The organism is Aeromonas sp. Y289-2 (assembly GCF_027705925.1).
Classification (GTDB): Bacteria; Pseudomonadota; Gammaproteobacteria; order Enterobacterales; family Aeromonadaceae; genus Aeromonas; species Aeromonas veronii.
This window is the reverse complement of sequence record NZ_JAPDCH010000011.1, coordinates 57,672-161,104: the sequence shown is the minus strand read 5'-3', so window position 1 is coordinate 161,104 and position 103,433 is coordinate 57,672. Positions and strand designations below refer to the sequence as shown.

General features: G+C 59.9%; 108 protein-coding genes and 1 tRNA gene (1 of these 109 only partly in view). 35 read left to right on the top strand and 74 right to left on the bottom strand.

Going from position 1 to position 103,433, the window contains the following annotated elements:
• Positions 1-142 precede the first annotated feature (142 nt).
• From rplQ to rpsJ, 28 genes are all read right to left on the bottom strand, one after another.
• Complete coding sequence (rplQ, locus tag OKC43_RS16320) at positions 143-526, bottom strand: 50S ribosomal protein L17 (protein ID WP_005307999.1); 384 nt, start codon at positions 524-526, stop codon at positions 143-145.
• A 43-nt stretch (positions 527-569) separates the two neighbouring features.
• Positions 570-1,559 carry a DNA-directed RNA polymerase subunit alpha gene (locus OKC43_RS16315; protein WP_005307997.1) on the bottom strand — a complete coding sequence of 330 codons (990 nt, stop codon included), beginning with the start codon at positions 1,557-1,559 and terminating at the stop codon, positions 570-572.
• A gap of 25 nt (positions 1,560-1,584) precedes the next feature.
• Positions 1,585-2,205, bottom strand: a complete 621-nt coding sequence (gene rpsD, locus OKC43_RS16310) for a 30S ribosomal protein S4 (RefSeq protein WP_005340600.1) — start codon at positions 2,203-2,205, stop codon at positions 1,585-1,587.
• Positions 2,206-2,244: 39 nt separating this feature from the next.
• The gene (rpsK, locus tag OKC43_RS16305; RefSeq protein WP_005307993.1) at positions 2,245-2,634 is read right to left on the bottom strand and encodes a 30S ribosomal protein S11; all 390 of its coding nucleotides are present in this window, start codon (positions 2,632-2,634) and stop codon (positions 2,245-2,247) included.
• Between the two features lie 14 nt (positions 2,635-2,648).
• Positions 2,649-3,005, bottom strand: coding sequence for a 30S ribosomal protein S13 (gene rpsM, locus OKC43_RS16300; RefSeq protein ID WP_005307991.1), 357 nt, complete (start codon positions 3,003-3,005; stop codon positions 2,649-2,651).
• Positions 3,006-3,144: 139 nt separating this feature from the next.
• Complete coding sequence (gene rpmJ / locus OKC43_RS16295; RefSeq protein ID WP_005319705.1) at positions 3,145-3,258, bottom strand: 50S ribosomal protein L36; 114 nt, start codon at positions 3,256-3,258, stop codon at positions 3,145-3,147.
• A gap of 27 nt (positions 3,259-3,285) precedes the next feature.
• The gene (secY, locus tag OKC43_RS16290) at positions 3,286-4,614 is read right to left on the bottom strand and encodes a preprotein translocase subunit SecY (RefSeq protein WP_236272220.1); all 1,329 of its coding nucleotides are present in this window, start codon (positions 4,612-4,614) and stop codon (positions 3,286-3,288) included.
• 8 nt (positions 4,615-4,622) lie between these two features.
• Positions 4,623-5,060: a 50S ribosomal protein L15 gene (gene rplO / locus OKC43_RS16285; protein ID WP_005340604.1), complete on the bottom strand. Its 438-nt coding sequence runs from the start codon at positions 5,058-5,060 to the stop codon at positions 4,623-4,625.
• Positions 5,061-5,062: 2 nt separating this feature from the next.
• Entirely contained in the window at positions 5,063-5,242 is a 180-nt protein-coding gene (rpmD, locus tag OKC43_RS16280) for a 50S ribosomal protein L30 (protein WP_005307985.1), read from the bottom strand.
• Between the two features lie 6 nt (positions 5,243-5,248).
• Positions 5,249-5,749: a 30S ribosomal protein S5 gene (gene rpsE, locus OKC43_RS16275; protein WP_005340605.1), complete on the bottom strand. Its 501-nt coding sequence runs from the start codon at positions 5,747-5,749 to the stop codon at positions 5,249-5,251.
• 14 nt (positions 5,750-5,763) lie between these two features.
• Positions 5,764-6,117: a 50S ribosomal protein L18 gene (rplR, locus tag OKC43_RS16270; RefSeq protein ID WP_005340606.1), complete on the bottom strand. Its 354-nt coding sequence runs from the start codon at positions 6,115-6,117 to the stop codon at positions 5,764-5,766.
• 9 nt (positions 6,118-6,126) lie between these two features.
• Positions 6,127-6,660, bottom strand: coding sequence for a 50S ribosomal protein L6 (gene rplF / locus OKC43_RS16265; RefSeq protein ID WP_005340607.1), 534 nt, complete (start codon positions 6,658-6,660; stop codon positions 6,127-6,129).
• Positions 6,661-6,673: 13 nt separating this feature from the next.
• Positions 6,674-7,066, bottom strand: a complete 393-nt coding sequence (rpsH, locus tag OKC43_RS16260; protein WP_005307980.1) for a 30S ribosomal protein S8 — start codon at positions 7,064-7,066, stop codon at positions 6,674-6,676.
• Between the two features lie 21 nt (positions 7,067-7,087).
• A complete protein-coding gene (rpsN, locus tag OKC43_RS16255; protein ID WP_005340609.1) occupies positions 7,088-7,393 on the bottom strand; it encodes a 30S ribosomal protein S14 in 306 nt (101 codons plus the stop codon).
• 10 nt (positions 7,394-7,403) lie between these two features.
• Positions 7,404-7,943, bottom strand: a complete 540-nt coding sequence (rplE, locus tag OKC43_RS16250; protein WP_005331162.1) for a 50S ribosomal protein L5 — start codon at positions 7,941-7,943, stop codon at positions 7,404-7,406.
• 13 nt (positions 7,944-7,956) lie between these two features.
• Positions 7,957-8,274 carry a 50S ribosomal protein L24 gene (rplX, locus tag OKC43_RS16245; protein WP_005307977.1) on the bottom strand — a complete coding sequence of 106 codons (318 nt, stop codon included), beginning with the start codon at positions 8,272-8,274 and terminating at the stop codon, positions 7,957-7,959.
• 11 nt (positions 8,275-8,285) lie between these two features.
• Positions 8,286-8,654 carry a 50S ribosomal protein L14 gene (gene rplN / locus OKC43_RS16240; protein ID WP_005307975.1) on the bottom strand — a complete coding sequence of 123 codons (369 nt, stop codon included), beginning with the start codon at positions 8,652-8,654 and terminating at the stop codon, positions 8,286-8,288.
• 147 nt (positions 8,655-8,801) lie between these two features.
• Positions 8,802-9,050: a 30S ribosomal protein S17 gene (gene rpsQ, locus OKC43_RS16235; RefSeq protein ID WP_005307966.1), complete on the bottom strand. Its 249-nt coding sequence runs from the start codon at positions 9,048-9,050 to the stop codon at positions 8,802-8,804.
• The gene (gene rpmC / locus OKC43_RS16230; protein WP_005307965.1) at positions 9,050-9,241 is read right to left on the bottom strand and encodes a 50S ribosomal protein L29; all 192 of its coding nucleotides are present in this window, start codon (positions 9,239-9,241) and stop codon (positions 9,050-9,052) included. Before rpmC ends, rpsQ begins: the two co-directional genes overlap by 1 nt.
• The gene (gene rplP / locus OKC43_RS16225; RefSeq protein WP_005340612.1) at positions 9,241-9,654 is read right to left on the bottom strand and encodes a 50S ribosomal protein L16; all 414 of its coding nucleotides are present in this window, start codon (positions 9,652-9,654) and stop codon (positions 9,241-9,243) included. The genes rpmC and rplP overlap by 1 nt, the downstream gene beginning before the upstream one ends.
• Positions 9,655-9,667: 13 nt before the next feature.
• Positions 9,668-10,381, bottom strand: coding sequence for a 30S ribosomal protein S3 (rpsC, locus tag OKC43_RS16220; RefSeq protein WP_005307962.1), 714 nt, complete (start codon positions 10,379-10,381; stop codon positions 9,668-9,670).
• Positions 10,382-10,384: 3 nt separating this feature from the next.
• Entirely contained in the window at positions 10,385-10,729 is a 345-nt protein-coding gene (gene rplV / locus OKC43_RS16215; protein ID WP_005319741.1) for a 50S ribosomal protein L22, read from the bottom strand.
• A 10-nt stretch (positions 10,730-10,739) separates the two neighbouring features.
• Entirely contained in the window at positions 10,740-11,018 is a 279-nt protein-coding gene (gene rpsS / locus OKC43_RS16210) for a 30S ribosomal protein S19 (protein WP_005307960.1), read from the bottom strand.
• Positions 11,019-11,040: 22 nt separating this feature from the next.
• Positions 11,041-11,862 (bottom strand): 50S ribosomal protein L2, encoded by an 822-nt coding sequence (gene rplB, locus OKC43_RS16205; protein ID WP_005340614.1) that lies wholly within the window; start codon positions 11,860-11,862, stop codon positions 11,041-11,043.
• Between the two features lie 15 nt (positions 11,863-11,877).
• Positions 11,878-12,180 (bottom strand): 50S ribosomal protein L23, encoded by a 303-nt coding sequence (gene rplW, locus OKC43_RS16200; protein WP_005307955.1) that lies wholly within the window; start codon positions 12,178-12,180, stop codon positions 11,878-11,880.
• Positions 12,177-12,782 (bottom strand): 50S ribosomal protein L4, encoded by a 606-nt coding sequence (gene rplD, locus OKC43_RS16195; RefSeq protein ID WP_005340616.1) that lies wholly within the window; start codon positions 12,780-12,782, stop codon positions 12,177-12,179. The genes rplW and rplD overlap by 4 nt, the downstream gene beginning before the upstream one ends.
• Positions 12,783-12,799: 17 nt before the next feature.
• On the bottom strand, positions 12,800-13,432 hold the full coding sequence (gene rplC, locus OKC43_RS16190) for a 50S ribosomal protein L3 (RefSeq protein ID WP_005340620.1): 633 nt from the start codon (positions 13,430-13,432) through the stop codon (positions 12,800-12,802).
• A 22-nt stretch (positions 13,433-13,454) separates the two neighbouring features.
• Complete coding sequence (gene rpsJ / locus OKC43_RS16185; RefSeq protein ID WP_005307944.1) at positions 13,455-13,766, bottom strand: 30S ribosomal protein S10; 312 nt, start codon at positions 13,764-13,766, stop codon at positions 13,455-13,457.
• 356 nt (positions 13,767-14,122) lie between these two features.
• Here rpsJ and OKC43_RS16180 point away from each other — a divergent pair, with 356 nt between their 5' ends.
• Positions 14,123-15,037 carry a DMT family transporter gene (locus tag OKC43_RS16180; protein WP_236272219.1) on the top strand — a complete coding sequence of 305 codons (915 nt, stop codon included), beginning with the start codon at positions 14,123-14,125 and terminating at the stop codon, positions 15,035-15,037.
• A 37-nt stretch (positions 15,038-15,074) separates the two neighbouring features.
• Here the strand turns inward: OKC43_RS16180 and envZ are convergent, their stop codons facing one another.
• Both envZ and ompR read right to left on the bottom strand, forming a co-directional pair.
• Positions 15,075-16,385 (bottom strand): two-component system sensor histidine kinase EnvZ, encoded by a 1,311-nt coding sequence (gene envZ / locus OKC43_RS16175; RefSeq protein ID WP_236272218.1) that lies wholly within the window; start codon positions 16,383-16,385, stop codon positions 15,075-15,077.
• Complete coding sequence (gene ompR / locus OKC43_RS16170; RefSeq protein ID WP_005340625.1) at positions 16,382-17,104, bottom strand: osmolarity response regulator transcription factor OmpR; 723 nt, start codon at positions 17,102-17,104, stop codon at positions 16,382-16,384. Before ompR ends, envZ begins: the two co-directional genes overlap by 4 nt.
• Positions 17,105-17,353: 249 nt before the next feature.
• Here ompR and greB point away from each other — a divergent pair, with 249 nt between their 5' ends.
• Both greB and OKC43_RS16160 read left to right on the top strand, forming a co-directional pair.
• Complete coding sequence (greB, locus tag OKC43_RS16165; protein ID WP_005355349.1) at positions 17,354-17,827, top strand: transcription elongation factor GreB; 474 nt, start codon at positions 17,354-17,356, stop codon at positions 17,825-17,827.
• A gap of 202 nt (positions 17,828-18,029) precedes the next feature.
• Entirely contained in the window at positions 18,030-20,339 is a 2,310-nt protein-coding gene (locus OKC43_RS16160; RefSeq protein ID WP_236272217.1) for a Tex family protein, read from the top strand.
• Between the two features lie 70 nt (positions 20,340-20,409).
• On the opposite strand, the gene OKC43_RS16155 is transcribed toward OKC43_RS16160, so the two are convergent.
• From OKC43_RS16155 to bioH, 4 genes are all read right to left on the bottom strand, one after another.
• On the bottom strand, positions 20,410-20,688 hold the full coding sequence (locus OKC43_RS16155) for a hypothetical protein (RefSeq protein ID WP_005355353.1): 279 nt from the start codon (positions 20,686-20,688) through the stop codon (positions 20,410-20,412).
• 85 nt (positions 20,689-20,773) lie between these two features.
• Entirely contained in the window at positions 20,774-21,541 is a 768-nt protein-coding gene (locus tag OKC43_RS16150; protein WP_042081656.1) for a putative metalloprotease CJM1_0395 family protein, read from the bottom strand.
• Between the two features lies 1 nt (position 21,542).
• Complete coding sequence (locus tag OKC43_RS16145; RefSeq protein ID WP_069527608.1) at positions 21,543-21,776, bottom strand: flagellar basal body rod C-terminal domain-containing protein; 234 nt, start codon at positions 21,774-21,776, stop codon at positions 21,543-21,545.
• A gap of 71 nt (positions 21,777-21,847) precedes the next feature.
• A complete protein-coding gene (gene bioH, locus OKC43_RS16140; protein ID WP_236272216.1) occupies positions 21,848-22,612 on the bottom strand; it encodes a pimeloyl-ACP methyl ester esterase BioH in 765 nt (254 codons plus the stop codon).
• 38 nt (positions 22,613-22,650) lie between these two features.
• Here bioH and OKC43_RS16135 point away from each other — a divergent pair, with 38 nt between their 5' ends.
• Together OKC43_RS16135 and nfuA are read left to right on the top strand one after the other, a co-directional pair.
• Positions 22,651-23,379, top strand: coding sequence for a ComF family protein (locus OKC43_RS16135; RefSeq protein WP_236272215.1), 729 nt, complete (start codon positions 22,651-22,653; stop codon positions 23,377-23,379).
• An 80-nt stretch (positions 23,380-23,459) separates the two neighbouring features.
• Entirely contained in the window at positions 23,460-24,038 is a 579-nt protein-coding gene (nfuA, locus tag OKC43_RS16130) for a Fe-S biogenesis protein NfuA (protein WP_005340636.1), read from the top strand.
• 71 nt (positions 24,039-24,109) lie between these two features.
• Here nfuA and gpsA read toward each other — a convergent pair whose 3' ends face one another.
• Genes gpsA through OKC43_RS16115 form a run of 3 tightly spaced genes read right to left on the bottom strand, consistent with a single transcriptional unit; the run spans position 24,110 to position 26,069 of the window.
• A complete protein-coding gene (gene gpsA / locus OKC43_RS16125) occupies positions 24,110-25,114 on the bottom strand; it encodes an NAD(P)H-dependent glycerol-3-phosphate dehydrogenase (protein WP_005356865.1) in 1,005 nt (334 codons plus the stop codon).
• Between the two features lie 2 nt (positions 25,115-25,116).
• Positions 25,117-25,587, bottom strand: a complete 471-nt coding sequence (gene secB, locus OKC43_RS16120; RefSeq protein ID WP_005340639.1) for a protein-export chaperone SecB — start codon at positions 25,585-25,587, stop codon at positions 25,117-25,119.
• A 50-nt stretch (positions 25,588-25,637) separates the two neighbouring features.
• On the bottom strand, positions 25,638-26,069 hold the full coding sequence (locus tag OKC43_RS16115; RefSeq protein ID WP_005340640.1) for a rhodanese-like domain-containing protein: 432 nt from the start codon (positions 26,067-26,069) through the stop codon (positions 25,638-25,640).
• 246 nt (positions 26,070-26,315) lie between these two features.
• On the opposite strand from OKC43_RS16115, the gene gpmM reads away from it, so the two are divergent.
• Positions 26,316-27,845 (top strand): 2,3-bisphosphoglycerate-independent phosphoglycerate mutase, encoded by a 1,530-nt coding sequence (gpmM, locus tag OKC43_RS16110; protein WP_005356867.1) that lies wholly within the window; start codon positions 26,316-26,318, stop codon positions 27,843-27,845.
• A gap of 9 nt (positions 27,846-27,854) precedes the next feature.
• On the top strand, positions 27,855-29,207 hold the full coding sequence (gene envC / locus OKC43_RS16105) for a murein hydrolase activator EnvC (protein ID WP_043821545.1): 1,353 nt from the start codon (positions 27,855-27,857) through the stop codon (positions 29,205-29,207).
• Between the two features lie 132 nt (positions 29,208-29,339).
• On the opposite strand, the gene OKC43_RS16100 is transcribed toward envC, so the two are convergent.
• A complete protein-coding gene (locus tag OKC43_RS16100; RefSeq protein WP_236272214.1) occupies positions 29,340-29,990 on the bottom strand; it encodes a Qnr family pentapeptide repeat protein in 651 nt (216 codons plus the stop codon).
• An 89-nt stretch (positions 29,991-30,079) separates the two neighbouring features.
• On the opposite strand from OKC43_RS16100, the gene OKC43_RS16095 reads away from it, so the two are divergent.
• Complete coding sequence (locus OKC43_RS16095) at positions 30,080-31,087, top strand: substrate-binding domain-containing protein (RefSeq protein ID WP_236272213.1); 1,008 nt, start codon at positions 30,080-30,082, stop codon at positions 31,085-31,087.
• A gap of 84 nt (positions 31,088-31,171) precedes the next feature.
• Here OKC43_RS16095 and OKC43_RS16090 read toward each other — a convergent pair whose 3' ends face one another.
• The 3 genes from OKC43_RS16090 to OKC43_RS16080 are packed head-to-tail and all read right to left on the bottom strand — an operon-like array spanning position 31,172 to position 34,125.
• Positions 31,172-31,813 carry a bifunctional 4-hydroxy-2-oxoglutarate aldolase/2-dehydro-3-deoxy-phosphogluconate aldolase gene (locus OKC43_RS16090; protein WP_005342660.1) on the bottom strand — a complete coding sequence of 214 codons (642 nt, stop codon included), beginning with the start codon at positions 31,811-31,813 and terminating at the stop codon, positions 31,172-31,174.
• Positions 31,814-31,822: 9 nt separating this feature from the next.
• Positions 31,823-33,619: a phosphogluconate dehydratase gene (gene edd, locus OKC43_RS16085; RefSeq protein ID WP_236272212.1), complete on the bottom strand. Its 1,797-nt coding sequence runs from the start codon at positions 33,617-33,619 to the stop codon at positions 31,823-31,825.
• On the bottom strand, positions 33,616-34,125 hold the full coding sequence (locus OKC43_RS16080) for a gluconokinase (protein WP_005340649.1): 510 nt from the start codon (positions 34,123-34,125) through the stop codon (positions 33,616-33,618). Before OKC43_RS16080 ends, edd begins: the two co-directional genes overlap by 4 nt.
• A 245-nt stretch (positions 34,126-34,370) precedes the next feature.
• Between OKC43_RS16080 and gntU the strand changes: the two genes are divergently transcribed.
• The 4 genes from gntU (at position 34,371) to OKC43_RS16060 (ending at position 41,738) form a co-directional block, all read left to right on the top strand.
• Positions 34,371-35,711: a gluconate transporter gene (gntU, locus tag OKC43_RS16075; RefSeq protein WP_005355418.1), complete on the top strand. Its 1,341-nt coding sequence runs from the start codon at positions 34,371-34,373 to the stop codon at positions 35,709-35,711.
• A 150-nt stretch (positions 35,712-35,861) separates the two neighbouring features.
• Entirely contained in the window at positions 35,862-37,211 is a 1,350-nt protein-coding gene (pssA, locus tag OKC43_RS16070) for a CDP-diacylglycerol--serine O-phosphatidyltransferase (RefSeq protein ID WP_236272211.1), read from the top strand.
• Between the two features lie 190 nt (positions 37,212-37,401).
• Positions 37,402-39,471 carry an ATP-dependent DNA helicase RecG gene (gene recG / locus OKC43_RS16065; RefSeq protein ID WP_236272210.1) on the top strand — a complete coding sequence of 690 codons (2,070 nt, stop codon included), beginning with the start codon at positions 37,402-37,404 and terminating at the stop codon, positions 39,469-39,471.
• 143 nt (positions 39,472-39,614) lie between these two features.
• Positions 39,615-41,738: an AsmA family protein gene (locus OKC43_RS16060; RefSeq protein ID WP_236272209.1), complete on the top strand. Its 2,124-nt coding sequence runs from the start codon at positions 39,615-39,617 to the stop codon at positions 41,736-41,738.
• Between the two features lie 54 nt (positions 41,739-41,792).
• Here the strand turns inward: OKC43_RS16060 and OKC43_RS16055 are convergent, their stop codons facing one another.
• Positions 41,793-42,701, bottom strand: coding sequence for a bifunctional GNAT family N-acetyltransferase/hotdog fold thioesterase (locus tag OKC43_RS16055; RefSeq protein ID WP_139733571.1), 909 nt, complete (start codon positions 42,699-42,701; stop codon positions 41,793-41,795).
• Between the two features lie 51 nt (positions 42,702-42,752).
• On the opposite strand from OKC43_RS16055, the gene OKC43_RS16050 reads away from it, so the two are divergent.
• Positions 42,753-43,433, top strand: coding sequence for a spermidine synthase (locus OKC43_RS16050; RefSeq protein WP_236272222.1), 681 nt, complete (start codon positions 42,753-42,755; stop codon positions 43,431-43,433).
• Here OKC43_RS16050 and dtd read toward each other — a convergent pair.
• From dtd to OKC43_RS16025, 5 genes are all read right to left on the bottom strand, one after another.
• Positions 43,422-43,859 carry a D-aminoacyl-tRNA deacylase gene (dtd, locus tag OKC43_RS16045; RefSeq protein ID WP_236272208.1) on the bottom strand — a complete coding sequence of 146 codons (438 nt, stop codon included), beginning with the start codon at positions 43,857-43,859 and terminating at the stop codon, positions 43,422-43,424. The two genes, OKC43_RS16050 and dtd, sit on opposite strands and share 12 nt — an antisense overlap.
• A gap of 92 nt (positions 43,860-43,951) precedes the next feature.
• On the bottom strand, positions 43,952-44,824 hold the full coding sequence (locus tag OKC43_RS16040) for a virulence factor BrkB family protein (protein WP_041209731.1): 873 nt from the start codon (positions 44,822-44,824) through the stop codon (positions 43,952-43,954).
• 176 nt (positions 44,825-45,000) lie between these two features.
• Positions 45,001-46,242, bottom strand: coding sequence for a malic enzyme-like NAD(P)-binding protein (locus OKC43_RS16035; RefSeq protein ID WP_021230769.1), 1,242 nt, complete (start codon positions 46,240-46,242; stop codon positions 45,001-45,003).
• A 254-nt stretch (positions 46,243-46,496) separates the two neighbouring features.
• Positions 46,497-47,723, bottom strand: a complete 1,227-nt coding sequence (locus OKC43_RS16030) for an aromatic amino acid transporter (protein WP_005355439.1) — start codon at positions 47,721-47,723, stop codon at positions 46,497-46,499.
• Between the two features lie 168 nt (positions 47,724-47,891).
• Positions 47,892-49,325 (bottom strand): DUF2867 domain-containing protein, encoded by a 1,434-nt coding sequence (locus OKC43_RS16025; RefSeq protein ID WP_236272207.1) that lies wholly within the window; start codon positions 49,323-49,325, stop codon positions 47,892-47,894.
• A gap of 286 nt (positions 49,326-49,611) precedes the next feature.
• Between OKC43_RS16025 and OKC43_RS16020 the strand changes: the two genes are divergently transcribed.
• Positions 49,612-50,691, top strand: coding sequence for a hypothetical protein (locus tag OKC43_RS16020; protein WP_236272206.1), 1,080 nt, complete (start codon positions 49,612-49,614; stop codon positions 50,689-50,691).
• Positions 50,692-50,757: 66 nt separating this feature from the next.
• Here OKC43_RS16020 and priA read toward each other — a convergent pair whose 3' ends face one another.
• Positions 50,758-52,965: a primosomal protein N' gene (gene priA, locus OKC43_RS16015; protein ID WP_270659619.1), complete on the bottom strand. Its 2,208-nt coding sequence runs from the start codon at positions 52,963-52,965 to the stop codon at positions 50,758-50,760.
• 147 nt (positions 52,966-53,112) lie between these two features.
• Here priA and rpmE point away from each other — a divergent pair, with 147 nt between their 5' ends.
• Positions 53,113-53,328, top strand: a complete 216-nt coding sequence (gene rpmE, locus OKC43_RS16010) for a 50S ribosomal protein L31 (protein ID WP_005340673.1) — start codon at positions 53,113-53,115, stop codon at positions 53,326-53,328.
• A gap of 100 nt (positions 53,329-53,428) precedes the next feature.
• Here the strand turns inward: rpmE and OKC43_RS16005 are convergent, their stop codons facing one another.
• Both OKC43_RS16005 and OKC43_RS16000 read right to left on the bottom strand, forming a co-directional pair.
• Entirely contained in the window at positions 53,429-54,079 is a 651-nt protein-coding gene (locus OKC43_RS16005; RefSeq protein WP_021230765.1) for a chromophore lyase CpcT/CpeT, read from the bottom strand.
• 122 nt (positions 54,080-54,201) lie between these two features.
• Complete coding sequence (locus OKC43_RS16000; protein WP_236272204.1) at positions 54,202-56,055, bottom strand: methyl-accepting chemotaxis protein; 1,854 nt, start codon at positions 56,053-56,055, stop codon at positions 54,202-54,204.
• 146 nt (positions 56,056-56,201) lie between these two features.
• Between OKC43_RS16000 and rraA the strand changes: the two genes are divergently transcribed.
• Positions 56,202-56,687 (top strand): ribonuclease E activity regulator RraA, encoded by a 486-nt coding sequence (gene rraA, locus OKC43_RS15995; RefSeq protein ID WP_005340678.1) that lies wholly within the window; start codon positions 56,202-56,204, stop codon positions 56,685-56,687.
• Between the two features lie 271 nt (positions 56,688-56,958).
• On the opposite strand, the gene OKC43_RS15990 is transcribed toward rraA, so the two are convergent.
• The 3 genes from OKC43_RS15990 to OKC43_RS15980 form a co-directional block, all read right to left on the bottom strand.
• Positions 56,959-57,633: a 7-cyano-7-deazaguanine/7-aminomethyl-7-deazaguanine transporter gene (locus tag OKC43_RS15990; RefSeq protein WP_005340680.1), complete on the bottom strand. Its 675-nt coding sequence runs from the start codon at positions 57,631-57,633 to the stop codon at positions 56,959-56,961.
• Between the two features lie 159 nt (positions 57,634-57,792).
• The gene (locus OKC43_RS15985; RefSeq protein WP_236272203.1) at positions 57,793-58,080 is read right to left on the bottom strand and encodes a DUF3630 family protein; all 288 of its coding nucleotides are present in this window, start codon (positions 58,078-58,080) and stop codon (positions 57,793-57,795) included.
• A gap of 10 nt (positions 58,081-58,090) precedes the next feature.
• Positions 58,091-59,518 (bottom strand): protein adenylyltransferase SelO, encoded by a 1,428-nt coding sequence (locus tag OKC43_RS15980; RefSeq protein WP_236272202.1) that lies wholly within the window; start codon positions 59,516-59,518, stop codon positions 58,091-58,093.
• Between the two features lie 105 nt (positions 59,519-59,623).
• Between OKC43_RS15980 and OKC43_RS15975 the strand changes: the two genes are divergently transcribed.
• Complete coding sequence (locus OKC43_RS15975) at positions 59,624-59,926, top strand: c-type cytochrome (RefSeq protein ID WP_005340687.1); 303 nt, start codon at positions 59,624-59,626, stop codon at positions 59,924-59,926.
• Positions 59,927-59,993: 67 nt separating this feature from the next.
• Here OKC43_RS15975 and recQ read toward each other — a convergent pair whose 3' ends face one another.
• On the bottom strand, positions 59,994-61,829 hold the full coding sequence (gene recQ / locus OKC43_RS15970; RefSeq protein ID WP_042081697.1) for an ATP-dependent DNA helicase RecQ: 1,836 nt from the start codon (positions 61,827-61,829) through the stop codon (positions 59,994-59,996).
• Between the two features lie 133 nt (positions 61,830-61,962).
• Between recQ and OKC43_RS15965 the strand changes: the two genes are divergently transcribed.
• Both OKC43_RS15965 and OKC43_RS15960 read left to right on the top strand, forming a co-directional pair.
• Positions 61,963-62,427 (top strand): thioesterase family protein, encoded by a 465-nt coding sequence (locus OKC43_RS15965; protein WP_005355465.1) that lies wholly within the window; start codon positions 61,963-61,965, stop codon positions 62,425-62,427.
• Between the two features lie 124 nt (positions 62,428-62,551).
• Complete coding sequence (locus OKC43_RS15960; protein WP_151287336.1) at positions 62,552-63,079, top strand: AbiTii domain-containing protein; 528 nt, start codon at positions 62,552-62,554, stop codon at positions 63,077-63,079.
• Between the two features lie 260 nt (positions 63,080-63,339).
• Here the strand turns inward: OKC43_RS15960 and OKC43_RS15955 are convergent.
• The 9 genes from OKC43_RS15955 to OKC43_RS15915 form a co-directional block, all read right to left on the bottom strand.
• Positions 63,340-63,416: transfer RNA gene (locus OKC43_RS15955), tRNA-Pro, on the bottom strand.
• A gap of 155 nt (positions 63,417-63,571) precedes the next feature.
• On the bottom strand, positions 63,572-64,276 hold the full coding sequence (locus OKC43_RS15950; protein WP_236272201.1) for an MOSC domain-containing protein: 705 nt from the start codon (positions 64,274-64,276) through the stop codon (positions 63,572-63,574).
• A 45-nt stretch (positions 64,277-64,321) separates the two neighbouring features.
• Positions 64,322-65,167, bottom strand: a complete 846-nt coding sequence (locus OKC43_RS15945) for an ABC transporter permease subunit (protein WP_005355472.1) — start codon at positions 65,165-65,167, stop codon at positions 64,322-64,324.
• On the bottom strand, positions 65,164-66,069 hold the full coding sequence (locus OKC43_RS15940) for an ABC transporter permease subunit (RefSeq protein WP_005340703.1): 906 nt from the start codon (positions 66,067-66,069) through the stop codon (positions 65,164-65,166). The genes OKC43_RS15945 and OKC43_RS15940 overlap by 4 nt, the downstream gene beginning before the upstream one ends.
• Positions 66,066-67,220 (bottom strand): polyamine ABC transporter ATP-binding protein, encoded by a 1,155-nt coding sequence (gene potA / locus OKC43_RS15935; RefSeq protein WP_005340704.1) that lies wholly within the window; start codon positions 67,218-67,220, stop codon positions 66,066-66,068. The genes OKC43_RS15940 and potA overlap by 4 nt, the downstream gene beginning before the upstream one ends.
• Positions 67,221-67,298: 78 nt before the next feature.
• Entirely contained in the window at positions 67,299-68,384 is a 1,086-nt protein-coding gene (locus OKC43_RS15930) for a polyamine ABC transporter substrate-binding protein (protein WP_270659626.1), read from the bottom strand.
• A 118-nt stretch (positions 68,385-68,502) separates the two neighbouring features.
• Positions 68,503-69,600, bottom strand: coding sequence for an extracellular solute-binding protein (locus OKC43_RS15925; RefSeq protein WP_005340709.1), 1,098 nt, complete (start codon positions 69,598-69,600; stop codon positions 68,503-68,505).
• 53 nt (positions 69,601-69,653) lie between these two features.
• Positions 69,654-71,015, bottom strand: a complete 1,362-nt coding sequence (locus OKC43_RS15920; RefSeq protein WP_236272200.1) for an aspartate aminotransferase family protein — start codon at positions 71,013-71,015, stop codon at positions 69,654-69,656.
• Between the two features lie 276 nt (positions 71,016-71,291).
• Positions 71,292-72,623, bottom strand: coding sequence for a glutamine synthetase family protein (locus OKC43_RS15915; protein ID WP_013723370.1), 1,332 nt, complete (start codon positions 72,621-72,623; stop codon positions 71,292-71,294).
• A 480-nt stretch (positions 72,624-73,103) separates the two neighbouring features.
• Here OKC43_RS15915 and OKC43_RS15910 point away from each other — a divergent pair, with 480 nt between their 5' ends.
• The 9 genes from OKC43_RS15910 to malZ all read left to right on the top strand — a co-directional run bounded on the left by OKC43_RS15910 (position 73,104) and on the right by malZ (position 81,379).
• Positions 73,104-73,490 carry a TraR/DksA family transcriptional regulator gene (locus OKC43_RS15910; RefSeq protein ID WP_005356952.1) on the top strand — a complete coding sequence of 129 codons (387 nt, stop codon included), beginning with the start codon at positions 73,104-73,106 and terminating at the stop codon, positions 73,488-73,490.
• Positions 73,491-73,637: 147 nt separating this feature from the next.
• Positions 73,638-74,495, top strand: coding sequence for a hypothetical protein (locus OKC43_RS15905; protein WP_042081792.1), 858 nt, complete (start codon positions 73,638-73,640; stop codon positions 74,493-74,495).
• A gap of 62 nt (positions 74,496-74,557) precedes the next feature.
• The gene (locus OKC43_RS15900) at positions 74,558-75,004 is read left to right on the top strand and encodes an Mpo1 family 2-hydroxy fatty acid dioxygenase (RefSeq protein ID WP_236272199.1); all 447 of its coding nucleotides are present in this window, start codon (positions 74,558-74,560) and stop codon (positions 75,002-75,004) included.
• A 26-nt stretch (positions 75,005-75,030) separates the two neighbouring features.
• Positions 75,031-75,525, top strand: a complete 495-nt coding sequence (locus OKC43_RS15895) for a CreA family protein (RefSeq protein ID WP_005355485.1) — start codon at positions 75,031-75,033, stop codon at positions 75,523-75,525.
• A gap of 74 nt (positions 75,526-75,599) precedes the next feature.
• Positions 75,600-76,589, top strand: a complete 990-nt coding sequence (locus OKC43_RS15890; RefSeq protein WP_005340720.1) for a 2-hydroxyacid dehydrogenase — start codon at positions 75,600-75,602, stop codon at positions 76,587-76,589.
• A 92-nt stretch (positions 76,590-76,681) separates the two neighbouring features.
• Complete coding sequence (yegD, locus tag OKC43_RS15885; protein WP_236272198.1) at positions 76,682-78,043, top strand: molecular chaperone; 1,362 nt, start codon at positions 76,682-76,684, stop codon at positions 78,041-78,043.
• A gap of 165 nt (positions 78,044-78,208) precedes the next feature.
• Positions 78,209-78,625, top strand: coding sequence for an META domain-containing protein (locus OKC43_RS15880; protein ID WP_100652293.1), 417 nt, complete (start codon positions 78,209-78,211; stop codon positions 78,623-78,625).
• A 70-nt stretch (positions 78,626-78,695) separates the two neighbouring features.
• On the top strand, positions 78,696-79,544 hold the full coding sequence (locus tag OKC43_RS15875) for an HDOD domain-containing protein (RefSeq protein ID WP_064341032.1): 849 nt from the start codon (positions 78,696-78,698) through the stop codon (positions 79,542-79,544).
• Positions 79,545-79,549: 5 nt separating this feature from the next.
• Positions 79,550-81,379 carry a maltodextrin glucosidase gene (malZ, locus tag OKC43_RS15870; RefSeq protein ID WP_005355500.1) on the top strand — a complete coding sequence of 610 codons (1,830 nt, stop codon included), beginning with the start codon at positions 79,550-79,552 and terminating at the stop codon, positions 81,377-81,379.
• Between the two features lie 99 nt (positions 81,380-81,478).
• On the opposite strand, the gene OKC43_RS15865 is transcribed toward malZ, so the two are convergent.
• Together OKC43_RS15865 and OKC43_RS15860 are read right to left on the bottom strand one after the other, a co-directional pair.
• Complete coding sequence (locus OKC43_RS15865) at positions 81,479-82,012, bottom strand: ATP--cob(I)alamin adenosyltransferase (protein WP_236272197.1); 534 nt, start codon at positions 82,010-82,012, stop codon at positions 81,479-81,481.
• Positions 82,013-82,101: 89 nt separating this feature from the next.
• Positions 82,102-83,244 carry a DUF5610 domain-containing protein gene (locus OKC43_RS15860; protein WP_236272196.1) on the bottom strand — a complete coding sequence of 381 codons (1,143 nt, stop codon included), beginning with the start codon at positions 83,242-83,244 and terminating at the stop codon, positions 82,102-82,104.
• Between the two features lie 170 nt (positions 83,245-83,414).
• Here OKC43_RS15860 and trmA point away from each other — a divergent pair, with 170 nt between their 5' ends.
• A complete protein-coding gene (trmA, locus tag OKC43_RS15855; protein WP_236272195.1) occupies positions 83,415-84,548 on the top strand; it encodes a tRNA (uridine(54)-C5)-methyltransferase TrmA in 1,134 nt (377 codons plus the stop codon).
• A gap of 67 nt (positions 84,549-84,615) precedes the next feature.
• On the opposite strand, the gene OKC43_RS15850 is transcribed toward trmA, so the two are convergent.
• From OKC43_RS15850 to OKC43_RS15825, 6 genes are all read right to left on the bottom strand, one after another.
• Positions 84,616-86,349 (bottom strand): methyl-accepting chemotaxis protein, encoded by a 1,734-nt coding sequence (locus tag OKC43_RS15850; RefSeq protein ID WP_236272194.1) that lies wholly within the window; start codon positions 86,347-86,349, stop codon positions 84,616-84,618.
• Positions 86,350-86,400: 51 nt separating this feature from the next.
• The gene (gene mglC, locus OKC43_RS15845; protein ID WP_005342585.1) at positions 86,401-87,411 is read right to left on the bottom strand and encodes a galactose/methyl galactoside ABC transporter permease MglC; all 1,011 of its coding nucleotides are present in this window, start codon (positions 87,409-87,411) and stop codon (positions 86,401-86,403) included.
• 16 nt (positions 87,412-87,427) lie between these two features.
• A complete protein-coding gene (gene mglA / locus OKC43_RS15840) occupies positions 87,428-88,948 on the bottom strand; it encodes a galactose/methyl galactoside ABC transporter ATP-binding protein MglA (RefSeq protein WP_033136359.1) in 1,521 nt (506 codons plus the stop codon).
• Between the two features lie 53 nt (positions 88,949-89,001).
• A complete protein-coding gene (mglB, locus tag OKC43_RS15835) occupies positions 89,002-89,988 on the bottom strand; it encodes a galactose/glucose ABC transporter substrate-binding protein MglB (RefSeq protein ID WP_005340747.1) in 987 nt (328 codons plus the stop codon).
• A 276-nt stretch (positions 89,989-90,264) separates the two neighbouring features.
• Positions 90,265-93,324, bottom strand: a complete 3,060-nt coding sequence (locus tag OKC43_RS15830) for a beta-galactosidase (RefSeq protein WP_236272193.1) — start codon at positions 93,322-93,324, stop codon at positions 90,265-90,267.
• A gap of 189 nt (positions 93,325-93,513) precedes the next feature.
• Entirely contained in the window at positions 93,514-94,521 is a 1,008-nt protein-coding gene (locus OKC43_RS15825; RefSeq protein WP_041915397.1) for a substrate-binding domain-containing protein, read from the bottom strand.
• Positions 94,522-94,722: 201 nt separating this feature from the next.
• Between OKC43_RS15825 and galE the strand changes: the two genes are divergently transcribed.
• The 5 genes from galE to bacA all read left to right on the top strand — a co-directional run bounded on the left by galE (position 94,723) and on the right by bacA (position 99,917).
• A complete protein-coding gene (galE, locus tag OKC43_RS15820; protein ID WP_236272192.1) occupies positions 94,723-95,736 on the top strand; it encodes a UDP-glucose 4-epimerase GalE in 1,014 nt (337 codons plus the stop codon).
• A gap of 60 nt (positions 95,737-95,796) precedes the next feature.
• A complete protein-coding gene (locus tag OKC43_RS15815) occupies positions 95,797-96,855 on the top strand; it encodes a UDP-glucose--hexose-1-phosphate uridylyltransferase (protein WP_236272191.1) in 1,059 nt (352 codons plus the stop codon).
• Positions 96,852-98,000 carry a galactokinase gene (gene galK / locus OKC43_RS15810; RefSeq protein WP_236272190.1) on the top strand — a complete coding sequence of 383 codons (1,149 nt, stop codon included), beginning with the start codon at positions 96,852-96,854 and terminating at the stop codon, positions 97,998-98,000. The genes OKC43_RS15815 and galK overlap by 4 nt, the downstream gene beginning before the upstream one ends.
• Positions 97,997-98,986 carry a galactose-1-epimerase gene (galM, locus tag OKC43_RS15805; protein ID WP_139459622.1) on the top strand — a complete coding sequence of 330 codons (990 nt, stop codon included), beginning with the start codon at positions 97,997-97,999 and terminating at the stop codon, positions 98,984-98,986. The genes galK and galM overlap by 4 nt, the downstream gene beginning before the upstream one ends.
• Before the next feature lie 115 nt (positions 98,987-99,101).
• Positions 99,102-99,917 carry an undecaprenyl-diphosphate phosphatase gene (gene bacA, locus OKC43_RS15800; protein ID WP_159142725.1) on the top strand — a complete coding sequence of 272 codons (816 nt, stop codon included), beginning with the start codon at positions 99,102-99,104 and terminating at the stop codon, positions 99,915-99,917.
• Positions 99,918-99,979: 62 nt separating this feature from the next.
• Here bacA and OKC43_RS15795 read toward each other — a convergent pair whose 3' ends face one another.
• The 3 genes from OKC43_RS15795 to OKC43_RS15785 form a co-directional block, all read right to left on the bottom strand.
• Entirely contained in the window at positions 99,980-100,675 is a 696-nt protein-coding gene (locus tag OKC43_RS15795; protein WP_043821472.1) for a ChrR family anti-sigma-E factor, read from the bottom strand.
• A complete protein-coding gene (locus OKC43_RS15790; protein ID WP_005355542.1) occupies positions 100,668-101,237 on the bottom strand; it encodes a sigma-70 family RNA polymerase sigma factor in 570 nt (189 codons plus the stop codon). The genes OKC43_RS15795 and OKC43_RS15790 overlap by 8 nt, the downstream gene beginning before the upstream one ends.
• A gap of 140 nt (positions 101,238-101,377) precedes the next feature.
• Positions 101,378-101,944, bottom strand: a complete 567-nt coding sequence (locus tag OKC43_RS15785; protein WP_236272189.1) for an LON peptidase substrate-binding domain-containing protein — start codon at positions 101,942-101,944, stop codon at positions 101,378-101,380.
• Between the two features lie 310 nt (positions 101,945-102,254).
• Between OKC43_RS15785 and argS the strand changes: the two genes are divergently transcribed.
• Positions 102,255-103,433: the 5' portion of an arginine--tRNA ligase gene (gene argS, locus OKC43_RS15780; RefSeq protein WP_005355547.1), read on the top strand. It continues 567 nt past the right edge of the window; 1,179 of the gene's 1,746 nt are visible here — the first part of the coding sequence; the start codon lies at positions 102,255-102,257; its stop codon lies off the right edge, out of view.

The following is a 103,433-nucleotide window of genomic DNA, read 5'->3' as shown; positions in this document are numbered from 1 at the left end:
AGTTGAGGCAGTTGAGGCAGTTGAGGCAGTTGAGGCAGTTGAGGCAGTTGAGGCAGTTGAGGCAGTTGAGGCAGTTGAGGCAGTTGAGGCAGTATCAGAATGGATTAAAAGAAAAGCCGGGACAAGCCCGGCTTTTTCTTTATCACTCAGCAGCTGCTTCAGCAGCGGCCGGGCGGTCTACCAGCTCAATATAAGCCATAGGGGCGTTGTCGCCTGCACGGAAACCGCATTTCAGAATGCGAGTATAACCGCCGGCGCGCTCCAGGTAGCGCGGGCCCAGTTCATTGAACAGCTTAGCCACGATCGCGTTATCGCGAGTACGGGCAAATGCCAGGCGACGATTAGCAACGCTATCAGTCTTGGCAAGGGTGATCAGCGGTTCAACTACACGACGCAGCTCTTTTGCCTTAGGCAGAGTCGTCTTGATGATCTCATGACGAACCAGGGAGCTGGCCATGTTGCGGAACATTGCCTGACGATGGCTGCTGTTCCGGTTCAGTTGACGACCACTCAAACGATGGCGCATGACCTTATCCTTCTAACTAAATCTGTGAAACCCGTAATCTGGATTACTCGTCAGCGATGCTGGCGGGCGGCCAGTTCTCAAGGCGCATGCCAAGAGACAGACCACGGGAGGCCAACACGTCCTTGATCTCAGTCAGGGACTTCTTACCGAGGTTAGGAGTCTTAAGCAACTCAACTTCGGTACGCTGTACCAGATCACCAATATAGTGGATAGCTTCTGCCTTCAGACAGTTCGCAGAACGAACTGTCAGCTCCAAATCATCGACAGGACGTAGCAGAATCGGATCAAACTCGGGTTTCTCTTCTTTCTTCTCGGGCACGCTGACATCGCGCAGATCCACGAATGCTTCCAGTTGCTCGGCCAAAATAGTGGCAGAACGACGGATGGCTTCTTCAGGATCCAGGGTACCATTGGTCTCCATGTCGATGACCAGCTTGTCCAAGTCGGTACGCTGTTCCACACGTGCTGCCTCAACATTGTAGGCAATACGAACGATGGGGCTGAACGCGGAGTCCAACAGCAGGCGACCAATAGGACGCTCTTCATCATCGTTGTGAACACGAGCAGAAGCAGGCACATAACCACGACCGCGCTGAACTTTCAGGCGCATGCTGATTTCAGCATTGGCACCAGTCAGGTGGCAGATTACGTGCTCCGGGTTTACGATCTCGACTTCATCACCGTGAGTGATATCACCAGCGGTAACGGGGCCTGTTCCAGACTTGGTCAGGGACAGAGTTACCTCGTCCTTGCCTTCCAGCTTCACAGCGATACCTTTCAGGTTGAGCAGGATTTCAAGAATGTCTTCCTGTACACCTTCTTTGCTGCTGTACTCATGCAGTACCCCGTCAATTTCGACTTCAGTAACTGCACAACCGGGCATAGATGACAGCAAAATACGACGCAGGGCGTTGCCCAGCGTGTGACCAAAGCCACGCTCAAGTGGCTCAAGAGTCACTTTCGCATGAGTCGGGCTAACTTGCTCGATGTCAACTAGCCGCGGTTTAAGAAAATCTGTTACAGAACCCAGCATTGTGTCCTCTCTTTAGAAGCTAGCTTTACTTGGAGTAAAGCTCGACGATCAGCTGTTCGTTAATGTCGGCAGACAGGTCGGAACGCTCTGGCAGACGCTTGAAAGCACCTTCCATTTTAGCGGCGTCAACCTCTACCCAAGTCGGCTTCTCACGCTGACCAGCAACTTCCAGGGAAGCTTTGATACGCGCTTGCTTCTTAGCCTTCTCACGAACGCAGATCACGTCCTCAGGGGAAACCTGGAAAGAAGGAATGTTCACAACGCGACCGTTTACCATGATGGCCTTGTGGCTCACCAGCTGACGAGATTCAGCACGGGTAGCGCCGAAGCCCATACGGTAAACAACGTTGTCCAAACGACCTTCCAGCAGCTGCAACAGGTTTTCACCGGTGTTACCCTTTTGACGGGCAGCGTCGCGGTAGTAGTTGCGGAACTGTTTTTCCAATACGCCGTAGATACGACGAACTTTTTGTTTCTCGCGCAGCTGAACACCGTAGTCGGACAGACGCGCTTTACGCGCACCGTGCTGACCAGGGGCGGTGTCAATCTTGCACTTAGAATCAATCGCACGAACACCTGACTTCAGGAAGAGGTCGGTGCCCTCACGACGGCTAAGCTTAAGCTTAGGACCGATATATCTTGCCATCTTCTTTCTCCAACAATCCTAGACCAAGTAGCTACAGCGTTATACGCGGCGCTTCTTGGGAGGACGACAACCGTTGTGCGGGATCGGAGTCACATCAGTAATGTTAGTGATGCGGAAACCAGCCGCGTTCAGGGCGCGGATGGAAGACTCACGACCGGGACCCGGACCTTTGACCATGACTTCCAGGTTCTTGACGCCATATTCTTTGGCCATCTCACCAGCGCGCTCGGCAGCTACCTGAGCAGCGAACGGGGTGGACTTACGAGAACCACGGAAACCGGAACCACCAGAAGTAGCCCAAGACAGAGCATTGCCCTGACGGTCAGTAATGGTCACGATTGTGTTGTTGAAAGATGCATGAACGTGCGCAATACCGTCGCTCACTTGCTTTTTAACGCGCTTGCGAGCACGAGTCGGAGTTTTAGCCATTTTCTACCTTCCCGTTACTTCTTGATAGCCTTGCGCGGACCCTTACGGGTACGAGCGTTGGTCTTGGTACGTTGACCACGAACAGGCAGGCTACGACGGTGACGCAAACCACGGTAGCAACCCAGATCCATCAATCGCTTGATGTTCATGGAAATCTGACGACGCAGGTCACCTTCAACGGTGAATTTACCTACTTGTTCACGCAGACTCTCGATCTGAGCTTCGTCCAGGTCTTTAATTTTCACATTCTCAGCGATACCGGCTGCGGCACAGATGGCCTTGGAGCGGGTACGACCGACGCCATAAATCGCAGTCAAAGCGATGACTGCATGCTTATGGTCAGGAATGTTAATGCCAGCGATACGGGCCACTATTCACTCCTACATATAGTAGATTACGACCACCACAAAGCCCGTGAGCGGATACGTGGCGGTCAACCAATACACAACAAAAGTTGGCTGGCTATATTAGCCAGCACAACTATTTGTTGCAAGTACTAACCGTAAAAAATTAGCCTTGGCGCTGTTTATGCTTTGGCTCGCTGCAAATCACACGCACCACACCGTGACGCTTGATGATTTTGCAGTTACGGCAGATTGCCTTAACGGAAGCACGAACTTTCATTGCTTAACTCCGTAACTACGCCGACCTTTAGCGGCCGTAGCCCTTCAGGTTGGCCTTCCTCAGGACGTCGCCATATTGATGAGACATCATATGGGTTTGTACCTGAGCCATGAAGTCCATGATAACTACCACGATAATCAGCAGCGAAGTGCCACCGAAGTAGAACTGTACGTTCCAGGCAGTCATCAAGAACTGGGGTACCAGACAGATAAAGGTTATATAGAGCGCACCTGCCAATGTCAGGCGAGTCATAACCTTATCGATGTAACGTGCTGTCTGCTCGCCCGGGCGAATCCCCGGGATAAAGGCTCCACTCTTCTTCAGATTATCTGCTGTCTCGCGGGGGTTGAACACCAGCGCGGTATAGAAGAAGCAGAAGAAGATAATGGCTGCTGCATACAGCATCTCGTAAAGCGGTTGACCCGGCTGCAGGACCATAGAGATCTGTTGCAGGATATCAGCTACTTTACCCTCACCCTGACCAAACCAGGAGGTAATGGTCCCCGGGAAGAGGATGATACTGGATGCGAAAATCGCAGGAATCACACCAGCCATATTCACTTTCAACGGCAGGTGTGTGCTTTGCGCGGCAAATACCTGGCGGCCTTGTTGACGCTTGGCATAGTTAACGACGATACGACGCTGACCACGCTCCACGAACACCACAAAGTAAGTCACTGCGAAAACAATCAAGCCCAGCAACAACAACAGCAGGATGTGCAATTCCCCTTGACGTGCCTGTTCGGCCGTAGCGCCAATGGCATGCGGCAGACCAGCAACGATACCTGTGAAAATAATCAACGAGATACCATTACCAATCCCACGCTCGGTTATCTGCTCACCCAACCACATCAAAAACATGGTACCGGTGACCAGACTCACAACCGCTGTGAAATAGAAGCCCAGACCCGGATTAGTCACGAGTCCATGCATCATATTCGGCAGACCGGTTGCAATACCAATGGCCTGGAAAGTTCCCAAAACCAGCGTGCCCCAACGGGTATATTGGCTAATCTTGCGACGGCCGGATTCACCTTCTTTCTTGAGTTCAGCAAGAGCGGGGTGAACCACTGTCAGCAGCTGGATAATGATCGATGCCGAAATGTACGGCATGATCCCCAACGCAAGAATAGAAGCACGCGAGAGTGCACCACCACTGAACATGTTGAACATCTCAATGATGGTGCCCTTCTGTTGCTGGAACAACTCGGCCAGTACGGCGGCGTCAATACCAGGAATCGGCACATAAGAGCCTGCACGGAAAACGATAATCGCCCCGAGAACGAAGAGCAGACGGCTCTTCAGTTCACTCAGACCACCCTGTGCTTTAACATCCAATCCTGGTTTCTTAGCCATTGTACTGATTATTCCTCGATTTTACCGCCAGCGGCCTCGATGGCTGCGCGTGCACCTTTGGTGACGGACAGACCACGAACGGTCACAGCACGGTCAATGTTGCCTGACAGAACAACTTTAGCGAACACGATGTTCTTAGTAACAACACCGGCTTGCTTCAGAGTGCTCAGGTCGACCACATCACCTTCTACCAGGGCGATTTCGTTCAGACGCACTTCGGCAGAAACCAAAGATTTGCGAGAGAAGAAACCGAACTTCGGCAGACGGATTTTCAAAGGCATCTGGCCGCCTTCGAAACCGTTGCGGACTTTACCGCCACCGGAACGAGAGGTTTGGCCTTTAACACCACGACCACCAGTCTTGCCCAGGCCGGAGCCGATACCACGACCACGACGTTGTTTTTCAGGCTTGGAACCAGCGGCCGGAGACAGAGTGTTCAGACGCATGCTTAGCCCTCCACCTTAACCATGTAATAAACCTGGTTGATCATGCCGCGTACGCAAGGAGTATCTTCCAGCTCAACGGTGTGACCAATGCGACGCAGACCCAGACCACGCAGAGTCGCCTTGTGCTTTGGCAGACGGCCGATAGAGCTGCGAGTTTGAGTTACTTTTACAGTGTTAGCCATGTCGCATTACCCCAGAATTTCTTCAACGCGCAGACCACGCTTGGCAGCGATCTGTTCCGGTGATTGACCGTGAACCAGAGCGTCTACAGTAGCGCGAACAACGTTGATTGGGTTGGTGGAACCGTAGGTCTTGGCCAGCACGTTGTGGATACCGGCAACTTCCAGAACAGCACGCATAGCGCCGCCTGCAATGATACCAGTACCTTGGGAGGCCGGCTTCATGAACACGGTGGAGCCAGAGTGAACACCACGCACCGGGTGGTGCAGAGTGCCGTTGTTCAGCTCAACCTTGTTCAGGTTACGCTTAGCCTGTTCCATTGCTTTTTGAATAGCAGCCGGAACTTCACGGGCTTTACCGTAACCGTAACCTACACGGCCGTTACCATCACCCACCACGGTCAACGCGGTGAAGGACATGATACGACCACCTTTAACAGTTTTCGAAACACGGTTTACTGCAATGAGCTTTTCTTGCAGTTCGCCGGCTTGAGATTCGACTTTAGCCATCTTCGACTCCTAGCTTAGAACTGAAGACCAGCGTCACGTGCGGCAGCTGCCAGGGCAGCGATGCGACCGTGATACTTGAAACCGGAACGATCGAAAGATACGTTCTGAACGCCTTTGGCAATAGCACGCTCAGCGATAGCCTTACCTACAGCGGTAGCAGCATCTGCGTTACCGGTGTATTTCAGAGCTTCACTGATGGCTTTCTCTACTGTGGAAGCAGAGGCCAGAACTTCGGAACCGTTGGCTGCAATAACCTGCGCATAGATATGACGCGGGGTACGGTGAACAACCAGACGGGTAGCTCCCAGTTCCTGCATCTTTTTCCGAGCACGAGTAGCACGACGGAGACGAGCTGCTTTCTTGTCCATAGTGTTACCTTACTTCTTCTTAGCTTCTTTAGTACGCACTTGCTCGTTGGCATAGCGTACACCCTTGCCCTTGTAGGGCTCCGGAGCGCGGTAAGCACGGATATCGGCGGCGACTTGGCCAACCAGCTGCTTGTCGACGCCACGCAGAACGATTTCTGTAGCAGTCGGGCACTCAGCGGTCACACCAGCCGGCAGCGCATGCTCTACCGGGTGAGAGAAGCCCAGAGCCAGCGCAACAGCATTGCCCTTGATGGAGGCTTTATAACCTACACCAACCAGCTGCAGCTTGCGCTCGAAGCCTTGGGTAACACCGATTACCATGTTGTTGACCAATGCACGGGCAGTACCGGCCTGAGCGTCAGCACCAGCGATGCTGCCGCGCGGGGCGAACTTCAGTACATTGTCTTCTTTGGTCACTTCTACACCGGCGTGAATAGAGCGAACCAGAGAACCTTTACCACCTTTGATGGTCAGTTCCTGGCCGTTCAGAGTCACCTCTACGCCAGCAGGAATAGTGACGGGTGCCTTAGCAACACGAGACATTTCCTACCTCCTATTAAGCGACGTAGCAGATGATCTCACCGCCCATGCTTGCTTTGCGAGCAGCACGGTCAGTCATCACACCTTTAGACGTGGACACGATAGCAACACCGAGACCGCCCATAACTTTCGGCAGATCAGTAGTGCGCTTGTAAATACGCAGGCCTGGACGGCTTACGCGTTGGATCAGTTCTACAACTGGCTTGCCCTGGAAATATTTCAGTTCAATTTCCAGTTCCGGCTTCACGTCACCAGCTACGGAGTAGCCAGCGATGTAACCTTCTTCTTTCAGCACTTTGGCGATAGCCACTTTCAGCTTGGAAGAAGGCATGGAAACCGCAACTTTGCTCGCCGCCTGACCGTTACGGATGCGGGTCAGCATATCCGCGATCGGATCTTGCATGCTCATAAGTCTAACTCCCGAGATTCGTTACCAAGAAGCCTTCTTCAGGCCCGGAATTTCGCCCTTCATGGCATGCTCACGCACCTTGATGCGAGACAGGCCAAACTTGCGCAGGAAACCGTGCGGACGACCAGTAATATTGCAACGGTTACGCTGGCGGGACGGACTGGAATCACGGGGCAGCTGTTGCAGTTGCAGTACAGCATCCCAACGCGCTTCTTCAGAAGCGTTCATGTCAACGATGATAGCTTTCAGCTCGGCACGCTTGGTCGCGTACTTGGCTACCAGCTTGGCACGCTTTGCTTCGCGCGCTTTCATGGATGTTTTAGCCATAACCCTAACCTTACTTGCGGAATGGGAAGTTAAAGGCAGCCAGCAGAGCACGGCCTTCTTCATCGGTATTCGCGGAAGTGGTGATGGTGATATCCAGACCACGGACGCGATCGACTTTGTCATAGTCGATTTCCGGGAAGATGATCTGCTCACGCACGCCCATGGAGTAGTTACCACGACCGTCGAACGCTTTAGCGTTCAGGCCACGGAAGTCACGGATACGCGGTACGGAGATGCAGATCAGCCGTTCCAGGAACTCCCACATACGCTCGCCACGCAGGGTTACTTTACAACCTATCGGGTAGCCTTCACGAATCTTGAAGCCCGCAACAGATTTGCGAGCTTTGGTGATCAGCGGCTTCTGACCGGAAATGGCAGCCATATCGGCAGCAGCATTTTCCAGCAATTTCTTGTCAGAGATCGCTTCACCAACACCCATGTTCAGGGTGATTTTCTCGATCCGAGGGACTTGCATGATAGTCTTGTAACCGAACTGCTTGGACAGTTCATTTACTACATCGGATTTGTAGTAATCATGCAGTTTCGCCATCGTTAAACTCCAATTACTTCACAAGTTCGCCGGTGGATTTGAAGAAACGGACTTTTTTGCCGTCTTCAATCCGGAAACCAACGCGGTCAGCTTTGCCAGTGGCAGAGTTGAACAGCGCTACGTTTGATACATCGATGGGGGCTTCTTTGGTGACGATACCGCCAGCCTGACCCAGTGCGGGTACCGGCTTCTGGTGTTTCTTCACCTGGTTGATGCCTTCCACGATTACCTTACCTTTTGCAATCAGGACTTGAGTGACTTTGCCACGCTTGCCCTTGTCTTTGCCGGTAAGAACAATCACTTCGTCTTCGCGACGGATTTTAGCTGCCATCGTTCGACTCCTTACAGTACTTCGGGTGCCAGGGACACAATCTTCATGAACTTCTCATTACGCAGTTCACGGGTCACCGGGCCAAAAATACGAGTACCGATTGGCTGTTGGTTGTTGTTAAGCAACACAGCCGCATTGTTGTCGAAACGGATGACAGAGCCGTCCGGACGACGAACGCCTTTACGGGTGCGTACGACCACCGCGTTATACACATCACCTTTCTTCACTTTACCGCGAGGAATGGCTTCCTTGATGGAAACCTTGATGATGTCGCCGATGCCGGCGTAACGGCGGTGCGAGCCACCCAGAACCTTAATACACATTACACTGCGAGCGCCGGAGTTGTCGGCAACACCCAGCATACTTTGCATCTGGATCATCTTAGTGCTCCGCTTTGTTTACTTCTTATCCCTAATGGGATCTGGCTGCCTTCAAAAGGCGCGAAACTATAACACAGGATTTTCAGAAAAGGTAGCCTAAAAAACAAACGGCCCCTGAAAGGGGCCGCTTGGACTACAAAGTACCGATTAGGCCTTTTCTACAACGGCAACCAGGGTCCAGGACTTGGTCTTGGACAGCGGGCGGCATTCGCGGATTTCCACGAGGTCGCCAGCTTTGCACTCGTTGTTTTCGTCATGCACGTGCAGCTTGGTAGTGCGCTTGATGATCTTACCGTAGATCGGGTGCTTTACCTTGCGCTCGATAGCAACAGTGATGGACTTGTCCATCTTGTCGCTGATTACACGACCTTGCAGAGTACGGATCTTGTCAGTCATTACGCACCTGCCTTCTCAGTCAGTACAGTCTTGATACGTGCGACGTCACGACGCACTTGTTTCAGAGTGTGAGTCTGAGCCAGCTGGCCGGTGGACGCTTGCATGCGCATGTTGAATTGCTCACGCAGCAGGCCCAGCAGCTCCTGGTTCAGTTCTTCGACGCTCTTTTGACGCAGATCTTGGGCTTTCATCACATCACCGTCTTAATTACGAAAGTGGTCTGAACAGACAGCTTAGCTGCGGCCAGGGCAAACGCTTCACGCGCCAGAGCCTCAGGTACACCGTCCATCTCGTACAGAACCTTGCCAGGCTGGATCGGGCAAACCCAGTATTCCACGTTACCCTTACCTTTACCCATACGAACTTCGAGGGGCTTTTCGGTGATGGGCTTGTCCGGGAACACACGGATCCAGATCTTACCTTGACGCTTAACGTGACGGGTCATGGCACGACGGGCTGCTTCGATTTGACGAGCAGTCAGTTGACCACGGGATGTCGCCTTCAGGCCAAAGGTACCGAAGGATACTTCGTTACCAGAGGTGGCCAGACCGCGGTTACGACCCTTGTGGGTCTTGCGGAATTTAGTACGCTTAGGTTGCAACATTTACCGAATCTCCTTACTTAGCAGCGCGGCGCTTGTTGTCACGCTTGGGCTTTGCAGGAGCTTGCTCTTGAGCAGCGGCAGCGTTAACAGCAGCCAGACCGCCCAGAACTTCGCCCTTGAAGATCCAAACTTTAACGCCGATCACACCGTAAGTGGTGTGGGCTTCAGAAGTTGCGTAGTCGATGTCGGCACGCAGGGTGTGCAACGGCACACGACCTTCACGGTACCATTCGGTACGCGCGATTTCAGCGCCGCCCAGACGACCGGAAACTTCCACTTTGATGCCCTTGGCACCCAGGCGCATTGCGTTCTGTACGGCGCGCTTCATAGCACGACGGAACATTACACGACGCTCCAGCTGGGAAGTGATGCTGTCGGCAACGAGTTTGCCATCCAGCTCCGGCTTGCGGACTTCGGAAATGTTGATCTGAGCAGGCACGCCAGCGATAGTGGCTACAGCTTTGCGCAGCTTCTCAACGTCTTCGCCTTTCTTACCGATGACAACACCCGGACGAGCGGTGTGAATGGTCACACGGATGCTCTTGGCCGGACGCTCAATGGTGATCTTGGACAAGGACGCGTTTTTCAGTTCCTTGGTCAGGAACTGGCGTACTTGAAAATCGCTGTACAGGTTGTCAGCGAAGTCTTTGGTGTTCGCGAACCAGGTAGAATTCCAAGGCTTGGTAATACCCAGGCGAATGCCATTAGGATGTACTTTCTGACCCATTGCTTATCTCCCAGCCTTAGCGTCGGATACCACTACAGTGATGTGAGCGGTACGCTTGAGGATACGATCCGCACGACCTTTGGCACGCGGACGGATGCGCTTCATGGAGGGACCTTCGTCGACCATGATAGTAGCAACACGCAGCGCGTCGATATCGGCGCCTTCGTTGTGCTCAGCGTTTGCAATGGCAGATTCCAGCACTTTCTTAACCAGCACTGCAGCCTTTTTCGGGCTGAAGGTCAGGATATTCAGAGCCTTGTCTACGGACAGACCACGTACTTGATCGGCTACCAGACGAGCTTTCTGGGCAGAAGTACGGGCATAACGGTGTTTAGCGATAGCTTCCATCATTTATCCCTTAGCGCTTCTTAGCCTTCTTATCAGCAGCATGGCCGCGATAAGTACGAGTCGGTGCGAATTCACCCAGTTTGTGACCGATCATTTCTTCGGTAACGAAAACCGGAACGTGCTGACGACCATTATGGACAGCGATGGTCAAACCGATCATGTTCGGGATGATCATTGAACGACGGGACCAGGTTTTAACCGGCTTTTTATCCCCGCTTTCCACCGCTTTCTCTACCTTCTTCAGCAAGTGCAGGTCAATAAATGGACCCTTCTTGAGAGAACGTGGCATGGTGATTCCTCTATGTTAACAATTACTTGTTACGACGACGTACGATGTACTTGTCGGTACGCTTGTTCTTACGGGTCTTGAAGCCTTTAGCCTTCTGGCCCCATGGGGACACAGGCTGCATGCCCTTGTTACGACCCTCACCACCACCGTGCGGGTGGTCAACCGGGTTCATCGCCATACCGCGAACGGTCGGACGAATACCACGCCAGCGGTTTGCACCGGCTTTACCCAGTTGACGCAACATGTGCTCGGAGTTACCGACTTCACCGATGGTAGCGCGGCACTCGGCCAGAACTTTACGTACTTCGCCGGAACGCAGACGCAGAGTTACATAGTTACCTTCACGAGCCAGGATCTGGATGAAAGTACCAGCGGAACGAGCCAGCTGGGCACCTTTACCAGGCTTCATCTCTACAGCGTGAACGGTAGAACCAACCGGGATGTTGCGCATCGGCAGGGCGTTACCTACCTTGATGGCTGCATCAGCACCAGAAGCGATCGCGTCACCAGCTTTCAGGCCTTTCGGAGCCAGGATGTAACGACGCTCACCGTCTGCATACAACACCAGAGCGATGTTAGCGGTACGGTTCGGATCGTATTCCAGGCGCTCTACTTTAGCCGGGATACCGTCTTTGTCGCGCTTGAAGTCGACGATACGGTAGTGCTGCTTGTGACCACCACCGATATGACGGGTAGTGATACGGCCGTTGTTGTTACGACCACCGGACTTGCTTTTGCTGTCCAGCAGAGCGGCGAAGGGCTTGCCCTTGTACAGCTCTTGATTGACGATCTTGACGACGTGGCGGCGGCCCGGAGAAGTAGGCTTGCACTTAACGATTGCCATTTTTGAGAACTCCTCTTACTCGGCTGCGCCCATGAAGTCGATGTCCTGACCAGCTTTCAGGGTCACATAAGCCTTTTTCCAATCGGAACGACGGCCTACGCGTGCACCTGCGCGCTTGGTCTTACCCTTCATGTTCAGGGTACGGACGGTCTCAACTTCGACCTCGAACAGTTTCGCAACTGCAGCTTTGACTTCCGCCTTGGTAGCATCAACAGCAACTTTGAACACGATAGTGTTCTGCTTTTCTGCAACCATGGTGCTCTTTTCAGAGATGTGCGGAGCCTTCAGAACTTTCAGCAGACGCTCTTCACGGATCATGCCAGCATCTCCTCGATTTGCTTAACTGCGTCAGCAGTCATCAGAACCTTGTCGAAAGCGATCAGGCTGACCGGGTCGATACCGGCAACGTCACGCACGTCAACTTTGTACAGGTTGCGAGCAGCCAGGAACAGGTTCTCATCGACTTCAGCAGTCACGATCAGAACGTCAGTCAGTTCCATTTCTTTCAGCTTGGCGATCAGTTCTTTGGTCTTCGGAGCTTCGATGCCGAACTTCTCAACAACGATCAGGCGCTCTTGACGTACCAGCTCGGACAGAATGCTACGGATAGCGCCGCGGTACATCTTCTTGTTTACTTTCTGGCTGTGATCTTGCGGCTTAGCAGCAAAAGTCACACCACCGGAACGCCAGATGGGCGAACGGATGGAGCCAGCACGGGCACGACCAGTACCCTTCTGACGCCACGGCTTTTTGCCGCCACCAGACACTTCAGAGCGAGTCAGCTGCGCACGAGTACCCTGACGGGCACCAGCGGCATATGCAACGACGACCTGGTGAACCAGAGCTTCGTTGAATTCGCGCCCGAAGGTAGTCTCGGAAACTTCAAGAGCGCTCTTGGCGTCTTTCATTACCAATTCCATTACTATCTCCTCAGACGTTACGCTTTGACGGCAGGTTTGACGATCACGTTGCCGTTGGTTGCACCCGGTACTGCACCTTTGATGAGCAGCAGGTTGCGTTCAGCGTCAACACGAACCAGTTCCAGGTTCTGAGTCGTTACACGCTCAGCACCCATGTGACCAGCCATCTTTTTGCCCTTGAATACACGACCCGGAGTCTGGTTCTGACCGATAGAACCCGGAACGCGGTGAGACAAGGAGTTACCGTGGGTCATATCCTGGGTGCGGAAGTTGTGGCGCTTAACAGTACCAGCAAAGCCCTTACCTTTGGATGTGCCGGTAACGTCTACCAGCTTAACGTCAGCGAGAAGATCTACTTTCAGCTCGCTACCAACAGTGAAAGTTTCACCGTTGTTCAGGCGGAATTCCCACAGACCGCGACCGGCTTCTACACCAGCTTTGGCGAAGTGGCCAGCTTCCGGCTTGGTCACACGGCTGGCTTTCTTGGCGCCAGTGGTAACCTGAATAGCGTTGTAGCCGTCGGTTTCTACAGATTTGACCTGAGTTACACGGTTAGCTTCAACTTCGATAACAGTCACCGGGATAGAAACGCCATCTTCAGTGAAGATGCGAGTCATACCCACTTTGCGACCTACAAGACCGATTGTCATTGTTATCAACCTCTTTCCGTAATTAACCCAGGCTGATCTGGACGTCTACACCAGCTGCCAGATCCAGACGCATCAGGGCGTCTACGGTCTTGTCAGTCGGCTCAACGATGTCTACCAGACGCTTGTGAGTGCGGATCTCGTACTGATCACGCGCATCTTTGTTGACGTGCGGGGAGATCAGGACGGTGAAGCGCTCTTTGCGAGTCGGCAGCGGAATAGGACCGCGAACCTGCGCGCCAGTGCGCTTAGCAGTTTCAACGATTTCCGCAGTGGATTGATCAATCAGGCGATGATCAAAAGCCTTCAGGCGGATACGGATTCTTTGGTTCTGCATTGACAGAGCTCCAATAGATAAAAGAACATAAATCAACACCGCCCGACCGAGATTGCTCCCGCCAGAGGTGTGATTTTTCACGTTTCCCCCCATATCGGGAGGACTGTATGGCTGGCTCCTGTAAACAGGAAACTCAGCAGCAGACATATCGTCTGGCTTACCTCATGGGTAAGCGGAGGGGATTATACGGATTTTTCAAATTTGCGCAAGGGAGAGCGAACAGATTATGCGCAGTTTTATGTGACAGATGGATCTCGCCTGCGGCAACGCACTCTGCAGCCAACACCAAGGTAACGACAATGTTACAAGCAGACTGGTAGACTGTGCGCTTGCCTCTGTCAGTGGAACGACATCCCATGCTCAAAGATCAAAAGAAAGCCTATCAGTATGGCCTTTGCGCCGTTGCCCTCTGGTCGACGGTCGCCACAGCCTTCAAGATCTCCCTCGCCTATTTCGAACCTGTGCAACTGTTGCTTGTGGCCGCCTTCACCTCGACTCTCACGCTGACAGCCGTCGTCGCCAAACAGGGCAAACTGCCGCTGCTGGGAAGCTACATCAAGGCCCGCCCTTTCTACTACCTGACTCTGGGCGTGCTGAACCCCTTTTTCTATTACCTGTTGCTATTCAAGGCCTATGACCTGTTGCCTGCCCAGCAGGCACAGACCCTCAACTACACCTGGGCCATTACTCTCAGTCTGCTGGCCGTCCCCTTCCTCGGCCAGAAGCTGCGTCGGCGTGATGGCGTTGCTATCGTGCTGGGGTATTTTGGCGCGCTGGTGATCGCCACCAGAGGGGATGTATTCGGCCTCCAGTTCGACAGCCCCCTCGGCGTGACGCTGGCGCTGGTCTCGACCCTCATCTGGGCCAGCTACTGGATCCTCAACACCCGCAATCAGGGCGATCCCATTGTCAGCCTGTTGCTCGGCTTTATGCTCAGCCTGCCTTTTATTGTCGTGGCGACTTGGTTGCTCTCCGATTTTGCCATGACCGCCTGGCAGGGATGGGCTGGTGCCATCTATGTGGGACTGTTCGAAATGGGCTTCGGTTTCGTGCTCTGGCTGATGGCGCTGCGCCATGCCACCAACACGGCCCCCATCAGCAACCTCATCTTTATCTCGCCGTTTGCCTCACTGGTGCTGCTCAACCTGTTGATCGGCGAAGCCATCCATCCAGCCACTCCCATCGGGTTAGCGCTCATCGTTGCCGCCCTGCTGATCCAGCAGCTCAAGTACGGCAAACGCTATCGTGCATCAGTCGAAACAAAGAGCTGACCATGCAGAAGGGCGTATCCACGGATACGCCCTTCTCTCAATCCATCCACTCCTGTGGCTGATGTTTCGGCAGCCGCATCTCGACCAGCAGGCCGCCGAGCTCCGAACTTCCCAACCGGATAGTGCCATGGTGCTGGGCGACTATCTTGGCCACGATAGCCAACCCCAAGCCACTACCGCCGACAGTCCGCGCCACATTACCCTGAGTAAACGGCTTGAGCACCCGGGAGTAGTCCTGCTCCGGAATGCCGGGGCCATCATCGAATAGGCGCAGGCGCACCCAGTGCCCGTCGTCCTTCAACTCGGCATACAAGCGGCTCGCCCCATAACGCTGCGAGTTGCTTGAGAGGTTGTTCAACACCCGCCGGATACTGACCGGATTGCAGGCCACCCGCACCGCCTCTTGCGGCAGCGCCAGATCAACCTCCAGCCCCTGCTCCGAGTAGATCAGTAAGGTATCGTGCACCAGCTGGGTCAGATCGATCGGCTCCAGATCCTGGCCCTCATCCGGGCGGATGTAATCGATGAACTGATCGATGATGGCATTGGACTCATCGATGTCGGCGTTGATGCTCTCCTTGAGGTACTCGTCACCGGAGGACATCATCTCGGTCGCCAGCCGGATGCGGGTCAGCGGAGTGCGCAGATCGTGGGAAACCCCCGCCATCATCAGGTTACGCTCTTCGATCAGGCTCTTGATGGAGTGCGACATGTGGTTGAAGGTGCGGGTCAGTCGCCTTACTTCCCGTGATCCCAGCTCCCCCAGCGCCTCGGGGAAATGGCCTCTGGCCACCGCAACTGCACCAGCCTCGAGATCCTCGAGCGGGCGCACCAGCTGCCGGGCAAAGCGCCAGGCCGCAAACAGGGTGATCACCAGCAGCACGCTCAGATAAATGATGAGGGGTTCGATATCGTCATCTTCAATCTCGGTCAGCGGGATCCGCACCCAGATTTTGCTGGCCTGCGGCGGCTGGATCCAGATGATGTAGTGATCCTGGATCTCGACCCGCACCTTGGCCGGGCCACCCAGCTCGCGACTGATGTTCTCCTCCAGATAGGGGTATGGCTTGGCATCGTTGAAGCCATGTTGCACCGCCTCGCTCTGGGTATAGATATCGGTACCGGTCGTCACATAGACCAGCGCCTCGGCATCTTCGCTCAGCGCCAGTTGTTCCGTGTTGACCGGAAAGATCAGCTTGACCTGATTGGCCAGCAAGTGACTGATCTGCTTGACGGTTGGCGCCAGCAGATAGTTATAAAAGGTGACGTAGGAGACAGCTTGATAGACCACCAGGACGGCAGCCAGAAACCAGAGCATGCGCGAGAACATGCTGCCGACCTTTTTCATGCACCGTCACCATCTGGCACGAACACATACCCCAGACCCCAGACAGTCTGCAGGTAGCGGGGCTGGGCCGGATCCTGCTCCAGCAGGCGGCGCAGGCGAGAGACCTGCACGTCGATGCTGCGCTCGGTGGCGGTGTATTCACGGCCACGGGCCAGATTCATCAGCTTGTCGCGGGAGAGCGGCTCGCGCGGATGGCTGACCAGCACCTTGAGCACCGCAAATTCACCGCTGGTGAGCGCCATCGGCTCGCCATCCCGACTCAGCTCGCGGGTCGCCAGATTGAGTTGAAAGGCGCCGAAGTTGACCACCTTCTCTGCAGCCGAGGGAGCCCCCGGCAACTCGACGGTATGACGGCGCAGCACGGCACGGATCCGCGCCAACAGTTCGCGGGGGTTGAACGGCTTGGGCAGATAGTCATCGGCCCCCATCTCGAGCCCGACGATGCGATCGACTTCATCCCCCTTGGCAGTGAGCATCAGCACCGGGATCTGATTGCCCGCTTCCCGCAGACGGCGGCAGATGGAGAGCCCATCCTCCCCCGGCAGCATCAGGTCGAGCACCATCAGGCTGAAGTTTTCACGAGTCAGCAAGCGATCGGCCTGCTCGCCATTGGCCACGCCGCGCACTACGAATCCCTGCTCGGTGAGATAGCGCTCCAACAGGGAACGTAATTTCAGGTCATCGTCCACGACCAGGACCTTGTATTGCTGCTGACTCATTGCTTTGCCTCTTCATTCTTTAGCTGCCCCCAATACTAGGGGGGGATATAGCGGGAGCAAAGCACAAATATGTTACCGGTTATTACCCGTCCCGAGAGCGTGACGGCCATCAAGTCACTGCGCTGGCCAGCGACTCCCTGAACGGCGCCAGCCGAACCATCACGATTTCCCTCGACAGCAAGAGGACAAAAGCTAATATTCCCGAGCAGTTAGCGATGAATACCCCTCTTTGACCAGGTCCGCATCACCATGAAGACAAAGCTGATCACCCGCGAAGGCTACAACAAGCTGAAAGAAGAGCTCGATTTCCTCTGGCGCCAGGAGCGCCCCGAGGTCACCAGGAAGGTGGCATGGGCCGCCAGCCTGGGGGATCGCAGCGAAAATGCCGACTACCAGTACAACAAGAAGCGGCTGCGGGAGATCGATCGGCGGGTGCGTTACCTGCGCAAGTGCCTCGAAGAGCTGGGGATCGTCGACTATGCCCCCGCGCAGGAGGGCAAAGTCTTCTTCGGCGCCTGGGTCGAGGTGGAAAACGAAGAGGGCGAGACCAAGCGCTTTCGCATCGTCGGCTATGACGAGATCTTCGAGCGCAAGGATTACATCTCCATCGACTCCCCCATGGCCCGCGCCCTGCTCAAGAAAGAGGTCGGTGATGAAGCCATCGTCCGTACGCCAGTTGGTGACGTCTGCTGGTATATCAACGAGATCAGCTACCCCAAATAGCCGGACTACTGGTGAGCTGCTTGCCACAGGCACATCCTGAGTCACAGGTGCAATGGCAAGATAAACGCCCTCCCCTGCAACTTTATCAGTCTGACGGGTGCAGACCCCGGCGCAGGGTGGCATCCCGCAACACGACCCCATATAGTGCTCACACTTGGCGCCTGATGGCGCGGACTCGACCACAGAGGCCCTCAACAACATCATGATGCAAACCATAGAGAGACAGATTGCCGGTGAGCTCCATGCTCGCCCGGAGCAGGTGCAGGCCGCAGTGCGCCTGCTGGATGAAGGCTCGACCGTGCCCTTTATCGCCCGTTACCGTAAAGAGGTGACCGGCGGTCTGGACGACAGCAAACTACGTACTCTGGAGAGCCGCCTCGGCTATCTGCGTGAACTGGAAGATCGCCGTCAGGTGATCATTCGCTCCATCGAAGAGCAGGGCAAGCTGACCCCCGCGCTGATGCGCGAATTGAATGGCGCCGACAGCAAGACCCGGCTGGAAGATCTCTACCTCCCCTACAAGCCCAAACGCCGCACCAAGGGGCAGATGGCCATCGAAGCCGGGTTGGAGCCACTGGCCAACCTGTTGCTCAGCGACCCGATGCAGGATCCCGAGCAAGCGGCTGCCGCCTTCCTCAATCCCGAACAGGGCATTGCCGACAGCAAAGCGGCTCTCGATGGCGCCCGCTATATCCTGATGGAGCGCTTCGCCGAGCAGGCCGACCTGCTGGAGAAGCTGCGCGACTACCTGTGGCAGAATGCCACCCTGCGCGCCCGCGTGGTAGCAGGCAAGGAGCAGGAAGGGGCCAAGTTCAAGGATTACTTCGAACACGACGAACAGCTGCACAAGGCCCCCTCCCACCGGGTGCTGGCCATGCTGCGTGGCCGCAATGAGGGGATCCTCAATCTGGCGCTGGTCACCGGTGAGGATGAGGCTGCCAGTCCCTGTGAAGGGATCATTGCCCACCACCTCAAGCTCAATCTGCAGAACCGTCCGGCCGACAAATGGCTGCAAGGGGTGGTGAGCTGGACCTGGAAGATCAAGTTGTCGCTTCAGATGGAGACCGAGCTGATCGGCCGTATCCGCGAGTCGGCAGAGGAGGAGGCAATCAAGGTGTTCGCCATGAACCTCAAGGATCTGCTGATGGCGGCCCCGGCGGGCATGCGCTGCACCATGGGGCTGGATCCGGGCATCCGTACCGGGGTCAAGGTTGCCGTGGTGGATGCCACCGGCAAGCTGGTCGATCACGCCACCATCTATCCATTCGAACCAAAACGCCAGATTGATCAGAGCCTAAAGACCCTGAGCGAGCTGTGCCAGAAGCACAAGGTCGAGCTCATCAGCATCGGCAACGGTACCGCTTCGCGGGAGACCGACCGGCTGGTGAGCGACCTGTTCGAGCGCTACCCCGCCGCCAAGGCGCAGAAGATAGTGGTGAGCGAAGCGGGGGCCTCGGTCTACTCCGCTTCCGAACTCGCCTCTCAGGAGTTCCCGGATCTCGACGTCTCGATCCGTGGCGCCGTCTCCATCGCCCGCCGCCTGCAAGACCCGCTGGCCGAGCTGGTCAAGATCGACCCCAAGAGTATCGGGGTGGGCCAGTATCAGCACGACGTCGGCCAGAGCCAGCTGGCCCGCCGGCTGGATGCGGTGGTCGAGGATTGCGTGAACGCGGTCGGGGTCGATGTGAACACCGCCTCGGTCGCCCTGCTCAACCGGGTTTCCGGCCTCTCCCAGACGTTGGCCCAGAACATCGTCGCCTACCGGGATGAGCACGGCGCATTCAAGAGCCGTCAGCAGTTGCTGAAAGTGAGCCGACTCGGCCCCAAAGCCTTCGAACAGTGCGCCGGCTTCCTGCGCATTCGCGGCGGCAGCAATCCCCTCGACAGCTCGGCAGTGCACCCGGAGTCCTATCCGGTCGTGGAGAGGATCCTCGCCAAGCTGGAGCAGACCGTGGAGAGCCTGCTCGGCAACAGCAGCCTGCTGCGCAGCCTGAAACCGGCCGATTACACCGATGAGCAATTCGGTGTGCCCACCGTCACCGACATCATCGGCGAGCTGGACAAACCGGGCCGCGACCCGCGCCCCGAGTTCAAAACCGCGACCTTCAAGGAAGGGGTGGAGCAGATCAGCGACCTGGTGCCAGAGATGGTACTGGAAGGGGTGGTCACCAACGTCACCAACTTCGGCGCCTTCGTCGATATCGGTGTTCATCAGGACGGTCTGGTGCACATCTCCTCCCTGACCGACCGTTTCGTCAAGGATCCCCGTGAGGTGGTCAAGGCGGGCGACATTGTGCGGGTCAAAGTGCTGGAGGTGGATGCCCCGCGCAAGCGGATCAGCCTGACCATGCGCCTCGACGAAAAGGCAGGGCAGCCCGCCCGCAAGCCGGCTGAAGCGCGCAACAGCAGTGCCGGCAACGCCAAACCAAGAAATGAGCCGCGCCAAAGCGCCCCAATGGGTGGTGCCATGGGCAACGCCTTCGCGGCAGCGCTCTCCAAAGCGAAAAAGTAACGACACCTTTCGGAACGCCTCTAAATGCAAAAAGCCCCGCAAGGGGCTTTTTTACACGCGAAGCTCAGGATCACTGCGTCAGGGCAGCAAGAATGCTCTCGGGCTCTCCATGCTGGGCCAGCACCTCCCGCAGTCGGTTGAATGCCTTGCAGGCCTCTTGCGGATACTTGCCGTAAGAGACGACGCCGGTGTGGCTCCAGCCAGCCGCCAGCATCACTTTCTTCTTGAAACTGGTTCCTTCAGTTCCCCCTCCTCCAAGCTGCATCAGAAACTGCTCCATCTGCAGGTGGGGGGGCGGTACACGGGAGAAGGTGGTGAAATCTTCCGCTTTGACTTCATCGAAATGCATGACAGCTCCTGTGAAATTGGAATGGGCCTGATCTTCAGGTTAGTTGCAAAACAGGCAAAGGAGCTGAAAGTTTGGCGAGGGTGACTCAGATATGCAGACTGAGGGACTGGGTCGAGGCCGGGCTGACAGCCTGTCGATAGTGGCCCGCGATGACGCTGTTGCGCTTGTCCATATAGGCGCTCAGCACACCGCCCGATTTCGCGCTCTGCTCGGCCATCAGCTCTTTGCGCGCCTTGGCTTCACTCGCGGCGGCGCTGCGCGCGACGGCCAGATCCTGCGCGGAAGGCTCGGCAGGCGCTAGCGCTGCAGAGCGGATCTGCTGCATCTTGGCGATGGTAGCCGCAGGGTCACCGGGTACGACACTGGTATCGATCTGGACTTCGCCACCCGTAGCATAACGCTTGCCATCCGGCCCTTGCGTAAACTGATAGGTGGGCGAGCTGGCGTACTCTCCACCCGCAGACTGGTGAGCCTGCTCGTGAGTACGCACCTCCTTGTCACGCTCGACAAGATCCTGAACCTGCTGCTCTTGCCGCTGTTGCTGCTCCTGCTGTTTGGGATCTTGCTGCTTGCGCTGCCCATCCTCACCGGTGGCCTCGACAAAGCGATTGTCTGGCAGTGTCGTCGGCGCTAATTGCCCGGTTTCACGGCTGTTCTGGGAGGTCTGATTGCTGGAGGCCTGACCGGCTTTGGATTTCTCTTTTTGGGAGCCGACTTCGGATTCGGCAACGGAGGCTTGGCCCGCTCGGGCCTGCGGGATCAGTTCTGCCCGGCGATTATCCGTCCTCGCCGCTTCCACCTGGGGTTGCAGCTGTGTCGGGATAAGGGGAGGCAGACTGACATTGATGTTCATCTCACACCCGGATGTCGATCAGGGTTCCCATCATCTCGCTGGCCGTCTGCACTACCTTGGCAGAAGCGCCAGCCTGCTGCTCGGCCACCTTGAGATTGACGAGCTCATCGGTCACTTGCACCTGATCCCCGCTGGGGGTGTTAAGGCGGGCGATCTGACTGGATGCCTTGTCGGCAATCTGCTCGGCTCGCTGAAACCCCTGAACCCCGCTGTTGAAAGCAGAATCAATACGCATGGTGTTACTCCTCTGGTCACAGCTTAATTATCCGCCAGACCAGAGGATTAATGAAGCTTGCAGGCTGTTTTTTAGCCAACAAAATCTCGAACGATTTCAATGAATTCGTCAGGATGGGAGATAAAAGGTGCGTGTGAGGCCTTATTAAGGGTCACGCTGCGGCTGGCAGGGTAGAGATCATCCAGCAGGGGAATGGCCGCCTTGGGCACCAATGAATCCAGTCGGCCATAGATCCGCAACCAGGGCAGATCCAGCTCCAGCAGCGGTTCGCGCAGGTCAACGTCGGCCAACAGCGTCAGCCCGGCCTCGAGTGCGGCAAACTGGGGCGCCGGGCGCTCGGCCAGCCAGTGGCGTAACTGGCGGATATCATCCCGGGCATGTTCGCTGCCCATCGCCTGGATCGCCAGAAAGCGCTCTATGGTCTGGCGAAAATCCCCCGCCAGCATCTGGTTGAAGCCGGTCAGAACCTTGGGGGCGATCCCCGGCCACTCGTCGCGGGCCATGAAACAGGGGGAGCTGGCCACGGTGATCAGGGAGTGCAGCCGATCGGGATGCGTCAGCGCCAACTGGCTTGCCACCAGACCGCCGAGCGACCAGCCAAGCAGATGGCACTTCTGCGGCAAGATGGCGGCCACCTGCTCGGCAAGCCAGGGCAGGCTGTAATCCACCTCGTCTGCCAGCGGGCTGTTGCCAAAGCCGGGCAAATCCACCAGATGAACCCGATAGTGGGACGACAACTGTTGGGCAACACCATGCCAAACCGCACCGTTCATCCCCCACCCGTGCAACAGCACCAGATCGGGCCCCTGGCCAAACTGCTCTACCGATATGCTCATCTAGACTCAAGATCCCTGTTCATGCTCTTGGGGTCAGCATGTTAAAGCGACTGCTCGCTAAAGCAAGCCCGCTGCTCGGCAGCCACGGTGACTGGCAAGGGAGTTGCCTGCTCTGCCATCAGCCTTGCGACAACGCTCCCCTGCTCTGCAGCTGGTGTCGGCAGGCGCTGCACCAGTCACAGCCGAGATGCCACCTCTGCGCCGCACCGCTGGCTGACCATATAGAAGAGAGCACACCGGTCTGTGGTCGCTGCCAGCGCAGGCCTCCCCCCTGGGAGCGGTTGCAGGTGATCGGCGACTACCTGGCTCCCTACCCCATGCTGATCCCCCGGCTCAAATATTCCGGCCAGATCCTTCTGGCGCCGCTACTGGCACGCCTCTTGGCCGATCATCTGGATGGCCGCGAGCCGCCGGAGGCGATCATTCCGGTTCCCCTGCACTGGTGGCGGCAGTGGCGGCGAGGGTTCAATCAGGCGGAGGAGATCGCGCAAGCCCTTGGCGAGTTCACAGACATTCCCTGCGACAACACCCTACTGCAGCGCATCAAGGCAACACCGCAGCAAACAACCCTGAGCGCCGGGCAGCGGCGGCGCAATCTGCGCGGGGCATTCCGGATCCGCTCCCACCAATACCGTCATGTCGCCCTGCTCGATGACGTCGTGACCACAGGCGCCACCGCTGGGCAGCTCAGCCGTTTGCTCCATGAGAGCGGCATCACAAAGGTAGAAGTGTGGGCAATCTGTCGTACCCTGCGGCACAGCAAGTAGCCATCGGCATGCTACCCAAGCATTAATAACCGCGTTATCATGAATACCCTAGTCGTACACTCAGGTTTATGAGGATAGTGATGATCAGCATTTCCGACGCCGCCCAGGCCCATTTCCGTAAACTGCTGGAAAAACAGCCTGATGGCACCAATATCCGGGTGTTTGTGGTCAATCCGGGAACCCAGAATGCCGAGTGTGGCGTATCGTATTGCCCGCCCGATGCCGTGGACCCGGAAGATCAACACCTGCCCTTCAGTGGCTTCGACTGCATGGTTGATCCCCTGAGCGCCCCCTTCCTGGTGGATGCCACCATCGACTTCGTGACCGATCAGATGGGCTCCCAGCTCACCCTGAAAGCACCGAACGCCAAGATGCGTAAAGTGGCCGACGACGCGCCACTGATCGAGCGCATCGAGTACGTGTTGATGTCCGAAGTGAACCCCATGCTGGCTGGTCACGGTGGCAAGGTCACCCTGGTCGAGCTGACCGAAGACAAACTGGCCATCCTGCAGTTTGGCGGCGGTTGCAACGGTTGCTCCATGGTCGATTACACCCTGAAAGAGGGGATCGAGAAGCAACTGCTGGAGAAGTTCCCGGGTGAGCTCAACGGTGTGAAAGATGCCACCGAGCACCAGCGCGGCGACCACTCCTACTATTGATTTGTTGCCATTGCGGCGCAAAGAAAAGGCCCCGCCAGATGGCGGGGCCTTTTGCATGGGCAATCGGCAGATTACTCGTCCTTCTTGTCTCGCGACAGCAGGGCGATGGCCGCCTCTTTCGGGTTCTTACCCTCGTAGAGCACCTTGAAGATCTGCTCGCAGATGGGCATCTCGACGCCGCAGCGGGCCGCCAGCAGATGCACCTCTTTGGTGTTGCGATACCCCTCCACCACCTGACCGATCTCGGTCATGGCGGTGTTCACATCCTTGCCAGCCCCGAGGGCCAGCCCGAAGCGACGGTTGCGCGACTGGTTGTCGGTACAGGTGAGCACCAGATCCCCGAGCCCCGCCATCCCCATAAAGGTTTTGGCATCGGCACCCAGCGCCGCACCCAGACGCTGCATCTCCACCAGACCCCGGGTGATGAGCGCAGTTCTGGCATTGGCGCCAAACCCTAGCCCGTCGGAGAGACCGGCACCGATGGCGATGACGTTCTTCACCGCCCCACCCAGCTGCAGACCGACGAAGTCCGGATTGGTATAGACCCGGAAGGAGCGGCCACAGTGCAGCAGATGGGAGAGATCGTCGGCGAACTCGTCGTGAGTCGAGGCGACCGAGATGGCGGTCGGCAGACCGGCAGCCAGCTCCTTGGCGAAGGTGGGACCGGAGATCACCGCCAGCGGTATCTCGTCACCCAGCACTTCACGGGCCACATCCTGCAGCAGACGCCCACTGTCCGGCTCCAGACCCTTGGTGGCCCAGGCGATACGGGTATCGGGGCGCAGGAAGGGTTTGATCCGGGTCAGCACATCGCCAAATACATGGCTCGGCACGACCAGCAGCAGCACGGGGGCAGCTTGTACCGCACGTTGCAGATCCGCAGTCAGCTGCAGATCGGCGGGAAAAGGGACATCAGGCAAAAATGCCTTGTTGCAGCGGTCTTGTTCCAGCTCGGCGACATGAGCAGGGTCGTGACCCCACAGCAGGGTCGGATGACCGTTGCGCGCCAGAGAAATGGCAAGGGCGGAGCCATAAGACCCCGCCCCCAAGACCGAGATAGCGATCTGGTCAGCCATTATCAGGCTTCCGCAGTCGCCTGCTGGGCCTGTGCTTGCGCCATGTGCTGGGCAAACAGGGCATCGAAGTTGACCGGTGCCAGGTTCAGCTGCGGGAAGGAACCCTTGCTCACCATGTTGGCCACGGCTTCGCGGGCATACGGGAACAGGATGTTCGGGCAGAAGGCCGCCAAGCAGTGAGCCAGTTGCGGCTCCGGCAGGTTACCGATGGTGAAGATACCGGCTTGCTGTACTTCGCACAGGAAGGCAGTTTCGGTTTCCAGTTTGCAGGTTACGGTCAGGGTCAGGACAACCTCATACACGTTCTCAGCCAAGATGTTGGTCTTGGTATCCATATCCAGCTTGACGTCCGGCTGCCATTCTTTCTGGAAGATGTGCGGGGTGTTCGGCGCTTCGAAAGAGACATCCTTGGTGTAAACACGCTGGATGTGGAATTCCGGTTGTACTTCCTGGTTGTTGATCTCGTCAGCCATTTCGTTTGATTCCTTGTTATATGGATAAGTGGGCTCAGGCCCTGCTTAAATCAGCGTTTCTTGGTTACCGGCAGATTTTCTGCACGCCATTGGGCCATGCCACCGCCGAGCACATAAACCTGCTTGAAGCCAGCTTTGCTCAGCTGACGGCCCGCGCCGCCCGCAGTCATTCCCGACTCGCACACCACTATGATGGGGGCATCTTTATGCTTTTCAACCGGGCCCAGATTATTGCTCTGGATCTGGGTCAGCGGCAGGTGCTGGGCACCGGCCAGATGGCCCTTGGCATACTCTTCCTGACTGCGAATATCCACCACGGTGGCATTCTCGCGATTGATCAGCAGGGTCGCGGTGTGGTTGTTGACTGTTTTTACCGGGGACAAACGGGCACGCACAGTGGTGTAAACCAGGGTGCCAGCCAGACCCAACCAGGCTGCGGTCAGCAGCGGGTTACGGGCCGCAAAATCCAAATACTCTTGCATCTTCTACTATCCAGGGACCAAGACAAGGGCCCGAGTATACATGGGGGTATTGATAAGATCAGCCATCTTGGCGGCAAAGCGCGAGCAGGCTCCCATCATCATTGGGCTGCGAGCATAGCAGGAAGAGCGTGGCTTGCGGAGCCGCGGGAGCGCCCCTTGGCTATCAGGTGACTATTTCGGCAGATGTAGTAATATTACGCTAGTTTCATTTCCCGCATTTTTTCCAATCCGAGAGGACATAGTCTTATGTCAACAGCTAAGAAACCTTTGGTTCTGGTCATCATGGACGGTTGGGGCTACAGCACCAAGCAAGAGCACAACGCCGTCGCTGCCGCCAAGACTCCCAACCTCGATCGTCTGGCCCGTGACTACACCAGCACCCTGATCTCCGGCTCCGGTCTGGATGTCGGTCTGCCGGATGGCCAGATGGGCAACTCTGAAGTAGGCCACGTCAACATCGGTGCCGGTCGCATCGTCTATCAGGAGCTGACCCGCATCTCCAAAGACATCCAGGACGGTGAATTCTTCCAGAACGTCGAGCTGGCCAAGGCTGTTGACGCTGCCGTGACCAACGGCAAAGCCGTTCACATCATGGGACTGATGTCCCCGGGTGGCGTACACAGCCACGAAGAGCACATCATGGGCATGATCGAAATGGCTGCCAAGCGTGGCGCCGAGAAGATCTATCTGCACGCCTTCCTGGATGGCCGCGACGTTCCGCCGCGCTCCGCCCAGTCCTCCATCGAGCTGTTCGACGCCCTGTTCGCCAAGCTGGGCAAGGGTCGTTTCGCCTCCATGATCGGTCGTTACTTCGCCATGGACCGCGACAACCGCTGGGATCGCGTGCAGCAAGCCTATGACCTGATGACCCAGGGCAAGGGCGAGTTCACCGCCGAGAGCGCCACCGAAGCACTGGCTGCCGCCTATGCCCGCGACGAGAACGACGAATTCGTCAAAGCCACCCGCATCGGCGAAGCTGCACCGATGGAAGATGGTGATGCGCTGATTTTCATGAACTTCCGTGCCGACCGTGCCCGTGAAATCACCCGCGCCTTCGTTGACACCGACTTCACCGGCTTCGCCCGTGCAGTCGAGCCGAAGCTGAACTTCGTGATGCTGACCGAATACGCGGCCGACATCAAAACTGCCTGTGCCTACCCGCCGACCGCTCTGGTCAACACCTTGGGTGAGTGGCTGGCCAAGCAGGGCAAGACCCAGCTGCGCATCTCCGAAACCGAGAAGTATGCTCACGTCACCTTCTTCTTCAACGGTGGCGAAGAGTCCTGCTTCACCGGCGAAGATCGCGAGATCGTGGCCAGCCCGAAAGTGGCGACCTATGACCTGCAGCCGGAGATGAGCTCCGAAGAGCTGACCGACAAGCTGGTTGCGGCCATCAAGAGCGGCAAGTACGACGTCATCATCTGTAACTACCCGAATGGCGACATGGTTGGTCACACCGGTGTATTCGATGCCGCCGTCAAAGCCTGTGAAGCCGTTGACCACTGCATCGGTCGCGTCACCGACGCCCTGGCCGAAGTGGGTGGCGAGTGCCTGATCACTGCCGACCACGGCAACGCCGAGAAGATGCTGGACGAAGAGACTGGTCAGGCCCACACCGCCCACACCAATCTGCCGGTTCCGCTCATCTATTTCGGTCGCAAAGCCGAGGTAGTTGAAGGTGGCAAACTGTCCGATCTGGCCCCCACCATGCTGACCCTGATGGGTCTGCCGGTGCCGCCGGAAATGACTGGCAAGCCCCTGATGATTCTGAAATAATCCTTCCCCATGCGGGGATGCGAAGTTATTTCACAGAAAACCAGTCGCGTCGGCCTGTTGGCCGGCGCGCTGTTTTTTTGCCTGTCATTTGGCGCCAGCAAACCGGCTTTGGCCGCCAATCAGCAGCTGGGGACCATGCAGTCCCAGATCAAGGAACAACAGCAGACCATCAAGCTCAGCAAGCAGGAGCTTGCCAAGCTCAATACCCAGCTCAAGGCTGACGAGCAGGCCATCTCGGCCGCCGCCGCCAAACTCAACCAGACCAAGCAGCAGTTGAAGCAGAACCAGCAGACGCTGGCGACCCTGCAAAAAGACAAGCTGGGGCTGGAAGTTCAAGCCAAACATCAAAAGCAGTTGCTGGCCAAGCAGGCGGAGAGCGCCTTTCAAGCTGGCAACCACGACTACCTCAAACTGCTGCTCAATCAGCAGGATCCGGCCAAACTGAGCCGCTCGCTCGACTACTACGACTACCTCAACAAGGCCCGCATCGAGGCCATCGACGCCCTGCGCGCCACCCGTGACAAGCTGGCGAAAAACCAGCAGGCCACCAAAGAGACCGAAACCAGACTGCAGACCCTGCTTGCCGAACAGCAGGAGCATCACCAGACCCTGCTGGCCAGCCAGCAGAGCCGGGCCAAGGTGCGCAACCAGTTGCAGCAGTCGGTACAAGATGACGAGCAGAAGCTCACCAAGCTGGTCAAGGCGGAGAAAGCGCTGAAAGCCCGGCTGGAGGAGCTGCGTCGCAAGCGTGAAGAGCAGGAGCGCCGTGAGCGGGCCGAGCGGGAACGGCTGGCCAAGCTGAAAGCGGAGCAGGAGCGTCAGCGCAAGCTGGCCGAACAGCGCCGTGCCGAGCAACAACGACTCGCCGCTCAGCAGAACAAAACCGTCAAACCGGCAGAACCGGCCGAAGAGGTAGCCAGCAGCAAACCGGAGCGCGGCTCGGGCATCAGCAGTGCCGGTCACTACAGTGGTCTCAAGACCAATGGCAGCCTGCGCTGGCCGGTACAGGGGCCGATCCTCATATCCTACGGTTCACCGCGCACCGCCCAGCTCAAGTGGAAAGGCACCCTGATCGGCGCCAGCGAAGGAACCCAAGTCAAGGCGGTTGCACCGGGACAAGTGGTTTACGCCGACTGGCTCGATGGCTTCGGTATGCTGCTGGTAATCGATCACGGTAAGGGCTATATGAGCCTCTACGGTCACAATCAGTCGCTGCTGCGTCAGGTTGGCCAGAATGTGGAACAGGGTGAACCGGTGGCACTGGTCGGTGACAGTGGCGGTCAGGACAGACCTGGCCTCTACTTCGAAATTCGCTATCAGGGCGAGGCGATCAACCCGACCAAATGGCTGGCCAAGGGTTGAGTCAACCCGACCGACAAACGCGTCACACGCTCACTAGCAAAAGCCTGCCTCACGCAGGCTTTTGTTGTTTCAGGAGTGCCCTCCCTACTGTCGGTCCCATTTGATGAAAAATTACCTAATTTTTCGCTCGGCTCAGGGGAAGACAACCAGACCGATCTGCTCCAGCAAGGTCTGCTGCTGATCCTCGTTGATCTGCCCCCCTTGCAGATCGACCCGGCGCAGATCCAGCCCCGGCAGATCGCACTGGCGCAGATCGCAGCCCTGCAGCTTGAAGCTGGTCCAGTCAATCTGGCCAAACTCGGAGCCGCTGAGATCGGAACCCACCAGCGAGGCACCAAACAGGTTGGCCCCCTGCCAACGGTTGCCGGTCAGCTCACACTTCTCCAGCAGGCAGCCCTCGAAGCTGGCGTAGCTGAAGTTGTTGCCGGTCAGATGGGCCTCGCAGAAGTAGCTTTTCGCGGTGATCTGGTTGGCGAAGCTGGCATGGCTGAAGTTGATGCCGACCGCCTGACAGTCGCGCATCTCCAGCCCCAGACACTGGCTGCGGCTGCAGTCGGCCATGGTGAGCTCGCTGCGCAGGAAGCTGGCCTCGCGCAGCTCGCAACCCTGCAACAGGCAGCCCCGTTCACTCTCCCGATCGTAGAAGCTGCAGTCAATGAAGCGGCTATCGCTCAGATCCAGCCAGGAGAAGTTGCAGCCGATAAAGCGGCACTCCGAGAACTGCTCCCCCTCCACATCCTCTTGCTCGAACCGGACATCCACGAACTGCTTGCCTCTGATCATCGGAAAACTCCTGCAAAAACGGCTTCATATGCTGACTTTATCCGCCAAAAACGGTAATGTTACATGTAACATCCACGCTGGACACCCCTATGAGCCCTACCCGCAAGCGCCGCCCCACCCTGCAAGATATCGCCGACCAGACCGGCGTGACCAAGATGACTGTCAGCCGCTATCTGCGCGACCCGCAGACCGTAGCGGAGGGGACCCGCGAGCGGATCGCGGCTGTGGTGGAAGAGCTGGGTTATATCCCCAACCGGGCACCGGATATTCTCTCCAACGCGACCAGCAAGGCGATCGGCATCCTGATCCCCTCCCTCTCCAACCAGGTCTTCTCGGCGGTGATTCACGGCATCGAGTCGGTGACCCGACCGGCTGGCTACCAGACCCTGCTGGCCCACTACGGCTACAGCCCGGAGCGGGAGGAGGAGCAGGTCGCGTCCCTGCTCTCCTATCACGTGGATGGGCTGATCCTCTCCGACAGCCAGCACACCGAACGCACCCGCAAGATGATCGCCACCGCCGGCATTCCGGTGGTGGAGACCATGGATCTGCCGCAAACCCCCATCGACATGGTGGTCGGCATGGACCATAGAGCCGCGGCCCGGGCCATGGTAACAGAGATGCTGCACCGGGGCCGACGCAAGGTGGTCTATCTGGGAGCGCGGCTCGACGTGCGTACCCAGCTGCGGATGGAGGGTTACTATCAGGCGATGGCCGACTTCGGCCTCACCGGCCAGCATCTGCTGACCGAACAATCCTCCAGCTTCACTCTGGGGGGCGAGCTGCTGGATCAGGCGCTGGTGCGCTATCCCGACCTCGACGGCCTGTTCTGCACCAACGATGACCTGGCGGTGGGCGCCCTGCTGCAGTGTCAGGCCAAGTGGATCCCGGTGCCCCAGCAGATCGCCATCGCCGGTTGCAACGCCCTCGACATCGGCCACGCCATGACCCCCAAGCTGGCCAGTATCGCCACCCCGCGGGAAGTGATCGGTCGGGAGGCGGCCACCATGCTGCTGGCGCGTCTCAACGGCCAATCCCAACCCGACACCCGCAAGGATATCGGCTTCTCCCTCTATGTCGGGGAGAGTCTGGGGTAATCCCTTCCCTCACCCACTTAAATCACGCCGATAACAAACAGGCCACCCGAGGGTGGCCTGTTTGGTTTTCTGCACAACTGACGCTTAGCGTTTAACCAGCTCAACCGCTTCGCGAGAGAGGCGAGTCACCTCTTCCCAGTTGCCGCTCTTGACCGCATCGGCCGGCAGCATCCAGGAGCCGCCGACGGTGGCCACGCACTTGAGCGCCAGATAGTCGGCCACGTTTTTCGGGCCGATACCGCCGGTCGGGCAGAACTTCACCTGGGGCAGCGGCGCGGCAATGGCGGAGAGCGCCTTGGTGCCGCCGTTCGCTTCGGCCGGGAAGAACTTCAGATGGTCGTAGCCCGCTTCCAGCGCCTGCATCACTTCAGACGGAGTCGCCACGCCCGGGATCAGCGGTGCAGTGCTCTTGGCCGCGTGGGCCAGCAGGGCCGGCGTCATCCCCGGGGAGATGACGAAGCGGGCACCGGCAGCGACGGCGGCGTCAAACTGCTCGCAGTTGAGCACGGTACCGGCACCGACCATGGCATCCGGCATCGCCTTGGCAATGAGGGCGATAGCATCGAGCGCCACCGGGGTGCGCAGGGTGATTTCGAAGACAGAGATGCCGCCGTCGAGCAGCGCCTTGGCCATCGGCAGGGCCTGATCCAGCTCGTTGATAACCATCACGGGTACCAGCGGGGAGGCGGCAAACACCTCGGCCGGGGTCACTTTCCAGTTCTGCATAGCTCTTCCTTAGTCAAAGATGGTAGCGCCACACTCGGCGCTCGATACCGCGCGACGCATCACGCTGAACAGTTCACGGCCCCACCCCTCTTGTTCCAGAGTGAGGTCAATCTCGGCCTGGGTACGGCCACTCAAATCGGTCAGACAGTCGAGGCTACCGTTTACCGCGTCAACCCGCAGCAGGTCGCCGTCAGCAAGCAGGCCGATGGCCCCGCCGTGCAGCGCTTCCGGAGTGACGTGGATGGCGGCCGGGATCTTGCCGGAGGCACCGGAGAGGCGGCCATCGGTGACCAGCGCCACCTTGTAACCCGCTTTCTGCAGGTTGCCGAGCACCGGCATCAGCTTGTGCAGCTCCGGCATGCCGTTGGCGGCCGGGCCATTGTGGCGCACCACGATCACGGCATCCTGATTGAGATCGCCCGCCTTGTAGGCCGCTTCCACCGCATGCTGGGAAGAGAAGACCCGCGCTGGTGCTTCAATCACCCGATACTCGGGAGCCACGGCGGAGACCTTGACCACGGCGCGGCCCAGATTGCCCGCCAGCAGCTTGGTGCCGCCGGTGGCCTGGAATACGCTGCCGGAAGGCGACAACACGCTCGCATCGCCGCTCTCGCCGACCGGCTGCCATACCAGCTGGCCATCGACCAATGCCGGACGGCTGAGGTAATCCTGCATCTCGCCAAAGACCGGAGTGGCGTCCATGTGGATCAGCCCCTCTTGAGCCAGACGGCGCATCAGGCCGGGCACGCCGCCTGCCTGTTCGAAGGCGTTCACGTCGGCCGGGCCGTTCGGGTACATGCGAACCAAGAGCGGCACCACGTCGGAGAGATCGCTGATGTCATCCCAGGTCAGTACCAGACCGGCGGCGCGGGCCAGCGCCACCATGTGGATGCTGTGGTTGGTGCTGCCGCCGGAGGCGAGCAGGGCCACCAGACCGTTGACCAGCGAGCGCTCATCCAGCACCTCGCTCAGCGGGCGATAGGCCGGGGAGCCCGGGATCATGGCGCTGATGCGGCGGGCCGCTTCGGCGGTCAGGGCGCGGCGCAGCTCGCTATGCGGGTGCACAAAAGCAGAGCCCGGCAGCATCAGGCCCATGGCCTCGAATACCAGCTGGTTGGTGTTGGCGGTGCCGTAGAAGGTACAGGTGCCTGCCGCGTGGTAGGCGCCGCACTCCATCTCCAGCAGGGCATCGCGACCCACTTCACCGGCGGCGTACTTCTGACGAACTTTCACCTTCTCGTCGTTGCTGATACCGCTCGCCATGGGGCCGGCAGGAACAAATGCCGTCGGCAGGTGAGCGTGGGAGAGGGCCCCCATGATCTGGCCCGGAGCGATCTTGTCGCAAATGCCGAGCAGCAGGGTCGCATCGAAGGTGTTGTGAGAAAGAGAGAGCGCGGTCGCCTGGGCGATCAGGTCACGGGAGAAGAGGGACATGTCCATCCCCGGCTGACCCTGGGTCACGCCGTCGCACATGGCGGGCACGCCGCCAGCAACTTGGGCGCTGTGGCCCAGCTCGGCCAGTACCGCCTTGATCTGATCCGGATAGCCCTGATAGGGCTGATGGGCGCTCAACATATCGTTGTAGGCGGTGACGATGCCGACGTTGGCGCGGGTCATATCGAGAATGCGACCCTTCTCGTCACTGCTGCAGGCGGCCACGGCGTGGGCCAGGTTGCCGCAGGCCAGCGCGGCGCGGGTCTTGCCCTGCTCTGCCTGACGCTGGATGCGGGCCAGAAATGCCGGACGACGGACGACACTGCGCTCGCGGATGCGGGCGGTGACGTCGGAAATTACCTGATGAATCATTGGGCTTGCTCCAATGCTGTGACGGCGCGGTCAACCACCTGTTCGAAGGTGCCGTCTATATCAATGTGGAATACACCGGCTTCGCCATCCGGGCGCTCCAGGGTATCGAACTGACTTTGTACCATGCTTTCACGCATGAAGTGGCCCTTGCGGGCACGCATCCGCTCGAGGATCAGCGGCTGGCTGCCATCGAGGAAAATGAAGCTGACCGACTCGTTGCCTTCGCGGATCTGGTCGCGGTACTTCTTTTTGAGGGCGGAACAGACAATGATGCCGGTCTCGTTCTTCTGCTCGAGACTGTAGGCGGCGTCGCGGATCCGCTCCAGCCAGGGGGCACGATCCTCATCGTTGAGGGGGTTGCCGCCAGCCATCTTCTGGATGTTGGCCTTGGGGTGCAGGTCATCACCATCGATGAACTTGGCGCCCAGCGCTTCGGCCACTTTCAGACCCACGCTGGATTTGCCGCTACCACACACACCCATCACGATAATGCACTTACCCGCCATAATTTGACCTCTGTCCCACTTTTCAAAAAACCAGCTGTTGATGGGTTCTAATCTAACACGTTACCGGTAACATGTTACCGGTAACGATTGAAAATGTGAAGTCTGCCACAGACTGAGCAAACCCATAGTCACCTGGGCATATGATGTTGAGCCCTTGCCATAAATCTAAATAAATCATAAAGATATGGTTTGCCGACGGATCGGCAAGGTGTCACGACTGAACTTGGAAAAAGGAACGCATAACAATGTCTGACCTCTCCCTGATCATGACAGCCGCCGGCTCGATTGTGCTGCTGCTCTTCCTGGTGATGAAGGCCCGGCTCCACGCCGTGGTAGCCCTGATCCTGGTCTCCATGGTGGCGGGTCTCGCCGCCGGCATGAACCCGGCCGATATCGCCAACACCATCCAGAAAGGGATGGGTGGCACCCTCGGTTTCGTCGCGGTAGTGGTGGCGCTGGGCGCCATGTTCGGCAAGGTGATGGAAGTGACCGGTGCCCTCGACCGGGTGGCTCACACTCTGCTCGGCAAGTTCGGCGTCAAGCGCGCCAACTGGGCCATGGCCCTGACCGGCTTTGTCTGCGCCCTGCCGCTCTTCTTTGACGTGGCCGTGGTGCTGCTGATCGGCGTCGCCTTCGCCATCGTCCGTCGTGGCGGCGGCAGCGTGGTGAAGATCGGTATCGCTCTGCTGGCGGGTATCGCGACTTGCCAGGCCTTCCTTATCCCGGCGCCGGGCCCGATCCTGGTGGCATCCCAGCTGGGTGCCGACTTCGGCTACATGATCCTGTTCGGCCTGATCGCCGCCGTACCGGCGCTGATCCTGGCTGGCCCGCTGTTCGGTGACTTCATCAGCAAGATCGTCGATGTACCGCTGCCTGCCGATGCCCAGAACAGCGTCCACGATGACAGCAAATCCCTGCCCTCCTTCGGGCTGGCCATGGGCCTCATCGGTCTGCCGCTGCTGCTGATCGGCCTCAAGACCATCGTCGGTCGTTTCGTCGAGGCGGGCTCCACCCTGCACAACTGGCTGGAGTTCATCGGTCACCCCTTCACCGCCATCATGGTCGCCTGTCTGGCCGCCTTCTATCTGCTGGGTATTCGCCGCGGCATGTCCCGTGACGAGGTGATGAGCGTCTGCAACAGCGCCATCCAGCCCGCCGGTGTCATCATCCTGGTGACCGGTGCCGGTGGCGTGTTCAAACAGGTACTGGTTGATTCCGGTGTGGGTGCCGCTCTGGGCAACATGCTGGCCGACTCCGGCCTGCCCATCGTCGCGCTGGCCTTCATTCTGGCCGCTGCGGTACGGGTGATTCAGGGCTCTGCCACCGTCGCCATGCTGACCGCCTGCGGTCTGGTGCTGCCGATGCTGGAGCCGCTCGGCCTGAATGGCGCCCAGCTGGCTGCCGTCACCATCGCCATCGGCGGCGGTGCCATCGTGCTCTCCCACGTCAACGACTCCGGTTTCTGGCTGGCCAACCGCTACCTCGGCCTGACCGAGAAGCAGACTCTGCAGACCTGGACCGTGATGGAGACCATCATCGGCACCACTGGCGGCGTGATGGCGATGATCATCTACAGCTTCCTCTGACAAGGGCGAAATGCTGACAAAAAGGCCTCACTCGTGAGGCCTTTTTCATCTTTCTGATGATTCTTTCTTTGGCTGAGAGGGCGAGATTGCTAGAATCGCCTATTCATCGCTCCGAGTGGAACGCTTAACCCCGTGATTTCAGGTTTATCTATGCATTCATCGGCCCATTATCGACAACTGCTGGCGCGCCTGCCCCAGATCGCCGTCGCAGCGGATCAGTTTGAAGTGCTCTACAGCGCCCAGGATTTCAAACGCCGCATTCTTGCGCTTATCGCCAGTGCCACCCGGCGCATCTATCTGGTCGCGCTCTATCTGCAGGATGACGAAGCAGGCCGGGAGATCCTCTCCGCCCTCTACGCCGCCAAGCAGCGCAATCCGGCCCTCGACATCAAGCTGTTCGTCGACTTCCACCGTGCCCAGCGCGGCCTGATCGGCAAAGGCAAGCAGGGCGGCAACCACCTGATGTATCAGGCCATGGCTGCCGAACACGAGCACCAGATCGAAATCTACGGCGTGCCGGTCAAAGGGCGCGAGCTGCTCGGCGTGCTCCACCTCAAGGGCTTCATCTTCGATGATGTGGTGCTCTACTCCGGCGCCAGCCTCAACGACATCTACCTGCACCAGCAGGATCGCTACCGCTTCGATCGCTATCACCAGATCACCAGCCCGGAGCTGGCCCGCAGCATGGTCAACTATGTGGATGACCTGTTCGTGAAGAGCGACGCGGTGCAGCGACTGGATCACAGCGACATCCCCAGCGCCAAACAGCTGAAGGGGCCAATCCGCCGCTTCAAGCAGAACCTGCGCCAGAGCCAGTACCGCTTCAGCACCATGCCGGTCAACACTCAGGAAGTGGCTGTCACCCCCATGGTGGGTCTGGGCAAGCGCAACAACCAGCTCAACCTGATGATCCGCAATCTGGTGCGCGCCACCGAGCGGGAGATCTTCATCTGTACCCCTTACTTCAACCCGCCCAAGGAGTTGAGCAAGGATATCGAGGCTCTGCTGCAGCGCGGTTGCAAGGTGACCATCGTAGTGGGCGACAAGACCGCCAACGATTTCTTCATTCCGCCGGAAGAGAAGTTCTCCACTATCGGTGGCCTGCCCTATCTCTACGAGACCAACCTGCGCAAGTTTGCCGAGCGTAACCAGCGCCACATCGACGACGGTCGCCTCAACCTGATGCTCTGGTGTTGCGAGCGCAACTCCTACCATCTCAAGGGGATCTTCGTGGATGACGAGTGGGCCCTGCTCACCGGCAACAACCTCAACCCCCGCGCCTGGGCGCTGGATCTGGAGAACGGCCTGCTGGTACACGATCGTCGCCACCTGCTGCGTCCCCAGTTCAACGCGGAGCGGGAGAACATCCTGACCAACACCAAGCGGATCAGCCACTTCGATCAGGTTGAGCAGATCCAGGACTACCCGGAACAGGTGCGCAAGCTGCTGGGACGGATCCACCGGGTCAAGGCCCATCTGCTGCTCAAGCGGATTATCTGACCCTGGGCGCCATGCGCCCGTACCTTGCCTGTTGGCAGCCGCACAAAGGCCTCCCGTTTTCGGCAGGCCTTTGTTATATCCGCCGTTTCCCCCGCCTTGACGGCCCTGCCAGCAGCAACTCGGCTTGCATCGGCCCCTCAACAACCCCTATCATCTGGACATATTTACAGTGTTTTCGGGCATCTAATTGATGAAATTGGATAAAATTCCTCTCGATAGCCTCAAGGGTGTCGGCAGCAAGATGCTGGAGAAGCTCGAGCGGCTGGGGCTGGCCACGGTACAGGATCTGCTGTTCCACCTCCCCCTGCGCTACGAGGACCGCACCCAGGTGTGGCCAATCGGCGATCTGCCGCCCGGCCTGCACGGCGCCGTCGAGGGCGAAATCCAGGACACTCAGCTGGTGATGGGGCGCCGCCGCATGATGGTCTGTCGCATCAGCGATGGCACCGGCACCCTCACCTTGCGCTTCTTCAACTTCACCGCCGCCCAGAAAAACAGTCTGGCGGCGGGCCGCCTGATCCGCTGCTTTGGCGAGGTGCGCCCCGGCAAATACGGGCTGGAGATGGCCCACCCCGAGTACAAGCTGCTCGGCGAGGAGCAAGCCGGCCAGACCGAAGAGGCGCTCACCCCCGTCTACCCGACTACCGAAGGGCTGCGCCAGCTCACCCTGCGCAACCTCACCGATCAGGCGCTGGCCCAGCTCGACCTCTACGGCGTGGAGGAGCTGCTGCCCGCCGGCCTCTATCCCCACCAGATTGAACTGGCCGCCGCCCTGCGCCTGTTGCACCGTCCGCCCCCCTCGGTAGCGCTGCCGCTGCTGGAAAGCGGCCAACATCCGGCCCAGCAGCGACTGGTACTGGAGGAGCTGCTGGCGCACAACCTCTCGGTCCTCAAGGTGCGCGCTCAGGCGCAAACCCAGCTGGCCCGCGCCCTCAAACCGGCGCCCGAGCTGGTCGAACAGCTGCTCGGCGCCCTGCCGTTCAAGCCGACCGGCGCCCAGAACCGGGTGGTGACCGAGATAAGCAAGGATCTGCAACAGAGCCACCCCATGATGCGGCTGGTGCAGGGGGATGTGGGCTCCGGCAAGACCCTGGTCGCGGCGCTGGCCGCCCTGCAGGCTATCGGCAATGGCTGTCAGGTGGGCTTGATGGCGCCGACCGAGCTGCTGGCGGAACAGCACGCCATCAACTTCGCCAAGTGGCTGGAGCCGCTCGGCATCGGAGTCGGCTGGCTGGCGGGTAAACAGAAAGGCAAGGCGCGGGAAGAGTCGCTGGCCGCCATCGCCGATGGCAGAGTCAAGATGGTGGTGGGCACCCACGCCATCTTTCAGGAGCAGGTGGTGTTCCAGCGTCTGGCGCTGGTCATCATCGATGAACAGCACAGATTCGGGGTGCATCAGCGCCTCGCCCTGCGCGAGAAAGGGGAGCGGGAAGGGGTGCATCCCCATCAGCTCATCATGACCGCCACCCCCATCCCTCGCACCCTGGCGATGACCGCCTATGCCGATCTCGACACCTCGGTCATCGACGAACTGCCGCCGGGCCGTACCCCCATCACCACAGTCGCGCTGCCCGACAGCCGCCGCGGCGATGTGATCGAGCGGGTCAAGCTCGCCTGCACCGAGGGCAAGCAGGCCTACTGGGTCTGCACCCTGATCGAGGAGTCGGAGGTGCTGGAGTGTCAGGCCGCCGAGGATACCGCCGCCGAGCTGCAGAACCTGCTGCCCGGCCTGCATATCGGGCTGGTGCACGGCCGGATGCGTCCGGTCGAGAAACAGCGGGTGATGGAGGAGTTCAAGGCGGGCATACTGCAACTGTTGGTCGCCACCACCGTCATCGAGGTGGGGGTGGATGTGCCCAACGCCAGCCTGATGATCATCGAGAATCCGGAACGGCTCGGGCTGGCGCAGTTGCACCAGTTGCGCGGCCGGGTTGGCCGGGGGGCGGTAGCCTCTCACTGCGTGCTGCTCTATCATGCCCCCTTGTCCAAGACGGCCCAGAGCCGGCTCGGGGTGCTGCGGGAGACCAACGACGGCTTCCTCATCGCCCAGCGCGATCTGGAACTGCGCGGCCCGGGGGAACTGCTCGGCACTCGCCAGACCGGTCTGGCCGATCTCAAGATCGCCGATCTGGTGCGGGATCAACCGCTTATTCCGCAGGTGCAAAAGATGGCGCGCTTCCTCATGGATAGGCACCCAAGCCATGTCGAACCCTTGATACGGCGCTGGCTCGGCTTACGGGATCACTATTCCAATGCCTGATCGAAATAGATGCAGAAGATGGGCACATCTCCTTATGGATAGGCATCCGAGTCATGTCGAACCCTTGATACGGCGCTGGCTCGGTCTGCGAGACCACTACTCAAACGCCTGACAACCAATCCCAAAACAGGAGGAAAGCACCCATGAATTCCTGGCTACGCGGCCTGCTCTACACCTTCGCCTTCCTGCTGCTGTTTGTCTGGGTTGCCCTCGGCCTGTTCGACGCCGAGCGCGCCAAAGGCCCCATCGCCAGCTGGATCAGCCAGCAGACCGGCGTGCCGGTCACCATAGGGCGACTGGTGTTCAACCCGCTGCACCCCTACACCCTGCTGGCTGAGCAGGTGCGTTACGGCGATGCGGTCTCCCTCGACAAGATCTATCTGGAGATCGAGAGCATCGACTGGCTGAGCCGCGACGTGCGCATCGCCCATCTCGATCTCATTCGTCCCGCCATCAAGCTGCCGCTGCCCAACCAGCTACCGAGCCTGCCGGTGCACTCCCTCATCATCAGTGACAGCACCATAGACCGGCTCAGTCTGGAAAGCCCCGAGCTGACCCTGCGCGGTCTCAACGCCACCCTGAGCGACTGGGAGCTGATCGATCCGAAACGGCAGCCACAGGCCAACCTGAGCCTCAATATCGGCCAGCTGGAGACCCCGCAGTTCACCTTCGCCCGTCTCAACCTGCAAGGACGGCTGGAAGGAGAAGTGCTGCGCACCGACAAGCTGGTGACCAACCTGTTCGACGGTCTGCTGGAGACCGGCATGGTGCTGGACTGGCCCGCCCGCACCCTGCAACTGCACGATCTCAAGGCGCGCGGCATGCGGGTGGAGCTGGGCGATCTGACACAACAAGGCTTCCCGTTGCAAAGCGTGTCGCTGGATCGCGGCCAGCTGGACGGCGTCAGCCTCAACGACATCAATCAGGAGCTCTCCTTCAACAACTTCAGCGGCCTGCTCACCGCCTTCAACTGGCAGGCGGGCAACCAGCCCACCGGCTATCTGAGCGGCACCCTGGGCGACATGGGCCGTGGCCTGTTCCAGCTGGAGGAGATCAAGGGCAAGCTCGCCTTCTCGCCCCAGCAGATCGACGGCGAACTGCAGGGCAAGGCCTATGAAGGGGAGTTCAATGTCGAGCTCTCCCTCGATACCCAGCAGCAGAAGCTGACCCTGAAAGACGTGGCGCTGAGCGGCATGGATATCAGCCTGCCGCAGGGTTGGTGGCAGGATTGGCAGAGCTGGCGCCCGCAGCAGGTGGATATCCGCAAGCTGGCGTTCGACAAGCTCAAGGTGCTCTCCTTCGACGATACCCTGCCCCTGTCGCTGACCGGCTGGCAGCTCTATCTGAGCGATCTCGCCCTGCGCGATAACCAACCCGGCCCGCTGCTCGGCCGTGCCCGTATCGAGAGCAAGTGGTTCGAGCTGGTGTGGGATGGCCTCAGCGCCCGCAACGGCGAGCTGGATGGGGAGCTGACCCCCAGCTCCTGGCAACTGGGCAAACTCACCAGCTCGCTGCCGGATGAGGGCACTCTCAGCCTGAGTGGCCAGTGGGGCCGCGAACCGGGCCAGAGCAGCCGCCTCCAACTGCAGGCGACCAAGCTGGATCTGCAGCAATGGGGCAAGATACTCCACTCCCCGGTCTCCTTTGCCGGCAAAGCGGACGTGAGCGCCGATCTGCAAGCCGAACATGGCAAAACGGCGGGCGAGTGGCGCCAGACCCTGCAGGGGAGCTTTGCCCTCGATGCCGACGAGCCTTTCTGGGACAAGGTGAAGATAGATCCGCTGCTGGATGAGTGGTTCAAGGGCGCGACCCCGCCCACCCTGACGCCGGATCAGCTGTGGCAGGCGATGCAGGAGGGTGACACCCCCTTCTACCGTATCAAGCTGCAGGGCAAGATCGACAAGGGGCAACTACAAGTCGAGCAGGCTGGCGCCTCCACCATCACTCATCTGCTGGCGCTGCAAGGGGGGATCGATCTGGTCAACGAACAGTGGCAGCTCGATCTGGGGATCCTCAACGGCAACCGCTGCGCCGAGCTGCTCGGCCAGTGGCGCGGGCCGCTGACGGAACCCACACTGGCCTGGAGCTTCCCGCAGAAGCAGGACGCCTGCGGCTGGGAAGTGGGAGTACGCTATCCGCCGCAAGGCAACAGCGCCCCGCTCTGGCGACCGGCTCCCGCGCCGAAAGCCCAAGCCCAAGCCCAAGCCCAAGCCCAAGCCCAAGTGCAGACCCAAGCCGGGCCGACAAGCAACAGCCAGCAGGGGTAAAAACAGACAAGGCCTCATGATGAGGCCTTGTTGTTTGATGGGGAAATGGCGCGGTTACTGGCCCGGACGGCGGGGCGGCTGCACCACGTAGTGACCGCAGAACTCCGCCGCCAGTTTGCTGCCGCTGAACAGCTGGATCTTGAGGCTGAAGGTGGCAGGCTCCCCCCGTTTGAGCGGCTGCAGCACGGCGGGCATCCCCTCGCGGGCCACTCGCGCCTCGGGCTCCTCATCGACCGGGCCATGATATTTGATGGTGCTCTCGGCCAGCACCGGCTCGCCCACCAGCCCCTCCTCTTTAAGCTGCAGCCAGATCAGCCCCCAGCCCGCCAGCACGCACTGGCTGTAGACACTGCCGGCGAACATGCTGCCATGCACGTTGAAATTGGCCGCCAGATTGGCCTTGAGGTGGAAAGTCTGGCCATCGTAGTGGCTGATGTGCATCCCCATCTTCTCGCTGATGGGTACCCCGCGCGACCAGCGGGTGGTGAGATCCTGACACCACTCCGGCCGGTACTGGATGGTCTGCAACGGGCTCAGGGATTTGATCATCTGGCGATGGGGAATCCGGCCAAAGGAGACGGGGCCGCCCCCCACTTCGAGAAAGCCGCACTTGCGATAGAACTCCACCGCTTCCTGACGGGCGTTCATCACCAGCCGTTTCACCTTCTCGCTGCGGGCCAGCTCCTCGAGATCCTCCACCATTCGGGCGCCCAGCCCTTGGCCGCGATATTCGGGCCGCAGCGCCATAAAGCGGATCTGCGCCTCGTCGCCGCCGATAAAGAGGCGCCCCACCGCAATAGGGGTACCATCGGGTGCCAGCATCAGCCGGTGAATGGCAACGGTGTCGTATTCGTCCCGCTCGGAACCGACGGGCAGATTGAAGGGTTTACGCAGAAGTTCCCAGCGCAACTGGTAGTAGGCATCCAGCTCGGCGACTGTCTGAGGGGTGACTACCCGGTACATAGTTTCATCCTTGAGTTACACTGGTCGGAAACCATCTTGCCGTGCAAATTCATGGACTTCAATCTGCAAGCGTACCAAGCCGATCACTTGTTGCACCTCAGCGTCAAACCCCAGCGCCGCCTCACGGTACAGGAAAATGACCAGCACCGCTGGCTGGAGATAGACGGCGTGGTGCAATCCGCCATGTTGCTCGCCGACCCCGCGACCCTCTGTCTGCCCCATCAACGGGTCATCGCCTGCCTGCTGCCGGAGCAGGCCACCCGGATCCTAGAACTGGGTCTGGGTGGCGGCGATCTCACCCGCCATCTCTGCCAACGCTGGCCAGATGCTCGCCACGAGTGCGTCGACCTCGACGAAGAGGTGCTGACCGTTTATCAGCAGTTTTTCCAGCATCAGGAGAGCGATGAACACGCCGCTCCGGCACTCCATCAGGCCGATGCCCTCGCCTTTCTCGAGCAGAGTGAGCAGCAGTACGACCTCATCCTGCTCGATCTCTTCAGTCAGGATGGCAACCCGCTGCTGCTGTTTCAGGAGCGGCTCTACCGGACGCTGGCTCCCCGCCTCTGCGGCACCCTGGTGATCAACCTGTTGCCGCGCACCGAGCTGGAGCTAACCCACGCCCTGACGCTGATCGAGCAGTGGATTGGCCCGGCTACCCCCTATCCGGTCGCTGGGCTCATCAACGTGATCGTCCACGTCATACCGCGGGATCAGGCATCCTCAGACCTGTAGCCAGAAGGTAACCGGGCCGTCGTTGACCAGCGCCACCTTCATGTCGGCGGCAAAACGCCCGGTTGCGGTCGGGATGCCGCTGGCGGCGGCCTTGGCCACGAAGTAGTCATAGAGGCGTTCGGCCTCGCTCGGGTGGGCACCGCAGGAGAAGCTGGGGCGCATCCCTCGCTTGGTATCCGCCGCCAGCGTGAATTGGGAGACAACCAGCAGACTGCCGCCGATCTGGCTGACATTGAGGTTCATCTTGCCATTCTCGTCGGAGAAGACCCGATAGCCGCTCACCTTGTGCAGCAGCTTGTCGGCCTTGGCCTCGTCATCCCCCTGCTCCACCCCGAGCAGTACCAGCAGCCCCTGACCGATAGCGCCGGTCACCTCCCCCTCGACAGTCACGCTGGCCTCGGAGACCCGCTGAATCAGTGCAATCACATCCCTCTCCTCTCAAAACAGAACGACCGCCCCGGCTCGATTGCAGGGGCGGTCGTCGATGCTACCAATAAACCGATGGCCAAGGCGATGGCTTAGCCAAGCTCCTCGCTCGCCGGCTTCTCGTACTCGCCAAGGCAGGCGGTAGTCTCCGCACCAAGCAGCACCACCAGCCAACTCAAATAGACCCAGACAAACAGGATCGGGATGGTAGCCAGCGCGCCGTAGATGGCCTGATAGGAGGGGAAGCTGGTGATGTAGATGGCAAAACCGCGCTTGGCCAGCTCGAACAGGGTCGCCGCTACCAGCGCGCCGATAAAGGCGTGGGCCAGCCGCACCTTGCAGTTCGGTACCACGGTATAGACCAGCAGGAAGGTGAGCACCGAGAAGAGGAACGGCAAGCCGCGCAGCAGCAGATAGCCGATGCCGAACAGGCTCTCGGCGCCAAACAGCCGCAGCGAGAAGATGTAGGAGGAGATGGCGATACTGGCCCCGATAAGCACGGGCCCCAGGGTGAGGATCATCCAGTACATGGCAAACGCCTGCGCCAGCGGGCGGCCCTGGGTCGAACGCCAGATGTAGTTGAGGTTCTTGTCGATGGCGGAGATCAGCATCAGCGCTACCACCACCAGCGCCCCGATCCCCACCGCCGTGGTGTTGGTGGCATTGGCGACGAAACCGTCGATGTACTCCTTGAGCACCTCTCCCGCGGTCGGCACGAAGTTGTGGTAGACGAACTGCTCCATCGCCTGCTTGAGGCTCTGGAACACCGGGAAGGCGGACATCATGCCAAAGACCACGGCGATCATCGGCACCAGTGAAAGCAGGGTGACATAGGCCAGATAGCCGGCGGTCACCGTCAATCTGTCCTGCTGGAAACGGCCCCAGACAAACTGGGCAAAGTGGCGACCATCATGGCGCAAGAAGGAGAGGGCGTGGGCCAAACGGCCGCTGACAGGCTGCTGCATCTTGATTCTCGTTAGCGTCATAGTGGCAATATTGTGTCAGAGGAGAGCGCTGTTTGACCACCTTTGCACCCGATTTGCCTCCATATGCCCCAACCTGTTACCCGGCTGGCGTCTCTGGCTGTCGCCAGAAGCAGAGATAAAAACGGCCCCGCTATGGGGCCGTTTGCAACGCCGGATTACAGCATGTAGTCCGCAGGCAGCTCGATGCGGGCGACGCCGGAGGCAACCGCCGCCAGCGCCACGGCGCGGGCTACGCGCGGCAGCAGACGGGCATCCATCGGCTTGGGAATGACGTAATCCTTGCCGAAGGCGAGCTCGCTGACCCCGGCGGCGGTCAGCACCTCGGCCGGCACCGGCTCCTTGGCCAGCGCGCGGATCGCCTCGACCGCAGCAATCTTCATGGCATCGTTGATGCGGCTGGCACGGGCGTCGAGGGCACCGCGGAAGATAAAGGGGAAACAGAGCACGTTGTTGATCTGGTTCGGGTAGTCGGAGCGGCCGGTACCCATGATGAGGTCGCTGCGCACCCCGTGGGCCAGCGCCGGCTTGATCTCCGGATCCGGATTGGAGCAGGCGAAGATCACCGGATTGGGCGCCATCAGGGCGACCGCCTCGGCGGGCAGCACATCGGGGCCGGAGACACCGACAAACACATCCGCCCCTTCGATGACATCCATCAGGGTGCGCAGCGGGGTCTCGTTGGCGAAGCGCTGCTTGTACTTGTTGAGATCAGTGCGGCCGGTGTGAATCACCCCCTGACGATCCAGCATGAAGATGTTGTGCGCCCTGGCGCCACACTTGATCAGCAGATCCATGCAGGCGGTCGCGGCAGCCCCCGCCCCCATGCAGACGATGCGGCTGTCACTGATCTGCTTGCCCTGCACTTCCAGCGCGTTGAGCAGACCGGCGGCGGTGACGATGGCGGTACCGTGCTGGTCATCGTGGAACACCGGAATGTCGCAGCGCGCGATCAGCGCCTCTTCAATCTCGAAACACTCCGGCGCCTTGATATCTTCCAGATTGATGCCACCGAAGGTATCGGCGATAGCCGCCACCGTGTCGATAAACTGCTGGCTGGTCTCGTGCTTCACCTCGATGTCGATGGCGTCGATACCGGCGAAGCGCTTGAACAACAGGGCCTTGCCCTCCATCACCGGCTTGGAGGCCAGCGGCCCCAGATTACCCAGCCCCAGAATGGCGGTGCCGTTGGAGATGACGGCCACCAGATTGCCCTTGCCGGTATAGCGATAGGCATCGGCCGGGTTGGCAGCGATCTCGCGCACCGGCTCGGCAACACCCGGGCTGTAGGCCAGCGCCAGATCGCGGGCGGTTTCGGCAGGCTTGGTCAGGGCGATGGCAATTTTGCCCGGTACGGGCTGGGCGTGGTAATCGAGTGCTTCTTGACGCAGATCGGACATGGGGGACCCCGATGTGGTTGGTGCAAATGAGGTGCCGACAGGGGGCACACAGAAGGGCGGGGATCATAAAAGAAAGCGCTGAGCATGCCCAGCAGATCATGCTGCCGCCAGCCAGATCAGACCAGTTATTTCAGCACCTTACCCCACTCGCACCTACCACTTTAGTTATAGATTCTGCCGCATGGGATGAAAATGGCGCAAAAAGGGCGGCAAGTTGGCCTTGCCGCCCTTTCTGTCAGTGCTGTAGACCTGACTCAGTTGCCCAGATAGACCGGCAACAGATTTGCCATCGACAGGAAGTGGAACAGCGCGGTCGCCAATCCGAACAGGATCAGCAGCCAGGCCATCAGCTTGCCACCAGGGGTGACGAAATGGGGGGTCACTTCGCCCCGCTCGGCCCGCGCCCGGGTGCGCAGCACCAGCAGTGCCGGGATGATGCAGGTCCAGATGGTGGCTGCGGCACCGGCATAGCCGATGGCCAGCAGGAAGCCGAACGGGAAGAGCAGGGAGAGCACCAACGGCGGCAGGAAGGTGACCGCCCAGGTCTTGCAGCGACCGGCGCGGCTGTTGTCGAACTTGAACAGATCAGCCAGATAGTCGAACACCCCGAGCCCCACCCCGATAAAGGAGGAGAGGATCGCCGCCATGGAGAAGCCGTTGATGGCGCTGGCCACCTTCTCCGATTCGATCACCCCTGAAAGCGCGGAGAGCAGCACGCTCACATCGCCCCCCTTGGCAATCACGGGGGCAAAATCCTGACGGGGCAGGTTGCCGAAAATCCCCAGCAGCCAGAGCACGTAGAGCGCCAGCGCGATCAGGGTTCCCCCCAGAATGGCCCATCTGGCCTGCTGCTCGTTCTGATAGTAGGCACGCAGAGAGGCCACCGAGTGGTGATAGCCGAACGAGGTGAGTGCCACCGGCAACATCGCCATGGCATAGGGGGCATAGCGGCTCTCGCTGCCCGCCAGATCGAGCAGGGTCGGCAGCTTGATACTGCCGAGCAGACCGGCCACACCGAGGGCGAAGCTGAGGATCATGAAGGCGATCAGCACCACCGAAATACGGTCAACGGCGCGGGTCGAGTGCCACACCACCGCAGAGAAGAGTGCCACGAACAGCACGGATGCAAGCTTGCTGTCGATCCCCAGTATCCCCTGCAGGATGGCACCGGAGGAGGTGATATAGGCGTAGAGCAGAATGCCGCCAACAAAGTAGACCGAGAGGTTGTTGAGGAGATTGAGCTTCTCCCCCAGCAGCTCGCGAGTTACGGTATTGAAGGAGACGCGCATGTCGTGGTGCTGGAAGGATTCCAGCAGCATCCAGCCGGAGAGGGTCATCATCACCATGGTGACGGTCAGCGCCAGCACCGACCAGAGGGTCCAGGCCCCCGCCCCCGAACTCGGCAGACCGAGCATGCCAGCTCCCACGCAGACGCTGGCAATGATGCAGGCGCCCCCCAAAATTGACGGTTTTTTCTTCATAATCCCTTCTTTTTCTGACTGATTATCTATCCGCGGTAAACAAGACCGCGGCATGATGCCAGCCTTTGCCATGAGACGCCTACCACTATCTGCCATAACCGGGCATGGCCGCCGCATAAAAAGTGCCCCGAACGGGGCACTCTATCAGCGGGAATGATGTGAAGAGGGTTAATCCATCACCGGGATACCTGCCCTCGCTTCGGCCTGACGGGCGATGGCCTCGGTCATGCCCTGAAAGATAAAGAGGTGGAACGGCAGCATGGCGAGCCAGTAGGCCAGCCCCCAGGCGCCCTGCGGGTGCCAATGAGCGGTGACCCGGATGCGGGTCAACCCGGACTCCTCCGGCAGGATGTTGAACTCCAGCCGCCCGACGCCCGGAGCCTTCATGTTGAACAAGAGATCGAGCCTGCGCCCCTCATCCACCCCGAGGATCTGCCAGGAGTCGAGCATGTCACCCTTCACGAAGCGATCCGGATTGGTGCGGCCACGGGTGCGGGCCGGGCCGCCGATCAGGTGATCCATCCATTCGCGCACCACCCACAGCTGGTTCATGTAGAAGTAGCGCTGCTCACCCCCCAGTTGCTGCAACACCTGCCACACCACCTCGGGCGAGGCGAGGCAGATGGCCTCGCCGCTGGCGATGCGATCGTAGAAACCATATTCGGGATGGCGCCAGCGCAGGCCGAGCGGCGTCTCCTGCCCCTGCTGCTCCGCACCCAGCTTCTGCTCCAGCGCCAGACTCTCCGCCAGCGCCTCGTCGAAGCTGAGCAGGGTCTGCGGCAGCAAGGCGCGCAGCGGGCCATCGTCGGCCGGAATATCGTGCTTGAGACCGCCCACCAGCGCCTTGGCCACCGGCTGCGGCACAGAGGTGACAAACTGCAGCCACCAGGCGGAGAGGCGCGGACTCAGAAACGGGATAGGAATGATGGGGCAGCGCTTGCCGATATGGGCGGCAAACTTCTGCAACTGCTGCTGATAGCTGAGCAGCTCGGGGCCGACCGCATTGAAGATGCGGCCATCCACCTCGTCGGCCTCTACCAGCCCGCCCAGATAGTGCAGCAGGTTTGACAGCGCAATCGGCGGCGTGCGCGAGCGCACCCATTTGGGCGTCACCATCATCGGCAGGTTGAACACCAGATCCCGCATCACCTCGAACGCCGCCGAACCGGGCCCGATGATGATACCGGCGCGCAGCTCCACCGTCGGCACGCCGGAGTCACGAAACAACTCGCCACAATGGCGGCGGGAGTTGAGATGGCGACTGTTACACTGCTCGGGCTGGATTGCCCCGAGATAGATGATGCGGCGCACCCCGGCGGCACGGGCGGCGGCGGCAAAATTCTTTACCCCCTGCTGCTCCAGTCGGTGAAAATCAGCCCCCGCCCCCATGGCATGCACCAGATAGAAGACGGTATCTATGCCCGCCAGCGCAGGCAGCAGGGTGATGGGCTTGAGGCTGTCGGCGAGGCGAAACTCGACCCCCTCCGGCAAGCGGCAGGGACGGCGCGCCCCGGCAATCACCTTGTAGCCCAGCGTTTGCAGGTGGGGCACCAGATAGGAACCGATATAGCCCGCCGCTCCCATCACCAGACAGTTACGCATGAGTGCAACCCTCAACATCATTGATGCAAGGGGCGCCAGACAGGAATCCACCATAGCCCGCCACGTCCATCACCAGACAATTTCCCATGTAATTCTCCCTATCCTCACCGATGCCGCTTGTCAGCCAGAGTGCGCCGCGTTACCTGAAAATGTTCAACTACAGCGCCACCATCCAGTCTCTTGCCATCCTGCCACGCCGCCACCTTGCAACCTAGTACTAACCACCTCCCTGATTAGTCCGATTTGGTGTTAAGCCCTGTGCATTAAGTGGTCGATAACTGACCAGATGTATAGCGCCGAGGGCGATCATATGCGCATCGATCACTACGACCTCCAGGGGGAGGTGCAATACCGGCAACAACAGGCCCAGAGCCGCAAGGTGCGCAACCTCGGGCCAGTGCCACCCGTCGTCAATCCACCGGAAGGCAACAACGCGGCAGTGAGCGGCGAACGCAGCAGCACCCTGACCCTCACCAGCGCCCTGACGCTGCAAACCGCGAGGCAATCCGCCGCCAGTCAGCAAGCAGCAACACCTCCCGCCCCACCCGCAGCGGACGTCGGCAAAGAGCAGGATGGTATTCCCGACGATGGGCTGGATAACCGCCAGCGGCTGATCAAGCTGATGATTGAAGCGATGCTAGGCCACGAAATCGAGCTGCCCAAGCCGATCAAGCCCACCGAAGAGGGGGGCGAAGGAGAAGCCGCAGCTCAGGCCGCCGAGCCGGATCAACTGCTGGAGGTGACTGACACCCTGTTGCAACAGGAGCAGCTCAACGTGGTGGCGTCAGCCAGCGTAGCGACTCGGGATGGTCAGACTATTCAGCTCGATCTCGGTTTTGTGCTCGACTGGCGTCAGCTGGAGGTGAGCCAGCGGCGCACCACCCTCAATGCCCTCAAGGATCCGCTGGTGCTCAGTCTGGATGGCAAGATTGCCGATCTGACCGAGGCTAGAGTCACTTTCGATATTGATCAGGATGGCAAAGAGGATAGCCTGCCGGGCTTGAGTGAAGGCAGCGGCTTTGTGGCGCTGGATCGCAATGGCAACGGCACCATAGACGATGGGGGCGAGCTGTTTGGCGCTCGCTCCGGCAATGGCTTCGGCGAATTGGCGACCCTGGATGAGGATGGCAACGGGGTGCTGGATGAGGGAGATAGCCAGTTTTCAGCCCTGCAGTTCTGGCATCCCGAGCACGCCCCTATCGCTCTGGTGGAGCTGGGGATCGGCGCCATCCTGCTGCGCCCCCTCGACACCCCCTTCAACCATCTGGGGGAGAGCGGCAATCAGGGGGTGCTGCGCCAATCCGGCCTCTATCTCACCGAACAGGGTAAAGGAGGCTGGGTGCAGCAGATCGATCTGCGGGTCTGAGCCTTGAAATGAAATCACCCATCGGTCGCTGACGATAACTGCCAGCGACCGGCTCCCGAGCCACCATCAACTCAGCTCGGTGGGGTCGATATCCAGACTCCAGCGCACCTTTTTGGTCTCGGGCCAGCCTTCCAGCTCCTTCACCGCCCAATCCAGCAGTTGGGCCAGCGGTGCCCGATTCGACCCCTGCACCAGCAACTGCATGCGAAACTTGCCCGCCTTGCGCTCCATAAAGCCGCTAATGGGCCCCAGCACCTGAACGTGGGGATAGCGGGCGCTGCGCAGAGTATCGGCGAGGCGGGCGAGGAACAGCTGCACCTCGTCGCGGCCGTTGGCCTCGGCCCTAAACAGCCCCTGATAGCTGAAGGGCGGCAGCCCCAGCAAGCGGCGCTCTTTCAGCGCCGTATCGGCGAAGTGGCCGTAACCGTTCTGGGTCAAATCCTGCAGCAAGGCGTGCTCCGGATGGTGGCTCTGCAGCACTACCAACCCGGGTTTGCTGGCGCGACCGGCGCGGCCCGCCACCTGGGTGTAGAGCTGGGCCAGCTTCTCGGCGGCGCGAAAATCGGCGCTGAACAGGGCTCCATCCACATCCAGCAGACCCACTAGCGTCACATCCGGGAAGTGGTGGCCCTTGGCCAGCATCTGGGTGCCGATCAGGATCTTGTACTTGCCCGCCTTGATGTCGCCAAGATGGGTCTCCAGCTCCCCCTTGCGGCGGGTGTTGTCCCGATCGATGCGCACCACCGGATATTGAGGGAAAACCGTGGTGAGCAGCTGTTCCAGCTGTTCGGTGCCCACTCCCGATCCGATCAGCTCGTTGCTGCCACACTCGGGGCAGTGGTGGGGCAAGGGGCGCACGCTGTCGCAATGATGGCAGTGCAGCCGTCGTCCGGCCTGATGCCAGGTGTACCAGGCATCACAACGCTCACAAGCGGCGCTCCAGCCACATTGGTGACAGATCAGAGCCGGGGCATAGCCACGGCGGTTGAGAAACAGCATCACCTGATTGCCCGCCGCTAGATGCTCTGCCATCAGCTGCTCCAGCTGGGGAGAGAGCCCGGCCTGCAGCCGCACGCTCTTGATATCCAGGATCACCTGACGGGCGGTCTGGGCGTTACCGGCGCGGCGGGTCAGGGTGAGGTGGTGATACTTGCCGGTGCGGGCGTTGTGCAGCGTCTCCAGCGACGGGGTGGCCGAGCCAAGCAGGATGGGAATATCGGCACGATGAGCCCGCATCACCGCCAGATCCCGCGCGTGGTAGCGAAAACCGTCCTGCTGCTTGAAGGAGCCGTCGTGCTCCTCGTCGATGATAATGATGCCGAGGTTGTGAAACGGGGTGAACACCGCAGAGCGGGTGCCGATCAGGATGGCGGCGGCGCCGTCTCGACAGGCGAGCCAGGCATCGAGCCGCTCCCTGTCGTTCATGGCGGAGTTCATCGCCACCACCGGCACGTTGAAGCGGCGGCGGAAGCGGTTGATGGTCTGCGGGGTGAGGCCGATCTCCGGCACCATCACCAGCGCCTGCTTGCCCGCCTTGAGCAAGGGCTCGAGGATGCTCAGGTAAACCTCGGTCTTGCCGGAGCCTGTGATGCCATCCAGCAGGAAGGCACCGAACTTGTCGCTCTGGCTGGTAACGTCAGAGACAGCCAGCGCCTGTTCGCCGTTGAGGCGCAACCCCTCCCCCGGCTCAAAGCGGGCGGCCCAGTCGCCATCATGGCTTGGCTCCAGCGAGCGTTTCTCCAGCAGCCCCTTCTTCTCCAGCGCGGTGAGAGCTGCGCTCTGGATCTCCTCCTGTTTGAGGGCGGAGGGGGTCTGCGGCCCCTTGCGCAGCAAGGCGAGCGCTTGCTGCTGCTTGGCCGCCCGCTTGAGCTCGTTAAGGTCGATGGCCATGCCAGCCTCGGTAGCAAACCAGAACTCCAGTTCACGATAAGCGGCAGGCTCCCCCTTGCGCACCAGCACCGGCAGGGCGTGGGGCAGCACTTCCCCCAGCGGATGCTGGTAGTAGCTGGCGCTCCAGTTCATCAGCGCCAAAATATCCGGCCCCAGCACCGGAGCCGAGTCCAATACCCGTTTGATGGGCTTGAGCTTGTTGCGGGGCACCTGGCTGTCAGCCGGATGATCCACCACCAGCCCGACCAGGATCTGGGGACCGAAAGGGATCTCGACCCGGCAACCGGGGGCAGGTAACGGCAGGGGAGAGAGATAGTCGAAGTGACGGCGTAACGGTACCGGGACAGCGACACGAACCAGATCCAGCGTTTGGGAAGAATTCACCAGGGGTTGCCTATTTTTTCTGCGAAGCCACTTGCCTGATCTCAGGCATTTCCTATATTATTCGCAGCCTTTGAAACTGTGTTCAACAATCGTGTGGTGTCCGACAAGAGATCGGATGGCGACACGGCCTATTAATTGAGGTTGTCCATGAAAGCTGGTATCCATCCTGACTACGTAGCCATCACCGCCAAGTGCTCTTGCGGTAACGTCATCAACACTTTCTCTACCATCGGTAAAGATCTGAACCTGGACGTGTGCTCCGAGTGCCACCCGTTCTACACCGGCAAGCAGAAAGAAGTTTCTAGCGGCGGCCGCGTAGACAAGTTCAACAAGCGTTTCGGTGCGATGACCACCAAGAAGTAATTTTACTTCTGAAGAATTCTGAAAAAGGCGCCCAATGGGCGCCTTTTTTACGATCCCTGTTTTTCATCCTTCATGTTCCCGCAGCCAGACGCACTCTCCCCTACTGGCCAAATCCTTTGGAACGACGCAAATAGACATACCCCTCACCCGGGCTGCCCCAGCGCGGGCTCCCTGCGTTGTCATAGGCGCGATCCAGCAATCTGACGCTGTCGGGGCCAATCCAGATATGCTGCACCAGCGTCGTGGCACCACCAAAATCGGTGGAGCAGTGGCCCACCCGGGTGTGACCGGCATATTCGCCGGAGGGGGTACGGGTTAGCCAGATCTCGCAACCGTGGCGCAAGGAGAGCTGCTGCGGGGTCAGACTGTCGAGCAGGGCGGGATCATGCCAGGCACCGGCAAAATCGGTGGCACGGGGCATGGTCAGCTCTGCCATCAGGATCCGCCCGTCAGGGGCGGGTGAGAAGCGATAGATGCGCTGGCGGAAAGGACGGACGGAGCGCATGCTCAGATACTGCTCGGCATAGACCCAGCGATAGCCCTGATAGCCGGGCCAAATCTCCATCAGACGCAGCTCGGCACTGGTAAAGCGGCTGTCGTAACTGGCCTGCTCCCGGCTCGTAAAGGCCCCGTTGAACCAGCTGAGCAGCGGTTCCATACCGGGCTTGAGTGGGGTAGCCTGAGGCGCCGAACCTGCCAACACCAGACAGGAACAGAGCAGCCCGAATACGGCCACCAGCAACTTTGCCATCGAATCCTTCCGAATCATCATAGTGGCGGCGATTATATGAGCGAATTACCCCAATAACAGCCACTACGATCAAATCATTGCCACTCTGGTGCAAAAACCTCACAAGGATGCCAGTCCGCTCACTAAACCCGATATTTTGCCACCGCCTTGTTGAGCAGCTGGGCCTGCTCGTTGAGACCCTCGCTGGATCTCGCATTTTCCTCTGCCATGATGCTCGACTCCTGGGCGATGTCGCGGATGTTGTTGACGTTGCGGTTCACCTCGTTGGCCACCAGACTCTGCTGTTCTATAGCCGCAGCAATCTGGGTGCTCATGTCCATGATGTTGGTAACATCCTGAGTGATCTGCCCCAGCAACTCCCCTGCGGTACTGGCCTGATCCGAGCTGCGGTTGCCCTGCTCGCGGCAGGTCGCCATCACCTCGACGATGCTGCCGGTCTGTTTCTGCAGCGAGCTGATGATGCCGGCAATCTCCTGGGTCGATTTCTGGGTACGGATGGCCAGATTGCGCACCTCATCGGCCACCACCGCAAAACCACGCCCCTGATCTCCTGCCCGAGCTGCTTCGATGGCTGCGTTGAGGGCCAGCAGGTTGGTCTGCTCGGCAATGCCGCGGATCACATCGAGCACGGAGCCGATGGTCTCGCTCTCTTTTTGCAGCTGGCTCACCTCGCGGGATGAACTCTCCAGATTGCCCGCCAGCGAGCGGATCTGCTCGACAGTGTTCTCGACCGCAGTCCGCCCCTCCATCGCCTTGTTGTTGGTCGCCTGCGCATTGTTGGCCGCCTGCTCGGTGTTGCGGGCGATCTCTTCGATGGTGGAGCCCATCTCGGTGGAAGCGGTCGCCACCATGTCGGTCTCCTGCAGCTGGCGCGCCGCCCCTTCGCTGGTGCGTTTGACGTTGGCCGAGAGGTGATCCGCCGCTTCGGTCAGGGTGTGCACGCTCTGCTTCACATCGCCAATCAGGTTGCGAAACCCGCCCAGCATCACGTCGAGATTGCCTGCCAGCTGGGCCATTTCATCTGCCCCGCGCAGCTCTATCTTCAGGCGCAGGTCATTATCCTGGCGAATGCGGTTGACGGTATCATTCACCTGAGTAATGGGACGGTCGATGCTGCGCCCCAGCAGCACGCTCATGATGCCGATCAGCACCACAATCACCCCGCCACAGACCAGCATCAGGCTGTTGAGGCGAGCGCTCTGCCGCTCCAGCTCAGCGACAATGTGCTGATCGACGGCGGCAAACCCCTGTTCGGTCTGATGCACCAGATCCCGCATCTGGTTGCGCAGCCCCTCATCCTCTTTCAGCCCCAGTACCTGCATCCCCTGCACCAGCGCCACAAAGTCCTGCCGGTACTGCTTGCTGGCCTGCTCCAGCTTGCCGCGACCCGCCTCCGGCAAAGTGGCAAGGCTATCCTGAAAACTCTTGTGCAAGGTCTCGAAACGCTCCAGATACTGGATATCGGAACGCAGCATGAAGTCTTTCTCCGCCCGCCTCAGTTGCAGCATGGTGATGAGCAACCCCTGCTGATCCAGCTGCTTGAGCCCATTCTCCACCTCATGCACCGCCGTTCGCAGCTTGCCATAGAGCCCCTCCTCCGGCCCCAGACCAATCTTCTGCTGCTGGGCCACCAGATCGTTGAAGGCTTTGCCATAACCGCTGATCTGCTGATCCAGTCTGGTCAGCTCCCCCTCGACGGCCACCAGGTTGTCATCGGTCAGCAGCTCCCGATTGTGCTGGTGAAAATCTGACAACCCCTGATTGAAGCGCTCGACGAAGGCCATATCCTTGCGGATCAGAAAATCCTTCTCGGCCCGCCGCAGGTTGAGCATGGCGATCTCCAGCTGGTCGATATTGCGCTGGGCTTCGGTCAGGTGACGGTGCACCTGGCTGGAGTAGATAAACAGGCCGCTCAGTACCAGCATGGCAACGGCAACCAGCACGGTATTCAGGATCAACTTATGACGGATAAGCACGATGGACCTCTCGCAAACAGGCAGTGAACTGCATTGAGCTTATGCAGAAAAGCGGCGACAGGTGATCTGTGCAAGGAATATTCATTGAAATGCCACACCCACTCCTTATACTGGTTGCACCTGTTTCCAGCCGTGGATTTGACACTATGGAATACAATACTTCTGAACTGTGCGACATCTATCAGGACATGGTGGATGTGCTTGAACCCATGCTCTGCTCCTTCGGCGGCCGCGCCTCTTTCGGCGGCGTCATCACCACCGTCAAATGCTTCGAATCGAATGGCCTGATCCGTGAACTCGTCAAAGAGAACGGACTGGGACGCGTCTTGCTGATCGATGGCGGTGGCTCCATGCGCCGAGCTCTGATCGACAGCGACATCGCCACCACGGCGGCCGAGAACGATTGGGAGGGGATTGTCTGCTACGGCTGCGTCCGCGAAGTCGATATTCTGGAAGATCTGGATATCGGCATTCAGGCACTGGCAGCCATTCCGGTCGGTGCCGACAGCAAGGATGTAGGGGAGACCGATCTGCCGGTCAACTTCGGTGGCGTGACCTTCCTGCCTGACGACCACCTCTACGCCGATACCACAGGGGTGATCCTCTCCCCCGAGGCACTCGATATCGAGTAAGCCACAAACAGCGTGACGACGGGAGCCTTGGCTCCCGTTTTTTTATGCCTGCAACTTGCTGAAAAATGACAAAAAAAGAGGGCCAGATAAACTGGCCCTTAACTGGAAGCAATGTGAGCAATGTCGTGCCTTCACAAGAAGTCCATCACGTTGGAACGAATGAAGTCTTTCCCGGAAAACAAGTTAACAATAATCATTCTCATTTAACTAGGCAAGCGCTATTTGCAGAAAGTGCAAAAAAATTGACCACCGCGAAGGGTGGTCAATCTGGTCAGGCTTGCCGGGTGGCCGTTTGCAGGCTGGATAATCCGGCCTCGCCCACCAGCTTGCGGCTGAGGTAGCGCAACAAGACACCGTAGAGCGGCACGAACAAACCAAGGCTTATCAGCAACTTGAATACGTAATCGACGGTTGCGATCTCGACCCAGTGCTCTGCCATGAAAGGATCTGTCGTGCGCCAGAAGGCCACACTGAAGAAAGCGATGGTATCGACCAGATTACCGAACAGGGTGGAGGCCGCAGGTGCAATCCACCACTGCTTGAGCAGACGCAGGCGGTTGAACACCACCACATCCATGAACTGCCCTACCAGATAGGCCATAAAGCTGGCCAGCGCGATACGCGCTACGAACAGGTTGAACTCGGCCAGATGACCAACACCCTGGAAACTCCCTTCAAAGAAGAGTACGGAGAGCGCATAGGAGACCGCCAGTGCTGGCAGCATCACGGTCTGGATAATCTTGCGCGCCAGACCGGCACCGAAGATCCGCACCGTCAGGTCAGTGGCGAGGAAGATAAACGGGAAGCTGAACGCACCCCAGGTGGTGTGGAAGCCAAACACGGTGATCGGCAGCTGCACCAGATAGTTGCTGCTGGCAATGATCAGGATGTGGAACAACGACAGGCGAACGAGCGCCGTTTGGTACTGAGCAGGGGTCAGATTCATCTTGTGACCTTTTTGGTTAATGGGGTTAGGGAACCCATATCGCCACCATTGGCGATAATCGAGGGGCGAGATTATACGCCCCAAAACCGATAGTTCAATCTTTATGCGATTACGCTCATCCAGGTTGGCCAGTGGTAGAGCTGGCCTTGTGGTCGATATTCACGCCTTGTGCTGTCTGGCGAGCCAGAGCAGCGCCTCCCGATCCGCCGGGCGCACCGCCTCCAGCCAGCAGCCGCTGTAGTGTTCGTACTCCAGCCGAAACTGGCTCCCTTCAAACGCCAGCAACCAGCTATGGCGGTCGGCCCCCGCATCCTGCTCGAGCGGCTGCAGCTCCCAATCTCGTAGCAAGGCCTGCGCCAACAGCGGAAACGTGTCCCAGTCGAGCGCCGGACAATCCAGCGTCACTACGCCAGCTTCGCTATCTACCTGTTTGATTTGCCAACTCATGCCCAATCTCTCAGCTACTGCAGGAGAGCTCACCACCGCAATACCATGCCGGAGTCGGGGTGGCGAGATCCTCATATTCGGGTTGTTCATCAAAGGGGCGCTGCAAGGCGGCGAACAGCCGCTCGAACGGCTGCATATCCCCTGCGTCGGCGGCGTCTATCACCTGCTGGGCCAGCGCATTACGCAGTACATACTTGGGATTGATGGCATCCATCTGCGCCTTGCGCACGGCATCCTCGCTGCCTTCGCGCATTAGCCGCGCCCGATAGCGCTCCAGCCACGCCTGCCAACCCAGTGGTTCAGGCAATAGGGCCAGCAGAGATGCAGGCCACGCCCCCTCTTGCGTCACCTCACCGAGACGGCGAAGGAACAGGTGGTAATCCACCTTGTGGGCCGCCAGCAACCGGAACAGCTCGCGGAACAGCGCCGGGTCATCCTCCTCCCACACTGCCAGCCCGAGCTTGGCCCGCATCAGTTCGGAGTAGTGCAGCATCAGTTGTTGCTCGTACTGGGCCAACGCAGCAGCCAGCGCATCACCGTCTACATGGCCAGCCAGCGCCTGCGCCAGCTTTTGCAGATTCCAATAACCGACCGCGGGCTGCTGATCCAGCGCGTAGCGGCCCGCCGGATCCGAGTGGTTGCAGACAAAGTCCGGCACATAGGCATCGATAAAGCCGTATGGCCCGTAATCCAGCGTCAGGCCAAGCAGCGACATGTTGTCGGTATTCATTACCCCGTGACAGAACCCCGCAGCCTGCCATTTGGCAATCAACCGCGCGGTGCGGCGCACCACTTCGGCAAACAGTTCGGCGCCACTCTCCAGCTCGGGGAAGTGGCGGCGCAGCAGATAGTCGATGAGTGGCGGGATCTTCTCTCCCTGCCCGCTCCAGGCGAAATACTCGATATGGCCGAAGCGCAGATGGCTGGGGGCGGTGCGCAGCACGGTCGCTCCCGTCTCCACCTGCTCGCGGTAAACGGGCTCCTGACTCCCCACCAGCACCAGCGCCCGGGTGGTCGGTATGCCGAGGGCATGGAGCGCCTCGGAGGCTAGATATTCGCGAATGCTCGAGCGCAGCACGGCGCGGCCGTCACCAAAGCGGGAAAACGGCGTCTTTCCTGCCCCCTTCAGGTGCAGATCCCAGCGCTGACTATCCGGCGCCTGCTGCTCACCCAACAGCAGCGCGCGACCATCCCCAAGCCGGGGGCTATAACCCCCGAACTGATGGCCCGCATAGACCTGCGCTACCGGCTGCATACCGGGCAGCACTTTTCCCTCGCCACAACAGGCGATCCAGTCAGCCTCGCTGACGCCTCCCAATCCCAGCTCATCCAGCAAAGTCCGGTTGAGATGAAGCAACCGGGGTTGCTGCAGCGGCTGGGGGACCACGGGTTCACAGGCCCAAGGCAGCTCGGTCGCAAAAGTGTTGATCAACTTCATGGTTGTGCCATTCGTCCCTGCGTATGCTCGTGTCACTCTTTATACTGCCGTCAGCCATGCTTGTGCTCACTGGCAACCATCATTTTTCAATTCAAGGAGAAGAAGATGCAAAAATGGGTATATGCCCTGCCCTTGCTGGCATTGGCGTGGGGTCATCAGGCCAAGGCGGCAGATATCGAGGCAGGCAAGGCCAAGGCGGCGGTCTGTGCCGCCTGTCACGGCGTGGAAGGCAAGGCGATGATCCCCAACTATCCCCATCTGGCGGGTCAGAATGCCGCCTATCTGGTGAAACAGTTGAAAGCGTTCAAGGATGGCACTCGCAAAGAGCCCTTGATGGACCCCTTCATGGCGCCGCTGACCGATGCGGATATCGACAATCTGGCGGCCTTCTACGCCAGCCTGAAATAACCTCGCGTCTGACCCCAGGTTCTTCCGAGCCGCGCTTACCGTGGTCGATTAGGCTGCCTAATCGACCCTAACGACGGCAGTAGTCGATGATCAGGTCCATAAAGGCTTCGCCAAAACGTTCCAGCTTGCGGTGACCGACGCCGTTGATAGCCAGCATCTCGTCTTCGGTCATCGGCATCAGTTGAGCCATCTCAACCAGGGTCGCATCGTTGAATACCACGTAGGGCGGCACCTCTTCATCCTCGGCAATCTGCTTGCGCAGGCCGCGCAGCTCCTTGAACAGTCGCTTGTCGTAGTTGGCGTTGTCGAGCAGGCCATTGCGCTTCTCCTTGCGGCTGGAGATAGGCTGCAGGCGGGGTACCGCCAGTTCCAGCTTCACCTCGCCACGCAGTACTGGGCGGGCCGCTTCAGTCAGCTGCAGCACCAGATTGCGGGTGATGTTCTGGGTCAGCAGCCCCTTGTGGATCAGCTGGCGGATCACGCTCATCCAGTATTCGTGGCTCTGATCCTTGCCGATGCCGTAGGTCGAGAGCTTGTCGTGGCCGTGATCCTTGATGCGCTGGTTCAGCGACCCGCGCAGCACTTCCACTACATAACCCACCCCGAAATTCTGCCCCACCCGCCAGACGCAGGAGAGCGCCTTCTGGGCATCTTCAGTGCCGTCATAACTTTTGGGCGGATCGAGACAGATATCGCAGTTGCCGCATGGCTTGTCGTTGTACTCGCCGAAGTAGTTGAGCAGCACCTGACGGCGGCAGGTCTGCGCCTCGGCAAACGCGGCCATCACGTTGAGCTTGTACTGCTCCACCTGCAGCTGTTGGGGATTCTCGATGTTGTCGAGCAGACGGCGCACCCGACCGATGTCGGCGGGATCGTAGAGCAGCAGCGCCTCGGCGGGGGTGCCATCACGCCCGGCACGGCCGGTCTCCTGATAGTAGGATTCAATGTTCTTCGGAATGTCGTAGTGCACCACGAAGCGTACGTTAGGCTTGTCGATACCCATCCCAAACGCCACCGTCGCCACTACTATCTCGATGTCATCCTTGAGGAAAGCATCCTGGGTCTGCTGACGCTGCTCGAGCGGCAGCCCAGCATGATAGGGCGCGGCTTTGCAGCCGTGGCGGGATAACCGCTCGGCCACCTCCTCCACCCGGTTGCGGCTGGAGCAGTAGACGATGCCGCAGTTGCCCTTCTGGCTCTGCACGTAACGCAGCAGCTGCTCGGCCGCCTTGAACTTCTCCACCAGGCTGTAGCGGATATTGGGGCGATCAAAGCTGGCTGTGTGAATAAAGGGATCGTTGAGCTCTAGGCGGTGCAGCATGTCGCTGCGGGTCGCCTCGTCGGCGGTGGCGGTCAGCGCCACCACAGGCACCTGCGGGAACCACTGTTTGAGCCGCCCCAGCGCCGCATACTCAGGCCGGAAATCGTGGCCCCACTGGGAGACACAGTGCGCCTCATCGATGGCGAACAGCCCGAGCGGCAGCTCGGCCAGCCGATCCATAAACTCGTGCTGCAACAGTCGCTCGGGGGAGACATAGACCAGCTTGATCTCGCCGCGGCGCATGGCGGCAAAGTTCTGGATCATCTCCTCCCGGCTCAGGGCCGAGTTGATGTAGACCGCCGCCACACCGTTGGCGCGCAGGCTGTCGACCTGATCCTTCATCAGCGAAATTAGGGGAGAGACCACCACACCGAGCCCGGGCCGCAGCAGTGCCGGGATCTGGTAGCAGAGCGACTTGCCGCCGCCAGTGGGCTTGAGCACCAGTGCATCGCGCCCCGCGACGATCTGCTCGATGATTTCGAGCTGACCCGGCCGAAACTGCTGATAGCCGAAGACCGCCTGCAGCAGGGCAAGCGGACTCTCTGGCTGAGGATCTGGCAGGGTTTCGGCAATCGCGGTCATGGGCTCTCCTTTGGGGTCGCCATTCTAAAGCAGCCGCCGCCCACAATAAACCTGCCATTGCGACTGTTAAGGAACTGTTGCAGACTGGCTGGAGTTTTTACTCGGCTTTGATGACAAGGATTGGGATCAGAGAATGAAACAGATGCTCAAGAAGATGGCGCTCAGTGGCATTGCCAACCTGTTTGCCGAGAAGATGCCGTTCAACAAGCTGATCGGCATGCAGGTGACCCACTACGACTTCGACAAGGTGGAGCTGCGCATCAAGATGGATGAGAAGCTGATCGGCAACCCTTTCCACAACATCCTGCATGGCGGCGTCACCGCCACGCTGCTGGATGTGGCGGGTGGCATGATCGTCGCCGCTTCCTGCATCGACGAGCTGGAGGAGTTCTCCCCCAGCTATCTCAAGGAGCGCTTCGCCCGCCTAGGCACCATAGATCTGCGGGTGGATTACCTGCGGCCGGGGCGCGGCAACGAGTTTATCGCCACCGCCCACATCATCCGGGCTGGCAGCAAGGTGGCCGTCGCCCGGATGGAGCTGCACAACGAAGAGGGCACCCACATCGCCTTCGGCACTGGTACCTATCTGGTGGGTTGAACCAAGTTAGTGCATAAAAACCACGCGGCTAATCCACTTTTAATCATTAGATTCCTTACCCCCTCTGGCCGAACAAGGTCCATACTGATAGTCGGGATTGTGTGCAGAGGGAGGATTGCAGGCGATGAGTGCGAAACTGGCCACCAAACCATCCAGAGCCTTGTTGACACAGCTCGAGTCCATGCTCGACGAGGTGCAGACACCCGAGTGTCGCCACTGGTTGGAACAGGAGCTTGAGGGGTATTCTCTCTCCTCACCCCTGCCTTGGTATCGCATCGTTCCCTGTCGGCAACGCGGTCACTTTCTGGATTTGAAAACGGGAAAATATTTGACCTGTCACATCAACAGTCAAACGCTATGCCAACGCGATCTGGCCCAAATTCAGTTCATTTATGCCCGTGAACCCGCCGCCCACTATTTGCTGCAACGCAATTCCGGTATTGAACCCTGGCCAGAACAGCTGCTGGAAGATTATCAGGAGCAGTTGATCCCCGGCCATCTATGCCTGCAAGCCTGGCATGAGCCCGTGATTTCATTACGTGCACAACTGATGGAGGGAATAGAACATTTCATTAGTGAGTACCCCAAGCACGCGGCCTTGCTGCCTCAACACAGTTTCAAGGCTTTGCGGCATCAGCACTGGCATATCTGAGTAAGCGCCTGGCGCGCAAGGAGGGCACCATAGACAAGACCCATAGCGAGATTGCCACAATCTAGAGTGCCGGAGTCAGGATCAGACTCCACCGATGGGCCACCGAGCGGTGGCCCTTTTAATGTTTGTGGTCTTGCTTCGACCCTGCATACTGCAAGTCAGATCACTTGGCCAGGTAACAGGTCAGCAGCTAAAGAAAATCGGGAAAACAGGAAGGATAAATGCAAAAAGGCCGCTCTATTGAGCGGCCTTTTCAAATTTGGTCGGTGTGAGAGGATTCGAACCTCCGACCCCTTCGTCCCGAACGAAGTGCGCTACCAAGCTGCGCTACACACCGATGTCTGCGGGACGGGAATTTACCGAAAGCCCCGACCCGACACAAGCCTTTTTTGCGTTTGACAGGAAAAAAAGTGCCGTTCGCTCAACTATTCAGCACTCTTTTCACCCATTTACCGGGCTGCAGCCAGCTGGTGACATTCCGGCAACCAGCCGTCAGGCCAGGCGCAGGGATGCGGGCCCCAGCAGACGGCGCTGCCAGTCAGCCACAGTGCCATGCTCCAGCCAGTCGGCTGCATGCTGGCGCCAGTTGGGTGAGAGGGCCGGATTCTCCAGCAACAGCAGCAGGTCAGTCTCGTTGCGCACCTGATTGAACAGAATGTCCGCCGTGCGCTTCACCGTCAGTTCGGGATAGGGTCTGTCTGCCAGCTCCATGGCCGACTCCGGCGACACCATCCCCTCCTCCAGCACCCGCAGCAGCCAGCCACAACGGCCATTTAGCTGCATCACCTGGGACATCTGGCCATAGCCAAAGCGCTGGTTGAGCTTGAAGCAGGGGGATCTTGGCTGACTTATCTGGATCAGCGCGTCGCCGAGTCGATAGACATCGCCAATGCAGGCTTGCGCCTCGGTCAGCCCGAGACCGGAGAGGTTCTCGCCAAAGGCGGCAGGTTGCCAGGCTGTACGTGGCGCAGGCAAGCTCAGCGCGGTTTGCCAGGTCTGCCACCAGAGATAGTGATCGGCCGGATAGTAGTGGAGCGCCCGATCCAGGCCACCGTGGTGGCGCAGGTCACACTGCTCATCCCCTTCCAGACCGGCAAAGGTACAGCGAACTGGTGCAGAGATCGGTTGCTTGTGAATAGCGCTGGTGAGGCCGGGCACCAGCTCGGTGCCACAACCGCTAAAAAGGGAGATCCGCATACTCATCCTCCAGGTTGACGAGAGTAGGCGGATCTTATCATGGCGTCAGACGACGGCCTGCATCTGGGTGGTCATGGCGATCTCGGCACGACGGCGCTTCTCCGCCCTGGCCATCAGATACCAGCTGCCGAAGGTAAAGAGCGATACCGACAACAGGATCAGGCTGGCCACCGCGTTGATCTCGGGTTTCACCCCTAGCCGCACCGCCGAGAAGACCTCCATCGGCAGGGTGGTGGAGCCCGGGCCGGAGACGAAGCTCGCCAGCACCAGATCATCCAGCGACAGGGCGAACGACATCATACCGCCTGCCGCCAGCGAGGGGGCGATCATCGGGATGGTGATCAGGAAGAACACCTTCCACGGCTTGGCACCGAGATCCATTGCCGCCTCCTCAATGGAGAGATCCAGCTCCCGCAAGCGCGCCGATACCACGATCGCCACGTAGGCGGTACAGAAGGTAGTGTGTGCGATCCAGATGGTCAGCATGCCCCGCTCGGCGGGCCAGCCCACCAGCTGGGCCATCGCCACGAACAGCAGCAACAGCGACAGACCGGTAATTACCTCGGGCATCACCAGCGGCGCCGTCACCATGCCACCGAACAGGGTGCGACCACGGAAGTGGGGAATACGGGTCAGCACGAAGGCCGCCACCGTCCCCAGCGCCACCGCGGCGATCGCGGTGTAGAAGGCGATCTCCAGTGAGCGGAACACAGACCCGATCAGCTGCTTGTTATCGAGCAGGCCGAAGTACCACTTGAGCGACCAGCCACCCCACACCGTCACCAACTTGGAGGCGTTGAAGGAGTAGATCACCATGATGATCATGGGCAGGTAGATAAACAGCAGTCCCAGCCAGAGCATCAGTTTGGCAAAACCGAAACGCTTCATCATGCCTTGCCCTCCAGCTCTTTGGCCTGGTTACGGTTGAAGAGGATGATCGGAATGATCAGCACCGCCAGCATCACTACCGCCAGCGCAGAGGCAACCGGCCAGTCGCGGTTGTTGAAGAACTCCTGCCACAGCACCTTGCCGATCATCAGGGTCTCCGGGCCGCCCAGCATTTCCGGAATAACGAACTCCCCCACCACCGGAATGAACACCAGCATGCAGCCGGCGATGATGCCGTTCTTGGAGAGCGGTACCGTGATCTGCCAGAACCGGGTCAGGTTGCGGGCCCCCAGATCGGAAGCGGCCTCCAGCAGGCTCTGATCGTGTTTGACCAGATTGGCGTAGAGCGGCAGCACCATGAAGGGCAGGTAGGAGTAAACGATGCCGATATAGACCGCCAGGTTGGTATTGAGGATCTGCAGCGGCTCGTCGATCACCCCGATCCCCAGCAAGACGCTGTTGAGCAGGCCGTTGTTACTGAGGATCCCCATCCACGCATAGACCCGGATCAGAATAGCGGTCCAGGTCGGCATCATGATCAGCAGCAGCAGAACGGTCTGGGTCTCCTTGTTGGCCCGGGCGATGGAGTAGGCCATCGGATAGCCAATCAGCAGGCAGAGCAAAGTGCTGACGAAGGCCATCTTGAGGGAGCCCAGATAGGCCGCGATATAGAGCTCATCCTCCTGCAGCAGCAGGTAGTTGCCCATATTGAGCAGTATGGTGAGCTGATTGTCGGCCCAGCTCACCACGTCGGTGTAGGGCGGGATCGCCACATCCGCTTCCGCAAAACTGATCTTCACCACGATGACGAAGGGCAGCAGGAAGAAGAGGAACAGCCAGAAGAAGGGGATGCCGATCACCAGCCGGCGCCCGCCGACCCGCTTCAGTCGTTGCAAGAACTTCATGATTGCAGCACCACGCCGCTGTCATCTTCCCAGTAGAGGAACACCTGGTCATCCCAGGTTGGCCGCTTGCCGTGGCGTTCGGCATTGGCGATGAAAGCCTGAACGATTTTGCCCGAGGGCAGCTGGATGTGATAAACCGAGTGACCGCCCAGATAAGCGATGTCATAGACCTCACCCTTGGTCCAGTTGAAGTCCGGGTGCTCGATCTCCTCCGGTTTTTGCAGACTCATCAGCAGTTTTTCCGGCCGCAGGGCGTAGGTCACCTTCTTGTTCTCGGCGCGGGAGCTGATGCCGTGGCCCACATAGATGGGCTGCTCCAGATCGGCGCAGGCGATGGTGGCGTGGTCCTGCTCATCCTCCACCAGCAGGCCGTCAAACAGGTTGACGTTGCCGATGAACTCGCACACCAGCCGACTGGCCGGAGTCTCGTAGATATCCATCGGGCTGCCGATCTGCTCGATGCAGCCGAGGTGCATGATGGCGATCCGCTCCGCCATGGTCATGGCCTCTTCCTGATCGTGGGTCACCATGACGCAGGTAACCCCGACCCGCTCGATGATCTCAACCAGCTCCAGCTGCATCTTGGAACGCAGCTTCTTGTCGAGCGCCCCCATGGGTTCATCCAGCAGCAACAGTTTGGGACGCTTGGCCAGGGAACGAGCCAACGCCACCCGCTGACGCTGGCCACCGGAAAGCTGATGTGGTTTGCGACGGGCATACTGGGTCATCTGCACAAGCTTGAGCATCTCCTCCACCCGGGCATCGATCTCGGCCTTGGGCAGGCCATCCTGCTTGAGGCCAAAGGCGATGTTCTGGGCCACCGTCATATGGGGGAACAGGGCGTAGGACTGGAACATCATGTTGATGGGGCGTTCATAGGGGGGCATGTCGGTGATGTCGACCCCGTCGAGGAACAGCCGCCCCTCGGTCGGGCGCTCGAAACCGGCCAGCATCCGCAGCAGGGTCGATTTGCCGGACCCGGACCCGCCGAGCAGGGCGAAAATCTCCCCCTTGTGAATATTGAGAGATACGTTATCGACCGCCAGCGTTTCGTCGAACTGCTTGCTTACCCGATCAATTTTCACCAGCACTTCTTTGCGCTGCTGACTGCCCTCGAGGGCTTTCTTGTAGGCACTGGAGGCTATCGCCATTACCAAACTCCCCAACGTGATACCAGCCTTGCGGCCGATTCATAAAAGCGATTTGGCGCCCCCGAACGGGCACCAAGGTTAGGTACCGGACTTGATCTTGGTCCAACTCCGGGTGATTAGACGCTGTACCGAGCGGGGATGTGCTTCCTGCACATAGAGTCGCTCCAGCACGGCCTGAGGGGGATAAACCTCCTCATTGTTGCGCACCGCCTCATCCATAAACTCGCCCGCCCTTGAGTTGGGATTCGCGTAGCCCACATAGTCGCTGACCTTGGCGATCACTTCGGGCTGCAGGACGTAGTTGATGAGGGCGTGCGCCTCTTTGACATTGGTGGCATCGGACGGGATCGCCATCATGTCGAACCAGAGATTGCCCCCCTCTTTCGGAATGCTGTAGGCAATTTTCACCCCCTTGCCAGCTTCATCGGCGCGAGCAGCGGCTTGCAGGATGTCGCCGGAAAAACCGGCTGCCACGCAGATGTCGCCATTGGCGAGATCGCCGATGTATTTGGAGGAGTGGAAGTAGGCCACATAGGGCCGCACCTTGAGCAGCAGCGCCTCGGCCTGCTTGATATCCCCCGTCGCATGACTGTTGGGATCGAGCCCGAGGTAGTTGAGGGCAGCAGGGATCATCTCGTCGGCAGAGTCGAGGAAAGCGACGCCGCAGCGAGAGAGTTTCGCCATGTTTTCCGGTTCGAAGATAGTGGCCCAGGAGTCAATCTTGTCGACCCCCAGCACCGCCTTGATTTTGTCGACGTTGTAGCCGATGCCGTTGGTCCCCCACAGATAGGGCACCGCGTACTGATGACCCGGATCCACCTTGTCGAGCTGCTTGAGCAGCACGGGATCCAGGTTGGCCAGATTGGGCAGCAGGGATTTATCCAGCTTCTGGAAGGCTCCCGCCTTGATCTGCTTGGCCAGGAAATTATTGGAGGGCACCACCAAATCGTAACCGGTCCGCCCCGTCAGCAACTTGCCTTCCAGGGTCTCGTTGGAGTCAAACACGTCATAGACGGTCTTGATCCCGGTCGCCTGGTGGAAATCGCTGAGGGTGGTCTCGCCGATATAGTCAGACCAGTTGTAAAAATGCAGCACAGGGGCAGCCTGGGCCACATTCGCCAATCCCATGGTCAGCGCTATGGTTAGCAATCTGGTTGTATTCACGGTGTCAGTTCTCCTGTTCAGTGGTTGACCGTCTGCGCATCCATTCGCGCGGCCCATCCGGATGGATGGCATCACTACCCTCCCGGCCGAACTGCGGACCGGGAGGGGCATTCGTTACTTACTTGCCGGACTTGATCTTGGTCCAGCTGCGGGTCATCAGACGCTGCACCTTGGCCGGCAGATCTGGGAAGGTGTAGATCTTCTGCAGGGTCGCCGCATCAGGGTAGATACCCGGATCGGTGCGGATCGCCTCATCCACCAGCGGGGTCGCCGCCTTGTTGCCGTTCGGGAACTGCACCACGTTGGTGATATTGGCGATCACCTCGGGCTTCATCAGGTAGTTGATGAAGGTGTGGGCCGCCTCGACGTTCTTGGCATCCGCCGGAATGGCGATCATGTCAAAGAAGCTGCCTGCCCCCTCTTTCGGAATGGTGTAGGTGAGCGCGACGCCATTCTTGGCCTCGGCTGCCCGCGCCTTGGACTGCTGCAAGTCACCGGAGTAACCGACCGCTACGCAGAGGTTGCCGTTGGCCAGATCCGAGATGTACTTGGAGGAGTGGAAATAGGCGGTATAGGGACGGATAGAGAGGAACAGCTCCTCAGCCTTCTTCAGCTCGGCCGGTTTCTGGCTATCCGGTTTGAAGCCCAGATATTGCAGGGCAGCCGGCAGCATTTCGGTCGGTGAATCGAGGAAGGAGACGCCACACTCTTTCAACTTGGCCATGTTCTCCGGCTTGAACACCAGATCCCAGGAGTTGACCGGGGCATCGGCCCCCAGCACGGCTTTCACCTTCTCGGCGTTGTAGGCATAGCCGATGGTGCCCCACAGATAGGGGATGGAGTACTGGTTGCCCGGATCACTCGGCTCGAGCGCCTTGAGCAGGTCGACATCCATGTTTTGCCAATTGGAGAGCTTGGACTTGTCCAGTTTCTGGAACACGCCCGCCTTGATCTGCTTGGCCAGGAAGGGGTTGGATGGCACCACGATGTCGTAGCCCGAACTACCCGCCAGCAACTTGGCTTCCAGTACCTCGTTACTGTCGAACACGTCATAGACCACCTTGATCCCCGTCTCCTTCTGGAAGTTATCCAGGGTATCCGGCGCGATGTAGTCGCTCCAGTTGTAGACGTGCAGCACCTTCTCTTCAGCCATTGCTCCGGCACTTGCCATGACCAGAGCCACAGAGGCAGCGATCACTCCTGTTTTGAAAGACATCATCCTTGTCTCCTAAGCAAATTGTATGCGCATGCCAACCTGCCCGACCTGCCTCAACCCTTCAGCTTTGCGGCTGTCAGATCCAGACTGCGCCTGGCCAGATCGACCAATTCATCAACCTGTTCCTCGGTGATGACCAAGGGGGGCGATATGATCATGGTATCGCCTACCGCCCTCATCACCAAGCCATTGTTAAAGCAGAACTCCCGGCAAGTCATCCCCGCATTTGCCTGAGCCGGGAAACGCCGGCCGGTCTGCTTGTCCTCAACGATTTCCAGCGCGGCGACCAATCCTTTGCCTCGGGTTTCTCCCACCAGCGGATGATCGGCCAGCTCCGCCCAGCGGCGCTGCAAATAGGGGCCGATAGTATCATGCACTCGCTTAACTATGCTCTCTTTCTGCATAAGTTGGATATTGGCCACCGCCACGGCACAGGAGACCGGATGGCCCGAGTAGGTGAAGCCGTGGTTGAACTCGCCCCCCTCCTCCACCAACCCCTTGGCAACCCGGTCACTCACCATCACAGCGCCGAGCGGCAGATAACCGGAGGTGATCCCCTTGGCCAGACACATCAGGTCCGGCTTGATGCCAAACCCTTCGCTGGCAAACCAGTGGCCGGTACGGCCAAAGCCGCAGATCACCTCGTCGGCGATGAGCAGGATGCCGTAGTGATCGCAGATGCGCTGGATCTCCGGCCAGTAGCTGTCAGGCGGAATGATGACGCCGCCCGCCCCCTGGATCGGCTCGCCGATAAAGGCAGCCACCTTGTCCACCCCCAGCTCCAGAATCTTCTGCTCCAGCTGGCGGGCCCGCTCCAGCCCGAACTCGTGGGCACTCATCCCCTGCCCCTCACCGAAGTGGTAGGGCTGATCGATGTGCACTATGCCGGGAATGGGCAGACCACCCTGGGCATGCATTCCCTTCATGCCGCCCAGACTCGCCCCCGCCACGGTGGAGCCGTGATAGGCGTTATGGCGACTGATGATCACCTGTTTGTCAGGCTGACCCTTGCTGGCCCAGTAGTGGCGCACCATCCGCAGCACGGTATCGTTGCACTCGGAGCCGGAGCCGGTGAAGAAGACGTGGTTGAGATGGGCTGGCGTCACCTCGGCCAGCAGGGTCGCCAGCTCGATCACCGGCGGGTGAGCGGTCTGGAAGAACAGGTTGTAGTAGGGCAACTGCTGCATCTGGCGGGTAGCGGCATCTACCAGCTCCTGGCGGCCATAGCCCATATTGACGCACCACAGGCCCGCCATGCCGTCGAGAATGCGTTTGCCGTCGGAGTCTTCCAGATAGACGCCGCTGGCTTTGGTAATGATGCGCGAGCCCTTCTTGTTCAGGGCCTGAAAATCGGTAAAGGGGTGCAGGTGGTGGCTGGCATCCAGTTGTTGCCACTCACGGGTTGTCTGCTGCATTTGTTGCTCCTCGGTTCCTTCGATTTAGCAATATTCAGTCGTCAAATAGTCAGGTGCGTTGGCACGTTCGCAGCCACAGTCACTCACGGCGTGTCTGCTGCATTCGTTACGCCCCTGCGCCTTCGATTTGGCAAGATTCAATCGTTAATCAATCCAGGTCGCAGCACTCTTTCGGCCACAACCACTCACAGGTGGCTGACGCCACCTGACTCGCGTTCCGGTCTCTTCGATACAGGGACCGGGGAGGCCGACTCCGGCCTCCCCGTTACAGGGGGATCAGACGTTCAGCAGCAGGAACTCCCGCTCCCAGCGACTGATCACCCCGAAGTAGGTCTCGTACTCTTTGCGTTTAACCGCGACGAAGGCGCGGGTGAAGCGCTCACCCAGCATCTCCTTGATGGGCTCGCACTGTTCGAGATGGCTGAGTGCCTCCTCCAGCGAGCGGGGCAGGCTGTAGGGCAGGTCATAGGCGCTCGACTTCATCTCCGGCAGCGGCTCCAGCTTCTCCATCATGCCGAGATAGCCACAGGCCAGAGTGGCGGCCAGTGCCAGATAGGGGTTGGCATCGGCACCGGCGAAGCGGTTTTCCACCCGCCGCGCGCTCGGGTCGGAGAAGGGCACCCGCAGGCCACAAGTGCGGTTCTCGACCCCCCACTGGACGTTGCGCGGCGCGCTCTCGCCAAAGGTGAGGCGGCGGTAGGAGTTGACGTTGGGGGCCAGCAGGGCGGTCACCGCCGGGGTGTATTTCTGCAGACCGGCGATAAAGTGCATGAACTGTTCGCTGTTGCCGCCGTTCGGAGTGCCGAACAGGTTGTGGCCGTTCACATCTTCCAGACTCTGGTGGATGTGCATGGCTGACCCCGGTTCGTCGCTCATCGGCTTGGCCATAAAGGTGGCATAGATGCCGTGGCGGTGTGCGGCCTCACGCATGGTGCGCTTGAACAGGAACACCTGATCCGCCAGATCGATGGCATCACCATGCAGGAAGTTGATCTCCATCTGGGCGGCGCCCGACTCGTGGATCAGGGTGTCCACTTCCAGTTCCTGCGCCTCACAGTAGTCATACATGTCTTCAAAGATGGGGTCGAACTCGTTGACCGCATCGATACTGAACGACTGGCGGGCGGTCTCCGGGCGGCCGTTGCGACCCACCGGCGGCACCAGCGGATAGTCGGGGTCCTCGTTGCGGGTGACCAGATAGAATTCCAGCTCGGGCGCTACCACCGGCTTCCAGCCCTGCTTCTCGTAAAATGACAGAACCCGACGCAGCACGGAGCGCGGCGCGATGTCGATCAGCTTGCCGTTGACGTCGAAACAGTCGTGGATCACCTGGGCAGTGGGCTCCAGCGCCCAGGGGACAAAACGGATGGTGTTGGGGTCGGGATAGAGCTGCATGTCCCGCTCCAGCGGGTCGATCATGCTGTCGTCATCCGGATATTCGCCGGTCACCGTCTGGGTGAAAATCACCTCGGGCAGACGCATGCCCCCTTCACGCAAAAACTTGTTGGCTGGGATGATCTTGCCCCGGGCGTTGCCGGTGAAATCCGGGAACAGGCACTCCACTTCCGTGATGCGATTGCTCTCCATCCAGCCTTTGATACTGTCCATGTTAAACCCCGACTTTACGGTTGCCATTGGCAAGGGTGTCTAATATATGGAACACCCTTGTTATAAAATTGTAATCAACATCACCATAAAAGCCCGCCATCAAGGGCAATGTCAAGCGGGCGTGTTTAAAAAACTATAAATAACGGCGCATATAATGACCAAGGCGGCACCAAATACTAAACACTCAAATCCGTACGAAGCCCACCCTTCTCATCGTTGCAAAGGCGATGCCAACAGAGGGTGAAGCAGGCGCCAGATCCCGACCAATCCCCCGCAGGAACGGACCATTTTTTTGCAAGGGCGCACAATCCTTATCCTATTTGCTTTGCTTGGCTGCATTTTTTTGGTACAAGGCCCGCCCTGATTTGCACTCTCTTGCATGAAACAGGTGCAAATCGGGATACAAGGGCTTGGTCTGTAGGCAGACAGCCCCCATAAACAGGGATAATTGGGTTAGTAAACTGACTGGTAGTTAATCGTATGTGTGATTTCATGACTGAAGACCAACTGGCCTTTTACAAGGGGCAGATCGAGCGACAGATCGTCGAGCTCGAAGAGCGCCTGAACTCCCAGGCCAGCCAGGCCATCGCCACCGACACCAACGAGATGGCTGATGAAATTGACCGTGCCAGTATCGAGGAAGCCCGCCGTCTGGAGCTGAACCGCATCGAGCACGACAAGCTGCACCTGCGCAAGCTGCGGGGCGCATTGAAGCGCATCAGCGAAGGGGATTTTGGTTACTGCGAATCTTGCGGTGACGAGATCTCCCTCAAGCGGCTGCATGCCCGTCCGGAATCCCGTTTCTGCGTCGAATGCCAGAGCACCAAGGAATTTAACGATACCCACGTGTTCCGTCGCGTCGCCTGATTCTTCGAAGAACCGTCACCATTCTGGTGCAACAGACGCCAACAAGGCAGGGCCCCGCGCTCAAACCTTGCACAACGCCTCGCAGCAAGATGGTGACAAGTTCTGTTAGACTCCGGACACCTTCCGGAATCTACAGGAGAACAGAGAGTGAAATGGCTCATCAAGCTGTGTTTGTGCCTGCCACTGCTGGCACAAGCACAGGTTCTGACGGTCAAGGTCCCCAGCCGTCCCGTCAACAATCTTGACCAGGAGTACCAGTACAAGCTGCTGGAACTGGCCCTGACCCGCTCCGGGCAACCCTTTCGCATCCAGCCTGTCGAACTCGACCTCAACCAGTTCACCCTCCAGCAGCAACTGAGCAAGGGCAAGACCATCAACGTCTTCTGGATGGGCACCTCCAGCGCACTCGAATCCTCCCTGATTGCCGTCCCCATTCCGCTGTTTCGCGGGCTGGAAGGATTGCGGTTGTCGTTCATCCACGCGGACGCTCAGGAGAAGTTCAACCAGATCAATACCCTGGCCGACCTCAAACAGCTGAAGGCGGCGCAAGGGGTCGGTTGGGCCGATAACAAAATTCTGGAAAATGCAGGCATCCCGACCTTCTCCGGCCGATACAGCAGTCTGTTTCGCCTTATCAACGACGGCGACAAGATCGACTTCTTCCCGCGCGCCCTGGTGGAAATCTTCGCCGAGCGCAGCGAGCTGGTGGCGCAGTATCCCAACCTCGCCATCGAGCAGCATCTGCTGATCCGCTACCCCTTCGCCCAGTTCTTCTTCGTCAGCCCCGAATACCCCAAGCTGGCCAAGGCGATTCAGACCGGGCTGGAGCGGGCCTATGCCGATGGCAGTTTTATGAAGTTCTTCAATGACAACCCCAAGATCCGCGAAGCGCTCGCCAGCGCCAACCTCGATCAGCGGGTCACCATCGCCCTGCCCAATCCGGATATGACCCCGTTGCTAAAATCCATTCCGGCCCAATATTGGGAGTATCCACCACAGGGATAATCATCACGAGCGCCTGACCACGAAGGTCAGGCTGCGAGAACACAGTGCGCCAGGGAGGTGCCATGAAAGGAATCCAGGAGTGGTTTGCGGAGTATGGCCAGAGCCATCGCCATCCGGTCAACGTCGCCATCCACAAGCTGGCGGTGCCGGGCATCTATCTCTGCTCGCTGGCGCTGCTCTGGTCTCTGCCACACGGGCCCTTGCCAGAGCCCCTCAACTGGGCGGCAGTGGCAGCCATTCCGGTGCTGCTGTTCTATTTGCAGCTGTCGTTTTCGCTGTTCGCGGGGATGGCCGGGCTGACCGCGCTCGGGCTGGCCTTCTGCCACCAATGGCAGGGGCCGCTGTTGTGGCCGGCCGTGACAGCGTTCGTGCTGCTCTGGATAGCCCAGTTTGTCGGCCACAAGATCGAGGGCAAGCGCCCCTCCTTCCTCGCCGACCTGCAATTTCTGCTGATAGGCCCCGCCTGGGTGCTTGCCAGCCTCTATCGTCGCCTGGGCATTCCCTATTGAGGAGTGCCGGGCCAACAGGAGAGACCATGACACATAACCACACGCGACATAACGCCCTGCGCCGCGCCCTGCCCTTGCTGCTGGGGGCCCTGTTTGCCGGCCCGGCACTGGCCGACAAGGCCGACCCGGTCGGTGAAGTGAGCACCGCCTTCAAGCTGTTTGGCCCCAACCACAAGATCCTGGTGGAGGCGTTCGACGACCCGCGCATCGACGGCGTCGCCTGCTATCTGGCGCGCCCCAAGACCGGCGGTGTCAAGGGCGGGCTGGGCCTGGCGGAAGATCCCTCCCACGCCTCCCTGTCGTGCCACCAGATCGGCCCCATCACCCTGCCCGAAAAGCTGAAGGCAGGGGAAGAGGTGTTCGATGTCAGCACCTCGCTGGTGTTCAAGGAGCAGAAAGTGGTGCGTTTTTACGACAAGAAACGCAATGCACTGGTTTACCTGACCTACAGCACCAAACTGGTGGATGGTTCGTACAAGAGTGCAGTCAGCGCCGTTCCCATTATGCCGTGGGGACAATAACCAGCCGGTTTGTCCGGTGATAGCTGACCCATTTTGTTGTAATTTGACGACACACACGCTGCGGAGCACATACCATGAAAGTCGCCGTATTCAGTACCAAGAGCTATGACAAAGAGCATTTCAACCAGGCCAACAGCCAGTACGGCTTCGACCTGGAGTTTTTCGATGTGCGGCTGGAGGCCAAAACTGCCCGACTGGCTCACGGCTTCCCGGTGGTGTGTCTGTTCGTCAATGACGATGCCGACCGCGAGGTATTGACCGAATTGGCTGCCAACGGCACCCAGGTGATTGCCCTGCGCTGCGCCGGTTACAACAACGTGGATCTGGCCGCCGCCAAAGAGCTGGGGCTGAAAGTGGTGCGGGTGCCCGCCTACTCCCCCGAGGCGACCGCCGAGCATGCTGTCGGCATGATGATGTGCCTCAACCGCCGCATCCATAAGGCTTATCAGCGCACCCGCGACGCCAACTTCTCGCTTGAAGGGCTGGTCGGCTTCAACATGCATGGCAAGACCGTTGGCGTCATCGGTACCGGCAAGATCGGTCTGGCCGCCCTGCGCATCCTCAAGGGCTTCGGGGTTCGCCTGCTGGTCAACGATCCTTACCAGAATCCGGCAGCCATCGAGCTGGGTGCCGAGTACGTGGATCTCGATACCCTGTTCCGCCAATCCGACATCATCAGCCTGCACTGCCCGCTGTTCAAAGAGAACTACCACCTGTTGAACAAGGAGGCATTTGCCAAGATGAAGGACGGGGTGATGATCATCAACACCAGCCGGGGCGGCCTGCTCGACTCCAACGCCGCCATTGAGGCGCTCAAGACCTCCCGTATCGGCGCGCTGGGGCTGGACGTCTACGAAGAGGAAGAGGACCTCTTCTTCTCCGACAAGTCCAACGAGGTGATCACCGATGACGTGTTCCGCCGCCTGTCAGCCTGCCACAACGTGCTGTTCACCGGCCATCAGGCGTTCCTGACCCGCGAGGCGCTGCACGCCATCGCCGACACCACCCTCGGCAATATCCGCGCCATCGAGAGCCAGGGCCGCTGCGACAACGAAGTGGAATAAGGGCTCGCCCTCTCTTCGTCACGCGCCGGGTTGTGAGACCCGGCGCCTTCGGGTAGGCTAGCCCCCCTTTTTTATTCAGGAGTCTGGCGCCCATGTTTATCGGATTTGATTACGGCACCTCCAACTGTGCCGTGGCCGTGATGGAACAAGGTAGCCCCAGGCTGCTGAATCTTGGCGCATCCCGCTATCTCCCCTCCACCCTGCATGCCCCCCACCGGGATGCTATTGCCGGTCTGTTGGCCGAAGGGCTGGCCCCCGCCCAGCAGGCAGAGTACCTCAAGCTGCGCGGCCCCGTGGTCACCCGCGCCCAGATGGTTCGCCGCCAGATGCGCGAAGAGGGACTGATCGACGAGCTGAGCTTTGGTGGCGCTGCGCTGGAGCGCTATCTGGAAGAGCCGGACGACGGCTACTACATCAAATCGCCGAAATCCTTCCTCGGTGCCTATGGCCTCAAGGCCCCCCAGATCGCCCTGTTTGAAGACATCGTCTGCGCCATGATGCTCCACGTCCGTCGGCAGGCGGAGCAGCAGCTCGGCGCCCCGATCCGTCAAGCGGTGATCGGCCGTCCGGTCAACTTCCAGGGCCTGGCGGGGGAAGAGAGCAACCAGCAAGCTATCGCTATTCTGACCGAGGCGGCCCGTCTGGCCGGTTTCGAGCAGGTGGAGTTCCTCTACGAGCCGGTGGCCGCCGGGTTTGAATTCGAGGCGCGCCTCACCGAAGACGCCGTGGTACTGGTGGTGGATATCGGCGGCGGTACCACCGACTGCTCCATGCTGCGGATGGGCCCGAGCTACCGAGATCAGCTGGATCGCAGCGGCGATCTGCTCGGCCACAGCGGCCAGCGGATCGGCGGCAACGACTTTGATATCCGCCTGACGGTGGAAGGAATGATGCCGCTGCTCGGCATGCACGAGACCCTCAAGACCGGCAAGCCGCTGCCCCACCCGCTGTTCTGGGATGCGGCCGCCATCAACGACGTCAGCGCCCAGAGCCGCTTCTACAGCCTCGACACCGCCCGCCAGCTGCAGGATCTGCAGCTCGACAGCCAGCCCGGCAGCAAGTTGGGGCGTCTGGCCAGCCTGCGGGCCCACAAGCTGAGCCACCAGCTGGTGTGGCGTGCCGAGCAGGGCAAGATCGCCCTCTCGGAGCAGGAACTCAATCGCCAGTCGCTGGCCGAGCTGGAAAAAGGGCTGGAAGCGGAACTGACCCGCGAACAGCTGGCCAACGCCTCGGCCCTGCTGCTGGAGAAGATTGGCGAGCTGATGGACGAAGCGATTGCCGCCGCCGGTGTGCAGCCGGATCGCATCTTCGTCACCGGCGGTAGCGCCCGCTCGCCGCTGATCGCCAGCTTTATCCGCCAGAAGCTCCCCTCCATCCCGCTTGAGGGTGGCGATGACTTCGGCTCGGTGGCTGCCGGTCTTGCCCGTTATGCCGAGCGGCTGTTCGCCAACTGAGCCCTGAGATAGCGTAAATCGATGGCAACATCACCCGTGTGTTGCCATTAAGCGACAGTCGCGCGGGACAAGGGGCGACAGAAGCGGTCGGTCGTCCCCTCTCCCGCCCTGCTCCCGACTGCCCAAAAAGGGTATTCTTGACGCTCCCCCAACCGGAGCCCCCTCATGCCCAGATTGCCCTTTTTGCTGATCCCCCTGTTACTGCTCGCTGGCTGCAGCTCGACCGCCTTTGTTCAGCAAGACCTGCAACACCACCACTGGGTACTGAGCAAACTGGATGGCCAGCCGATCAAGGCCCCCCGCGACAATCCCCCCGATTTCGAGATCGGCGAGCACTTCACCGTCAACGGCATCGCCGGTTGCAACCGCTACTTCGGTCAGGGCCATCTGGAAGATGACAAACTGTGGGTCACCAGTCTGGGCAGCACCGAAATGGCCTGCATGCCGCCGCTCGACACCATAGAGCAGGCCGTGCTGACTACCCTTACCGAGGGGGCGACCCTGAGCGGCACCAGTCAGAACCTGATCCTGCAGGGCAAACAGCACCGTTTGGAATACACCTTGCGCGACTGGGTGTTCTAGCGCTCACAAAGCCGCATCACAAACAGGAACATGTTGTCCGGCTGTGGCACAATATGAGGCAGAGTTCGCAATGGAGGCTGCCTCAGCCATGTCGATGGATCGCCTGTTTGACAAGATCAAACAACTCCCCACTATTCCCAAGCTGCTGCACGAGTTGATGCAGAGCTTCAACGACGAGAATGCCCGCATCGACGAGATTGCGGCCAAGATCGCCATGGATCAGGTGATCAGCGTCAAGGTGCTGCGGATGGCCAACTCGGCTGCCCTGCGCCGGGGCAACGAAGTGACCTCCATCGAACAGGCGGTGATCCGGCTCGGCTTCAACCGGCTGCGCTCCGTGGTGGTCGCCTCCGGCATCATCGGCACCTTCAAGGCCCCGCCCAGCTTCGACAAGAACAAGTTCTGGACCGAGACCTTCCAGGTCGCCACCATCGCCAAAACGCTGGCCCAGGAGGCCAAGGTGATGGATCCCGAGACCGCCTTCACCTGTGCTCTTATCCACAACATCGGCGAACTGCTTATCCAGAGCACCTTGCCGGAAGAGGCCGAGCTCATCAACATGGCGATCCAGAACGGCAGCAGCCGGGTCGAGGCCCAGCGGGAGATGCTGGGCTACGACTATGCCCAGCTCGGCGCCGAGCTGGCGCGACGCTGGAACCTCTCCGAGGCCTTCGTCGATGCCATTTCCCAACAGCTTGACCCGCTCTCCCACGATCCGGTCAGCAAGGAGGCGGTGCTGATCCGTCTGGCGGTCTTTATCTCCTTCGCCTGGAACGCGGGCGTGCCTGCCCAGGCCATCATCGCCCGCTTCCCCAAGCCGCTCGCCGACCAGTTGGGACTGGATCCCAAGTCGCTGGCAGGCCAGCTCGAAACACTGCATGAACAGGGTAATGCCCTCGCCGATCTTCTGACTCAATAAGCATCATGACCCATCCGTTTCTGTTTCATCCCCAGGTGGCGCCCTGGTTCAAAGAGAGCGCCGACGCACTGCAATTGACCCTCTTTAGCGAGCTGGATGCGCCGATCCGCGAGGTGTGGCTGCGCCACGAGCCGGATAACGAGGAGTACCTGATCCCGATGACAGCGGTCTCCACCCGCGATCGGCTGCAGGTGTGGCAGGCGACCCTGCCGCTCATCAAGGGACAGGATATCCACCTCTACAGCTTCAAGTGCCTCACCGACGAGGAGCAGTGGTGGCTGCACGGTGCGGGCGTCAGCGCGTCCATGCCGCCACGGGAACAGCATTTTCGCTTCAACAGCCTGCACCAGCCACCGGCCTGGGTGCAGGATCAGGTGTTCTACCAGATCTTCCCCGACCGTTTCTGCAACGGCGATCCGTCGCTGAGCGTCAAGCATCACGAGTACGAATATCGCGGCAAAGCGGTGATCAGCAAGGCGTGGGGCGAGCCGGTCAGTCGCCACGAAGAGGGCCACGGCGCCTGCGAATTTTACGGTGGCGATCTGGCGGGGATCGATGCCAAGCTCCACTACCTGCAATCTCTCGGGGTGACGGCGCTCTACCTCAACCCCATCTTCGATTCGCCGAGCAACCACAAGTACGACACTCAGGACTACTTCAAGGTGGATGCCCACCTCGGCAGCAACGAGCAGTTCGCCGAGCTGACCCGCAACCTGCACCAGCGCGGCATGAAGATCATCCTCGATGCAGTGGTCAACCACACCTCTACCGAGCACCCCTGGTTCTGCCCGCCACTGGGAGCCCAGAGCAACCCGGACTCCCCGTGGCGCAGCTTCTACACCTTTGACAAAGAAGGGGATTATGTCAGCTGGAAGGGCATTCGCAGCCTGCCCAAGCTCGACTTCTCCTGCGAGAAGGTGCAAGACGCCGTCTATCGGGCCGACGACGCCATCCTCCGTTACTGGATGCGCGCCCCCTACCAGATCGATGGCTGGCGCTTTGACGTCATCCACATGCTGGGTGAGCGCGGCACCGCCGAGGGCAACCGCAGTCACGTGCGCGCCATTCGCGGGGCGGTGAAGCAGGAGAACCCGGACGCCTATGTGCTCGGCGAACACTTCTTCGAGGCGAGCCAGTGGCTGCAAGGGGATCAGGAGGATGGCGCCATGAACTACTATGGCTTCGCCCACCCGATCCGCGCCTTCCTGGCTGGCAAGGACATCGCCTACCACCCCATCAAGATCAGCGCCGAAGAGCTGGATCGCTGGCTCAAGCTGGCGCGGGCCCACATCCCGTTCAAGAACCAGCTGGCCCAGTTCAACCTGCTGGACAGCCACGACACCGCCCGCTTCCTCCACCTGCTGGGCGAGGACAAGCAGCGGATGCAACTGGCCGCCACCCTGCTGCTCACCTATATCGGTGTGCCCTCCATCTACTATGGCGATGAAGTGGGGCTCTCCGGCGGCAACGACCCAGACTGCCGCCGCTGCTTCCCGTGGGATACCACAGACTGGGATCACGTGCTGCACGACCACTATCGTCGGCTGATCCAGATCCGCCGCCAGCGCCCCTCCCTGCGCCGTGGCGATATCCAGACCCTCTACGCCGGGCCCCACAGCTATGTGTTCGCCCGTACCCTGCAAAGCGATCAGGTGGTAGTAGCCTGCAACCGCCACCCGAGCGAGCCGCGCACCATCAGCCTGCCCCTGTGGCAGACCGCCAGCCCTGCCAGCCGTTTCACCGATGCCTTCAACGGCGAGAAGTTTGAAGTGGTGCAGGGCGAGGTGCAGCTCACCATCCCCGCCAACTCGGCCAGGGTGCTGATCTCCAGCTGAGCGGGCAACTGACGCGCTGAAAAGCAAAACCGGAGCCCAAGGCTCCGGTTTTTTATTCCGTTCAATCCACCATGACGTCTGGCCGCTAACCAGCCGCCATCAGTAATTGATGCTGACGTAGGGCACTTCCAGCACCTGCCAGCGCTGCTTGAGGTAGACGGTGAGCACGAAGAAGAAGTTGGCCAGCAGGTTGGCGAAGCGATAGAGAATGGGATCGAAGGCCACCTCGCTCTCTTCCAGCCTGACCAGCAGCCGCACCACCTTCTTGCTGCCGCAGCGGCACAGATGGAGGGTTGGAATGGGCTGCGGCCCCTGTGGCAACACAAAACCGGTGACGCTGCCGCGACTCGCCTCGTTGTAGTGGTCGTAACGGGCCTTGAGCCACTCAAGATCTGCATCGAAGATCCCCAGCTTGCCGCGTACCGAGCCGTTTAGGTTGTAGATAAGTCGCTGCAACGCCGCGAGATCCGCCAGCATGGGCTCGGTATCCGCATCCGGCGCAAGGTGTGACAGCACGGCCCCGACCTGACAGCAGAGCTCGTCGGTGGCGATTTCAAAATCACATTTGAACGAGGTTTCGAAGATAAAGGGGTAGCAGAGCTCGCGCTTGTCTCTTGGCTTCTTGGGGTTCATGGGGCAACCGGATTGGAGAAAAGGCCAGTTTGCCAGCCCCGAGAAGGGCTGGCAAACGGCAGGTCATTACTTGCGTAACGCGCTGTGGCTCAGACGCGCTTGCTGGCGGGCTCGGTGGAGGGCTGGAACTGGCTGATCATCCGCAGCGCCTCCAGCATCCGCTGGTTGAAGCTGGTGAAGCGATCGACCTGCGCCGGTTCCTCTTCACCTCTCGCGGCCAGCACGGCCGGGGTCAGCGCTTGTTGCTGGGATGGTGGCAGCAGGGTATCCGCCTGTTTCTGTACCTGATCCAGCTTCGGCAGGTAGTCGGCAAACGGCTTGAGCAGATCCTGCAGGGAGCTGGCCCCCTGATAGGTCTGGCTCAGCTTGACGCTCTGCTTGAGCTTGAGGGAGTAGGAGGCCAGCTGGCTGTCATCCAGTTTCAGCTCGCCCGCCTTGTCCAGCAGATCCTCGAAGTTGCCGGAGAAGAAGTTCCCCGCCAGCTCGTCGATCCCCTTGACCAGCTTGCCGATGGACTCCATCTCGTCGCTGCTGAGATCCCCCTCCAGCGAGAAGCTGAAGCTCTGGCTCGATTTGAGGCTGAACTGGCTGCCACTCTCGCTGGTCTGGGACTTGGTCTGCCAGCTGTCGTTGAAGCGCAGCACCACCTTGTCGCCATCCTTGGTCTGGATCTCCAGATAACCCTGCTGGCGACTGGCCATCTCGGCCTGTCCCATGTCGGTCGGAGAGACCTTGCCGAAGAACTCCTTCTCGAACTCCTCGAGCCCCTTCTGGATCAACTTATAGCTCTGATCGATACCGGTTTTGATATCGTCGTTGTCAGTCGCCCACTTGCCGAGCTGCTTCTTCGCCTCGTCAAAGCCCTTGTCGACCCCCTTGCGGGCCTGCTCCATCATCCCGGTCAGGTCGTCGTCAGATTTGCCATCGGCCCGTGCGGCACCAAGCCGCCCGGTCACGAACTGCAGCACGTTGTCCGCCACCGACTGGAAGTCGAACAGGGTCTCCGGGGTGATCTCCTCGGGCTCTTTCACCTTCGGCGCCTGATAGCCCTGGCCGTTGATCTCCAGCGAGAACTGCAATGCCTGCTGGATCAGCACCTGCGCCCACTTGGGCGGCTTGTGCAAGGAGACCGCCTCCTCGCTCTTGACCTGTTTCTGCTCCGCCTGTTGGGGCGATTTGGGAGAAACACCCACTCCCTTGGGTTGGGCTGCGCCCACGCCTTCGATCTGCATAATGTGTCCTCCCACCATGCCTGTAGATCAGCTATCGGCCTGACTGAACACTTCTTGACCACAAAATGCTGGACAATCTGCGGCTGGCTTTTAAAATCGGGCCCCTTTGGGTGGCCTGTTGCCTTCCCCCGATTTCGACCCGGCCCGGCCGGTGTGCATGTGAGGTATTTATGACCCAATCCCAACAGCCTTCCGCGAACGCTCCGGCGCCTAGAACCGCGGCCGACTATCAGGCCCAACTCGACGAAAAGCGCGCTCGCCTCACCGAGCTGTTTGCCGGCTTCACCCTCCCGGCGCTGGAAGTGCACAGCTCACCGGCGGAGTACTACCGGATGCGCGCCGAATTTCGCATCTGGCACGAAGGGGATGACCTCTTCCACTGCATGTATGCCCCGGCGACCAAAGAGATCATCAAGATAGACCACTTCCCTACCGCCAGCCGCCTCATCAACCAGTTGATGCCGCTGCTGCTGGAGGGGCTGCGCCCAAACCCGGTGCTGCGCCGCAAGCTGTTCCAGATCGACTACCTCTCCACCCAGTCCGGCCAGATCATTGTCAGCCTGCTCTATCACCGCAAGCTGGAGGCTGAATGGCAACAAGCCGCCGAAGCGCTGCAGGCCGATCTGCGCGCCAAGGGGTTCGAGCTACAGCTGATTGGCCGCGCCCACAAGCAGAAGATCTGTCTGGGGGATGACTTCGTCATCGAACAGCTAAACGTGGCGGGTCGCCAGCTCATCTACAAGCAGGTGGAGAACAGCTTCACCCAGCCCAACGCCGCCATCAACGAGCAGATGCTGGCCTGGGCGCTGGATGTGACCAAGGGGAGCGAAGGGGACCTGCTGGAGCTCTATTGCGGCAACGGCAACTTCTCCATCGCGCTGGTGCAGAACTTCCGCAAGGTGCTGGCCACCGAAATCGCCAAGCCGAGCGTCGACTCCGCCCAGTTCAACATCGCCGCCAACGGCGTCGACAACCTGATCATCCTGCGCATGTCAGCCGAGGAGTTCACCATGGCGATGCGTGGCGAGCGGGAGTTCAACCGCCTCAAGGGGGTCGACCTCAAGAGCTACCAGTGCAACACCATCTTCGTTGACCCGCCCCGCGCCGGTCTCGACGATGCCACCGTCAAGCTGGTGCAGGAGTACGACAACATCCTCTACATCTCCTGCAACCCAGAAACCCTGCAGGCCAACATGGCAGTGTTGGGCGAAACCCACGAGATCGCCCGTTTCGCCCTGTTCGACCAGTTCCCCTGGACCCATCACATGGAAGCCGGGGTCTATCTGCGCCGCAAGGCCGGTTGATTCAGGCTGACAGGAAAACAACAACAGGGCCGGATGGCCCTGTTTTGTTATTGACTGAACACCGGCCTCACTCCAGCCGGAAGTGACCCACGATCTCCCGCAGCCGGTCGTAGGTCTGTTGCATCGCCGCGGAGCTGGCAACCGTCGCTTCGCCATTGTGGGTCAGCTGACGGATCACTTCGGCGATAGCGCTCATGTTGCGATTGATCTCTTCGGCTACCGCGCTCTGCTGCTCCGCCGCCGTGGCGATATGGCTGATGAGATCGTTGATCTCCACCACTTCTCCGGCCATCAGATCCAGCGACTCGTTGACCCTGGTGGTGTTCTCGGCCGCCCCCTGACAGCTCTGCTTGGTGTTGCCCATGGCATCCACCACAGTTCGGGTGCCGCGCTGCAAACTGGCCAGCATGGTCTGGATCTCGGCTGTGCTCTGCTGGGTACGGGCCGCGAGGGAACGCACCTCGTCTGCCACCACCGCAAAACCTCGCCCCTGTTCACCGGCGCGGGCCGCCTCGATGGCGGCGTTGAGGGCCAGCAGGTTGGTCTGTTCGGCAATGCTGCCGATCACCCCGAGCACTGAGCCAATCTGCTGCACATCCTGCTGCATCGCCTCGATGGAGCGAGCAGTGGCTTCCACTTCGTCCACCAGCGCCATCACGCTGGCCATGGCCTGATCCACCACCTGACGGGACTGGCTCGCCAGCTGCTGGCTCTGGCCGGTAAGCTGGGCGGTGCTGGCCGCACTCTCGGAGACGGAGACCGCGGTGCGGCTCATCTCGTTGATGGCAGTCACCACCTGCTCGGTCTCGCGTACATGTTCCGCCAGCAGGGACTGGGCGGCGCCGGTCTGGTTGGCCAACCCCTCGATACCGCTGTTGAGCTGGCCGCTCGCCTGTCGCACCTCCCCCATCATCTCCTGCAACCGCTCGATAAAGCGGTTGATCCCGGCCGAGATCTGGCCCAGATCATCCTTGCTGGTCACCGCCAGTCGGCGGGTGAGATCGCCACTGCCGCGAGAGAGCTCCAGCACCAGATCCCGCAACGAGAGAATGGGGCGATAGGCCACGTTGAGCGCCAGTATGGCCAGCACCATCACCACAATCGCCACGCCGCACAGCGCCATGATGATCTGGCCGTTGAGGGCTCGGGTCATGGCCCGGATGTAGTCAAGATCGATGTAGCCGGCCAGCGTCCAGCTGCTGCCGCGAATATCCAGCTGGTTGGGGCGCGCTTCGCTCTCCCCCTGCGGCTTGCTGTCATAGAGGTTGTTGCCCTGACTGTCGGCCAACGAGAAGTAGCGGCCATCGCCACTCATCTTCTCCAGCAGGCTTTTGAACTCGCTCATGTCGAGGTAGTAGAGATAGGCGGAATCGGTACCGCGCGGCACCAGAATGGTGATGACCGGCTTGCCATCCACCTGTTGCAGCGGGCTGACGGTGATCTGGTTGTGGGCGGCGGGGATCAGCTTGCGCAGGGCATCGACCTTGGCGTTGTCGTTGATGACCCCATTCACATCGAAGGCCATGTCGCCGATCACCTTGACGATGTTGTGAAAGCCGGTCTCTTGCAAGGTCTTCTTGACGTTGGTCACCCCGAAGTTGAGGTTGGCGGCCAACAGGATCTTCTGATTGATGTCGCTGGCCAGCTTCTCTTTGACCAGAGTGATCTGCTCGTTGATGTTGTGGGTGGCCTGAGTGCGAATGTAGCCACTGATGAAGTGGTTGACACTGAGCCCGGCGGTGCCGATGGTGACCAGAATGGCCAGTAGCAGCAAGAGGTAAATCTTGACCTTGAATGGCATGGGTTCCCTCCAGAAGAGAGGGCTGGCAACGCCAACCCTCTCTGCCAATCGTTACTTCTTCTTGGCGTACTTCATGGAGTCCAGGGCCACCGCCAGAATGATGATGCCGCCCTTGATGATGAACTGCCAGTAAGGGCTGACCCCGATATAGGTCAAGCCATAGTTGATCAGGGTGAAGATAAGTACGCCGGTAATCACACCCGCGACCGTTCCCACCCCGCCAGCAAACGACACCCCGCCCACCACGCACGCCGCGATGGCATCCAGCTCGTACATGAAGCCGAGGTTGTTGGTGGCGCTACCGATCCGGCCCGCTTCCAGCATGCCGCCGAAAGCGTAGAAGACCCCCGCCAGCGCATAGATCATCACCAGATTGACCGCCACATTGACGCCGGAGACCTTGGCAGCCTCGGGGTTACCGCCGATGGCGAAGATGTTTTTGCCAAAGCGGGTCTTGTTCCACAGCACCCAGACAAAGACGCTGGCGATGGCTGCATAGAAGGTGAGATAGGAGAGCTTGAATCCTCCTATCCGGATAAAGCCCTGGGCGAAGCTGGAGAAGCGGGGATCAAACCCGGCCACCGGCGAGGCCCCTACCGAGTCAAAGTAGAGGGAGTTGATACCGTAGACGATGATCATGGTGCCCAGGGTGGTAATGAACGGGGTGACGTTCAGGTAGGCCACGATCAGACCGTTGACCAGACCAATCAGCGCCCCCACCACACACACCAGCAGGATCACCGCAGGAATGGGCACCTCCCCCAACGTCGGGAACACCTTGTTGACGTTGGTCAGCGCCTGCAACATGGTTGCCGCTATGAGTGCCGCCAGACCAACCTGACGACCGGCCGAGAGATCCGTCCCCTGGGTGATGATGATGCCCGCCACCCCCAGCGCTATGATGACCCGCACCGAGGACTGGGTCAGGATGTTGCTGAAGTTGGTGAGGCTCAGGAAGGAGGGCTCCTGGATCACGATGACCATGAGCAGCACCAGCAGCACCAGATAGATGGCGTTTTCCTTGAGCGCCTGCATCAGATTGAAATTTTTAGCCGACTCCATAAATGTCTTCCTGTCTCTAGAGGTACAGAGATGCCAGGCGCAGTATCTCGCTCTGGTCAGTTTCTTTGGTATTGACGATCCCGGCGACCCGGCCGTTGCTCATCACCATGATGCGGTCGGTGATCCCCAGCAATTCCGGCATCTCTGACGAGATGATGATGATCCCTTTGTCCTTCTTCGCCAGCTCCAGGATGAGCTGGTAGATCTCGAACTTGGCCCCGACGTCGATGCCGCGGGTGGGCTCGTCGAGCATCAGGATCTCCGGCTGGGTCAGCAGCCAGCGGCCGATGATCACCTTCTGCTGGTTGCCCCCGGAGAGGGAACCTATCTGGGTCTGCTGGGTCGGCGTCTTGACCCGCATGGAGTCGATCACCCACTGGGTATCGCTCTTCATCTTGTTGTCGCTGAGCAGCCCCATGGAGCCCTTGTAGCTGTCCATGTTGGCGATCAGGGAGTTGAAGGCGATATCGAGCCGGGAGTAGATACCGGTGGAGCGGCGCTCTTCCGTCACCAGCGCAAAGCCGTTGCGGATCGCTTCGTGGGCGTTGTGGTTGGCTACCTCTTTGCCGTGCAGCTTGATGCTGCCCTGACTGCGATCACGAATACCGAACAGGGTCTCGACGATGTCGGTGCGCTTGGCCCCCACCAGTCCGGCGATGCCGAGGATCTCCCCCTTGTGCAGGTTGAATGTCACATCCTGAATGGAGGGCTGGTTCTTCGCCGTCAGGTGTTCGATCTCGAGGATCACCTCTTTCGGCTGGTTGGTCTTTTCCGGGAAGCGCTGGGTCAGTTCACGGCCGACCATCATGCCGATGATCTGATCCATGGTCATGCCCTTGAGCGGCTGGGTTGCCACCCACTGGCCATCCCGCAATATGGTGATCTCGTCACAGAGCTGGAAGATCTCCTCCATCTTGTGAGAGATGTAGACGATGCCGCACCCCTTATCCTTCAACTTGTTGATGATCTTGAAGAGGTGGTTCACCTCTTTCTCGGTCAGGGAGGAGGTGGGTTCGTCCATGATGACGATCTTGGCATCGTAGGAGAACGCCTTGGCGATCTCGATCATCTGCATCTGTGAGACCGACAGGGTCGCGACCTTCACTTTGGGGTCGATGTCGATATCCAGCTCATCGAAGATGCGCTTGGTGTCGTCATACATCTTGCCGTGGTCGATAAACCACCCCTTGGTGGGGTAGCGGCCGAGCCACATGTTGTCCATCACGGTACGCTGCAGCACCAGGTTGAGCTCCTGATGCACCATGGAGACGCCATTTTCCAGCGCCTCTTTCGAGGAGGTGAAGTTGATCTCCTGCCCCTTGAAGAAGATCTTGCCCTGATCCTTCTCGTAAATGCCGAACAGGCACTTGAGCAGTGTGGATTTTCCCGCTCCGTTCTCGCCCATCAACGCATGCACAGAATGAGGACGGACCCGTAAATTGACATTATCGAGTGCCTTGACGCCGGGAAAGCTCTTACTGACGTCAATCATCTCCAACAGCCATTCTGATTGTTGCTGTGTTGTCATATCAGCCATCACATCTGGTTGAAAAAAGGGCAAGGGGATCTCCCTTGCCCTGGAGGAGGGAATTACTCGAATTGGGACAGGTTGTCTTTATCCACACCGACGTAGGCAACACGTACTACCTTGTCGACGATATTCCACTTGGTGCCTTCACCGGCCGGTTTGCCTTCAGCCAGGTTCTTGGTCAGCTCGAAGGTGGCTTTAGCCTGGTTGGCCGCATCGTTCAGCACGGTACCCGCCATGGCACCGCTCTTGACCATGGCCAGCGCTTCCGGCAGCGCATCGACGCCGAATACCGGAATGGCAGTCTTGCCCTGGGCTTTCAGTGACTCAACCGCGCCCATTGCCATGCCGTCGTTGTTGGCGATGACCACTTCGATCTTGTTGGCGTTGGGGCCGGAGATCCAGGCATCCATCTTGTCTTTCGCCATGGCGGTATCCCACATACCGGTATCCATGTGCAGTTGCTCGGTCTTGACGCCACCATCGTTCAGGGTCTTGACCACGTAGGAGGTGCGCGCCTCGGCATCCGGGTGGCCCGGCTCCCCTTTCAGCAACACGAACTGGATCACGCCATCCTTGTTCAGATCCCACTCCGGATGGGCTTTCCAGTGTTTGGCAATCAGCTGACCCTGGATGATCCCTGACTCCTTGGAGTCGGTGCCCACGTAGTAGGCCTTGTCGTAGCTGGCCAGATCGGTAGCGCTCGGCTCCTTGTTGTAGAAGACCACCGGGATATCTTCGCCACGGGCTTTCTCAATCACCACCGGTGCCGCAGCCGGGTCTACCAGGTTGATGGCCAGCGCCTTCACCCCTTTGGCCAGCAGCACGTCAATCTGGTCGTTCTGCTTGGACTGGTCGTTCTGGGAGTCGTTCATCAGCAGCTCCACCCCCGGAGTGGCTGCAGCCTCCTTCTCGATGGCCTTGCGCACGACCGCCATGAAGTTGTCGTCGTATTTGTAGACGGTTACCCCGATACGGGTGTCAGCCTGGGCATTGGCTCCAGCCATCATGCCCATCAGCAGGGCGGCAACTGTGGTCAGTTTTTTCATTATGTGTGCTCCGATGTGTCTATCTGTGTTGTAGGGTGGCGAGCAATTGAGCAAGCGCCAATCAATGTAATCAGTTTGTTGTCATTTCTTCTGTGATCATGACGACAAAATGAAAACGTTTACACTCTGTTACATTGAAACTTTATATTTATTTTTCAAATACATATAACTAAAAATCAAATTTGAGACTCAATCTTTCCCACAGCATTGAGGCTAGTCGTTACTGGTCTGTTGTCAAAATGCCGCACTGGCTAGGCCGTCGCCTCAATAGCTGGCTTAACAGAGAGTGCAGCCCCAACGGTAACGACGCTCAAGCAGTTGATACTCGGGACGCACGCTCTGACTCCAGGAGTCATCCCCGCCCACCCCCATGTGGGCGCCATCGAGACAGACCCACAATCCCTCTTCGGCCACCAGATCGCTCTGGTGACGAGCAGCGGCCAGCTGTTGCTGACTGAAGCGGCTGGCACTGAAATGGAAGCTGCCGCTCACCGTCGTGCTGCCCAGCTGCAGCTGACGAGTATCGCAGCGCAAGCCGTTGTCACTCGGGAAGATGTAAGGGGTGTGCATCGCCTCCAGCGGCAAACTCCAGCGCCCCAGATCGGCGCCCAGCAGGCGATCCGGATAGTTCTCGTGAGGGCCGCGTCCCAGCCATTCGGCTCGCGCCGGTACCTCGGCCAGATGAAGCAGCAGGCCGATCCGCGGCAGCGAAGGCAGCGCCTGCGCCAGCTCGGTCTCTATCTCCAGGCTCATAGCGCCATCGTCGGTAAAGCGGTGATGCCAGTGACTCACCAGCTGCAGCTCATCGCGGTGGAAGTAGCCATGACTGACCCGGATATCCCCTCCGACGACCGCGATCCCCAGACAGCGGTGCTGCCACTGACCGAGACCACACGCCTGCCAGCGGGCAATCCAGGAGTTGGGGTCGGCGTGATCCGCTTCGCTGGTGCCGATGTCGTTGTCGAGCGGTGCGCGATAGAAGTGATCAATGATCGGCGCCAGCAACTGCTCCTGCCCCGATTTTTGCCAGCTGGTGATACGGCCGCTCAGCTTGTCGAGCCGCCACTGGCTGTTTGTGGCGGTGATCCGCCAGCCATCCGGCTGCTCGCTCAGGGTGGCGGCAGCGACTGGCGCTGGCAGGGCAAGGGGGCTCGGCAGGGTGAACTGCTGGCGGGCGACCTTGTGATCCGCCTGCGACCACAGGGTAGCCTGTGGCTGCACGATGGCCAGATCGAGCCAGGTCAGTGAGCCTGCCGCAAAGGGGGGCAGCCTCTCGCTCAGGGTCAACTCGACCACCCCTTGCGGCACCAGCATGAGGGAAACCTCCCCCTGCTGCTGCACATGACCGTTCTCGCACAGCTGCCAGCAAAGCCGCTCGTTGTCGGTTTCCCGAAACAGGTATTCACTCTCGATCCGCACCCGCAGCGGGGTGTGCTCAAGCAGAGTGAAGCGGAACGGCTGCTGGGCACGCTTCGCCTCGCACAGGGCGGGATGGGGAGTGCGATCCGGGAACAGCAGGCCGTTGCAGCAGAACTGGCGATCGTTTTGCACATCACCAAAATCGCCGCCATAGCCCCAGTAGTGGCGACCATCAGCGGTGTATTTGTCGAGCCCCTGATCGACCCAATCCCAGACAAACCCGCCTTGCAGACGTGGATGATCGCGAAACGCCTGCCAGTAGTGGGCGTAGCCCCCGAGACTGTTGCCCATGGCGTGGGCATATTCGCAGAGGATCAGCGGCCGGTGCTCGCCGGGCAGGCCGATCCACTTGGCCAGCGCCCACTTGGGCACCGCCGGGAAGGGCTGATCCTGATGGGTTCTGGCATACATGGGGCAGATGATGTCAGTGGCCGGGGTATCGGCCCCGCCCCCCTCGTACTGCACCGGACGGCTCGGGTCGCTGCGCTTGATCCAGCCATACATGGCATCGTGGACTGGGCCGTAACCCGACTCGTTGCCGAGCGACCAGATGATGATGGAGGGGTGGTTGAAATCCCGTGCCACCATGCGGGTCGCCCGTTCCAGAAAGGCGTTGCTCCAGGCGGGATCCCGCGCCAGCCGCCCCATCGGAGTCATGCCGTGGGTCTCCAGATTCGCCTCGTCCACCACATAGAGACCGAGCCGGTCGCACAGGCGATAGAAGTCGGGGTGGTTGGGATAGTGGGAGCAGCGCACCGCATTGAAGTTGTGGCGCTTCATCAGCAGCAGATCCCGCTCCATGGTGGCGCGATCAATGGCATAACCCTTGGCAGGGTGATGCTCGTGACGGTTGGCACCGCGAATAAGCAGCGGCTGACCGTTGACTCGCAGCAGGCCGCCACGGATCTCCACCACCCGAAAGCCCATATCGCACGCCTCGCTCTCGATAACCTGACCCTGCTCGTCGAGCAGGGTCAGGGTCAGGCGATAGAGATGGGGCGTCTCGGCGCTCCACTTGCGCGGCGCAACCACGTCGAACCACAGCTCGGCACGATCGTCATACGCCCCTTTCTCATCAATGGCTTGGGTGCCTATCGGCTGGCGCAGGGTCGCGACCCGCTCGCTACCGTCATAGAGATTGGCCTCTACCGACAGACCGGCCCCATTGGCGACTTGCAGGGCAATCTTGAGACGGCCATCCCGATAGCAGGCATCCAGCTCGGGGGTCACCCGCATATCCATCAGATGGCGGGACGGTTTGTGCAACAGGCTGACGGAGCGGAAAATCCCCGACAGCCACCACATATCCTGATCTTCCAGATAGGAGCCATCAGACCACCGCAGTACCAGCACCGCCAACCGGTTGCGACCGCTCTGCAGATAAGGAGTCAGATCGAATTCGGCGGGCAGCCGGCTGTCCTGGGAGTAACCGACCCAGCGGCCGTTGCAGAAGAGGTAGAAGGCGCTGCTCACCCCGTCGAAGATGATCCGGCTCTGGCCACTGGCCAGCCAGTCGGTAGGAAGTTCGAACTCGCGTGAGTAGCAACCGGTGGGGTTCTCTGCTGGCACTCGGGGCGGATCGCAAGGAAAGGGGTACTTGATATTGGTATAGATGGGGCCATCGGTGGGCGGCCGCGCGGCCGGATAGGCGGCATCCAGCTGCCAGTTACCCGGTACGGTAATGGGAGTGGCATCCACCATATCCTGCGCCAGCCAGCTCTCGGGCACCAATTCGGGAGCGGCAAAGAAGGAGAAGCGCCACTCGCCATCGAGCAAGAGACGGGAGGAAGAGGCCAGATCACCCCTGGCATCCGTTTCGCTGCGCCAGCTGAACATGGGGGTATGGGCTGCCAGCCGGTTTACCGACGTAATAGCCTGAGTCTGCCAATCCTGACGCGCCACTATCTCCCTGAGCATTCACTCTCTCCCTGCTGATTGGAAAACGTATTCAGTCTAGAGAAGTATGACGCAGGGAACGGCGATCTCGCTCACACAGATGTAAACGATTACACTGATTTTGTTAAGTAAAGCGGAGTAAAAATGATTAAAAATAGGTAAAACAATAACCGTGCAAGAAACGGCCCCGAACAGGGCCTAAAAAGGGGGCTATCCGGCCCGAACCGGTGCCACCGAGTGGCGATTGATCAGGGTGGGGGTATAGATCCGGCTCTGGGTCGCGTCACTCTCCCCCGCCGCCAGCTGAATGGCCAGCTTGGCCGCCTGGGCTGCCATCAGCTCGATGGGATAGCGCATGGTGGAGAGCTTGGGCCTCAGGTATCTGGCATAGATGATGTCATCGAAGCCCACTACCGAGACCTCCTCCGGCACTCGCAGGCCGTTGTCGGCCAGCACTGAGATGGCGCCCGCCGCCATGGCATCGTTATAGGCAACCACGGCGGTCACCTTGAGCCCCTTGGCCAACAGGTTGAGCATGGCGCGCTCGCCCCCCTCCTCGTTCGGGGTGCCACTCTCGATAAGCTCGGGATCGGCTGCCAGACCAGCCTCCATCAGCCCATCCTGATACCCCTGCAGACGCAAGGTGGCATCCTCGATGGCGTGATCAGAGCTGATAAAGGCGATATGGCGGTGGCCCAGTTCGATCAAGTGGCGAGTCGCCGTAGCCGCCCCCAGCCGGTTGTTGAGGGCGATGCAGCGCCCCTTGAGGGCAGGAATATCACGGTTGATCAGCACCATACCGGGCACCCGCATGGCGTAATCGTAAAGTTCCTCGTCGCTCAGCGCCTTGCTGTGCACCACCAACGCCTCGCAGCGCTTGCCGATCAGCAGCTCGATCGCTTCACGCTCCTGACGCGCCTTGTGAAAACCGTTACCCATCAGCAGGTGAAGGTTCTGCTCGACGGCGATGCCGGAGACACCCTTCACCAGTGCACCGAAGAAGGGATCGGCCACGTCACCGACCACTACCCCCATGGTGTCGCAAGTCTGGCTGACCAGTGCCCGCGCGTTGGCGTTGGGGGTGTAGCCCAGTTCAGCCATGGCCTTCTGCACCACTTCGCGAGACGCGGCACTGGCCTTGGGGGAGTTGTTCATCACCCGTGAAACCGTTGCCACCGACACATTGGCCAAACGGGCGACATCCTTGATGGTGCTCATGCTGTTTTCACTTCTTTCACTGTGCAATAGAGCGCCATTATACCCAGCAAACCCATTGAAAACAGGGGTGAAACGCATATCTGCCGTCAGGATGACCATAAAAACAGTGTAATCGTTTACACCATTTTGCAAGCAAGCTCACAGTTTGGTCGCCACACCCTCGGCTAGACTGCTTCCAGACACTTTTCAGTGGAGAGCAAGATGAACGTTCTGGTCACCGGCGGTTGCGGATATATCGGCAGCCACACCTGTCTGGCCCTGCAAGCGGCAGGCATGAATCCCGTGGTGGTCGACAACCTCGGCAACAGCAAGCGCAGCGTGTTGACTCGAGTCGCCGCCATCAGCGGCCAGCAACCCCTGTTCTATCAAGGGGATATTCGCGATGCCGCCCTGCTGGAGCGGATCTTCGCCGAACAGCAGATCGACGCAGTGATCCACTTTTCCGCCCTCAAGGCGGTCGGTGAGTCGACTCGCATTCCACTGGATTACTACGAGAACAACCTCGGCGGCACCCTCACCCTGCTGCAGGCGATGAAACGGGCCGGGGTGCACAATCTGGTGTTCAGCTCCTCTGCCACCGTCTATGGCGATCCCGCCAGCCTGCCGATCCGCGAGGATTTCCCCCGCAGCGCAACCAACCCCTACGGTCGCTCCAAGCTGATCATCGAGGAGATCCTCGAGGATCTGCAGCTGGCCGAGCCCCACTGGAGCATGACCCTGCTGCGCTACTTCAATCCGGTCGGCGCCCACGAATCGGGCACCATGGGTGAAGACCCGCAGGGGATCCCCAACAATCTGATGCCCTATATCACCCAGGTCGCCATCGGCCGTCGCGACTGCCTGTCGGTCTTTGGAAACGATTACCCCACCCCGGACGGCACCGGTGTGCGCGACTACATCCACGTGATGGATCTCGCCGAAGGGCATGTCAAGGCGCTGCAACACTGCGCCGGCAAGGGTGGCGTGCACACCTACAACCTGGGCACCGGCGAGGGCCAGAGCGTGTTGCAGCTGGTCGCCGCTTTCTCTGCTGCCTGTGGCAAGCCGTTGCCATTTCGCATCGAGCCGCGTCGCCCGGGCGACATCGCCGCCTGCTGGGCCGATCCGGCCAAGGCCGAGCGCGAGCTGGGCTGGCGGGCGACCCGCAACATCGACGCCATGTGCGCCGATAGCTGGCACTGGCAATCCGCCAATCCGAACGGTTACGAGGAGTAGGCCTGCCTGCTCCCTGTTAATAGATGACCATATTTTTCAATACCTTATTCAGGAGAGATGATGTTCAACCCCATCGATCATCCCCATCGCCGCTTCAACCCGCTGACCGGCCAGTATGTGCTGGTCTCCCCCCATCGGGCCAAACGCCCCTGGCAGGGACAGGTGGAGAAGGTGAGTCAGGCCCCCAAACAGGCCCACGATCCCGACTGCTTCCTCTGCGCCGGAAATACCCGGGTCACCGGTGACATCAACCCCGACTATCAGGGCACCTTCGTCTTTACCAACGACTTCGCCGCCCTGATGCAGGATACTCCGGCCGCCGACAACGCTGGCGACCCCCTGCTGAAGCTGGAAGCCGCCCGCGGCACCAGCCGGGTCATCTGCTTCTCGCCGGATCACGGCAAGACCCTGCCCGAGCTGCCGCTGCCCGCCATCGAAGGGGTGATCACCACCTGGATGGATCAGGTCGCCGAACTGTCAGCCCAGTGGCAGTGGGTGCAGGTGTTTGAAAACAAAGGGGCCGTCATGGGCTGTTCCAACCCGCACCCCCACGGCCAGATCTGGGGCAGCGACTTCCTGCCCAACGAGATCGCCCGCGAAGAGCAGCACCAGCGCGGCTGGCTGGCCGAGCACGGCCGCCCCATGCTGCTGGAGTATGTAGAGCGGGAGCTGGCGGATCGCTCGCGCATCGTGGTGGAGACCGAGCACTGGCTCGCAGTGGTCCCCTTCTGGGCCGCCTGGCCGTTCGAAACCCTGCTGCTGCCCAAGGCGCACGTCCCCTCCATACTCAACCTGACCAAGACCCAGCAACAGGATCTGGCAGTGGCGCTCAAGGAGCTCACCAGCCGCTACGACAACCTGTTCGAGTGCAGCTTCCCCTACTCCATGGGCTGGCACTTTGCGCCGCCCAAATCGGATTGCCCCGAGGCATGGCAGCTGCACGCCCACTTCTATCCGCCCCTGCTGCGCTCCGCCACCGTGCGCAAATTTATGGTCGGCTTCGAGATGCTGGCCGAAACCCAGCGTGACCTTACCCCCGAGCAGGCTGCCGAGCGGCTGCGTGCTCTGAGCCCCATTCACTACAACCAGACCAGCCACACCGATGAGGAGGCCCTATGACCCCCAGCCAACGCGTCAGCACCGTTTTTGCCGAGCAATTTGCCAAAGCGCCCGATCTACTGGTGCGCGCCCCCGGTCGCGTCAACCTCATCGGTGAACATACCGACTACAACGACGGCTTCGTGCTGCCCTGCGCCATCGACTACGAGACCTGCGTTGCCATCGGCCTGCGCGATGACCGACAAGTGCAGGTGATCGCCGCCGACTACGACAACCAGCGCGACCTGTTCGACCTCGACCAACCCATCGAGCACCACCCCAGCCAGCGCTGGAGCGACTACATCCGCGGCGTGGTGAAGTATCTGCAGGAGCGCGGCTATGCCCTGCGCGGCCTCGATCTGGTGGTCTCCGGCAACGTGCCGCAGGGGGCGGGGCTCTCCTCCTCCGCCTCGCTGGAAGTAGCCATCGGTCAGGCATTCAAAGAGGCGCTGAGGCTCGACATCAGCCAGGCCGAGATCGCCCTCAACGGCCAGCAGGCGGAGAACAAGTTCGTCGGCTGCAACTGCGGCATCATGGATCAGATGATCTCCGCCAGCGGCAAAACGGATCATGCCCTGCTGCTCGACTGCCGCTCGCTGGAGACCCGCCTCATCCCCATGCCGGCGGATCTGGCGGTGCTGATCGTCAACTCCAATGTGCGCCGCGGTCTGGTAGACAGCGAATACAACACTCGTCGCCAGCAGTGTGAAGCGGCCGCCCGTCACTACGGGGTCAAGGCGCTGCGCGATCTCGATCTGGCCGGACTGGAAGCGGGCAAGGCCGGGCTGGATGAGGCCTGCTACCGCCGTGCCCGCCACATCGTAGGGGAAAACGCCCGCACCCTGGCGGCCGCCGATGCGCTGGCCAGCCACGACCTGACCCGTCTCGGTGAGCTGATGGCCGAGTCGCACGCCGCCATGCGCGATGACTTCGAGATCACAGTGCCCGCCATCGACGGTCTGGTGGAGATCATCAAGGCCAGGATCGGCACAGATGGCGGCGTGCGGATGACCGGCGGCGGCTTCGGCGGCTGCGTGGTCGCCCTGCTGCGTCCCGAGAAAGTGGCCGAGGTGATTGCCGCCGTCGAGGCGGAGTATCCGGCCCTCTCCGGCCTCAAGGCCGACTGCTACGTCTGCTCTGCCAGCGCCGGTGCAGGCAAGCTATGAGCAGCGCCATGACCCCGTTCGAGCTGGAAAATGAAGAGGGGCTGCGCCTGCGCGGCCTCGACTTCGGCGCCACCCTCACCTCCCTCACCCTGCTGGTGGCGGGCAAACGGCGTGAAGTGCTGCTGGGCTGTGCCGACGACGCCTATCCCACCCAGCAGGTGTGGCTGGGTGCGGTGGCCGGGCGTTTCGCCAACCGCATCGGCGGTGCCGAGCTGGTGCGTGATGGACAGCACTGGCCGCTGAATGCCAATCAGGCACCCAACTGTCTGCACGGCGGGCAGGCTGGCTTTCATCGCCAGCGCTGGCAAATCAGGGAGCTGGAGGCGGATCGGGTCAAGCTGGCGTTGCTCTCCCGGGCGGGGGATCAGGGCTTTCCCGGCAATCTGCGGGTCACCCTGGAGTACCGGCTGGAGCAGAGCGATCTGGTGGTGGATTTCATCGCCAGCACGGATGCCGCTACGCCGGTCAGCCTCACCAGCCACGCCTACTTCAATCTCGATGGGCAAACCGATGGCGAAGATGTCCGTGACCACCTCATCAGCATCAATGCCGACCACTTCCTGCCGACCGACCCGAGCGGTTTGCCGATCACCATCACTCCGGTGGAGGGGCCATTCGATCTGCGCCAAGAGCGCCTTGTCGGGCAGGATTGGCTGAGTCATCCCCAGCAGCAACAAGCCAAGGGGTACGATCATGCCTTTGTGCTCAACGGCCCAACGCAAGTGTGGGCTGCTCGCGTGGTGTCAGGGGACAGGCAGCTGGCGATGGAGGTCTACACCAACCAACCCTCGCTGCAGTTTTACACCGGCAACTGGCTGGCCAACACCCCAAACCGCAGCGACCTGTCGCACCGGGATCACGACGGCTTCTGTCTTGAGGCGCAACAGCTACCGGACAGCCCCAATCGCCCCGAGCTGGGCAACCCCTGGCTGCTGCCTGGCGAGCGTTATCATCACCAGACCCGCTACCGCTTTATCCGCGACTAACTTAAAGAATTCATGATTTTTACATAGCCTCAGCAGTCACAATCGAGCAAGATATGCCGCCCCGAGACCCTTTCGGGGCGTTTTTACATCAACGAAGTTAAGGATTGTTTGTTCGATGACTGACACTTATAGCCTGCTGGTCGCCTTTATTCTGGGCGTCGTCGAGGGGCTGACCGAGTTCCTCCCCGTCTCCTCCACCGGCCACATGATTATCGTCGGCCATCTGCTGGGCTTTGAAGGGCCCAAGGCTGCCACTTTCGAAGTGGTGATCCAGCTTGGCTCCATCCTCGCCGTGGTCGCCGTCTTCTGGCGCCGCCTGTTTGGCCTGATTGGCATCCACTTCGGCCAGAAGCCGGAACCGGGCCATGCCACCCTGTCGCTGATCCACGTCATCCTCGGCATGCTGCCCGCCATCGTGGTCGGTCTGGCCATCCACAGCTGGATCAAGGCCAACCTGTTTGGCCCGCAGACCGTCATGTACGCGCTGGTCGCGGGGGGCATCCTGCTGATCATCGCCGAAAAGTTTCGCCCGGCCGTCACAGCCGAAACCCTGGATGACATCAGCTACAAACAGGCGTTCGGCATCGGTCTGTTCCAGTGTCTGGCCCTGTGGCCCGGCTTCTCCCGCTCCGGCGCCACCATCAGTGGTGGCATGCTGATGGGGATCAGCCGTCACGCCGCCGCCGAGTTCTCCTTCATCATGGCAGTGCCCATGATGGTGGCGGCCAGCGGGCTGGATCTCTACAAGAGCCGCGATTTCCTCTCGATGGCCGACTTCCCGATGTTTGCAGTGGGCTTTATCACCGCCTTCGTGGTAGCGATGTTTGCGATCAAGACCTTCCTGACATTGATCCGCCGCATCGACTTTATCCCGTTCGCCATCTACCGCTTTATCGTGGCATTCGCCGTCTATCTGGTGTTTGTCGCCTGACCGACAGCCATGGAATGACAAAAGGGACCAACTTGGTCCCTTTTTCTATGGCGTCATGGTGCTCAGTAGAGGTGCTGGCTGATGCCGTTCAGCAGCCGCGACAACCCCTTGGTGAACTGCACCGGCGCATCCTGCACCGTGTAGCAGAGGCAGCCATCGGGCGTATGCGGACTGTGTGAGTGGCTGGCATCACGCCAGATGAAATCCCCCGCCTTGTAAAGGGTATCGCCATCCTGAATATTGCCCGCCAGCAGCAGGGTCAGCTCATAACCCTGATGGGTGTGCTCGGGGATGCGGCCGCCCGCTTCGATATGGAGCAAGCTGGCGCGCGCCCCCATCTCGTCCAGCGGCAGACTCTGCTGACGAATAGCCCCGATATGGCGCCACTTGGGCGAACGGTAGCGGGCCAGCACCCGCGGCAAACGGTAGGCCTGACCGGCCACCTCCAGCTCGCCGGGCTGGGCTCGGGGCTGGTCATATGTTGGCTCGGAGAAGGGCTCTGCCAGCGGCTGCGCCAGAATCTCCGCCAGCATGGCGTCGAACCCGGCGTCCAGTCCCGCTTCATCGCGGGAGTCCAGCTCGGGCTCTGCTGGCGAGGCAAGATATTGCTGCGCCAACTCCTCTTCGAATGTCTTCAGTCGGGCAGCACAATCGGGGCAGAGTTCACAGTGGGCGGAGAGCCCCACCGCCAGCGGCAGAGGGAGCTCGTCGGCGGCGAAGGCACGCAGCATAGGGTCGGTCGGATGGGCTTTAATCATGGCCTTGCTCCACTTGCTCTTTCAATTTCTGTAACGCCAGCCGGAGGCGGGACTTGATGGTGCCGAGCGGCACGCCGAGTCGCTCCGCCAGCTCCTGCTGGGAGAACTCCTGCAGATAGATGCCGCGCACCACCTGCTGTTGCGGCTCCGGCAGGGTGCCCAGATAGTGGGCCATCTGACGAGTCAGCACCGCATCCTCACCACCGCTCAGGTGCTCCTCTTCGGCCTGAAACTCCAGCACCGGCCACAGCTCCTCGGCACAGAGATCCTCCTTGCTGGCGCGACGACGGCGCAGCATGTCGAAGCACTGGTTGCGCATCACGGTGTAGATCCAGGTGGTCGGCGCTCCCTTCTCGGGGTGGTAGAGGCGCGCCTTCTGCCACACCAGCAGCATGGTCTCCTGCACCAGTTCCATGGCGTTGGCTTCGCTGCCGAGGTGGCGCAGGCCGTAGCTGCGAATACGCGGCGCAAAGTGTTGGAACAGGCGGGCAAAAGCAGCCTTGTCGGCCTGCTCTGCCACCCTGATCAGCAGAGATTTGAGATCGCCATCCGGGTTATCCATCACGGGCGAGGTCCTGCGTATGGTCGAGTGTGGTTGGCCAGTATATGCCATTGCGCCATCCCTTTGGTGTGCTGTCGAACATGCTGTGGTGATGACTTGTACGGCGCTGCGGCGCTGGCAGATCAGCGGGTCAGAAAAAATCAGTGGCTGGCCACCAGCACCCCCTTGAGCAGGGCGATGGCGGGCTGATTGTCGGCGGCGGCCAGCAGCAGTTGTTTCTGTTCAGGGGGGATCGGCAGCACCTCCAGCCAACGCTGGGCCACCCAGTTGCCATCGTCCCAGCAGGGGGCGGGATAGAGGGCGGCATAGTCGGGATAGTCGGCAAACACCTCCCGCAATGCCTCGACCAGCGGTTGCTGATCGGGATGGAGCCGGCGGGGCGGCCAGGCCGTCAGCGGCGTCACCTCGCCGATACGCAGGCCATCGGGCTCCTGCCACAGATCCTCTATCTGCACCCGCTCCATCCCCTGCACCGTGATCCCCAGCATGCCGTCCGGCAGCCGGTCGAAATCGATGATGGTGACCCGGGTGGCGATGGGCAGCATGTTGCGCAGGGCGTCGGGCTGACGAGGGTCCACCATGCAGAGGGCAAAGCCGTACTCCCCCGCCTCGGCAATCATCCGCTGGTATCTCGGTTCGAAGATCCGCAGCGGCATGATGCCGCCGGGCAGCAGGTGGGCAGATAGGGGAAACAGCGCCAGTCGCATCGCAAACTCCTCGGTTGGGAACCTCTGTTGATACGCCGGGCCAGAGGGAGGAGATCATTCCCGTCAGCGGAAAGGAAAAACCCTTAACAATCAGGGGAAAATAGCCTGGACAAGCCGCTTCGATATGCAGTAGAAATGGATAAGCACCGTAATTTCCGCCCAATATTCTGGAATATGGTGCCAAACGCAGTGAAATATCCGCCCGACAGCGAGCGGCGGGTCATCCCTATAGTTTTCTCGGGCCGATGCGGGTAAAATTCACGCCCTTATATATCAGTCATTTTTCGACGCGCAACCTTGGTGGTCAGTTATGAAAGAGCATATTCATCATCTACTTGAACAAACGGTAGCCAATCTCAAGTCAGCAGGCGTCCTGCCGGCGGACCTGGAAGCCCGCGTGCAAGTAGACCGATGCAAGGAAAAAGCTCACGGCGACCTGGCTACCAACCTGGCCATGCTGCTGGCCAAACCGGCCCGCAAGAATCCCCGTGAGCTGGCGGCTGCCATCATCGAGCACCTGCCCGCCTCCGACCTGATCGCCAAGGTCGAGATCGCCGGCCCCGGCTTCATCAACTTCTTCTTTGACCAGCGCTGGCTGGCCGGTCAGGTCGAGGCCATGGTGACCTCTGCCAACGCCAACGTACGGTTGCCCGCGCCACAAACCGTGGTGGTGGACTACTCCGCCCCCAACGTGGCCAAAGAGATGGCGGTGCACCACATCCGCTCCACCGTACTCGGTGACGTGGCTGCGCGCGCGCTGGAGTTCCTCGGCCACAAAGTGATCCGCGCCAACCACATCGGTGACTGGGGTACCCAGTTCGGCATGCTGATCGCCTATCTGGAGAAGATGTCCAACGAACACGCCAGCGACATGGCGCTCAAGGATCTGGAAGCCTTCTACACCCAGGCCAAGCGTTGCTACGACGAAGACGAAGCCTTCGCCGAGCGCGCCCGTAATTACGTGGTCAAGCTGCAGGGCGGCGATGAGTACTGCCGTACCATGTGGAAGAAGCTGGTCGACATGACCATGGAACAGAACCAGATCAACTACGACCGCCTGAATGTCTCCCTGACCAACAAGGACATCATGGGCGAGTCCATGTACAACGACATGCTGCCGGAGATCGTTGCAGACCTGAAAGCCAAGGGGCTGGCAGTCGAGAGCGAAGGCGCTACCGTTGTTTTCCTGGACGAGTTCAAGAACAAGGATGGCGAGGCCATGGGCGTCATCATCCAGAAGAGCGATGGCGGTTTCCTCTACACCACCACCGACATCGCCTGTGCCAAATACCGTTATGAAACCCTGGGCGCCGACCGTGTCATGTACTTCATCGATTCCCGTCAGCACCAGCACCTGATGCAGGCCTGGACCATCACCCGCAAGGCGGGCTATGTGCCGGAATCCGTCCCCCTCGAGCACCACGCCTTCGGCATGATGCTGGGCAAGGATGGTCGTCCCTACAAGACCCGTTCCGGTGGCACCGTCAAG

Excerpts from the sequence above, each read along its gene's own strand:
- rplQ (WP_005307999.1), bottom strand. The coding sequence starts at position 526 with ATGCGCCATCGTTTGAGTGGTCGTCAACTGAACCGGAACAGCAGCCAT.
- OKC43_RS16315 (WP_005307997.1), bottom strand. The coding sequence starts at position 1,559 with ATGCTGGGTTCTGTAACAGATTTTCTTAAACCGCGGCTAGTTGACATC.
- rpsD (WP_005340600.1), bottom strand. The coding sequence starts at position 2,205 with ATGGCAAGATATATCGGTCCTAAGCTTAAGCTTAGCCGTCGTGAGGGC.
- rpsK (WP_005307993.1), bottom strand. The coding sequence starts at position 2,634 with ATGGCTAAAACTCCGACTCGTGCTCGCAAGCGCGTTAAAAAGCAAGTG.
- rpmJ (WP_005319705.1), bottom strand. The coding sequence starts at position 3,258 with ATGAAAGTTCGTGCTTCCGTTAAGGCAATCTGCCGTAACTGCAAAATC.
- secY (WP_236272220.1), bottom strand. The coding sequence starts at position 4,614 with ATGGCTAAGAAACCAGGATTGGATGTTAAAGCACAGGGTGGTCTGAGT.
- rplO (WP_005340604.1), bottom strand. The coding sequence starts at position 5,060 with ATGCGTCTGAACACTCTGTCTCCGGCCGCTGGTTCCAAGCCTGAAAAA.
- rpmD (WP_005307985.1), bottom strand. The coding sequence starts at position 5,242 with ATGGCTAACACTGTAAAAGTAACTCAAACTCGCAGCTCTATCGGCCGT.
- rpsE (WP_005340605.1), bottom strand. The coding sequence starts at position 5,749 with ATGGCTAAAGTCGAATCTCAAGCCGGCGAACTGCAAGAAAAGCTCATT.
- rplR (WP_005340606.1), bottom strand. The coding sequence starts at position 6,117 with ATGGACAAGAAAGCAGCTCGTCTCCGTCGTGCTACTCGTGCTCGGAAA.
- rplF (WP_005340607.1), bottom strand. The coding sequence starts at position 6,660 with ATGTCTCGTGTTGCTAAGGCACCCGTCACTATTCCTGCTGGCGTAGAG.
- rpsH (WP_005307980.1), bottom strand. The coding sequence starts at position 7,066 with ATGAGCATGCAAGATCCGATCGCGGATATGCTGACCCGCATCCGTAAC.
- rpsN (WP_005340609.1), bottom strand. The coding sequence starts at position 7,393 with ATGGCTAAAACATCCATGAAAGCGCGCGAAGCAAAGCGTGCCAAGCTG.
- rplE (WP_005331162.1), bottom strand. The coding sequence starts at position 7,943 with ATGGCGAAACTGCATGATTACTACAAATCCGATGTAGTAAATGAACTG.
- rplX (WP_005307977.1), bottom strand. The coding sequence starts at position 8,274 with ATGGCAGCTAAAATCCGTCGCGAAGACGAAGTGATTGTTCTTACCGGC.
- rplN (WP_005307975.1), bottom strand. The coding sequence starts at position 8,654 with ATGATCCAGATGCAAAGTATGCTGGGTGTTGCCGACAACTCCGGCGCT.
- rpsQ (WP_005307966.1), bottom strand. The coding sequence starts at position 9,050 with ATGACTGACAAGATCCGTACTCTGCAAGGTCGTGTAATCAGCGACAAG.
- rpmC (WP_005307965.1), bottom strand. The coding sequence starts at position 9,241 with ATGAAAGCCCAAGATCTGCGTCAAAAGAGCGTCGAAGAACTGAACCAG.
- rplP (WP_005340612.1), bottom strand. The coding sequence starts at position 9,654 with ATGTTGCAACCTAAGCGTACTAAATTCCGCAAGACCCACAAGGGTCGT.
- rpsC (WP_005307962.1), bottom strand. The coding sequence starts at position 10,381 with ATGGGTCAGAAAGTACATCCTAATGGCATTCGCCTGGGTATTACCAAG.
- rplV (WP_005319741.1), bottom strand. The coding sequence starts at position 10,729 with ATGGAAGCTATCGCTAAACACCGTTATGCCCGTACTTCTGCCCAGAAA.
- rpsS (WP_005307960.1), bottom strand. The coding sequence starts at position 11,018 with ATGCCACGTTCTCTCAAGAAGGGTCCATTTATTGACCTGCACTTGCTG.
- rplB (WP_005340614.1), bottom strand. The coding sequence starts at position 11,862 with ATGGCAATCGTTAAGTGCAAGCCTACTTCTCCGGGCCGCCGCCACGTC.
- rplW (WP_005307955.1), bottom strand. The coding sequence starts at position 12,180 with ATGATCCGTGAAGAGCGTCTGCTGAAAGTTCTGAAGGCTCCGCACATC.
- rplD (WP_005340616.1), bottom strand. The coding sequence starts at position 12,782 with ATGGAATTGGTAATGAAAGACGCCAAGAGCGCTCTTGAAGTTTCCGAG.
- rplC (WP_005340620.1), bottom strand. The coding sequence starts at position 13,432 with ATGACAATCGGTCTTGTAGGTCGCAAAGTGGGTATGACTCGCATCTTC.
- rpsJ (WP_005307944.1), bottom strand. The coding sequence starts at position 13,766 with ATGCAGAACCAAAGAATCCGTATCCGCCTGAAGGCTTTTGATCATCGC.
- OKC43_RS16180 (WP_236272219.1), top strand. The coding sequence starts at position 14,123 with ATGCTCAAAGATCAAAAGAAAGCCTATCAGTATGGCCTTTGCGCCGTT.
- envZ (WP_236272218.1), bottom strand. The coding sequence starts at position 16,385 with ATGAAAAAGGTCGGCAGCATGTTCTCGCGCATGCTCTGGTTTCTGGCT.
- ompR (WP_005340625.1), bottom strand. The coding sequence starts at position 17,104 with ATGAGTCAGCAGCAATACAAGGTCCTGGTCGTGGACGATGACCTGAAA.
- greB (WP_005355349.1), top strand. The coding sequence starts at position 17,354 with ATGAAGACAAAGCTGATCACCCGCGAAGGCTACAACAAGCTGAAAGAA.
- OKC43_RS16160 (WP_236272217.1), top strand. The coding sequence starts at position 18,030 with ATGATGCAAACCATAGAGAGACAGATTGCCGGTGAGCTCCATGCTCGC.
- OKC43_RS16155 (WP_005355353.1), bottom strand. The coding sequence starts at position 20,688 with ATGCATTTCGATGAAGTCAAAGCGGAAGATTTCACCACCTTCTCCCGT.
- OKC43_RS16150 (WP_042081656.1), bottom strand. The coding sequence starts at position 21,541 with ATGAACATCAATGTCAGTCTGCCTCCCCTTATCCCGACACAGCTGCAA.
- OKC43_RS16145 (WP_069527608.1), bottom strand. The coding sequence starts at position 21,776 with ATGCGTATTGATTCTGCTTTCAACAGCGGGGTTCAGGGGTTTCAGCGA.
- bioH (WP_236272216.1), bottom strand. The coding sequence starts at position 22,612 with ATGAGCATATCGGTAGAGCAGTTTGGCCAGGGGCCCGATCTGGTGCTG.
- OKC43_RS16135 (WP_236272215.1), top strand. The coding sequence starts at position 22,651 with ATGTTAAAGCGACTGCTCGCTAAAGCAAGCCCGCTGCTCGGCAGCCAC.
- nfuA (WP_005340636.1), top strand. The coding sequence starts at position 23,460 with ATGATCAGCATTTCCGACGCCGCCCAGGCCCATTTCCGTAAACTGCTG.
- gpsA (WP_005356865.1), bottom strand. The coding sequence starts at position 25,114 with ATGGCTGACCAGATCGCTATCTCGGTCTTGGGGGCGGGGTCTTATGGC.
- secB (WP_005340639.1), bottom strand. The coding sequence starts at position 25,587 with ATGGCTGACGAGATCAACAACCAGGAAGTACAACCGGAATTCCACATC.
- OKC43_RS16115 (WP_005340640.1), bottom strand. The coding sequence starts at position 26,069 with ATGCAAGAGTATTTGGATTTTGCGGCCCGTAACCCGCTGCTGACCGCA.
- gpmM (WP_005356867.1), top strand. The coding sequence starts at position 26,316 with ATGTCAACAGCTAAGAAACCTTTGGTTCTGGTCATCATGGACGGTTGG.
- envC (WP_043821545.1), top strand. The coding sequence starts at position 27,855 with ATGCGGGGATGCGAAGTTATTTCACAGAAAACCAGTCGCGTCGGCCTG.
- OKC43_RS16100 (WP_236272214.1), bottom strand. The coding sequence starts at position 29,990 with ATGATCAGAGGCAAGCAGTTCGTGGATGTCCGGTTCGAGCAAGAGGAT.
- OKC43_RS16095 (WP_236272213.1), top strand. The coding sequence starts at position 30,080 with ATGAGCCCTACCCGCAAGCGCCGCCCCACCCTGCAAGATATCGCCGAC.
- OKC43_RS16090 (WP_005342660.1), bottom strand. The coding sequence starts at position 31,813 with ATGCAGAACTGGAAAGTGACCCCGGCCGAGGTGTTTGCCGCCTCCCCG.
- edd (WP_236272212.1), bottom strand. The coding sequence starts at position 33,619 with ATGATTCATCAGGTAATTTCCGACGTCACCGCCCGCATCCGCGAGCGC.
- OKC43_RS16080 (WP_005340649.1), bottom strand. The coding sequence starts at position 34,125 with ATGGCGGGTAAGTGCATTATCGTGATGGGTGTGTGTGGTAGCGGCAAA.
- gntU (WP_005355418.1), top strand. The coding sequence starts at position 34,371 with ATGTCTGACCTCTCCCTGATCATGACAGCCGCCGGCTCGATTGTGCTG.
- pssA (WP_236272211.1), top strand. The coding sequence starts at position 35,862 with ATGCATTCATCGGCCCATTATCGACAACTGCTGGCGCGCCTGCCCCAG.
- recG (WP_236272210.1), top strand. The coding sequence starts at position 37,402 with ATGAAATTGGATAAAATTCCTCTCGATAGCCTCAAGGGTGTCGGCAGC.
- OKC43_RS16060 (WP_236272209.1), top strand. The coding sequence starts at position 39,615 with ATGAATTCCTGGCTACGCGGCCTGCTCTACACCTTCGCCTTCCTGCTG.
- OKC43_RS16055 (WP_139733571.1), bottom strand. The coding sequence starts at position 42,701 with ATGTACCGGGTAGTCACCCCTCAGACAGTCGCCGAGCTGGATGCCTAC.
- OKC43_RS16050 (WP_236272222.1), top strand. The coding sequence starts at position 42,753 with ATGGACTTCAATCTGCAAGCGTACCAAGCCGATCACTTGTTGCACCTC.
- OKC43_RS16040 (WP_041209731.1), bottom strand. The coding sequence starts at position 44,824 with ATGCAGCAGCCTGTCAGCGGCCGTTTGGCCCACGCCCTCTCCTTCTTG.
- OKC43_RS16035 (WP_021230769.1), bottom strand. The coding sequence starts at position 46,242 with ATGTCCGATCTGCGTCAAGAAGCACTCGATTACCACGCCCAGCCCGTA.
- OKC43_RS16030 (WP_005355439.1), bottom strand. The coding sequence starts at position 47,723 with ATGAAGAAAAAACCGTCAATTTTGGGGGGCGCCTGCATCATTGCCAGC.
- OKC43_RS16025 (WP_236272207.1), bottom strand. The coding sequence starts at position 49,325 with ATGCGTAACTGTCTGGTGATGGGAGCGGCGGGCTATATCGGTTCCTAT.
- OKC43_RS16020 (WP_236272206.1), top strand. The coding sequence starts at position 49,612 with ATGTATAGCGCCGAGGGCGATCATATGCGCATCGATCACTACGACCTC.
- rpmE (WP_005340673.1), top strand. The coding sequence starts at position 53,113 with ATGAAAGCTGGTATCCATCCTGACTACGTAGCCATCACCGCCAAGTGC.
- OKC43_RS16005 (WP_021230765.1), bottom strand. The coding sequence starts at position 54,079 with ATGGCAAAGTTGCTGGTGGCCGTATTCGGGCTGCTCTGTTCCTGTCTG.
- rraA (WP_005340678.1), top strand. The coding sequence starts at position 56,202 with ATGGAATACAATACTTCTGAACTGTGCGACATCTATCAGGACATGGTG.
- OKC43_RS15990 (WP_005340680.1), bottom strand. The coding sequence starts at position 57,633 with ATGAATCTGACCCCTGCTCAGTACCAAACGGCGCTCGTTCGCCTGTCG.
- OKC43_RS15985 (WP_236272203.1), bottom strand. The coding sequence starts at position 58,080 with ATGAGTTGGCAAATCAAACAGGTAGATAGCGAAGCTGGCGTAGTGACG.
- OKC43_RS15980 (WP_236272202.1), bottom strand. The coding sequence starts at position 59,518 with ATGAAGTTGATCAACACTTTTGCGACCGAGCTGCCTTGGGCCTGTGAA.
- OKC43_RS15975 (WP_005340687.1), top strand. The coding sequence starts at position 59,624 with ATGCAAAAATGGGTATATGCCCTGCCCTTGCTGGCATTGGCGTGGGGT.
- recQ (WP_042081697.1), bottom strand. The coding sequence starts at position 61,829 with ATGACCGCGATTGCCGAAACCCTGCCAGATCCTCAGCCAGAGAGTCCG.
- OKC43_RS15965 (WP_005355465.1), top strand. The coding sequence starts at position 61,963 with ATGAAACAGATGCTCAAGAAGATGGCGCTCAGTGGCATTGCCAACCTG.
- OKC43_RS15960 (WP_151287336.1), top strand. The coding sequence starts at position 62,552 with ATGAGTGCGAAACTGGCCACCAAACCATCCAGAGCCTTGTTGACACAG.
- OKC43_RS15950 (WP_236272201.1), bottom strand. The coding sequence starts at position 64,276 with ATGCGGATCTCCCTTTTTAGCGGTTGTGGCACCGAGCTGGTGCCCGGC.
- OKC43_RS15945 (WP_005355472.1), bottom strand. The coding sequence starts at position 65,167 with ATGATGAAGCGTTTCGGTTTTGCCAAACTGATGCTCTGGCTGGGACTG.
- OKC43_RS15940 (WP_005340703.1), bottom strand. The coding sequence starts at position 66,069 with ATGAAGTTCTTGCAACGACTGAAGCGGGTCGGCGGGCGCCGGCTGGTG.
- potA (WP_005340704.1), bottom strand. The coding sequence starts at position 67,220 with ATGGCGATAGCCTCCAGTGCCTACAAGAAAGCCCTCGAGGGCAGTCAG.
- OKC43_RS15925 (WP_005340709.1), bottom strand. The coding sequence starts at position 69,600 with ATGTCTTTCAAAACAGGAGTGATCGCTGCCTCTGTGGCTCTGGTCATG.
- OKC43_RS15920 (WP_236272200.1), bottom strand. The coding sequence starts at position 71,015 with ATGCAGCAGACAACCCGTGAGTGGCAACAACTGGATGCCAGCCACCAC.
- OKC43_RS15915 (WP_013723370.1), bottom strand. The coding sequence starts at position 72,623 with ATGGACAGTATCAAAGGCTGGATGGAGAGCAATCGCATCACGGAAGTG.
- OKC43_RS15910 (WP_005356952.1), top strand. The coding sequence starts at position 73,104 with ATGTGTGATTTCATGACTGAAGACCAACTGGCCTTTTACAAGGGGCAG.
- OKC43_RS15900 (WP_236272199.1), top strand. The coding sequence starts at position 74,558 with ATGAAAGGAATCCAGGAGTGGTTTGCGGAGTATGGCCAGAGCCATCGC.
- OKC43_RS15895 (WP_005355485.1), top strand. The coding sequence starts at position 75,031 with ATGACACATAACCACACGCGACATAACGCCCTGCGCCGCGCCCTGCCC.
- OKC43_RS15890 (WP_005340720.1), top strand. The coding sequence starts at position 75,600 with ATGAAAGTCGCCGTATTCAGTACCAAGAGCTATGACAAAGAGCATTTC.
- yegD (WP_236272198.1), top strand. The coding sequence starts at position 76,682 with ATGTTTATCGGATTTGATTACGGCACCTCCAACTGTGCCGTGGCCGTG.
- OKC43_RS15880 (WP_100652293.1), top strand. The coding sequence starts at position 78,209 with ATGCCCAGATTGCCCTTTTTGCTGATCCCCCTGTTACTGCTCGCTGGC.
- OKC43_RS15875 (WP_064341032.1), top strand. The coding sequence starts at position 78,696 with ATGGAGGCTGCCTCAGCCATGTCGATGGATCGCCTGTTTGACAAGATC.
- malZ (WP_005355500.1), top strand. The coding sequence starts at position 79,550 with ATGACCCATCCGTTTCTGTTTCATCCCCAGGTGGCGCCCTGGTTCAAA.
- OKC43_RS15865 (WP_236272197.1), bottom strand. The coding sequence starts at position 82,012 with ATGAACCCCAAGAAGCCAAGAGACAAGCGCGAGCTCTGCTACCCCTTT.
- OKC43_RS15860 (WP_236272196.1), bottom strand. The coding sequence starts at position 83,244 with ATGCAGATCGAAGGCGTGGGCGCAGCCCAACCCAAGGGAGTGGGTGTT.
- trmA (WP_236272195.1), top strand. The coding sequence starts at position 83,415 with ATGACCCAATCCCAACAGCCTTCCGCGAACGCTCCGGCGCCTAGAACC.
- OKC43_RS15850 (WP_236272194.1), bottom strand. The coding sequence starts at position 86,349 with ATGCCATTCAAGGTCAAGATTTACCTCTTGCTGCTACTGGCCATTCTG.
- mglC (WP_005342585.1), bottom strand. The coding sequence starts at position 87,411 with ATGGAGTCGGCTAAAAATTTCAATCTGATGCAGGCGCTCAAGGAAAAC.
- mglA (WP_033136359.1), bottom strand. The coding sequence starts at position 88,948 with ATGGCTGATATGACAACACAGCAACAATCAGAATGGCTGTTGGAGATG.
- mglB (WP_005340747.1), bottom strand. The coding sequence starts at position 89,988 with ATGAAAAAACTGACCACAGTTGCCGCCCTGCTGATGGGCATGATGGCT.
- OKC43_RS15830 (WP_236272193.1), bottom strand. The coding sequence starts at position 93,324 with ATGCTCAGGGAGATAGTGGCGCGTCAGGATTGGCAGACTCAGGCTATT.
- OKC43_RS15825 (WP_041915397.1), bottom strand. The coding sequence starts at position 94,521 with ATGAGCACCATCAAGGATGTCGCCCGTTTGGCCAATGTGTCGGTGGCA.
- galE (WP_236272192.1), top strand. The coding sequence starts at position 94,723 with ATGAACGTTCTGGTCACCGGCGGTTGCGGATATATCGGCAGCCACACC.
- OKC43_RS15815 (WP_236272191.1), top strand. The coding sequence starts at position 95,797 with ATGTTCAACCCCATCGATCATCCCCATCGCCGCTTCAACCCGCTGACC.
- galK (WP_236272190.1), top strand. The coding sequence starts at position 96,852 with ATGACCCCCAGCCAACGCGTCAGCACCGTTTTTGCCGAGCAATTTGCC.
- galM (WP_139459622.1), top strand. The coding sequence starts at position 97,997 with ATGAGCAGCGCCATGACCCCGTTCGAGCTGGAAAATGAAGAGGGGCTG.
- bacA (WP_159142725.1), top strand. The coding sequence starts at position 99,102 with ATGACTGACACTTATAGCCTGCTGGTCGCCTTTATTCTGGGCGTCGTC.
- OKC43_RS15795 (WP_043821472.1), bottom strand. The coding sequence starts at position 100,675 with ATGATTAAAGCCCATCCGACCGACCCTATGCTGCGTGCCTTCGCCGCC.
- OKC43_RS15790 (WP_005355542.1), bottom strand. The coding sequence starts at position 101,237 with ATGGATAACCCGGATGGCGATCTCAAATCTCTGCTGATCAGGGTGGCA.
- OKC43_RS15785 (WP_236272189.1), bottom strand. The coding sequence starts at position 101,944 with ATGCGACTGGCGCTGTTTCCCCTATCTGCCCACCTGCTGCCCGGCGGC.